General features: G+C 66.0%; 101 protein-coding genes and 1 other RNA gene (1 of these 102 cut by a window edge). 39 read left to right on the plus strand and 63 right to left on the minus strand.

Annotated elements, in window-relative coordinates; genetic code table 11:
* Nucleotides 1-427 (minus strand): sulfate adenylyltransferase subunit CysD (gene cysD / locus P7F68_RS14095; RefSeq protein WP_277834068.1); only part of this gene is annotated, 427 nt, incomplete at its 3' end.
* A 166-nt stretch (nt 428-593) separates the two neighbouring features.
* Here cysD and cysQ point away from each other — a divergent pair.
* Both cysQ and P7F68_RS14105 read left to right on the plus strand, forming a co-directional pair.
* The gene (gene cysQ, locus P7F68_RS14100; RefSeq protein ID WP_051018834.1) at nt 594-1,388 is read left to right on the plus strand and encodes a 3'(2'),5'-bisphosphate nucleotidase CysQ; all 795 of its coding nucleotides are present in this window, start codon (nt 594-596) and stop codon (nt 1,386-1,388) included.
* A 20-nt stretch (nt 1,389-1,408) separates the two neighbouring features.
* Entirely contained in the window at nt 1,409-3,145 is a 1,737-nt protein-coding gene (locus P7F68_RS14105) for an SLC13 family permease (protein ID WP_002943229.1), read from the plus strand.
* 21 nt (nt 3,146-3,166) lie between these two features.
* Here the strand turns inward: P7F68_RS14105 and P7F68_RS14110 are convergent, their stop codons facing one another.
* The gene (locus P7F68_RS14110) at nt 3,167-3,433 is read right to left on the minus strand and encodes an acyl carrier protein (protein WP_002926828.1); all 267 of its coding nucleotides are present in this window, start codon (nt 3,431-3,433) and stop codon (nt 3,167-3,169) included.
* Between the two features lie 123 nt (nt 3,434-3,556).
* Between P7F68_RS14110 and P7F68_RS14115 the strand changes: the two genes are divergently transcribed.
* Nucleotides 3,557-5,134: an acyl-CoA ligase (AMP-forming), exosortase A system-associated gene (locus tag P7F68_RS14115; protein WP_002943224.1), complete on the plus strand. Its 1,578-nt coding sequence runs from the start codon at nt 3,557-3,559 to the stop codon at nt 5,132-5,134.
* A 41-nt stretch (nt 5,135-5,175) separates the two neighbouring features.
* The gene (locus tag P7F68_RS14120; RefSeq protein ID WP_422126334.1) at nt 5,176-6,429 is read left to right on the plus strand and encodes a pyridoxal-dependent decarboxylase, exosortase A system-associated; all 1,254 of its coding nucleotides are present in this window, start codon (nt 5,176-5,178) and stop codon (nt 6,427-6,429) included.
* Between the two features lie 15 nt (nt 6,430-6,444).
* Here P7F68_RS14120 and P7F68_RS14125 read toward each other — a convergent pair whose 3' ends face one another.
* Nucleotides 6,445-6,867 (minus strand): hypothetical protein, encoded by a 423-nt coding sequence (locus P7F68_RS14125; protein ID WP_002943215.1) that lies wholly within the window; start codon nt 6,865-6,867, stop codon nt 6,445-6,447.
* Between the two features lie 115 nt (nt 6,868-6,982).
* Between P7F68_RS14125 and P7F68_RS14130 the strand changes: the two genes are divergently transcribed.
* The 15 genes from P7F68_RS14130 to P7F68_RS14200 all read left to right on the plus strand — a co-directional run bounded on the left by P7F68_RS14130 (nt 6,983) and on the right by P7F68_RS14200 (nt 29,305).
* Complete coding sequence (locus P7F68_RS14130; RefSeq protein WP_277834076.1) at nt 6,983-10,543, plus strand: VanZ family protein; 3,561 nt, start codon at nt 6,983-6,985, stop codon at nt 10,541-10,543.
* A 426-nt stretch (nt 10,544-10,969) separates the two neighbouring features.
* Nucleotides 10,970-11,284 (plus strand): metal-sulfur cluster assembly factor, encoded by a 315-nt coding sequence (locus tag P7F68_RS14135; protein WP_002926836.1) that lies wholly within the window; start codon nt 10,970-10,972, stop codon nt 11,282-11,284.
* Nucleotides 11,281-12,402, plus strand: coding sequence for a hypothetical protein (locus tag P7F68_RS14140; protein WP_002936210.1), 1,122 nt, complete (start codon nt 11,281-11,283; stop codon nt 12,400-12,402). The genes P7F68_RS14135 and P7F68_RS14140 overlap by 4 nt, the downstream gene beginning before the upstream one ends.
* Before the next feature lie 166 nt (nt 12,403-12,568).
* The gene (locus P7F68_RS14145; protein WP_002936212.1) at nt 12,569-13,681 is read left to right on the plus strand and encodes a glycosyltransferase family 4 protein; all 1,113 of its coding nucleotides are present in this window, start codon (nt 12,569-12,571) and stop codon (nt 13,679-13,681) included.
* 455 nt (nt 13,682-14,136) lie between these two features.
* A complete protein-coding gene (locus P7F68_RS14150; RefSeq protein ID WP_002936213.1) occupies nt 14,137-15,600 on the plus strand; it encodes a lipopolysaccharide biosynthesis protein in 1,464 nt (487 codons plus the stop codon).
* Nucleotides 15,601-15,603: 3 nt separating this feature from the next.
* Complete coding sequence (locus P7F68_RS14155) at nt 15,604-17,592, plus strand: hypothetical protein (protein WP_277834078.1); 1,989 nt, start codon at nt 15,604-15,606, stop codon at nt 17,590-17,592.
* Nucleotides 17,589-18,665 carry a glycosyltransferase WbsX family protein gene (locus P7F68_RS14160; protein WP_002936218.1) on the plus strand — a complete coding sequence of 359 codons (1,077 nt, stop codon included), beginning with the start codon at nt 17,589-17,591 and terminating at the stop codon, nt 18,663-18,665. Before P7F68_RS14155 ends, P7F68_RS14160 begins: the two co-directional genes overlap by 4 nt.
* Before the next feature lies 1 nt (nt 18,666).
* Nucleotides 18,667-20,520 (plus strand): asparagine synthase (glutamine-hydrolyzing), encoded by a 1,854-nt coding sequence (gene asnB / locus P7F68_RS14165; RefSeq protein ID WP_277834081.1) that lies wholly within the window; start codon nt 18,667-18,669, stop codon nt 20,518-20,520.
* A gap of 93 nt (nt 20,521-20,613) precedes the next feature.
* Entirely contained in the window at nt 20,614-21,528 is a 915-nt protein-coding gene (locus tag P7F68_RS14170; protein ID WP_002936223.1) for a glycosyltransferase, read from the plus strand.
* Nucleotides 21,525-22,520, plus strand: coding sequence for a hypothetical protein (locus P7F68_RS14175; RefSeq protein WP_002936225.1), 996 nt, complete (start codon nt 21,525-21,527; stop codon nt 22,518-22,520). Before P7F68_RS14170 ends, P7F68_RS14175 begins: the two co-directional genes overlap by 4 nt.
* On the plus strand, nt 22,514-23,326 hold the full coding sequence (locus tag P7F68_RS14180; RefSeq protein WP_002936227.1) for a polysaccharide deacetylase family protein: 813 nt from the start codon (nt 22,514-22,516) through the stop codon (nt 23,324-23,326). Before P7F68_RS14175 ends, P7F68_RS14180 begins: the two co-directional genes overlap by 7 nt.
* A gap of 9 nt (nt 23,327-23,335) precedes the next feature.
* Nucleotides 23,336-24,259: a glycosyltransferase family 2 protein gene (locus P7F68_RS14185; RefSeq protein WP_277834086.1), complete on the plus strand. Its 924-nt coding sequence runs from the start codon at nt 23,336-23,338 to the stop codon at nt 24,257-24,259.
* A 45-nt stretch (nt 24,260-24,304) separates the two neighbouring features.
* Nucleotides 24,305-25,267: a sulfotransferase family protein gene (locus P7F68_RS14190; protein ID WP_002926851.1), complete on the plus strand. Its 963-nt coding sequence runs from the start codon at nt 24,305-24,307 to the stop codon at nt 25,265-25,267.
* On the plus strand, nt 25,251-26,153 hold the full coding sequence (locus P7F68_RS14195) for a glycosyltransferase family 2 protein (RefSeq protein ID WP_277834089.1): 903 nt from the start codon (nt 25,251-25,253) through the stop codon (nt 26,151-26,153). Before P7F68_RS14190 ends, P7F68_RS14195 begins: the two co-directional genes overlap by 17 nt.
* Nucleotides 26,150-29,305 (plus strand): sulfatase-like hydrolase/transferase, encoded by a 3,156-nt coding sequence (locus P7F68_RS14200; protein WP_002936230.1) that lies wholly within the window; start codon nt 26,150-26,152, stop codon nt 29,303-29,305. The genes P7F68_RS14195 and P7F68_RS14200 overlap by 4 nt, the downstream gene beginning before the upstream one ends.
* 44 nt (nt 29,306-29,349) lie before the next feature.
* On the opposite strand, the gene P7F68_RS14205 is transcribed toward P7F68_RS14200, so the two are convergent.
* From P7F68_RS14205 to P7F68_RS14250, 10 genes are read right to left on the minus strand one after another with little or no spacing between them, the layout of a single operon-like run.
* A complete protein-coding gene (locus P7F68_RS14205) occupies nt 29,350-30,987 on the minus strand; it encodes a hypothetical protein (protein ID WP_277834091.1) in 1,638 nt (545 codons plus the stop codon).
* A gap of 35 nt (nt 30,988-31,022) precedes the next feature.
* Nucleotides 31,023-32,147, minus strand: a complete 1,125-nt coding sequence (gene rffA, locus P7F68_RS14210; protein ID WP_270069374.1) for a dTDP-4-amino-4,6-dideoxygalactose transaminase — start codon at nt 32,145-32,147, stop codon at nt 31,023-31,025.
* The gene (locus P7F68_RS14215; RefSeq protein WP_002936233.1) at nt 32,144-32,563 is read right to left on the minus strand and encodes a GtrA family protein; all 420 of its coding nucleotides are present in this window, start codon (nt 32,561-32,563) and stop codon (nt 32,144-32,146) included. Before P7F68_RS14215 ends, rffA begins: the two co-directional genes overlap by 4 nt.
* The gene (locus tag P7F68_RS14220) at nt 32,560-33,363 is read right to left on the minus strand and encodes a GNAT family N-acetyltransferase (protein ID WP_386040018.1); all 804 of its coding nucleotides are present in this window, start codon (nt 33,361-33,363) and stop codon (nt 32,560-32,562) included. Before P7F68_RS14220 ends, P7F68_RS14215 begins: the two co-directional genes overlap by 4 nt.
* A complete protein-coding gene (locus P7F68_RS14225; RefSeq protein ID WP_002936235.1) occupies nt 33,347-34,315 on the minus strand; it encodes a glycosyltransferase family 2 protein in 969 nt (322 codons plus the stop codon). The genes P7F68_RS14220 and P7F68_RS14225 overlap by 17 nt, the downstream gene beginning before the upstream one ends.
* A gap of 55 nt (nt 34,316-34,370) precedes the next feature.
* A complete protein-coding gene (locus tag P7F68_RS14230; RefSeq protein ID WP_002936236.1) occupies nt 34,371-35,228 on the minus strand; it encodes a tetratricopeptide repeat protein in 858 nt (285 codons plus the stop codon).
* A gap of 5 nt (nt 35,229-35,233) precedes the next feature.
* Entirely contained in the window at nt 35,234-36,382 is a 1,149-nt protein-coding gene (locus P7F68_RS14235) for a glycosyltransferase family 4 protein (protein ID WP_277834099.1), read from the minus strand.
* 37 nt (nt 36,383-36,419) lie between these two features.
* Complete coding sequence (locus P7F68_RS14240) at nt 36,420-37,652, minus strand: hypothetical protein (RefSeq protein WP_277834101.1); 1,233 nt, start codon at nt 37,650-37,652, stop codon at nt 36,420-36,422.
* A gap of 21 nt (nt 37,653-37,673) precedes the next feature.
* Complete coding sequence (locus tag P7F68_RS14245; protein ID WP_277834103.1) at nt 37,674-39,086, minus strand: MBOAT family O-acyltransferase; 1,413 nt, start codon at nt 39,084-39,086, stop codon at nt 37,674-37,676.
* A gap of 20 nt (nt 39,087-39,106) precedes the next feature.
* A complete protein-coding gene (locus P7F68_RS14250) occupies nt 39,107-40,132 on the minus strand; it encodes a hypothetical protein (protein ID WP_277834105.1) in 1,026 nt (341 codons plus the stop codon).
* Nucleotides 40,133-40,225: 93 nt separating this feature from the next.
* Between P7F68_RS14250 and P7F68_RS14255 the strand changes: the two genes are divergently transcribed.
* The 3 genes from P7F68_RS14255 (at nt 40,226) to P7F68_RS14265 (ending at nt 44,119) form a co-directional block, all read left to right on the plus strand.
* The gene (locus tag P7F68_RS14255; protein WP_277834107.1) at nt 40,226-42,070 is read left to right on the plus strand and encodes an asparagine synthetase B family protein; all 1,845 of its coding nucleotides are present in this window, start codon (nt 40,226-40,228) and stop codon (nt 42,068-42,070) included.
* Nucleotides 42,071-42,104: 34 nt separating this feature from the next.
* Nucleotides 42,105-43,169 (plus strand): polysaccharide deacetylase family protein, encoded by a 1,065-nt coding sequence (locus P7F68_RS14260; RefSeq protein ID WP_277834109.1) that lies wholly within the window; start codon nt 42,105-42,107, stop codon nt 43,167-43,169.
* 128 nt (nt 43,170-43,297) lie between these two features.
* Entirely contained in the window at nt 43,298-44,119 is an 822-nt protein-coding gene (locus tag P7F68_RS14265; RefSeq protein WP_277834112.1) for a hypothetical protein, read from the plus strand.
* A gap of 72 nt (nt 44,120-44,191) precedes the next feature.
* Here the strand turns inward: P7F68_RS14265 and P7F68_RS14270 are convergent, their stop codons facing one another.
* The 16 genes from P7F68_RS14270 to P7F68_RS14345 all read right to left on the minus strand — a co-directional run bounded on the left by P7F68_RS14270 (nt 44,192) and on the right by P7F68_RS14345 (nt 64,142).
* Entirely contained in the window at nt 44,192-45,475 is a 1,284-nt protein-coding gene (locus tag P7F68_RS14270; RefSeq protein ID WP_002926884.1) for a putative O-glycosylation ligase, exosortase A system-associated, read from the minus strand.
* Nucleotides 45,472-46,848, minus strand: a complete 1,377-nt coding sequence (locus P7F68_RS14275) for a phenylacetate--CoA ligase family protein (RefSeq protein WP_386040030.1) — start codon at nt 46,846-46,848, stop codon at nt 45,472-45,474. Before P7F68_RS14275 ends, P7F68_RS14270 begins: the two co-directional genes overlap by 4 nt.
* A gap of 20 nt (nt 46,849-46,868) precedes the next feature.
* Entirely contained in the window at nt 46,869-48,440 is a 1,572-nt protein-coding gene (gene xrtA, locus P7F68_RS14280; RefSeq protein ID WP_232431463.1) for an exosortase A, read from the minus strand.
* A 17-nt stretch (nt 48,441-48,457) separates the two neighbouring features.
* Nucleotides 48,458-49,561: a glycosyltransferase family 4 protein gene (locus P7F68_RS14285; RefSeq protein WP_277834118.1), complete on the minus strand. Its 1,104-nt coding sequence runs from the start codon at nt 49,559-49,561 to the stop codon at nt 48,458-48,460.
* 10 nt (nt 49,562-49,571) lie between these two features.
* A complete protein-coding gene (locus P7F68_RS14290) occupies nt 49,572-50,783 on the minus strand; it encodes a TIGR04063 family PEP-CTERM/XrtA system glycosyltransferase (protein ID WP_277834120.1) in 1,212 nt (403 codons plus the stop codon).
* Between the two features lie 5 nt (nt 50,784-50,788).
* Nucleotides 50,789-52,717 carry an XrtA/PEP-CTERM system amidotransferase gene (locus P7F68_RS14295; protein ID WP_277834122.1) on the minus strand — a complete coding sequence of 643 codons (1,929 nt, stop codon included), beginning with the start codon at nt 52,715-52,717 and terminating at the stop codon, nt 50,789-50,791.
* Nucleotides 52,718-52,730: 13 nt separating this feature from the next.
* Nucleotides 52,731-53,900, minus strand: coding sequence for a TIGR03088 family PEP-CTERM/XrtA system glycosyltransferase (locus tag P7F68_RS14300; RefSeq protein ID WP_277834124.1), 1,170 nt, complete (start codon nt 53,898-53,900; stop codon nt 52,731-52,733).
* Nucleotides 53,900-55,192 (minus strand): TIGR03087 family PEP-CTERM/XrtA system glycosyltransferase, encoded by a 1,293-nt coding sequence (locus P7F68_RS14305; RefSeq protein ID WP_277834126.1) that lies wholly within the window; start codon nt 55,190-55,192, stop codon nt 53,900-53,902. Before P7F68_RS14305 ends, P7F68_RS14300 begins: the two co-directional genes overlap by 1 nt.
* A gap of 4 nt (nt 55,193-55,196) precedes the next feature.
* Nucleotides 55,197-56,246 (minus strand): FemAB family XrtA/PEP-CTERM system-associated protein, encoded by a 1,050-nt coding sequence (locus P7F68_RS14310; RefSeq protein ID WP_002936260.1) that lies wholly within the window; start codon nt 56,244-56,246, stop codon nt 55,197-55,199.
* Nucleotides 56,247-56,271: 25 nt separating this feature from the next.
* A complete protein-coding gene (locus P7F68_RS14315; RefSeq protein ID WP_002926893.1) occupies nt 56,272-57,111 on the minus strand; it encodes an XrtA system polysaccharide deacetylase in 840 nt (279 codons plus the stop codon).
* 7 nt (nt 57,112-57,118) lie between these two features.
* A complete protein-coding gene (gene wecB / locus P7F68_RS14320; protein ID WP_002926894.1) occupies nt 57,119-58,273 on the minus strand; it encodes a non-hydrolyzing UDP-N-acetylglucosamine 2-epimerase in 1,155 nt (384 codons plus the stop codon).
* Nucleotides 58,270-59,391, minus strand: coding sequence for an XrtA/PEP-CTERM system-associated ATPase (locus tag P7F68_RS14325; RefSeq protein WP_277834132.1), 1,122 nt, complete (start codon nt 59,389-59,391; stop codon nt 58,270-58,272). Before P7F68_RS14325 ends, wecB begins: the two co-directional genes overlap by 4 nt.
* 11 nt (nt 59,392-59,402) lie before the next feature.
* The gene (locus tag P7F68_RS14330) at nt 59,403-60,968 is read right to left on the minus strand and encodes a TIGR03016 family PEP-CTERM system-associated outer membrane protein (RefSeq protein ID WP_232431467.1); all 1,566 of its coding nucleotides are present in this window, start codon (nt 60,966-60,968) and stop codon (nt 59,403-59,405) included.
* Nucleotides 60,925-61,935 carry an XrtA-associated tyrosine autokinase gene (locus P7F68_RS14335; protein WP_277834134.1) on the minus strand — a complete coding sequence of 337 codons (1,011 nt, stop codon included), beginning with the start codon at nt 61,933-61,935 and terminating at the stop codon, nt 60,925-60,927. The genes P7F68_RS14330 and P7F68_RS14335 overlap by 44 nt, the downstream gene beginning before the upstream one ends.
* Nucleotides 61,936-61,948: 13 nt before the next feature.
* Nucleotides 61,949-63,490 carry an XrtA system polysaccharide chain length determinant gene (locus P7F68_RS14340; RefSeq protein ID WP_002936276.1) on the minus strand — a complete coding sequence of 514 codons (1,542 nt, stop codon included), beginning with the start codon at nt 63,488-63,490 and terminating at the stop codon, nt 61,949-61,951.
* A 70-nt stretch (nt 63,491-63,560) separates the two neighbouring features.
* Nucleotides 63,561-64,142 (minus strand): XrtA/PEP-CTERM system exopolysaccharide export protein, encoded by a 582-nt coding sequence (locus tag P7F68_RS14345; RefSeq protein WP_002926902.1) that lies wholly within the window; start codon nt 64,140-64,142, stop codon nt 63,561-63,563.
* Between the two features lie 334 nt (nt 64,143-64,476).
* Here P7F68_RS14345 and P7F68_RS14350 point away from each other — a divergent pair, with 334 nt between their 5' ends.
* Nucleotides 64,477-65,223, plus strand: a complete 747-nt coding sequence (locus P7F68_RS14350; protein WP_277834137.1) for an N-acyl amino acid synthase FeeM domain-containing protein — start codon at nt 64,477-64,479, stop codon at nt 65,221-65,223.
* A 155-nt stretch (nt 65,224-65,378) separates the two neighbouring features.
* Here P7F68_RS14350 and P7F68_RS14355 read toward each other — a convergent pair whose 3' ends face one another.
* The gene (locus P7F68_RS14355) at nt 65,379-66,755 is read right to left on the minus strand and encodes a DUF1302 family protein (protein WP_277834140.1); all 1,377 of its coding nucleotides are present in this window, start codon (nt 66,753-66,755) and stop codon (nt 65,379-65,381) included.
* Between the two features lie 14 nt (nt 66,756-66,769).
* The gene (locus tag P7F68_RS14360; RefSeq protein WP_002926907.1) at nt 66,770-67,519 is read right to left on the minus strand and encodes an ABC transporter ATP-binding protein; all 750 of its coding nucleotides are present in this window, start codon (nt 67,517-67,519) and stop codon (nt 66,770-66,772) included.
* A 44-nt stretch (nt 67,520-67,563) separates the two neighbouring features.
* Here P7F68_RS14360 and P7F68_RS14365 point away from each other — a divergent pair, with 44 nt between their 5' ends.
* Nucleotides 67,564-68,337, plus strand: coding sequence for an outer membrane lipoprotein-sorting protein (locus tag P7F68_RS14365; protein WP_002936288.1), 774 nt, complete (start codon nt 67,564-67,566; stop codon nt 68,335-68,337).
* A gap of 2 nt (nt 68,338-68,339) precedes the next feature.
* Here P7F68_RS14365 and P7F68_RS14370 read toward each other — a convergent pair whose 3' ends face one another.
* The 4 genes from P7F68_RS14370 to P7F68_RS14385 all read right to left on the minus strand — a co-directional run bounded on the left by P7F68_RS14370 (nt 68,340) and on the right by P7F68_RS14385 (nt 73,132).
* Entirely contained in the window at nt 68,340-69,749 is a 1,410-nt protein-coding gene (locus P7F68_RS14370) for an MBL fold metallo-hydrolase RNA specificity domain-containing protein (protein ID WP_002936290.1), read from the minus strand.
* A gap of 92 nt (nt 69,750-69,841) precedes the next feature.
* A complete protein-coding gene (locus P7F68_RS14375; protein ID WP_002926913.1) occupies nt 69,842-71,263 on the minus strand; it encodes a sigma-54-dependent transcriptional regulator in 1,422 nt (473 codons plus the stop codon).
* The gene (locus P7F68_RS14380) at nt 71,260-72,840 is read right to left on the minus strand and encodes a sensor histidine kinase (RefSeq protein ID WP_277834147.1); all 1,581 of its coding nucleotides are present in this window, start codon (nt 72,838-72,840) and stop codon (nt 71,260-71,262) included. The genes P7F68_RS14375 and P7F68_RS14380 overlap by 4 nt, the downstream gene beginning before the upstream one ends.
* Nucleotides 72,830-73,132: a PP0621 family protein gene (locus P7F68_RS14385; RefSeq protein WP_277834149.1), complete on the minus strand. Its 303-nt coding sequence runs from the start codon at nt 73,130-73,132 to the stop codon at nt 72,830-72,832. Before P7F68_RS14385 ends, P7F68_RS14380 begins: the two co-directional genes overlap by 11 nt.
* Nucleotides 73,133-73,211: 79 nt before the next feature.
* On the opposite strand from P7F68_RS14385, the gene P7F68_RS14390 reads away from it, so the two are divergent.
* The 3 genes from P7F68_RS14390 (at nt 73,212) to P7F68_RS14400 (ending at nt 76,222) form a co-directional block, all read left to right on the plus strand.
* Nucleotides 73,212-74,369: a pyridoxal phosphate-dependent aminotransferase gene (locus tag P7F68_RS14390; RefSeq protein WP_002936294.1), complete on the plus strand. Its 1,158-nt coding sequence runs from the start codon at nt 73,212-73,214 to the stop codon at nt 74,367-74,369.
* A gap of 75 nt (nt 74,370-74,444) precedes the next feature.
* Nucleotides 74,445-75,536, plus strand: coding sequence for an S-methyl-5-thioribose-1-phosphate isomerase (gene mtnA / locus P7F68_RS14395; RefSeq protein WP_002936295.1), 1,092 nt, complete (start codon nt 74,445-74,447; stop codon nt 75,534-75,536).
* On the plus strand, nt 75,533-76,222 hold the full coding sequence (locus tag P7F68_RS14400) for a class II aldolase/adducin family protein (protein WP_277834154.1): 690 nt from the start codon (nt 75,533-75,535) through the stop codon (nt 76,220-76,222). Before mtnA ends, P7F68_RS14400 begins: the two co-directional genes overlap by 4 nt.
* A 127-nt stretch (nt 76,223-76,349) precedes the next feature.
* Here the strand turns inward: P7F68_RS14400 and ftsZ are convergent, their stop codons facing one another.
* From ftsZ to rsmI, 19 genes are all read right to left on the minus strand, one after another.
* Entirely contained in the window at nt 76,350-77,495 is a 1,146-nt protein-coding gene (ftsZ, locus tag P7F68_RS14405; protein ID WP_002926926.1) for a cell division protein FtsZ, read from the minus strand.
* 140 nt (nt 77,496-77,635) lie between these two features.
* Complete coding sequence (ftsA, locus tag P7F68_RS14410; protein ID WP_002926930.1) at nt 77,636-78,865, minus strand: cell division protein FtsA; 1,230 nt, start codon at nt 78,863-78,865, stop codon at nt 77,636-77,638.
* Nucleotides 78,862-79,725: a cell division protein FtsQ/DivIB gene (locus P7F68_RS14415; protein WP_002926932.1), complete on the minus strand. Its 864-nt coding sequence runs from the start codon at nt 79,723-79,725 to the stop codon at nt 78,862-78,864. Before P7F68_RS14415 ends, ftsA begins: the two co-directional genes overlap by 4 nt.
* Nucleotides 79,718-80,632 carry a D-alanine--D-alanine ligase gene (locus P7F68_RS14420; RefSeq protein ID WP_002926935.1) on the minus strand — a complete coding sequence of 305 codons (915 nt, stop codon included), beginning with the start codon at nt 80,630-80,632 and terminating at the stop codon, nt 79,718-79,720. Before P7F68_RS14420 ends, P7F68_RS14415 begins: the two co-directional genes overlap by 8 nt.
* A complete protein-coding gene (gene murC / locus P7F68_RS14425; protein ID WP_277834158.1) occupies nt 80,629-82,044 on the minus strand; it encodes a UDP-N-acetylmuramate--L-alanine ligase in 1,416 nt (471 codons plus the stop codon). The genes P7F68_RS14420 and murC overlap by 4 nt, the downstream gene beginning before the upstream one ends.
* Nucleotides 82,041-83,123: an undecaprenyldiphospho-muramoylpentapeptide beta-N-acetylglucosaminyltransferase gene (murG, locus tag P7F68_RS14430; RefSeq protein WP_277834160.1), complete on the minus strand. Its 1,083-nt coding sequence runs from the start codon at nt 83,121-83,123 to the stop codon at nt 82,041-82,043. The genes murC and murG overlap by 4 nt, the downstream gene beginning before the upstream one ends.
* Nucleotides 83,120-84,349 carry a putative lipid II flippase FtsW gene (gene ftsW, locus P7F68_RS14435; RefSeq protein WP_002926945.1) on the minus strand — a complete coding sequence of 410 codons (1,230 nt, stop codon included), beginning with the start codon at nt 84,347-84,349 and terminating at the stop codon, nt 83,120-83,122. The genes murG and ftsW overlap by 4 nt, the downstream gene beginning before the upstream one ends.
* Entirely contained in the window at nt 84,346-85,755 is a 1,410-nt protein-coding gene (gene murD, locus P7F68_RS14440; protein ID WP_277834163.1) for a UDP-N-acetylmuramoyl-L-alanine--D-glutamate ligase, read from the minus strand. The genes ftsW and murD overlap by 4 nt, the downstream gene beginning before the upstream one ends.
* Nucleotides 85,752-86,840, minus strand: a complete 1,089-nt coding sequence (gene mraY / locus P7F68_RS14445) for a phospho-N-acetylmuramoyl-pentapeptide-transferase (protein WP_002936310.1) — start codon at nt 86,838-86,840, stop codon at nt 85,752-85,754. Before mraY ends, murD begins: the two co-directional genes overlap by 4 nt.
* 1 nt (nt 86,841) lies before the next feature.
* Nucleotides 86,842-88,269, minus strand: coding sequence for a UDP-N-acetylmuramoyl-tripeptide--D-alanyl-D-alanine ligase (locus P7F68_RS14450; protein ID WP_277834165.1), 1,428 nt, complete (start codon nt 88,267-88,269; stop codon nt 86,842-86,844).
* A complete protein-coding gene (locus tag P7F68_RS14455; protein WP_002926952.1) occupies nt 88,266-89,771 on the minus strand; it encodes a UDP-N-acetylmuramoyl-L-alanyl-D-glutamate--2,6-diaminopimelate ligase in 1,506 nt (501 codons plus the stop codon). Before P7F68_RS14455 ends, P7F68_RS14450 begins: the two co-directional genes overlap by 4 nt.
* The gene (locus P7F68_RS14460; protein WP_002936311.1) at nt 89,768-91,537 is read right to left on the minus strand and encodes a peptidoglycan D,D-transpeptidase FtsI family protein; all 1,770 of its coding nucleotides are present in this window, start codon (nt 91,535-91,537) and stop codon (nt 89,768-89,770) included. The genes P7F68_RS14455 and P7F68_RS14460 overlap by 4 nt, the downstream gene beginning before the upstream one ends.
* Nucleotides 91,534-91,800, minus strand: coding sequence for a cell division protein FtsL (gene ftsL, locus P7F68_RS14465; protein ID WP_002926955.1), 267 nt, complete (start codon nt 91,798-91,800; stop codon nt 91,534-91,536). The genes P7F68_RS14460 and ftsL overlap by 4 nt, the downstream gene beginning before the upstream one ends.
* Nucleotides 91,797-92,732, minus strand: a complete 936-nt coding sequence (gene rsmH, locus P7F68_RS14470; protein ID WP_277834169.1) for a 16S rRNA (cytosine(1402)-N(4))-methyltransferase RsmH — start codon at nt 92,730-92,732, stop codon at nt 91,797-91,799. The genes ftsL and rsmH overlap by 4 nt, the downstream gene beginning before the upstream one ends.
* The gene (gene mraZ, locus P7F68_RS14475; RefSeq protein WP_002926958.1) at nt 92,729-93,172 is read right to left on the minus strand and encodes a division/cell wall cluster transcriptional repressor MraZ; all 444 of its coding nucleotides are present in this window, start codon (nt 93,170-93,172) and stop codon (nt 92,729-92,731) included. Before mraZ ends, rsmH begins: the two co-directional genes overlap by 4 nt.
* Nucleotides 93,173-93,607: 435 nt before the next feature.
* Nucleotides 93,608-94,037, minus strand: an RNA gene (rnpB, locus tag P7F68_RS14480) — RNase P RNA component class A.
* 25 nt (nt 94,038-94,062) lie between these two features.
* Nucleotides 94,063-94,497 (minus strand): hypothetical protein, encoded by a 435-nt coding sequence (locus tag P7F68_RS14485; protein ID WP_002936312.1) that lies wholly within the window; start codon nt 94,495-94,497, stop codon nt 94,063-94,065.
* A 2-nt stretch (nt 94,498-94,499) separates the two neighbouring features.
* Nucleotides 94,500-95,543, minus strand: coding sequence for a dihydroorotase (pyrC, locus tag P7F68_RS14490; protein ID WP_277834173.1), 1,044 nt, complete (start codon nt 95,541-95,543; stop codon nt 94,500-94,502).
* A 96-nt stretch (nt 95,544-95,639) separates the two neighbouring features.
* Nucleotides 95,640-96,521, minus strand: a complete 882-nt coding sequence (rsmI, locus tag P7F68_RS14495; RefSeq protein WP_277834175.1) for a 16S rRNA (cytidine(1402)-2'-O)-methyltransferase — start codon at nt 96,519-96,521, stop codon at nt 95,640-95,642.
* Here rsmI and P7F68_RS14500 point away from each other — a divergent pair.
* The 3 genes from P7F68_RS14500 to P7F68_RS14510 are packed head-to-tail and all read left to right on the plus strand — an operon-like array spanning nt 96,520 to nt 98,242.
* Complete coding sequence (locus tag P7F68_RS14500) at nt 96,520-96,930, plus strand: YraN family protein (protein ID WP_002936314.1); 411 nt, start codon at nt 96,520-96,522, stop codon at nt 96,928-96,930. The genes rsmI and P7F68_RS14500 overlap by 2 nt on opposite strands.
* Nucleotides 96,931-96,974: 44 nt before the next feature.
* On the plus strand, nt 96,975-97,568 hold the full coding sequence (locus P7F68_RS14505; protein WP_002926969.1) for an SIS domain-containing protein: 594 nt from the start codon (nt 96,975-96,977) through the stop codon (nt 97,566-97,568).
* A complete protein-coding gene (locus tag P7F68_RS14510; RefSeq protein ID WP_277834179.1) occupies nt 97,568-98,242 on the plus strand; it encodes a BON domain-containing protein in 675 nt (224 codons plus the stop codon). The genes P7F68_RS14505 and P7F68_RS14510 overlap by 1 nt, the downstream gene beginning before the upstream one ends.
* Nucleotides 98,243-98,246: 4 nt before the next feature.
* Here the strand turns inward: P7F68_RS14510 and mpl are convergent, their stop codons facing one another.
* A complete protein-coding gene (gene mpl / locus P7F68_RS14515) occupies nt 98,247-99,605 on the minus strand; it encodes a UDP-N-acetylmuramate:L-alanyl-gamma-D-glutamyl-meso-diaminopimelate ligase (RefSeq protein ID WP_277834181.1) in 1,359 nt (452 codons plus the stop codon).
* 81 nt (nt 99,606-99,686) lie between these two features.
* On the opposite strand from mpl, the gene P7F68_RS14520 reads away from it, so the two are divergent.
* The 6 genes from P7F68_RS14520 to P7F68_RS14545 all read left to right on the plus strand — a co-directional run bounded on the left by P7F68_RS14520 (nt 99,687) and on the right by P7F68_RS14545 (nt 105,251).
* The gene (locus tag P7F68_RS14520; RefSeq protein WP_002936316.1) at nt 99,687-100,304 is read left to right on the plus strand and encodes a hypothetical protein; all 618 of its coding nucleotides are present in this window, start codon (nt 99,687-99,689) and stop codon (nt 100,302-100,304) included.
* Complete coding sequence (locus tag P7F68_RS14525; RefSeq protein ID WP_277834183.1) at nt 100,301-100,852, plus strand: TlpA family protein disulfide reductase; 552 nt, start codon at nt 100,301-100,303, stop codon at nt 100,850-100,852. The genes P7F68_RS14520 and P7F68_RS14525 overlap by 4 nt, the downstream gene beginning before the upstream one ends.
* 339 nt (nt 100,853-101,191) lie before the next feature.
* Complete coding sequence (gene accB / locus P7F68_RS14530) at nt 101,192-101,647, plus strand: acetyl-CoA carboxylase biotin carboxyl carrier protein (protein ID WP_002926980.1); 456 nt, start codon at nt 101,192-101,194, stop codon at nt 101,645-101,647.
* Nucleotides 101,648-101,654: 7 nt separating this feature from the next.
* Nucleotides 101,655-103,013: an acetyl-CoA carboxylase biotin carboxylase subunit gene (gene accC, locus P7F68_RS14535; RefSeq protein ID WP_277834185.1), complete on the plus strand. Its 1,359-nt coding sequence runs from the start codon at nt 101,655-101,657 to the stop codon at nt 103,011-103,013.
* Nucleotides 103,014-103,020: 7 nt separating this feature from the next.
* Entirely contained in the window at nt 103,021-103,923 is a 903-nt protein-coding gene (gene prmA, locus P7F68_RS14540; protein WP_277834187.1) for a 50S ribosomal protein L11 methyltransferase, read from the plus strand.
* Complete coding sequence (locus P7F68_RS14545; protein WP_277834189.1) at nt 103,920-105,251, plus strand: DUF3426 domain-containing protein; 1,332 nt, start codon at nt 103,920-103,922, stop codon at nt 105,249-105,251. Before prmA ends, P7F68_RS14545 begins: the two co-directional genes overlap by 4 nt.
* 51 nt (nt 105,252-105,302) lie before the next feature.
* Here the strand turns inward: P7F68_RS14545 and P7F68_RS14550 are convergent, their stop codons facing one another.
* From P7F68_RS14550 to P7F68_RS14560, 3 genes are all read right to left on the minus strand, one after another.
* Nucleotides 105,303-105,776: an outer membrane lipoprotein gene (locus tag P7F68_RS14550; protein ID WP_277834191.1), complete on the minus strand. Its 474-nt coding sequence runs from the start codon at nt 105,774-105,776 to the stop codon at nt 105,303-105,305.
* Nucleotides 105,770-106,705, minus strand: a complete 936-nt coding sequence (locus tag P7F68_RS14555; protein ID WP_277834193.1) for a carbohydrate kinase family protein — start codon at nt 106,703-106,705, stop codon at nt 105,770-105,772. The genes P7F68_RS14550 and P7F68_RS14555 overlap by 7 nt, the downstream gene beginning before the upstream one ends.
* A gap of 148 nt (nt 106,706-106,853) precedes the next feature.
* The gene (locus P7F68_RS14560) at nt 106,854-107,273 is read right to left on the minus strand and encodes an HIT family protein (protein ID WP_277834194.1); all 420 of its coding nucleotides are present in this window, start codon (nt 107,271-107,273) and stop codon (nt 106,854-106,856) included.
* Nucleotides 107,274-107,384: 111 nt separating this feature from the next.
* Here P7F68_RS14560 and P7F68_RS14565 point away from each other — a divergent pair, with 111 nt between their 5' ends.
* The gene (locus P7F68_RS14565) at nt 107,385-108,152 is read left to right on the plus strand and encodes a GNAT family N-acetyltransferase (RefSeq protein ID WP_002926998.1); all 768 of its coding nucleotides are present in this window, start codon (nt 107,385-107,387) and stop codon (nt 108,150-108,152) included.
* Nucleotides 108,153-108,241: 89 nt separating this feature from the next.
* Nucleotides 108,242-109,036, plus strand: coding sequence for a lysophospholipid acyltransferase family protein (locus P7F68_RS14570; protein ID WP_277834195.1), 795 nt, complete (start codon nt 108,242-108,244; stop codon nt 109,034-109,036).
* Here P7F68_RS14570 and P7F68_RS14575 read toward each other — a convergent pair.
* Together P7F68_RS14575 and P7F68_RS14580 are read right to left on the minus strand one after the other, a co-directional pair.
* Entirely contained in the window at nt 109,021-109,818 is a 798-nt protein-coding gene (locus tag P7F68_RS14575; RefSeq protein WP_002927006.1) for a symmetrical bis(5'-nucleosyl)-tetraphosphatase, read from the minus strand. The two genes, P7F68_RS14570 and P7F68_RS14575, sit on opposite strands and share 16 nt — an antisense overlap.
* A gap of 21 nt (nt 109,819-109,839) precedes the next feature.
* Nucleotides 109,840-110,847: an NAD-dependent epimerase gene (locus P7F68_RS14580; protein WP_002936329.1), complete on the minus strand. Its 1,008-nt coding sequence runs from the start codon at nt 110,845-110,847 to the stop codon at nt 109,840-109,842.
* Nucleotides 110,848-111,016: 169 nt separating this feature from the next.
* On the opposite strand from P7F68_RS14580, the gene waaA reads away from it, so the two are divergent.
* Nucleotides 111,017-112,321: a lipid IV(A) 3-deoxy-D-manno-octulosonic acid transferase gene (gene waaA, locus P7F68_RS14585; RefSeq protein WP_277834196.1), complete on the plus strand. Its 1,305-nt coding sequence runs from the start codon at nt 111,017-111,019 to the stop codon at nt 112,319-112,321.
* Here waaA and P7F68_RS14590 read toward each other — a convergent pair.
* The 3 genes in view from P7F68_RS14590 to P7F68_RS14600 are tightly spaced (at most 37 nt apart) and all read right to left on the minus strand, a layout consistent with a single transcriptional unit that may run on beyond the window.
* The gene (locus P7F68_RS14590; RefSeq protein WP_002927009.1) at nt 112,299-113,600 is read right to left on the minus strand and encodes a TolC family outer membrane protein; all 1,302 of its coding nucleotides are present in this window, start codon (nt 113,598-113,600) and stop codon (nt 112,299-112,301) included. The two genes, waaA and P7F68_RS14590, sit on opposite strands and share 23 nt — an antisense overlap.
* Before the next feature lie 37 nt (nt 113,601-113,637).
* The gene (locus P7F68_RS14595) at nt 113,638-113,961 is read right to left on the minus strand and encodes a rhodanese-like domain-containing protein (RefSeq protein WP_277834197.1); all 324 of its coding nucleotides are present in this window, start codon (nt 113,959-113,961) and stop codon (nt 113,638-113,640) included.
* A gap of 7 nt (nt 113,962-113,968) precedes the next feature.
* Nucleotides 113,969-114,400, minus strand: partial view of a protein-L-isoaspartate O-methyltransferase family protein gene (locus tag P7F68_RS14600; protein WP_277834199.1) — the 3' portion only. The gene runs 222 nt beyond the window's last position; only the last 432 of its 654 coding nucleotides appear in the window; the start codon falls outside the window, past its right edge; the stop codon is at nt 113,969-113,971.

Consider the following 114,400-nt stretch of genomic DNA (forward strand, 5'->3'; position numbering starts at 1 on the left):
CGCGGCGCGCACCGCCGAAGGCGACGTCGAAGCCGTACTGGTCGAGCGCCTGCTTGAGGCCCTCGGTCTTCATGATGTCGGTGTGGATCGCCGAGCCGTGGGTGAAGGGGTTGATGTCCTTCTCCACGCCCTCGGGGTTGATGTGCACCAGCAGGTCCATGCCTGTCTGCTGGGCCATGCGGTCGCGGAAGCGATACATCTCCTGGAATTTCCAGCGCGTATCGACGTGCAGCAGCGGAAACGGCGGCACGGCCGGGTAGAAGGCCTTCATCGCCAGGTGCAGCATCACCGCGCTGTCCTTGCCGACCGAATACAGCATGACCGGCTTGTCGGCTTCGGCGACGACCTCGCGCAGGATGTGGATGCTTTCGGCTTCGAGCCGTTGCAGGTGGGTCAGGCTGCTCGCTGCGGGACTGTGCATGGGCATCGGTCGCTCTGTTCGGTTCTGGACGTTGAGCGCGCACTTCACCCTCAGCCATTCATGCCTGCTCCGGGGCAGGCACGGAGGAAACTGCAACAGGGCCATGTTCCAGCGTGCGCGAAGACGATGCAATATATCGCCGAAGGCTAGACTATGCCACTCGACATCACCCATGCCCCTTGCCTGGAGTCCGCCCGTGACCTTGCCACCGCTCGCCCCGCTACTCGAACGCCTTGTGCCGATCATCCGTGCTGCCGGCGATGTCGTGATGAAGGTCTACGCGACCGATTTCGCCGTACGTGGCAAGGACGACGCCTCTCCGGTGACCGAAGCCGACGAGCGCGCCGAGGCGCTGATCCTGCCTGCCCTTCAGGACCTGCTGCCCGGCGTGCCGGTGGTGGCGGAGGAGGCTGTCGCTGCAGGACGAGTACCCGAATTCGGCCGCCACTTCTGGCTGGTGGACCCGCTCGATGGCACCAAGGAATTCATCGGCCGCAACGGCGAGTTCACCGTCAACGTCGCACTCATCGAGGACGGCAACCCGGTGCTGGGAGCCGTGCTCGCGCCCGCACTCGACCGCCTTTTCCTCGGCGCCCACGGCGTGGGCGCATTCATTGAGGAAGGCGGCGCACGCAGTCCGATCCGCTGCCGGCATAGCCCTGCGGCGGGGCTCACGGTCGTTGCCAGCCGCTCGCACGGCGATGCTGCGGCGCTCGACGCCTTCCTTGCCGGTCGTCCGGTTGCTGCGCTGAAAAGCGCGGGTTCTTCGCTCAAGCTCTGCCTCATCGCCAACGGCGAAGCCGACCTCTATCCGCGCCTGGGCCGTACCATGGAATGGGACATCGCCGCCGGACACGCCGTGCTGGCAGCTGCCGGCGGCAAGGTACGCACGCTCGCCGGCGACGCGCTGCGCTACGGCAAGCCTGGCCTGGACAACCCGCACTTCGTCGCCAGCGGCCTGGACTGAGCGGCCACCGCGACCCACGCATGACAGCTCACCTCGTCCTCGGCTCGATCGGTCTCCTGCTGGCGCTGCTGATTCACGGCCGGATCAGCCCGGCGATCCTGTTCGCGAGTTGGGCCGGCATCTACCACCTGCTCGGTCTGGCCAGCCAGCAGGCCCTGCTGTCGAGCTTCTCTAACCCGGCGCTGGCCACCCTGATCCTGCTGCTGCTGGTATCGCTGGCACTGGAGCGCTCTCCCTTCCTCGACCTGCTCTCCCAGCTCCTGCTCAAGGGGCGCACCCGCCTGGCGACCCTCAAGCTGGCCACTTTCAGCAGCCTTGCCTCGGCCTTCATGAACAACACGGCGGTGGTCGGCGCCTTGCTCGGCACCATCACCCAGCAGCGCCGGCACCCGGCCTCGAAGCTGCTGATTCCACTCTCCTACGCATCGATCCTTGGCGGCATCACCACCCTGGTGGGCACCTCGACCAACCTGGTGGTTAACTCCTTCGTCGTCGAAGCTGGCCTGCCGGCCTTGCACATGTTCCAGTTCACGCTGGTCGGCCTGCCGGTGGCGCTTGCCTGCATTGCGGTGCTCACGCTCAGCGCCCGCCTGCTGCCTGCGAACGCCTCGACCGGCAACGATGTACGCTCGGCCTACTTCCTCGAGGCCCGCGTCATGCCCGGCTCGCCGATGATCGGCCGCAGCATCGAGCACAACCGACTGCGCAACCTCGAGGGACTGTTCCTGCTCGAGATCGAGCGTGAGGGTCGGCTGATCTCGCCCGTCGGGCCAGCCGAACTGCTGCACGCCGGCGATGTACTGGTATTCACGGGCGAGGTGGACAAGGTGCAGGCCCTGCAGCGCTTCTCCGGCCTGGCGGTGTTCGGTGCCGGCGCCGACGCGCTGCTCAAGTCCAACCTGGTGGAGGTCGTGCTGTCGAGCGAGTCGGACCTGGCCAACCGCACGCTGCGCGACGTCGATTTCCGCACCATGTTCGACGCCGGCGTGGTAGGCATTCGCCGCGGCGACAAGCGCCTCACCGGCCAGCTCGGCCGCATTCCGCTGCGCGTGGGCGACAGCCTGCTGCTGGCGGCGGGGCCGGACTTCTTCCAGCATCGCAACCTCGACCGCAACTTCCACGTACTCAACGGCTCGGGCGTACGCCCGAAGATGAGCCCTGCGCAGAGCACGGCCGCGCTGACGGGCTTCGCGCTCGCAATCGTGCTATCGGCGGCGGGCGTGCTGCCGCTGTTCTCGGGGCTGTTGCTGCTGCTCGCCGGCCTGCTCGCCAGCGGCCTGCTGACCCTGGGCGAAATGCGCCGGCGATTTCCTTTCGAGCTGCTGGTGGTGATCGGCTCGGCGCTGACGATCGCCGGAGTCGTCGAACGCTCGGGCGCCGCTGCACTGATGGCGGGCTGGATGCGCGCCCTGTTCGATGGCTACGGCGTGTATGCAGCACTGGTCGGTGTATATCTGATCACCATGGTGCTCACCGAGCTTGTCACCAACAATGCGGCGGCAGCCCTCGCGTTTCCGATCGCGCTGGGTACGGCGCGTGCGTTCGGCGTCGATCCGACGCCATTCATCATGGTGGTGGCCTATGGCGCCAGCGCCGGTTTTCTGATCCCTTTCGGCTACCAGACTCACCTGATGGTGTATTCGGCCGGCCGCTACCGCATGCGCGACTTCCTGCGCGCAGGCTTGCCGGTGAGCCTGACCTATGCTGCGGTTGTGCTTGCCCTGGTGCCGGTGTTCTTCCCGTTCAGGCCGTCGTAGCCGGCACGCCGAACGATCGCCTCAGCCCTGCTGACGGGCGGTGAGGCGTTCCACGAAGTCGACCACGGTGGCCACCGACGCAAACGAATTGCCATCGACCTCGTCGTCGGGGACCTCGATACCGAAGCGGGCTTCGATCTCATGGATCACGGCGATCACGGCCATCGAGTCAAGCTCGGGCAGATCGCCAAGCAAGGGCGTGTCGGCGCTGAAGCCCAGGGCGCGACCATCGAGGCTGAGCACCTCGTCCAGCAGCGCCAGCACTTCCTTCAGAATCTGTTCTGACATCTTCTCTCCCTTGCGGACCACGCGCGCACACGGCAAGCCAGCGCGAAAACGCGCGCATTATACTTCCGCATCCGGTGCGAATTGCGCACTGCGACAATTCAGACTCATTCAAAAAGAGCAGCAATGCACGCCAGGCACCTCCTTCATCATCTCGTTTCCGCCCCAGCCGTACACGCCCCGGAGCGCATTGCACTCGTCAGCGGCTCGCAGCACATCAGCTATGGCGCACTGCAGACGAGCATCGACGGCTTTGCAGGCGGCTTGGCAGGGCTGGGCCTGGCGCGCGCCGAACGGGTCGCGATCTACCTCGACAAGCGCCCGGAGTTCGTCGCCGCCGCCTTTGGCTGCAGCGCCGCCGGCGGAGTGTTCGTGCCGGTCAACCCCATCCTCAAGGCCGATCAGGTCGGGCACATCCTGCACGACTGCACCGTCCGCGTCCTGGTCACCACGCCAGAACGCTTCGGCGCCCTGCGCGCCACGCTGGCAGCTTGCCACGACCTGCGTCATGTCGTGCTGGTCGGTCGCCCCGCAGAGCGTCCGCAGCTCGACGGCCTGTCGCTACACCTTTGGGACGAGCTCGTGGCCGCCCCGTCCATGGCCGGGCACCGCGTCATCGACACCGACATGGCGGCCATCCTGTACACCTCGGGCAGCACCGGGCGACCAAAGGGCGTGGTGCTCGCGCATCGCAACATGATGGCGGGCGCGCGCAGCGTTGCCTCTTACCTCGGCAACCACGCCGACGACACCCTGCTCGCCGCGCTGCCGCTGTCCTTCGACGCCGGCCTGTCGCAGCTCACCACTGCCTTCCATGCCGGTGCCCGCGTGGTGCTGCTCAACTACCTCATGCCGCGCGATGTGCTCAAGGCGGTCGAGCGCGAGCGCGTGACCGGACTCACCGCAGTACCACCGCTGTGGATACAACTGGCACAGCTTGAATGGCCCGCCGGTGTCAGCGAGCACCTGCGCTACTTCGCCAACACAGGCGGGCGCATGCCACTCGACACCCTCACCCGCCTGCGCGCGCAGCTACCTGCAAGCAGTCCCTTCCTGATGTACGGGCTCACCGAGGCATTCCGCGCGACCTACCTGCCACCCGAGGAGATCGACCGCCGCCCCGACTCCATCGGCAAGGCCATCCCCGATACCGAGGTGCTGGTGTTGCGCGAGGACGGCAGCGAATGCGCCCCCAACGAGCCTGGCGAACTGGTGCAACGCGGCGCGCTGGTAGCGATGGGGTACTGGAACGACCCCGAGCGCACCGCCGAACGTTTCCGCCCCCTGCCGCCGCGCGCGCCCGGACGCGAGCCCGGCCTGGTGCTACCGGAGATTGCCGTGTTCTCGGGCGATACGGTACGCCGCGACGAGGACGGATTCCTCTACTTCATCGGCCGCCGCGACGAGATGATCAAGACCTCGGGCTACCGCGTGAGCCCCACCGAGATCGAGGAGATCCTCTACGCCACCGGCATGGTCGGCGAGTGCGTCGCCTTCGGCCAGCCGCACCCCACGCTGGGCCAGGGCATCGCCGTGATCGCAACCCCCCTGCCCGGTACCACCCTCGATACCGCGGCACTGCTAGCCGAGTGCCGCGCACGCATGCCCGCCTACATGGTGCCGACACGCATCGAGCTGCGCTCCGGTCCGCTGCCGCGCAACCCGAATGGCAAGCTCGACCGCAAGGCGCTCAGCGCTGACTGAGCTGCCACCCTCCTGCCAACCGCATCGCCACTGACACCGCCATGCCCGCCTCCACTCCTGCCGCCAAAGCCTCGCCCGTACACGCCGCCATGGACCAGTTCGCGGTGCGCGACGGCGAACTCCTGGTCGGCGGCATCCCGCTACGCAGGCTCGCCGCCCGCGTAGGCAGCACCCCTTTTTACGCCTACGATCGCACGCTGCTGAGCGCGCGCGTGGCACAACTGCGCAGCGCCCTGCCCACGGGGATCGAGCTGCATTACGCGATGAAGGCCAACCCGATGCCGGCGCTGGTCGGCCACATGGCGCCCCTCGTCGACGGCATCGACGTCGCCTCGGCGGGCGAGCTGAAGATAGCGCTCGACGCCGGCACCGACCCCGGGTGCATCAGTTTTGCCGGGCCGGGCAAGCGCGACGCCGAACTGCGCCAGGCGGTCGCTGCCGGCATCCTGATCAATGTCGAGTCCTTCCGCGAGCTCGCGGTGCTGGCCGAAGCCTCGCAGGCGCTTGGGGTGCCGGCACGCGTCGCCGTACGCGTCAATCCGGACTTCGAGCTCAAGTCATCGGGGATGAAGATGGGCGGCGGCCCCAAGCCCTTCGGCGTCGATGCCGAGCAGGTACCGGCACTGCTGCAGGCGATAGGCAGGGCGGAGCTCGCCTTCGAGGGCTTTCATCTCTTCGCCGGTTCGCAGAACCTGAAGGCGGAGGCCATCGTCGAGGCCCAGCAGAAGAGCTTCGCGCTCGCCCTTCGCCTGGCCGAGCACGCACCGGGGCCGGTGCGCACGCTCAATCTCGGCGGCGGCCTCGGCATCCCCTACTTTCCTGGCGAGCAGCGCCTGGATCTCGCCCCCATCGGGGCAGCGCTGGGCGACATCGTGGCCGAGGCAGCGACCGCGCTGCCCGGGGCAGCCATCGTGCTGGAACTCGGCCGCTACCTCGTCGGCGAGGCAGGGATCTACGTGTGCCGCATCACCGACATCAAGGTCTCGCGCGGCCACACCTACCTGGTCACCGACGGCGGGCTGCATCACCACCTTTCGGCCAGCGGCAACTTCGGCCAGGTGCTGCGCAAGAACTACCCCGTGACGATAGGCACCCGCATGGGCGAGCCTGCGGCCGAGGCCGTGTCAGTGGTCGGCCCGCTCTGTACGCCGCTCGACCTCATCGCCGAGCGCATGGCTCTGCCGCAGGCCGCGGAAGGCGACCTGGTGGTGGTGTTCCAGTCCGGTGCCTACGGTGCATCAGCCAGCCCACAGGCCTTCCTCGGCCACCCAGGCGTAGCCGAGGTTCTGGTATAGCGGCGCCGGCGTGGGTCAGAAACCGCAGGACTGCTGGCCGGGCCGCACCGTGGCGTCGTGCACCTCGTCGCCATTGCAGAAGCTGTAAAGCCCGCCACCGTTGCTGACGACGCGGTAGGTGTAGGTGCCACCGGAGCCGTAGTTGTAGACCATGCGCGCGTTGGCGCCCGTGCCAGTCACGCTCCAGGAACCGACCTGCTTGGTCGGGTCGACCGCGTCGGTGGGCCCCTTCTTCCAGTCGATGAGCGCACCGCCCGCCTGGTGGAACTCCTGCCAGCGATTGCTGCCTCGTACCGCGCAGACGGTGTTGCCGGGGAAGGTGCCGTTCAATTCCGTATGATTCATCGTGCTGTTGGCCGGGCATGCCGCGAGCGCCTGGCCCGAGCCCACTACACCAAGGACCGCGAACGCGGCCGCCGCACATTTGAATGCCTTCATGTCTGCTCCCTCGTGAGTTCGGATCGCGCCGGGTCTGGCGTCAATTTTCAAGATAGCAGTTTGCAGCGCGGCGTACGACAATTGAACCTCAACGCCGCAGGAAAAAGATCACACGATGCACGATCCGCGCTCCGCCGCCCCCGCCAGGGCCTGGCAGCACGCCCGAATCGCCCTGCTGTGGGCGGTTTTCGTCGCCTACGGCAGCCTGGTGCCGCTGGAGTACCGCCCACGCGAGGACGCCTGGCAGGCATTCATGAACACCCCCTGGCTGGACCTGGGAGTAGGCTCGCGTGCAGACTGGGTGGCCAACATCCTGCTGTACATCGTGCTCGCCTACTTCGCCACCGGCGCAGTGTGGGCGAGCCGGATGGGACGTGCGGCCCGCGTGCTCGTGCTCATGGTGGTCGTCACGGCAATCCTGGCGATGGCCGTGGGCATCGAGTACCTGCAGTTGTTCTTTCCGCCGCGAACGGTCTCGCGCAACGACCTGCTCGCGGAGGGCCTGGGCACCGGGCTGGGGCTGGCGCTTTGGTTCGTCGCCGGGCAGCGCATCGCCGGGCTGTGGCAGCGCTTCGTCCATGGCGGAGCGCACAGTCTGCTCGCCGTGCTGGCACTGTACGCCCTCGGCTACCTCGGCTTGAGCTTCTTTCCCTACGACTTCCTCGTCAGCAGCCAAGAGGTTGCGGCCAAGCTCGCCCGCCCCGACAGCCTCAGCCTTGGCCCAGGGCTGTCCTGCGGTGCAGCCTTCACCTGCGGGGTGAAGTTGCTGGTGGAGGCCGTGCTGATGGTCCCCGTCGGGCTGCTGCTGGCGCTCGGCCTGAAGGCGCGCTCGCCCGGCCGGCGCAGTCCCGGCCTTGTCACCGGAGTCGTGGCGGGCGCCGCCGTCGGGCTGCTCATCGAGGCAGTGCAGATCGTGCTCGCCTCGGGCACCACCCAGGGCATCTCCATCCTCACCCGCGCGCTCGGCATGGCTTGGGGGGTGGCACTCGCGCGCAGCCATCCGCTGCAGTGGCTGCACTACTCGCCCGCCCGGCTGTTACGCTGGAGCCTGCTCCTGAGCCCCGTCTACCTTGCCTTGGTGCTGGCACTCCACGAAGTGCTGCCGCTGGCGCTCCAGCCTGCCTGGGCAGCCACGGAGAAGCTCGAGACGCTGCGCTTCCTGCCTTTCTATTACCACTACTACACCACCGAGACGGCCGCGGTGCGCAGCCTGCTCTTCGTCCTGGGGAGCTACGCGCCAATCGGCCTGGTCGCCGCACTCGCCTTCCCCCGCCTGCAACCGGGGGCAATGATCCTCGCCGTGCTCGTGGCGCTCGCGCTGTGTTTCGGCGTCGAGGTATTGAAGCTCTTCACCGTGGGCAAGAAGCCCGATCCGACCAATCTGCTGATCGCCGCGAGCAGCGCCTGGTTCATGCACTGGGTCGCCAGCCGCATCCTCGCGCTGATGCAGGCCCACGCGACCACGTCCCACGCCACCGCACACGCTGAGGGCCTTGGTTACCCCGCACGCACCGCAAGCGCGGACTGGCGCAAGGCCCTACTGGTCGGTGTGCTGCCGGCAGCCCTGATCATTGCCGGTGTGGCGCTGACCGTACCCGATGCGCCGCCTGCCGCCGGCGCGAACACGCCCAGCGTCACGTACCCGCCACCGTCGGCGCTACCAAGGCCGCAGTTGCCCGGCTTTCGCATGGCGCACCCCCGCCTGCCACATCCGTCTCCCGCCGACATCGCCACCCTGCGCGCTAGGAACCCGCGCTTTCTGGAGCAGTTGTCCTCTGCCGCACGCAACAATCCCAATGCCATCAACGCCATCATGCAGGCGGGCTTCATCCAGCCGGGGGTGTTCAACCTCGCACCCCTGCACGCGAGACTGATGGAAACGCGCTTCGTCGACCGCGGACACGGCCAGGTCATGCCACTGGCAATCGCCTACGACTGGCTGCACGACCAATGGACGGCAGCCGAGCGCGACGCCCTGCGCGACAAGCTCGCCGAAGGCTGCGACTATCTCATCGACGTCATCCGCCGCGACCAGCTGTCGCCCTACAACGCCTTCCTCTACAACGCACCGCTGCAGGCGTTGATGGCATGCAGCATTGCGCTCTACGGCGACCACCCGCGTGGTGAAGCGCACATGAGCTTCACTCACGAACTCTGGAAGAACCGCGTGCTGCCGGTGTGGCGCCAGGTTTTCGGCAACAGCGGCGGCTGGCACGAGGGCGGCGAATACGTCGCGGTAGGCATCGGCCAGGCCATCCACACCCTGCCCGCGCTATGGCGCGCAGCAACGGGCGAGGACCTCTTCGCCAGCGAGCCAGGCATCCGCGGCTTCCTCGACTTTCTTGTCTACCGCACCCGCCCCGACGGCACCCACATGCGCTGGGGCGACGGCGCCTGGTTCAATCGCCACCCCAGCGATGCGGCAGCTCTGGCGCTGGAGTTCCGCCACGCCGCAGCCTATTCGCTGGTCCCGCCAAAGGGCGGCCCGGTGCCAACGGGCTGGCCCTGGGGTCCGCTGTCGGACGATGGCCTCTTCGACCCGCAAGCCGTCGCGCGCCTGCCACTGGCCAAGCTCTTCGACGGCATCGGCATGCTCATCGCCCGCAGCGACTGGAGCGAGCACGCAACCTGGGTGAGCTTCAAGGCGGGTGACAACTTCTGGTCGCACAGCCATCTCGACCAGGGCGCCTTCACAATCTACAGCGGCGGCCCACTTGCCATCGACAGCGGCTGGTACGGCCCGGCCTACGGGTCGGAACACCACATGAACTACGCCTACCAGAGCATCGCCCACAACCTCGTCACCGTCACCGACCCTGCCGACAACCAGCCGGGCCCTGGTTTCGACCACGCCAACCCGCGCCACTACGCCAACGACGGCGGTCAACGCCGCATCGGGTCGGGCTGGGGCGTCGACGGCGCACCGCTCGACACCAAGCAATGGGCACAGCGGCGCGAGACCTACCACACCGGCCGCATCGTCGCGCACGTGGCCGAGGACGACCTGGCAGTCGCCGTTGCCGACATCACACCGGCCTACACCAACAGTCAGTCGGGCCGAGGCAGCTTTGCCGACCGCACCCGGCGCGTGGAGCGCATATGGCGGGTATTCGGCTACGACCGCATCAACAACGCAGTGGTCGTATTCGACGATGTCGTCGCAACCCGGGCCGAGTTCCGCAAGCGCTGGCTGCTGCACTCGATCGAGCCTCCCATTCTCGGCCCCGACCGCTTCGACCTCTTCATCCCGGCCAATCAGAACCCAGGACGCAGTGGCGGTCGCCTGCACGGCTACGTGCTGCTGCCACGCGAGCCGATGCTCAACAGCATCGGCGGACCCGGCTTCGAGTTCTTCGTGGACGGCCGCAACTACGATCAGGACGGCAGCGCACAAGCGGCCATCGCCCAACTCGGCCACGGCCGCGCCGAGCCTGGGGCCTGGCGGATCGAGCTGATGCCACTGCGCGACGCTCGCGAGGACCAGTTCCTGGTCGTCATGTTCCCAACCGCAGCGGGCGCCAGCCCCGCCGCCAGCGTTCGCCGTATCGAAGCCGATGGCCGCATCGGCGCCGAAATCGCAGGCCCCGAGCGCACCACGCGCTGGTGGTTCACGCCTGGCCAGCTCGGCGCCACCGTCGAGGTCGTCGGCGGTAGCACGCACCACCTCAACGAGTAGCACGTGTGCCGCATTGGGACAGACGTGCGGCGGTTTGCTGCAAGCGCGGCGCCAGCCGCGAGCTTCTCGTCGTCCCGCCCCAGCCCCATCGCCTTCAACCCCTCGCGGCTCGCGCCGCTCCCACTGGGGAGCGAGCCGCGTTGGGCTTGCTGTAGGAGCGGCGCCAGCCGCGAGCTTCTCGTCGCCCCACCCCAGCCCCATCGCCTTCGACCCCTCGCGGCTCGCGCCGCTCCCACTGGGGGAGCGAGCCGCGTTGGGCTTGCTGTAGGAGCGGCGCCAGCCGCGAGCTTCTCGTCGCCCCACCCCAGCCCCATCGCCTTCAACCACTCGCGGCTGGCGCTGCTCGTACGGGGGCTCTCGACAGCCGGCCCCGGGGAAACTGGAAGTACAATAGCGGCTCGATGCGTCCAATGAAGCACCTGCCGAATGACCGCCATGCCCGATCCTGACGCCATCCGCCACGCACTGCGGCGGGTGATCGACCCCGAAGTCGGAATGAACATTGTCGATCTGGGGCTCATCTACCGCATCGAGTGCGGACCGGGAACGGTCCACATCGACATGACCATGACCTCGCCGGCATGTCCGTTGGCCGACGTGATCCTGGACGAGATCGACGCGGTTCTCGATCCGCTGCTGCCGCCCGAGATCGATATTCGCGTCGATGTGGTGTGGGAGCCGCCGTGGAGCCCAGACATGATGGCCTCCGACGCCCGCGACCACTTCGGCTGGAACAGATGACCGCACTGCCGGCGCCGGCGCGCATCCCGCTGCTCATCCTCGGTCTCGCGGCGCTGCTCACGGGCGTGCTCGCCGGACTCGCCCGACTGGGCGTGGACGTTCCCAGTATCGCTGCCACCCAGGCCGGCACGCATGCGGCCTTGATGATCTGCGCGTTCTTCGGCACCGTCATCAGCCTGGAGCGCGCAGTCGCGCTCGACGGGCTGTCGGCCTATCTCGGCCCAGCCGCCGCGGGTACAGGCGGCGTGCTGCTCATCGCCGGCGCCCCGCTATGGGTGCCGCAGTCGCTCTTCGTTGGTGCGGCGCTGGTGCTGCTGCTCGGTAGTTTTCAGGTCATGCAGCGTCAGTTTGCGCTCTTCACCGTCATGCTTGCGCTGGGTGCGGTGTGCTGGCTGCTGGGCAATCTGGTGTGGTTCGTCAACGGCGACCTGCAAGGGGCGGTGCCATTCTGGCTGGCCTTCCTGGTCGTTACCATCGCAGGCGAACGCCTGGAGCTCACGCGTTTCCTGCCCGTGCGCCGCGCCGCCGCACCGAGCTTCATCGCCCTTTCGTGCCTGGTCCTCGGCGGCATGCTGTTCACGCCCGTCGAACCGGAGCACGGGCGCATCGCCTTTGCCGCCGGCCTGCTCGCACTGGCGGCATGGCTGCTGCGCTACGACATCGCCCGCCACAACGCGAGTCAGCAAGGCCTCACGCGCTTCATCGCGATCTGCCTGCTGTCGGGCTATGTGTGGCTTGCCACCGGGGCGATTGCCGGGCTGGCTGGCGGCTTCACCCCTGGGCATGCGCTCTACGACGCCGCCATGCATGCCGTAGCGCTGGGCTTCGTGTTTGCCATGGTGTTCGGCCACGCACCAATCATCTTCCCCGCGGTGGTGAAGGTGAAGATTCCCTACCACGCGGCCTTCTACCTGCCGCTGACGCTGCTGCACATCTCGCTCGTCCTGCGCGTGTTCGGCGACGTGGTCGACAGCCTCGCACTGCGCCAGTCGGGCGCAATTGCCAATGCGGCGACGCTGGCGGTGTTCATTGCCACGATGCTGTTAAGCGTGGCGCGCGGAGCATGGCAACCCGCCAGGAGCAAACGCAGCAGGGCACGCCTCACGCCAGGCGGCTGAGCCTGCCGGCAACGCCAGGGGCGTGAAATCGTTCCACGCCTGCACCACACCATTCGTCTAACCTCGCGGGACATCTGCATGGGCCGGCGTGGTCTTCCACGCTCGACGCCCGGCTCCGAACCATGCGCGACGCAGCATTCGTCCCGCCCGACGACAAGACACGGTGATGCCGGCTCGACAAGAGAAAATCAAGATCTGCTTCGTGACCGGCAGTGCGGGCGACTGGGGCGGCGCCAGCCGCGTGCTGTACACGAATCTTCGCCACATCGACCGCAGCCGCATCGAACCGATCCTGCTGCTGCCGCGTGACGGCCCCATCGTCGCCGAACTGAACCGCCTCGGCCTGCGCCATCACATCTGGGGCAGTCCGACTGAGCCTGGTCAGCGGCTCGGCTTCGCACGCAACCTGGTACGCGCGATCAGGCTTTTCCGGCGCGAGAAGGTGCGGCTGGTTCACTTCAATAATCGCCCGTGGCGATCGGCCGAAGCCCTCGCCGCACGTTTGCTTGGCATCCCGATCCTGCTCCATTTCCATGTGGTGAATGAAGCCATCAGCCCGGTGGTGCGCTGGGCAAGAGGCGTAGTCGTGGTGTCCAGGTTCGTGGGCCAGGCCTCGGTGCCTGCGGCTCTGCCCAAGCATGTCGTACACAACCCCGTCGACCTGCAGCGCTTCCGACTTGGCCGCTCGATACGCGAAGCACAAGGCATCGAAGCAGGTCGAGTCGTGGTGAGCTTTGTCGGGCAGATCCGCGACATCAAGGGCGTGCAGGACTTCATCGCCATGGCACGCCTGATCAAGGCCCCCGATCTCGTCTTCCTGATTGCCGGCGAGTGCCGGGACCCCAAGGTCTTCCCTGGCGCCTACAGCGAGCACGACGTGCAGGGGATGGCCGGGGGCGATCCGCGCATCCGCTACCTCGGCTACATCACGCGGGTCGAAGACGTCTACACGAGTTCCGACATCGTCGTCGTCCCGTCACGCTGGCAGGAGCCCCTGGGGCTGATCGCGATCGAGGCAGGCGCCTGCCGCAAGCCGGTGATCGCGACCCGCGTCGGCGGCCTGCCGGAGATCATCGATGACGGCCGCACGGGCTGTCTGGTGGCCCCGGAATCCCCGCACGAACTGGCCGAGGCCGTCGAGCGCCTCGTTGCCGACCCCGACGCCAGGCATGCGATGGGAGAGGCCGCGTACCTGCGCATCACGCAGCACTTTGCCGAGCAACCCGTCGCTGCATTCGAGGAGGTGCTCGTACGCCATGCGGCAGGCACACTGTCATGACGGCGGAAAGGTCGTCCTCTACCGCGCAGACGCTCGACATCAGCAACCGTGATGCCATAATTCACGGCTGCGTCATGACGATGCGGGCACAATGCGCTCCGCAACATCGGAGCCCTGCATGAATGGCATTACCTCCGTAGAGCAGCTCGTGCAGCCCCATCCGGTCGCGTGCAGGCGCTTCAAGCGGCGCTTGCCTGCATGCGACCGTCACTTTATTGATCCGCAGCGATTCGCAGCTTTTGCCGGCCGCGCAGGCAAGACCGGTTGCGGACGACACCGGAAGCGAGTTCTCACCGAAGAGCGCAGTCGATGATCTCAACCCCAGCGGCACATCTGCATGCCGAAGGCGCCTGCGGGCATATGCGCGCTCGCACTGTCATTGGCGCTGAACAACCACGATACCGAAACTGCATGCTCCTCCCGAACCATTCACCTCGCAACATCCTTCTGGCCTCATGAGCGCCGCAAACTCGATCCGGGCCGGGATCAAGTGGCTGATCACTGGCAGCTTGGGTACGCAGATCCTGCAGTTCGCATTCGGGATCGCGCTTGCACGCCTGCTCGTCCCAGAGGACTTCGGCTTCATCGTCACGATCCAGATCTTTACCGGCTTCGTGGGACTCCTCAGTGGCGGGGGGATGGGACAGGCACTGGTCCAGTCGAAGGATGCGAGCGCGCGGGATTTCGATGTCGTATTCACGGCGCAGTTGGCGGTTGGCGCCCTCATCTTCATTGCGTTCTATTTCGCCGCCCCCTGGTTTGCCACCACCTTCGGCAACCCGTTGTACACGGACCTGGTGCGTGTCTCGGCAATCAGCTTCCTGTTGCGCCCCTTCGTCAATACGCGCGCGAGCGCACTGCATCGTGAGATGCGCTTCAAGGAGCGCTCCCTGATCGGCCTTGTGGTGGGCGTCCTCACGGGACTGGCGAGCATCTGGCTTGCCATTGTGGGTGCAGGTCCGTGGAGCCTGATCCTGTCGGGGATTCTGGGTAGCCTCATCACGCTTGTACTGCTTGACCGCGTCAGCGATCGTCGTCCGCAATTGAGCGTCGACATGGCAGTGGCAAGACGGCTGGGGGCTTATGGCATCAAGGTCTCCCTCAATGACCTTGCCTCGTACTTCACCAAGCAGGCGAGCAACGCCATTATCAGTCGCGTCTCAGGCCCTTCCGCGGTTGGCCTCTTCAACAAGGGCGAAAGCCTGGCCTGGCTGCCATTCTCGACCGTCAGCGGAGCGGTATACGAAGCCGTGTTTCGCGCGATGGCAAAGGCTCAGGACCGTCCGGACGAGGTCAGGTACCTCTTTTACCGCATGATCATGCTGATGGTCGTCTACACCCTGCCGATCTATATCGGCCTGGCCTGGATGGCCGAGCCCTTCATGCACTTCGTCTACGGCGAAAAATGGCTACCTTCGGCCGACCCCTTGCGCATCGTCTCCCTCGCCGGCCTGCTGATCTGTATTGGCCACCCCTGCGGCGCAGTCCTTGCCGCCATGAACCGCCTGGGCAGGGAAGTATGGATCCACGCGAGCCAGGGGCTGCTCGTGGCCGCGGCATGCTACTACGGGCTCCAGGCATGGGGTCTCGTCGGTGCAGCCTGGGGCATTTTTGCTGGGATCGCTTACTCGACCCCGGTCATGTACTACCTGGCCACGCGATGCTTCCAGAGCTCCTTCGCCCACCTTGTCAATGCGCTCGCACCGGGTCTGAAGCTCAATCTGCTGTTCCTCGGCATGCTCGCAGTGGGCCATGCCATCCTGCCTACCGGTTGGCGTGACACCCAGCCGGCCCTCTACATGCTGATTGTCGGAGGCTCCGCCGGGCTGGCCTACGCAGCGGCGTTCCTGTTCATTCCCCTCAACGCGCTTGCAGACGAGAGCCTGCGTTGGCGCCGAACTCTTCGCCTCGCGCGCTAAGGCATGATGAAGTCACTGGATCTCACCCAAGGTTTCGAGACCACCACAAGCGCTCCCACGGTGGCGCTACAAGGAGCCAGCCGCCACATCTGGTCATGTGATGGAATTGAGTTCGTGCGTGACGACTTCCCGCTCGACGGGGCGAGTTGCCTATTTGTACGCGCCCACCCTTCCGCCGGCGGCGACGAGTTCCGTATCTTTCTCGGTGGCAAGCACCTCCTGCGCCGCTGCGGCGGTGTTGGTGGCTGGCTGCTGGAACCGGAGGCTCAGGACAAAGCCGTATTCTGGCTACCGCGCCTGCCCGCATTGCGCACTCTGGACGGCTTCGGCCGTATCACGGCCGAAGCCGATGCCACGCTGACCGACTTCGTCATGAACGACAGTGGTGCTTCGGCGGCTTATCGGCTGCCGGACGAGCAGTCCCTGGATTTCGTCGTATGGCGACTGCAACCGTCGGCCGAGCACAGCGCAGACATGGAGTTCTGCACCGCGAGCACGCTCGAGCGCAAGCCGTTCTTCATCTACGCTTCGCACAGCGCCACACGGAGCGCTGCCGACTTCTACTCCCACCTGGTGCACGGCAAGGTGTATGGCGCATGCTGGGCTTGGCCAAAGAAGCTCAAGATCTGCGACGAACTCGACGCCCTCTCGCTTCACATGATCGCCTGCGCACTCGGGCACAGTACCGGCAAGCGGCTCTACCGCCTGCTACGACGCCAGATCGTCCTCGCCTTGCTCGCCAGGCAGGAGGCAGATGGCAGCTTTCGGCACGGTGAATGGACGGACGAGTACGAGAGTCACAACCGCCTGATCAACGGCGCCTTGCAGTTGCTGGCGAGCGAGTTCGAGATTGCCCCGGAACCAGCCATCGCCGATGCATTGAAACGGATCGCGAATTTCATATCCACACAGGTTGACCAGACCGCAGCCGGCCCATGGTTCCTGCACGACTCTCTCGAACAGTCCGAAGAGGGCATGCGGCACTACCCCCTGAACTGGGAGCGCGGACAATGGTTGGGCAAGTCGACTACCAACCTGCTCATCCTCAATACGCATCTCGACTGCATGCTCGCACTTGCGCGCCATGGCACGGTGTGCGACGACACGACTTACGCCGCGCTCTTCAAATCCGCCGAAGGCAGCCTGCGCACAGTGATGTCCGCACGCCCTGCCGAATGGCTGTTCCGCCGCCTGCTCTCGATCATCAAGCTGTCACTGCTGCCGAAAGCGGAACAGGCGCGCTTGCCTCTCGGCGCACGTGCGCTCAAGCGCTTCGGCTGGAAGTACGTGATCCCGCGCTGGCACCTCATCCGTCGCCGCTTTCCGCGCCTGGCGATGCCCGACGGATATATTGAGCGCAGCCTCGGCCAGGCTGATTTCGTACATCGCTACCATGGCGTACACCTGATGGATTTCGAGCGTTTGCTGGCATGCCCGGGGGTGGACGCAAAGGATCCGCAATGGACAGCGATCAGCGACGGGCTGGTTCATTTCGGCGTCACCAGCCGTGTCCCCCTGCTCTGGAAGGAAAGCGAAGCGAGCAAGGACTCCCTGGCATTCTGGGCCGAGGGGCTGTACCGTCGCTGCCTGCGCACGAATGCGGACAGCGACCACGCCTTGCTGGCTGACGCCGTACTGCACCTGCACGATGCCGGCCTCGGGCTGCCACCATCACTGCTTGGTGGCAACGGTGAGATCCTGCCGCCCCATCTCGTCACGCCCACGCCATCCGCCACGGACGAACGCCTGTGGGTGATCAACCTTGGCAATCGGGACGAAGCCAGCCTCCTCGTCGTCAATACGGCCACGACCGCCCTGACGATCGCCTTCGAGCGTGGGCCGGACAGCGGCGTATCCCTGCCTGAGCAAACAATCGCTGCTCGCAGCTGGGCACTCCTGCGCGCCTTGTCAGCGCCGACTGCCCGCACGATCGGCAGCACGGCCAACATCGCTCCCTCGAACCCATTCTTGACACCTCCCCAGCCCCAATGAGCAACGCACGCGCAATCGCCTTTCACTTGCCTCAGTACCACCCGACTCCCGAGAACGACGAGTGGTGGGGTAAGGGCTTCACCGAGTGGACGAACACGGCCAAGGCCAAGCCCCTTTACCCTGGGCATTACCAGCCGCACCTGCCTGCCGACCTCGGCTACTACGACCTGCGCCTGCCAGAGGCACGCCATGCCCAGGCCGAGCTCGCTCGCGCCTACGGCATCGAGGGCTTCTGCTACTACCACTACTGGTTTGGCGGACGACGCATCCTGGAGCGCCCGGTCAACGAGATCATCGCCAGTGGCGAGCCGGACCTCCCATTCTGTCTGTGCTGGGCCAACCACAGCTGGAGCAACATCTGGCAGGGCGTCGCCGACCGTATGCTGATCGAGCAGACCTATCCGGGCATGGAGGACCACCGCCGTCACTTCGAATGGCTCTTGGCGGCATTCAACGACCCGCGCTACATCCGCGTCGATGGCAAGCCGATGTTCCTGATCTACAACCCGCCGGATATCCCCGACGTCGCACAGGTGATGGACTACTGGCGCCAGCTCGCCGCACAGTCGGGCTTGCCCGGCCTGCACCTCGTAGCGGTCAACTACCTTGGCTCCCCGGTGGATCCGTCCAGCTTCGGCATGGACGCCTCGACCTGGCAACCGCTGCCGTCCAAGAGCGGCAGCATCCCATGGCGCTACCCCGCGCTCAAGGCGCGCATGCGCATGGCGCGCGGCAAGTACAAACTCACCGTCCTCGACTATGAGCGCATCATGAGCGGACTGACCCGCTCTCGCCTGCCTGACTTCGTCGAATATCCGACCGTGCTGCCCAACTGGGACAACACCCCGCGCTCCGGCCTGAACGGCCTGGTGTTGCATGGGTCGACACCGGCGTTGTTCAAGACCGTCCTGCGCCGCGGTGTCGACCTGGTGCAGGAATACCCGAGCGAACAGCGCATCGTGTTCATCAAGGCGTGGAACGAATGGGCTGAGGGCAACTATCTCGAACCCGACCAACGTTTCGGCCACGGCTACCTGAGTGTCGTCCGCGACGTCCTCACGGAGCAGCGCTGACGTGTGCGGCATCAACGGCATCTTCGCCTATCGCCCAAGCGCGGCTGCGGTAGACCGGGACGAGCTGCTGCGCGTGCGCGAAACGATGACCGCGCGCGGTCCCGACGGCGCTGGGGTTTGGATCGCCGACAACGGCCGGGTCGGACTCGCGCACCGGCGCCTGGCCATCATCGACCTCAGCCCTGCGGGCGCCCAGCCGATGCAGACCGCCGACGGCCTCACGGTCGTCAGCTTCAACGGCGAGATCTACAACTACCCTGAGCTACGCAGCGAGCTCGAGCGCGACGGCGTGCGTTTCGACTCACACTCGGACACCGAGGTATTGCTGCACCTTTACCGCCGCCAGGGTCCGGCGATGGTTGGGCGTCTGCGCGGCATGTTCGCCTTCGCGCTGTGGGATGCGCAGGCGCGCAGCTTGCTGCTCGCGCGCGACCCCCACGGCATCAAACCACTCTATTACGCCGACGACGGCGGTACGCTGCGCTTCGCATCGCAGGTCTCGGCCTTGCTGGCCGGCGATGGCATCGACAAGCGCCCCGAGCCAGCAGGGGCGGTCGGCATGCTGCTGTGGGGCTCCGTTCCGGAACCATTCACGCTCTACCGCGGAGTCCGTCTGCTACCGGCAGGCTCCACACTGCTCGTGACCGAGACGGGCGCCGCCGCGCCAGTGCGCTACTGGACCCTGTCTGCAGCCATGGAGCGATCGCTCGAAGCGGCGGCCTCGATCCCCCTTGGCAGCGAAACGGCCTTCATGCGCGAACAGCTCCTCGACAGCGTGCGTGCCCACTTGCTTGCCGATGTGCCAGTAGGGGCCTTCCTGTCCGCCGGGCTCGACTCCTCGACCCTGGTCGGCCTCGCCCGCGAGGCCTCATCTGCCCGCCTGCGCACGCTCACCTTGACCTTTGACGACCTGCAAGGCACACAACACGACGAGTGCCCGGCCGCGAGCCTGATCGCCCGCCACCTGGACGTCGACCACACCTGCATCGTGCTTTCAGCGGGCGAGCAAGAGGAAGAACTCGACCGCTTCTTCACCGCCATGGACCAACCGACCATCGACGGAATCAACACTTGGTTCGTCAGCCGTGCCGCGCAACAAGTGGGTCTCAAGGTTGCGCTGTCAGGGCTTGGTGGAGACGAACTACTGGGAGGCTACGCAAGCTTTACAGAGGTTCCAAGACTGCGCGCGAGCGCGCAAGGCAGCCCGTGGCGGCACGCCCCCAAGCTCTACCGCAGCATGCACCGCTTGCTCGGAGCCAGGCTAGGCTGGCCAGCCAATGCCGCGGGGATACCCGAATTCGGCACCACGCCCGAGGGGGCCTACCAACTGTCCAAGGGGGTCTTCATGCCCTGGGAGCTGGAGGGCATACTCGGCACGGACATTCTGCGCGAGGGTCTGCGCGCCCTCGCCGAACACGACGCCGCTTACGCCGAAGCACACACCGGCCTCAATGACTTCGGCCAGGTCGCCTGCCTGGAGTCGGTCCGCTACATGCGCAACCAGTTGCTGCGTGACACCGACTGGGTCAGCATGTCGCACTCGCTCGAGATCCGTGTGCCACTGGTCGACCATGTGCTCAGCGAGAGCCTGCTGGGCCTGGCTGCAAGCGGACGCCTCGGCCCGGGCAAGAGCGCGCTCCCGCGCACACTGTCCTGCGGTCTGCCCACCGAGATACTGAACCGCCCCAAGAGCGGCTTCGTCGTTCCCACCTGGCGTTGGCTGCGCCACCACCCCGGGCTGGACGCATGGAAGTCCGTCCCCGCACTCCGGCAAGCGCGCATGTCGGACAGCCGGCGCTGGGCCTTCACGCTGCTGAGCCGCCACCCGTCAGGCAAGGCACTGCTGCGCAACTGAGCCCTGAAACCGTTCACGCCCCTATTGTCCGCCCCCATGGAAACGACATCCGCTCCGCTCCCGTCCGCCGCCCGCGCCTGCATCAGCGTGGTCATGCCTTGCTACAACGCCGCGCCCTTCGTGCAGGAGGCGGTGGAGTGCGTGATGGGACAAACACACGGCAACGTCGAACTGATCGTGATCGACGACGGATCAACGGATGCGAGCAGGGAAATTCTTCAAGCGCTGGCAACGACTCATGGTCAGCGCATGCGGGTATTGGAGCAGAACCGCAAGGGCCCCTACCCCGCGCGCAACCTTGGCCTGCGCCAGGCCAAGGGAAGCCTGATCGCGTTTCTGGACGCCGACGACTACCTTAGCCCCGACTGCCTCGCAAAGCTTGCCGCCGCCCTCGACGAGGCTGCGGCGGACATCGCCTACTGCGGCTGGCAGAATGTCGGCGAAGGCGCTCCGGGGACGGCACCGCATGTTCCCCCCGACTACGCAAGTCTGGACACTGCGGCCGAGTTCCTGCGCACCTGCCCATGGCCGATCCACGCCGCACTCGTGCGCAGGGCCGCGATCGATGCGGTCGGCGGCTTCTCGGAGCGCTGCTTCTCGGCAATGGACTACGACCTCTGGCTCCGCCTCTATGCGCACACGCAGAAGATCGTGCGCGTACCCGAAGTGATGGCGTTCTACCGCTGGCACAGCGGCGGGCAGATCTCCAAGACGCGCTGGAAGCAGGTCCTCGACGCCCTGCGGGTGCGGCGCGACTTCATCGCTGCACACCCCGACCGTGTCTCCCACATCCCGGTGGCCAAACTCGCCGACCTCACCCAAGGCTACCTGCGCCGCGAGGCCTATCGCGCCTACTGGCGGCGCGACCTCGGCGACGCGCAGGCACTGTTCCGGGCGGCATGGAGTGAAGGCGCATGGCAAGCGAGCGACCTCAAGTACATCCTGCCTGCCGCCCTTCCTGCCCCGCTGTTTCGACATATCGTACGTCTTGCAGGAGGCAACTCTTGAGCGCGGATCCAACGCTTTATCTGATCTTCACGCACGAACGGCCGCGGCAGATCGTGCGCCTGGCACGCGCTATCCGGCAACTGAGCCCGAACGCACTGATCGCGATCCACCATGACCCAGGTGGCGAAGCGCTCGACCAGAGCATGTTCGAGGGCATCGCCGGGATCCACTTCATCCCTGATCCGGTGCGCGGCGAGTGGGGCGCCTTCTCGCAGGTGGAGCAATACCTGCATGGCTTGCGCTGGTGTGCCGCCAATCTCAACTTTGACTGGTGCTGCACGCTGACCGGACTCACATATCCCCTGCAGCCGCTCTCCGAGTTCGAGGCCTTTCTGCAGCGCTCGGAGTACGACGTCTTCATCCACCATTTCGATGCCTTCGATCCGGTGCAGTGGCCGCCGGGCACGGCCGAGCGCCGTTATCTGTTCGCCTACTATCGGCTGCCACGCTTTCCCTACATGCACCGCGTACCACAAACCCTCCAGCGGCTGCTCGAACGTAGCCGGGAGGTCTTCAACAAAGCCCAGCCGCTGTTCCGCATCATTCCCCTGCCACGCAGAGCCCCGACCCGTTTCGGCATCCGCAGGCTGAAGCGCCCGATAGGCAAGGACTTCCTGCTGTGCGGGGGGCGGCAGACTCTCAACCTCAACCGGCGCGCCCTCATGCGCACCCTGGAATTCGTCGACGCCCATCCGGAGTGGACGCAATACTCGCGCAGGGCGTTGCATCCGGACGAATCGTTCTTCGTTTCGATCCTGGCCAACGACAAGGAACTGCGCATCTGCAATGACGTGCTGCGCTACATCAAATGGCCTAAGCTGCATGCTGCCAGCGGCGCCACGATCGACACCGACGAGGTCGAACAAGCACTGCGCTCGGGCGCACCGTTCGGGCTCAAGTTCGATGAGCTCGCAGCACCCGATGCACTCGCCGTGATCGATGCCCGCCTCGGCATCGCTCCAGACTCCAACCCCGCACATCCCCCATGCTGAACACGACCATGACGTCCCCCGCCCAACGCGTCCCGGTCCTGATGTACCACCGCATCGGCGCCGCACATAACGACTGGGAGCGCAAGTATTGCGTGAGCCCGGAGACCTTCGCTGCGCAAATGGAGGCGCTTGCACGCGCCGGATGGAAGGCGGTCTCGATAGAGGACTTCTTTGCCTGGCTGGACGGCACGCGCGACCTCCCGCAGGGGGCGTTCCTGCTCACTTTCGACGACGGTTTCGCCGGCGTGCATGAGCACGCGGCCCCGGTGCTGCGCAGGCTCGAATGGCCGGCAACGGTGTTCCTCGTCAGCGGCCTGATCGGCGAACGCGACGCCTGGTGCGAGAAACACAACCCGGACGGCCATACCTACCCGCTGATGGATCGCGAACAGATCCTCGCGCTGCGCGCTCAGGGCTTCAGTTTCCACTCCCATACGCGCGACCATGCCGACCTTCCAACACTCGACGACGGCGCCTTGCAGGCCCAACTCGCCGGTGCCCGCCACGACCTGGAAACGCTGCTCGGCGAGCCGGTCGACTACCTTGCCTACCCGTATGGGCGCTACGACGAGCGCGTGCTGGAGCAGGCGCAACGTGCCGGCTACCGTGCTGCGTTTTCAGTTCAGCCCGGATTCAACCGTCCCGACGTCCATCGCTTCCGTCTCCGCCGACTCGACGTGTTCGGCACCGACACGCCAGCGATGCTGTGCCGCAAGATCACACTCGGCAGCAACGATGGCCGCCTCATCGCTGCATGGCGTTACAACGCCGACAGGGTCCTGGCCCGGCTCGGCATTCGACACTGACCCGCGATCATGCACCCTTCCCTCCCCTTCATCACGGTCGCGCTGTGCACCCATAACCATGCGGACCGCCTGGAGCGCACGCTCAAGACCCTCGCCGAGCTGCATCCTACCGAGCAGCCATGGGAAATGCTCGTCATCGACAATGGCAGCACGGACGGCACACCGTTGCTTCTCGCAGACAACGGCTGGCATCCTGCCGGTATCGCTGTGCGGGTCGTGCGCGAAGAGCGCCTCGGGCTCTCGAACGCGCGCAATCGGGCACTGCGCGAGGCACGCGGTGAATACCTGCTGTTCATGGACGACGACGAAACCCCCGACCCGGACTGGCTGTGCGCCTACGAACGCGCAATGCAGGAGTGGCGGCCGGATGCACTCGGCGGCCGCATAGAGGTGTTCTTCGAGGACGGCGTGCGCCCGCCTTGGCTGCAGGACGAGTTGCTCGGCTTCCTCGGCAAGCTCGACCATGGCGCGGCGCGCTGGCTGGATGCTCCCGGCACACCGATCTTCGGCGGCAATTTCGCCTTCCGTCGCAGCGTGTTTGGCACCATCGGAGACTTTGACGCCCGTCTCGGGCGCATGGGCAAGGCAAACATCGGCGGCGAGGACACCGAGATCTACCGCCGCCTGCTGGCACACGGCTGCCGGGTGCGCTGGGTGCCGGAGGCGATCATTCACCACCGCATCCAGACGCCCAAGCTGCGCCGCGGCTACTTCCTCGACCTGCATTTCCGCCAGGGGCGCAGCGAAGGCGCGGCCAAGCGCGGAAGCGGCCGGCGCATCCCCCCCCCTTACCTGTTCGCCCAATGGCTGCGTGCAGTCGGTCGCGCAGTCGGGCGCAGGCTGGGCTCAGGCGCTGACCAATCGCTGCGGCTCGAGATGAACGCAGCCTATTTCTGCGGCTTCCTTCTCGGCTGGATACGCGACCGCGGCTGAGTCGTCACCCCCGCCCACCCCGTACACCTGATCGAACCTGCCCCGATGCCCTCACTCAGGCTTCCCCACCTGCACAAACTGCTCGACCCCGAGATCCGCGCCAAGAACGTGCAATGGCTGCGCTGGCGTGCCAGGGAGCATTACTACGCGCTCGCACACCCGGACATGCCCGATCCGGTCTTCGTAATCGGCTGCTCGCGCTCGGGCACCACCATCACCTTCGAGACGCTCGCGGCGGGCGGGCACTTCCTGCACTTCGACTATGAGCTGCCGCAGTTCTGGAACGGACTCTACGGGCCGAATAACAACGGCTGGATCTCGGAGGCGGCAGGCCCCGAGCAGGCCGACCCCGAGCACCGCCAACGTGCGCTCGCCTACTTCTACGCCCGCCTCGGTGCCGGCCCGGTGCTCGACAAGACCTGCATCAACACGCTGCGCGTGGGCTACCTGCACAAGCTCTTCCCGCAGGCAAGGTTCGTGTTCATCCACCGTGACGGGCGCGACAACATCAGCTCGATGATCGACGGCTGGCGCCTGGGCCGCAGCGACGGAGGTTTCGGCCTGGAGAAGTTCTTCGGCCCCTCACCCGTGCCTGTAGCGATCAATGATGGAGAGTTCAGCGAATGGCATTTCTTCCTCCCGCCCGGCTGGCGTGACTACAACCAGGCCAGCCTCGAGGAGGTTTGCGCATTCCAGTGGCTCAGTGCCAACCGGCTCGCCCTCGATGCGGCACGCGACGTGCCGGCTGCGCAGTGGGTACAGGTGCGCTACGAGGATATCTTCGAGCACCCGGTCGAGATGTTCCGCTCCGTGTTCGAGCGCCTGGACCTGCCCTTCGATGCACGCATGCAAGCGCATTGCGCCAACCTCTCCGGGCGTCCGACGAGCATCGTGAAGGGTGCGCCGAAGAGGCAGAAGTGGAAGGAGAGCAACCCTCGGGCGATCGAGCGCATCCTGCCGACCATCGCTCCACTCATGTGCGAACTGGGCTATGCAATCGACGACTGAACCGACGGTCAGCGTCGTCATCCCTGCCTTCAATGCGGCGTGGTGCATCCGGCACGCGATCGACAGCGTGCTGGCGCAGAGCTTCCCGGACTTCGAGTTGATCGTCGTCGACGACGGCAGCACCGACGACACGTCCGAGATCCTGCGCAGCTACGGCGATGCGCTGCTTGTCGTATCACAGCCGAACGGCGGCATGAGCAGTGCGCGCAATGCCGGCATCCGCAACGCACGCGGACGCTACCTCGCCTTCCTTGATGCGGACGATCGCTGGTTGCCAGCCAAGCTCGAGCGCCAGGTCGCGCTACTGGACAACCGGCCCGAACTTGCGTTCTGCGCGGCCACCGCAACCCTCGAGGCTCCCGACGGTCAGGTGGTCGGCGCCTGGGCCTGCCAGGGCAATGGCACCGCCTCGGTCACCGAGGTCTTCGCCGCCCACGCGCTGATTGCTGGCGGCGCCTCATCGGTGCTGGCGCGGCGCGAACTCGTACAAGCGCTCGGCGGCTTCGACGAGACCCTGTTCGGTGCGGAGGATACAGACCTGTGGATCCGCCTCGCTGCACGTGGCGGCTTTGCATGCATTCCCGAAGCCCTGGTGGTGGTCCTCAAGCGTCCGGGCAGCGTCAGCCGGAACCGCAGGCGAATGCGCGCGGGCGCACTGGCGATGACGCGCAAGAACCGCCACCTCCTGCCGGCCAACAAGCGCGGCGCCTACTGGCGCGCACTCTACGCAGGCACCTTGTGCGACTACGCCAAGTGGGCGTGCCGCGAGGGAGATCGTGGCGCAGCACTCGCCGATCTTGCACGCGCCCTCATGCTCGCCCCCCTGAGCCATGGGAGACTGGTGGCGGGGATCACCCTGGCCTTGATCACCGGAGCGAGACTGTGAAACCTGAACGCCCCGCGCCGAACACCCTCACCATCCTGATCTGCACCCACAACAGGGTGGATCTGCTCTCTCGCGTCATCGCATCGCTGGATGGCGCAGCACAGCCCGCGGGATGGCGGATCCGCCTGTTCGTGGTCGCCAACGCCTGCTCTGATGGCACGCATGCGTTTCTGACGGCTCGCGGCGCACACCCCGACGGCGGCCTGCCGCTCACCTGGGTCGCGGAGCCTACGCCAGGCAAGTCTCACGCGCTGAACCGTGCGCTCCCTCTGCTCGAGGACGAACTGGTGGCCTTTGTGGACGACGACCACCGGGTGGACGCGAGCTATCTGGAGGCGATCACCGGAGCAGCAAGCAGTTGGCCGGAGGCCGACCTCTTCTGTGGCCGTATCGTCCCCGACTGGGACGGCACCGAGCCCGCCTGGGTGCACGACGAGGGCCCCTACCGAATCTACCCGTTACCCGTACCGCGCTACGACCAGGGCCAGGATGACTTCGCAATCGATGTCGACGGCCCCATCCCCGGCGGAGGCAATCTGGTCGCACGCCTGGCGGTGATCGCACGGACTGGCCCGTTCGCAATCGAACTCGGCCCTACCGGGCACGACCTTGGCGGCTCGGAGGACGCAGACTGGATCCTGCGCGCACTGCGCAACGGTACGCGTCTGCATTACGTGCCCGCAATCCTCCAGTACCACTATGTGGACAGCGAGCGGCTGACCCTCTCGTATGTGGCGCGCAAGGGTTTCCAGCGTTCGCAGTCGGTCACGCGCGTCCGTGCGGAATTCGAACGCGTACCGCGCTACATGTGGCGCAAGGCCGCAGGCTACGCCGCCGGTCTCGCGCTGTCGTGGCGTCTGCAGGCACGCCGCTTCTACTTGGTCCGGCTGTCGTCCGCGCTGGGCGAGATCTCGGGCATCCGCGACCAGCACCGGCGGCGGCGCAAACGGGCGGCGCTGCCGATGCTCGGTGCCGAATACCTGTCGGCCAGCCTGTTGGCGATCGCCGCCACCGCGCTCGCCCTGGCGGCGATGCTGGGGCGGGACTGGCTGGGCGAGGCTGCATTCGCATCCGGACTCGTTGGTGCCTTCACTGCAGCGCTGCTCGTGGTCAAGTCGGTGCGCGATTTCTCGCGCACCGGCCCCGGGCTGCGCGACGAGATCGTCAACCGCTACCGCAACTACATCGTCTTCGCGCTCGCACGCCTGGCATTTGCGTCACTTTGTGTTGCGGCATTCTGGGCTTTCCCCGGCGCGGCGCTCTGGATCAGCGCGGCCGAAGCCATGGGGCGCGAACCGCCACTGTGGTCGACCGCAGCCGGGGGCGCGCTGACCCTTGCGCTCGCGACAGTGTATGCCGGCTGCCGGGCACTTTCGCTGAACCCAGGGCTGGTCATCGCGTCCTGGCAGTACCGCACCGTGCGCATCCATCGCCTGTGGCGAGCACTGTCCCGCCGCGGCCTGGACCTGATCGCCCGCATCGTGCTGTTTTCCGGCATCGCCTTGGTAAGCGCGCTTGCCGTGCTGCGCTACCACCAGGACAGTGCGGCCGACGCCGGCACCCTGCTGCTCGCCGCATGCGGCTACATCGCACTTCTGCTCTATGCAATCTGGGAGCCGGACGGCGCTCACGCGCGCACGACGGCGTCAAGCGGGCGACGAAACGTGGTGATGATCGGCAGCGACACCCTGCGTGCAGACCGCATCGGCGCACAGCGCGACGGAGTCTCGATCACGCCCCACATCGACGCGCTCGCCGCACAGGGGGCGCTGTTCAGCGCCTGTTACGTTCCCTGCGCCCGCACCGCCCCCAGCCTGATCTCCCTGTTCACGGGGACCTGGCCCCACCACCATGGCGTACGCGACAACTATGTTACGGAGGCAGAGACGCGACTCAAGGACAAGACACTGCCCAACGTGTTGCGAGCCCTCGGATATCGCACCGCGGCGGTCTCGGATTGGTGCGGGGCCGACCTGGGCAAGTTCGACTTCGGCTTCGACATCACGGACCTGCCCGCCGACCAATGGAACCTGAAGTATCTGGTCCGCCAGGGTCCAAAGGACATTCGACTGTTTCTGTCACTGTTCCTGCACAACCGCCTCGGCCGTCAGTTGCTTCCCGAGATCCACTACCTTGGCGGCGTTCCCCAGACCGGCATGCTCGGCCGCCGTGCGCGCCGCACTCTGACGAGGCTTGCCAACACCAGCGAACCCTTCCTGCTCAACATCTTCTACTCCACCACCCACCCGCCGTTCGCGTCCGAGCACCCCTACTACACGCGGTTCTCCGACCCAGCCTATTCCGGCGCATCGAAATTTGCCATGGCTCGCCTGACCGAGCCGTTCGAGATCATCCGCCGTCAGGGCGAACCTCGTGAGGAGTTCGACCTCGACCAGATCCTCGACCTCTATGACGGTTGCGTCGCACAGTTCGACGACGAGGTCGGACGTCTGATGCGACAGATCGAGGCCAGCGGGCTCGCCGAGAACACCGTCATCGTCCTCTACAGTGACCACGGCATGGAGTTCTTCGAGCATGGCACCTGGGGACAGGGCAACTCGGCGCTCGGCGACTTCAGTGCGCGAGTACCGCTGGTCGTCGTTGACACCAAGCAAGCGCGTGGGCAGCGCATCGACCAGGTCGTACGCAGCGTCGACATCATGCCAACCCTGCTCGAACTGCTCGACGCGCCCTCCGTTGGCTGCGATGGCGTCTCGCTCGTGCCGACCATCGCCGACCCGGCCACTGACCTGCACCTGAAGGCGTTCAACGAGACCGGGATATGGATTGCGCCTGTACCTGGGCTCCCCGAAGGCCATCTCAGCTACCCTAACCTGCTCGAACTACTCGACATTCCCGACCCCGACTCGGGTAGCCTCGCCATCCGGGCGCACTACCAGCAAGAGGTCGTGGTGGCAAAGGACCGCATGGTACGCGACGGCCCCTGGAAACTCGTCTACCAGCCGCTGGAGTCCGGTCGCAAGCTCAGCCTCTACAACGTCGCAGCCGACCCGGGATGCACGAGTGACGTGGCGGCGAAGTATCCCGAGGAAGTCGTGCGGCTTTGGGGCGAACTGCACGCCTGGATGGCAAACGACCCGGCCCTTCGGGAAGATCAACGCCTGGAGTTGGATCCTGCCGAAGCGGGCTGAGAGCAGGCTCGGGCCACAGCCCCCTTTCGCATCCGCGGCGGGGGTCAGCGACCAAGGTGCTCGAGCACGAAACCGCCCGCCCGCAAACGCTCGGTAGCGCCCAACAAGGGCGCGACCTGATCGCGCCTCAGATTGAATACACGCCCTGCCTCCACTGCTGCAGGCAACGCGGATTCTCCTGCAAAGCCAGTGCAGAAGCGGACCGGTTCATCAGGGCGGTCAAGCTTGTGCTCGCAGGCGCCCGGATTGGTGGGATCCCCTACAAGCGCAAGGCGTGCATCACTCGAGTAGGATGGTCCGAAGAAGCGAATCAGGTTGAGGTACTCCTGCTGTACCGTCACGCCGCGCAGCAGAACCGTCGGCACGGCCTGCGCATCGAAAACGTGCGCGCTGATCACTGCCATCGCCTGCGGCTGGTAATCGATGCGCTCGTACTTCGGCACGAACATGGCAGCACCGAGTCGCTGGATACGCCACACACCCGGCTGCTCGACCAGCCAACCGTAGACGGGCGGCCGCACGATCAAGAGCAGCACCAAGGTGGCACCTAGCATCCCGCGCCGCATCGGCGTGCGCCAGCCTCCAAACACCCAGCACCATCCAAGCGCAGACAGCAGAACCAGCGGTGGCACCAGACCGATCAACATTCGCGTCTGCACCTCGGAGCCTGCCGCGACCAACCACCAGGAAGGAAGCCCTGCAAGCAGGAGCCATAGCCCGCCAAAGCGCACCACGGGCGATCTGACGAACAAGGCAAGGGCGAGCGCAGCGCCAAGCCATAGCATGCCACCGACCACGAATACGAGATTCAACGGATGCACTCCGCTCCTGGCTCTGTCCACCAGGCTGCCCGCAAACTCGAGGTAGTGGCGCGGGTCCGCCAGAGGATGGAAAAACCAGGCGTAGAGTGCATAACCGAGCAGCGCCACCGCGCCCGCGATGACGTAGCAGCGTAGCAGCATCTGGCGTGCTGGCTGCGCCGGTGCGAACGCCAGGAAGGCGAGCATGAATGCCAACCATGCCCAGACGCTCTCCACCCGGACCATGTAACCCAGCACGGCGAGCACGCCCGAGACCGCCGCCAGCATCACGGCGCCCGTGCTTACGGCCGCCAGCAGCGCCCACACCGCCGCCCCCCCCAGGCCGAAGCTGATGACCTCGCTGACAAGATTGCCACTCAGGTAGGCGTAGATATCCGAAAGAACGAAGAGGAGCGCAGAGAAGCACAGGCCAAGCCCGAGCCGTTCACCCGGCTCGATCAGTCTCCCCGCAAGCAGGGCAACCCGGCACCACGCGAACAAGCCAAGCGGCATCGCGATGACAAACAGCCAATGCGCGGCGAGAACCGCGTTCGCCGTGCTCCCGAGCACATCGACAAGCACGCCCAGGATCGCGATGTGGCCCAGACGACTGGCCCGCCAGTAGGCCTCCGAATAGCCCTCATCCTCTGGCCAGTTTCCCGCGATCTGGGCGACGATCTGCCTGGAACTCGCAGCAATGTCATTAACATACGGCGTCTCGGCGAAACGCTTGGCTTGGTATAGATAGATCGGTGAGTCCCAGTGCACATCCCCGAGCGGAGTGCGGGCGAACGCGACGATCACGACTGCGCCCACGAGCGCCAGCCAGAGCAGGCGCTTGAAAAGATGGCCACCGGACCCATCCGCAAGATGCGATCGCACATCCTGCGCACAGCCGGATCTCTGGGGTGAGCGCTTCAAAGCGCGGCGAGGACCTGGTCGATGATCCCGGCCTGCTCGTCCTCCATGCCCAACCATACGGGAAGGCGGACCAGCCGCTTGGCGACATCCTCGGTCACCGCCAAAGTGCCGTGCGGTCGCCCGAAGCGGCGACCCGCCGGCGCATCATGCAGGGGGATGTAGTGGAACACGCAGTGAATGCCCAAGCGGCGCAGGCGCTCGATGAAGGCGGTGCGTACGTCCAGCTCGGGCAGCAGCAGGTAATACATGTGGGCATTGTGTGCGCAGTGAGGAGGGACCACCGGGCGCCGGAGGCGACCCTGGCGCTCGGCTTCGGCGAAGCCATGATGGTAGGTCTCCCAAATGCCCAGCCGGCGCCGGGTGATGCTGTCGGCTTCCTCCATCTGAGCCCACAGGAAGGCCGCAATCAGCTCCCCCGGGAGGTAGGATGAGCCGATGTCGACCCAGGTGTACTTGTCGACCTGGCCACGGAAGAACTGCGAACGGTTGGTGCCTTTCTCGCGCACGATCTCGGCTCGCGCGGCGTGATGCACCGAATTGACGAGCAGTGCCCCCCCTTCCCCGGAAATGATGTTCTTGGTCTCATGAAAGGACAACGCCCCCATGTCGCCTATACCACCCAGCGGTCGGCCCTTGTAGCTCGCCATGACCGCCTGTGCAGCATCCTCGATCACCAGGAGCTCATGGCGGCGGGCGATATCGATGATCGCATCCATCTCGCAGCCGACACCTGCGTAATGGACAGGGACTATCGCCCGCGTGCGCGCCGTGATGGCTGCCTCGATGAGTTGCTCATCGATGTTCAGGGTGTCGGCGCGAACATCGACGAAAACAGGTACGGCCCCACGCAACACGAACGCGTTGGCCGTCGAAACGAAGGTGTAAGAGGGCATGATGACCTCATCACCAGGCTGAAGATCGGCCAGGATGGCGGCCATCTCCAGCGCTGCAGTGCATGAATGGGTCAACAAGGCCTTGGAAGCGCCGGTGCGAGCCTCGAGCCAGCGCGAACACAGGCCGGTGAAGCGCCCATCGCCAGCGAGGTGTCCATTGGCATGTGCCTGGGCGATGTACCAGAGTTCCTTGCCCGTCATGTGGGGCTTGTTGAAGGGGATGTTCATGGCAGTGGCCCGGTCGTTTGCGCGGAGACGGTCAGCGGTCTGAAGACCCAGTACTTCTGCAGCAGGAACATCAACATCGCCAACCCGAGGATGAACAGCCCCTGGACGATCTGGTGCGGATATCCGAGTACGTCCACGAATACCAGCAAACCGCCGAGATTCATCACATAGCCGAGTGCATAGGATATGGCGTAGCGAACGAAGGCAGTGCCCCGCACACCCCCATGGGCAAACGACCAACGCTTGTTGAAGCCAAAGGTCTGCACGACGCCCAGGACATAGAGCAGCGTCATTGCGCGCTTGGCCTCGACACCCAGGGCAGTGAGCCCAAGATATGCGAGGTAAAGAATTGCGTTGGACACCAGGCCTACCGTGGCATAACGAAGAAACTGGCGCAGTGCGACACGACCGCTCATGCGCTGCGCACCCAGTGGAAGGTCATCGATGGCGCGGGGAACACGAAACCTAACCGCGCGTATAGGTTCAGCACACGGTGGTTCCGCGCGACGATACTGGTACGCACCCGACGCGCCCCATCCTTGAACGCCTGATGCATCATCTGCCGCCAGGCTCGCAGCCCATAGCCCATGCCTTGCCGTGCTGGCGAGACAGCATTCAAGTGCCAGTAGCAGGTACCGTCGACGAGCATCTCGACGACGAAGAACGCCACCAGGTCCCCAGCCTCTCTAAGCGCATACAGGCGCTGCGAAGGATGCTCCAGGCAGTTGCGTACCCAGTTCTGGTAACGCAGGTCACCCAGACCGGACGGCAGTCTGGGATCCATGTGGAAACGCTCGCAGCCAAAGGCGGTGCCAGCCAGTTCGATGATCGCCGGAAGATCACGTGCCGATGCAAGGACAAGTTCCAGCCCCCTCTCATCGCCTGTCTGCGTCCATTCCGAGCAGGCGAATTCGGGCTGGTAGACCATCTCGATGAAGCGAAAACCGATCTCCTCGAGCAGCATGGACTCGCGCAAGCGATCGTGCGCCAGGCGGCAACTTGCCAACTCAACGCCACCCGCCTCGCATGCGACGACGAAAGGTGCGAGATCGTCCGCTCTTGCACCGAGGTCGGCCTCGATCCGCGAAATCTGCACCACAGGATGACCAAGTACCACCGTATCCCACGGCGCCTCCGCCCAGGCGAGGCGAAGCGGGCCGGCAGTGATCTCCCCATGCAGAAGAGCAGATCTGCGCGACTCACTCACGTTGGCCACAGCCGCCCTCCGTATCGGCAGGCATGCGCGTCGACGACATCAGCGCGTAGGGCGGGCGCTCCATCGAACGAAAATGCATTCTCGCCAGATATTCGCCAAAGATCCCGAGCGCAAAGAGCTGGACCCCCGAGAATATGGCGATGATCGATGCGAGGAAAGGGAAGCCTGGTACCGCGCTGCCATCGACCAGATAACGCAGCAGCACATAGAAGAGCACGAGAAAGCCCAAGGCGCCGAAGGCAATTCCCAGCACGCTTGCGATCTGAAGCGGCAACACCGAAAAGCCCGTCATCATGTTGAGTGCATGATTGAAGAGCTTCCTCAGCGTATAGCCCGAGTCACCGATGGCCCGCTCATCCTGCCGAACCTGTACGGCAGCGAATCGCGTGGTACCCCAGGTCAACAACACGTCGATATTGACCGATGGGCTTCGATAGGCGGCGAACGCCTCGCGCAGACGAGTCCGAAAGACCCGAAACGCACTCACCTTGCTGGCCGACTCCACCCCCATCGCCCCCTGCAGCGCAAGCTTGGTGATCCGGGAAGCCTGATCGCGCAGAAAACCGTGCGTCTCGGCCTGAGGCGCACCGTACACGACGTCATGGCCCTCATTCAGCTTGGCAAGTAAGCGCGGAATCTCCTCAGGGGGGTTCTGCAGATCGTCATCAAGGGTGACGATGCACTCGCCGCGTGCGGCCCGAATACCACATAGCAAGGCGTTGTGCTGGCCGTAGTTGCGCGCAAGGCGCAAACCCAGCACCCTGGCGTCCGCGGCGGCAAGCGCCTCAATGACAGCCCAGGAATCGTCGCCACCACAATCCTCAACGAAGAGGATCTCGAAGGTCTCTCCCAGCTCTTCGAGAACAACCAGCAGGCGTCGATGAAGGTGCGGCAGCGTCTCCTGTGAGCGATAGACCGGAACGACCACCGAGATTCGAATCGGAACGCTCATCTCACTCGATCCATCATGGAATTGACTGGCCGGTCAAACTGCCATGCCCGCCGCGCTAGTTGCGAAACCCTTCGCGCCAACGCTCCTCGACCTCATCGGGCGGACAAAATCGGCAGTTCCGCGATTGCCCCGACGAGGCTGGGGACGCCTCGCTCGGCGCATTCTCCTCGGCCACCTCGCTGTCCCCCGCCTCCTTGCGCTCCGTTGCGGCGGACTCGGCCTGACTGGTGTCAGCGCGAGTCGCTTCGGGCGGTGCATCCCGACCCGCCCCCCGACCCGTGGTCGCCGCTCTGGCAGGCGTGGGCAAAGGCTCCTTGCCGCCGAGTTCGAAATACAGCTTCTTGAGCTCGGCTGAGTTTGGGAGGTGCCTGAGCCCCTCTTCTGCAACTGTAAGCGCAGTAGCTTGTTGTCCCTTGCTGCGAAGTTCGGATATCAACGCCAGGTAGGCCGGCTGATAGTGAGGATTGAGCCGGATCGCGTCGGAAAAAAGCGCCGTCGCCTGCGCAGCCTGCCCCAGTAGCAGGTGAACCCGGCCGAGCTCGAGATTGAGTTGCGGGCGCATCCAGAAATCGGGTTTCGCAGCCTTGAGCACATAGGAGAACTCCTTCACGGCCAGCGAACGCTGATAGTCCTGATCCCGCTTCGTCGACGCTTGGGCCGCACGGAGAAGAAAGACCCTCCCATAGCAGTAATGGTGCATGTGCACCCAGTTGTCGGCGCCGAACTGAGCAAGGTAGCGCTGCCCCTCCGCGCTGCGATCATCGTTGCGGAGCTTGACTGCACACACTTGCGGCAACTGTGCTTGCTCCGCCGGCGTTCCGCCGGGGTTCCACTGCGCCATCGCTGGCGAAAGCAGGACGGGCACGAGCCCCACACCAAGAAAACCAATCAAGTTCCTGATCATGACCCTCATCACCCTCAGCTGCGCAAGTTCAAGGCGCTGGTCCGCTGAGCCACCGCAGTCCAGCTCAGCATAGCGTGCGCGCGCTCCATCGCGGCCGCGCTCATCGTGTCGCGGAATCCGCTGTCCCCCAGCAAGCGGCAGATCGCCTGCTGCAACTCGTCAAGGTTGCTCGTCTCTACCCTCAGCCCCGTCACACCGTCGAGCACGGCTGAACCCGTTCCACCCGCGCGGCCGGCAATAGCGGCCTTTCCGCACGCCGCCGCTTCAATATAAACAATTCCGAAGCCTTCGGTATCGCCTTCGATATCCCGATTGGCGAGGACGAAAAGGTCGCAGGCGTTGTACCAGCGCGGCAGATCGTCCATGGGCACATGACCGAGCAGGTGCACGCGCCTGCCCACACCGCACTCGTCAACCAGGCCGGCAAGATAGTCGCGATCCTCGCCGATGCCGATGACGGCGTAGTGCACGTCCACCCCGGCCTCGAGTACAGCGGGAAGGCAGCGGATCACAGTATCGAAGCCCTTGCGCCGGCTCAAGCGGCCCACCGACAGGATGAGTCTCACCCCATCGGCCAGCCCCAGGCTGTCGCGCAGATCCTGAAACGGCAGCCCGGGCCGGAAGCGTTCGGTATCGACACCGGGATGAATCATCTCGATGCGTTCGGGCGCGACCCCCATCTCCACCAGGGTGTCGTGGGTGAAGTCGCTGTTGGCGATCACCTTGTCCGCATGGCGCAGCGCAAAGCGCATGGCCCTGTACTTGTTGCCCCGCCCCCAGCCGGTAAGCTCCTCGCCATGTGCGTAGATCGCCACCGGCCGGCGGGTTAGGCGTGCGACCAGCCACGCCACCAGGCCCTCGGGCAATGCTCGGCCAGCATGGATGGCGTCGAAACGGTGGGTCAATGCCAGCCACAGCGAGGTAAAGAAGAAGCGCAGGTACATCAGCAGCGACTCCGGCTTCAGCCAGGGTACGCGCTTGAGCGACAGCCGGTGAATGGAGTTGGGGTGATCGCGGTCGTACTCCTCCGCGCCCGGCACATCCGCGGTGACGATGTGGATGTCCTTGCCGCCGAGGCGGCGATAGACCTCGTCGAACCAGACGGCCGTGCCTCCCTTGGTCGGCAGAAAGAGTTCGGTCAGGACCAGATAGCGTTTTTGCATGATGGTTTCCAGTGCGGCGGGGCGGATGCTAACACCCTCAGTGCCGACCCGCTGCGGACGGGGTCACGGTGGCCAGCAGTCGCACGACCATCGGCAACACGAAGTAGAGCCCGCACAGCTTGAGCGGACGCGACAGGCCTGCCTCGGCAAGCAAACGGCGCAGGAATGTCACGCTGCGTGCACGCATGCTGCGCTGCCACAGCGCATGCTGCCGATCGGCATAGGCATCGGCCAGCCGCTCCGTGCTGATGAAGCACACGTCGGGGTGACGCTCGACGACGCCAGCAAGTGCTCGCTCCAGTTCGGCCAGCGCGGTGTCGCCATGGTCAGCGTCGATGAAGCTCTCCCGATGCGTCTCGAGCAGGGTGGGTCGTCCCAGGGCGGTGCGCCGCGCCACAGCTTCCCACACCTGCTCCGCGCGGTGGCCGCGGATCGGCTCGAAGTAGGCATCTCGCACAAGGTAGCGCACACCGCTCTGCCCCGACTCTCCGTTGACGATACGTCGCGCGGATGCCGCGAGCGCGCCATCCGCGCCACGCGCCTGGTACTGACGCCCGCATGTGACGACACAACGTACCCCACTCTGCGCCCAGGCACGCTCGACCGCGTCGTCCCACACAAAGGTATTCGGTACGGCAACCGGGGGACAAATGCCGAACAGGGTCAGAAAGACCTCCGCTTCGTCCATGACCGCACGCCGGACCTCCGCTTCCGGCAAGGGGCGGCTCGGAAGCGTTCCGGCGTCCACCCAGCGACTCTGCAGCGCGGACGGCAAGGCCTCGCTGCGTGCCTCGGGGTCCGCCAACCATGCGCGCAGCACGCCGTCCTGACGGGCGCGCACAAGCAGCGACTCAGGCCAGCAGTGCTCAAGACCATGGCGCTGAAGTGCGAAGACCCCCATTTCACAGCCCTGCCGCATGGCCCCCACGATCGGCGCATAGCGTGCCTCGCCCAGGCCTCTGCGGTGATAGTGTCCGCAGTTGTCGGCGAGAATGGCCGCGCCATCGGGCTTTCCCAGCACGACACCGAGCGTCATCACCGCAGGCCGATGCTCGCGGTCGCGCACTCGCGCAAGTATTGCTGCGATGCGCTGCAAAGCTTGCGCATCCGCCTCTGGCCCCGGCCCCCAGTCGTCGCTCTCGACGATCAGCACCGGCCTTAGCAATGTGGGCTCGCGCCACAGCCGCAGCAGCAGGTCGCGGTTCGCGAAAAAAAACAACACCCATGCTGCAAGCAGAGAGAAACCGGCAATCAGGAGAAAGGCGTACATTTGTCCGGCAAGTCAGAAACACTAGAAATCAAAATAGATGAACTTCTGCGTCGGCCCGCCGAGCGTCACCAGCGCAATGACAAGCGATGCGTATGCCGTACCGCGCAGCAGAAACGGTACCCGCCACCACCAGTCAATCCCTCGGCGCCGGCAGGCATCGACTATCCGGGGCTCGAGCAGAACGAGGACGACCGTCGACAGGACGCCCAGCGCCTGATAGAGACGTACAGGCGCAAGCACGACCGGGTCCGCCAGCCCCATCATCGCCACACAGATCTGCCATGCATCGGCAAAGGTCGGCGCACGAAAGAACACCCAGGTGAAATGTACGATGACGAACATGACCGGCCAACCCATGAGAGAGACCAGGCGGTCAAGCCTGCCCCCCTCGCGGACGTCCAACAGCCGCAGAGCATTGTTCAGCAGGCGATTGAGCACCAACAGAGCACCATGGAGGAACCCCCAGAACACGAAGGTCCAGTTGGCGCCGTGCCACAGGCCGCCCAGCAACATCGTCAGCATGAGGTTGCGATACGTATCGAAGCGCCCGCCCCGGTTGCCGCCAAGCGAAACATAGAGGTAGTCGCGTAGCCAGCGGGACAAGGTGATGTGCCACCGGCGCCAGAACTCGGACGGGTTGCGGCTGATGTAGGGGAACTGGAAGTTCAGCGGCAAGACGACCCCGAACATGCGCGCGAGCCCAAGCGCCATCTCACTGTAGCCCGAGAAGTCCAGGTAGATCATCATCCCGAAGGCAAGCGTGGCCAGCCAAGCCCGCATCAGGTCCAGACGCTCTGGATGGGCATAGAGGTCATCGACAACCGGCCCCAGGTTGTCAGCAAAAAGCGCCTTCTTGATCAGGCCACCGACAAATATGAAGGCCCCTATCCTGAGGTTGTCCCAAGCGATCGGCTTGAGGGTCTGCAACTGCTCGACCAACTCGTGAACGTGCAGGATGGGTCCGGCAATGAGTTGCGGGAAGAACGTGACGTACAGACACCAGTCTCGATAGCCGATCTCTTTCGTGCAGTCACCACGATAGACGTCGATCATTGCACTGAGCATCTGGAACGTATAGAAGCTGATTCCCAGTGGCAGCACCCAGTCGATCCAGCCCGGCCGTGCAACGACCACCTCGCCACCTGCGGCGCTGGCCAGCCACAAGGCGGACTCGATGATCAGCCCAAGATACTTGAAGCCCGCGAGCACCCCGAGATCAGCGACGATCACGACCGTGAGCAACGCACGGGATCGCGTCTTCAGCATGGCCCTGTAGGCAAACCAGTTGGCCGTGACGGAAAGACCGATCAGCAACAGGTAGATCGGCTTCCAGCTCGCGTAGAACAGAATGCTGGCCGCCAGCAGCACGCCCGCCCGCTGCCCCGGCGTACGCGCACCGGCGTACACCGCCAGCACCGCGATGAAGAAGAGCATGAAGCTCGCGCTACTGAAAATCATAGTGCGCCCACCCGCTCCACCTCGCCGTGCGTTCCTCCCGAGAGCGCCCGCCCGAGTGCACGGCTGAAATACTGGGCCCCCAGATCGTTCAGATGACCCGCATTGACGAAACCTTCAGGCGGCAGCTTCAGATCGGCGGACAAAGCGAACATTGGAACCCCTCGTGCGAGCAACTCCCGACGCAAGGCAAGGTAGGGCGATGAGGCAGGGTGCGCACCCTCAAGGTAGAGCACACGGCGGTTGAGCAAGGGGGGAAAGACGACCACAACGCTCACCTGCCGTCGTTCAAGGAGGTCGAGCAAGCTCCAGAAGTCCGCAACCACCTTCGGGTCCGGCGGATGGGTGGAGCCCGCTTCCTGGCGCGCCACCTGCCCGGCGTCCTGGTTGTCGCCAAACCCGGGGCGATACCCGAGCCGCTCGGCGGCCCCGCCCCCGACTGGTTCGACCTCCTCCGTCAGCGCTGTCGCGAACTGGATCAGCTTCGCCGGCTCACGCAACTGTTTCAGGTTATCGGCGTAGCCCCACAGCCTCAACGTTGAGCGCAGATAGGCCTGCGCGCCCACTTCCCATATATCCGGCTGACCAAAGAAAACATCATAGCCAAGCGCATCCCCGGCGTGGAGCAGGCTCTCGTCCAGCCCGATCAGCACGCGCTCGACCTTTCCGCGCCCAAACAAACCGCGCTCGTCAAACCGATGGGCAATCCCAAGCAAGGCGCTCGCGTTGGCCCCCGGCAAGCCCAGGTTGAAGCCGCCGCGCCCCGCAGCGAAAGCAGCACCCAGCGTGCGCGGATCGATCGCGTTATCCACTCGGCTGTTGCCCAACACGAGCATGCGAGGAGCTTGCTGCTCCACATACAGAACCTTGTCATACGCCCGTCCTACCGCGAACACCGAGCGCAATCGATGCATGAATACATCCGAATGGAGGAGCGCCTCGGCGCCAAGCAGGAGCGCCACAGCGCATACGACACCCGCGCCGGGCATGCCCGCTCTCCACCAGCCATTGATGCGCATCGCCATGAACTTGATCCCGAGTGATTCGTGCCGCACTTGCCCGCTTGCAACCTCGGCTACCATAGTGGCCATTCCGATGGGTTTGGGCATTTTAGAGCGATGACATCAAGACGAGTACTTTGCGGCTGGGTTAACTTCGACGAACGTGTTGCATCGCACGATGCCTTGCACGCGATGCTGGCAGCCGAAGGGCTGTCGTCCGCCGACATGCAGGTGCAGGCCAGCGATGCCGGCATGCTCGCCACCAGCCACCCGGCCTGCTCTACGGCAACCGATCTTGGCGCAGGTTGTCTGGCTGCAGTGCTCGGGCGGCCGCGCTGGGCCGATGCGTCACTCGCCGCACGCGCCCGCGCGGAAGGCGTGGCCGCGGCCGCGCTGGCGGCTTACCGTGATGGCGGCGAAGCCTCTCTGGGCAGACTGCAGGGCAATTTCGCCATTGTGCTGATCGACATGCGTCAACGGCGAGCCCTGCTCGCGATCGACCGCACCGGCACCGAGCGCCTGTGCTTCGCCCAGGTGGGCGCGACGCTCGTCTTCTCCACCAGCGCGCGCGCGGTGGCGAAGCACCCGCTGGTTTCGGCCCCGATCGACCGGCAGGCGCTGTTCGAGTACCTCTACTGCCACATGGTGCCCAGCCCCGACACCGCCTTTACCGGCATCACCAAGCTGTTGCCTGCACAATGCGCCAGCTTCGACGGCAGGAACGCAGTGCGAAATTTTCACTGGCAGCTTGCCTACGACGCCAGCGCCGCAGGCGACGAAGCCGCACTGCGCAAGCGCTTCCTTGACCTCACCGAACAAGCCGTAGCCCGCCAGGCCGACGATGGCCGCCCAACCGGCGCTTTCCTCTCCGGCGGCACCGACAGCTCCACCGTCAGCGGCATGCTGGGCAAGGTCAGCGGCAAACCGGCCGAGACCTTCTCGATCGGCTTCGACGCCCAGGGCTTCGACGAGTTGGAATTCGCCCGCATCACCTCCCGCCATTTCGGCACCAATGCGCACGAGTACTACGTGACCGCCGACGATGTCGTCGAGGCGATGCCGCTCATTGCCGCGGCCTACGATGAACCATTCGGCAACGCATCCGCGGCACCGACCTATTTCTGCGCGCGCATGGCGCGCGAGCACGGCATCGAAGTGGTGCTGGCCGGCGACGGCGGCGACGAGTTCTTCGGCGGCAACGAACGCTATGCCAAACAGGGCGTCTTCGAGCATTACCACCGCGTCCCCCCCGTGCTGCGCAATCTGCTGGAGCCGGTGGTGATGCACTTTCCACTGGGCGCGTCGATCATGCCAGTGCGCAAGGCGCGCAGCTACATCGAGCAGGCACGGGTGCCCTTGCCAGACCGCATGGAGACCTACAACTTCCTGCACCGCAGCCCGCTGCAGGACATCTTCGAGCCTGAATTCCTCTCCGCGATCGACACCAACCGCCCGCTGGAGCTCGCGCGCGAGGCCTACTTCCGTTGCGCTTCACCCGAGCCGATCGAGCGCATGATGCACCTCGACCACAAGATCACGCTGGCCGACAACGATCTGCGCAAAGTCACGCGCATGTGCGAGGCCGCCGGCGTGGAGGTGCGCTTCCCCTTCCTCGATGACGACCTCGTCGCCTTCTCCGGGCAGCTCACGCCAGAACAGAAAGTGCGCAAGGGCCGGCTGCGCGTGCTGTTCAAGGACGCCCTGCGCGGCTTCCTGCCCGACGAGACCATCTCCAAGAGCAAGCACGGCTTCGGCCTGCCTTTCGGACTGTGGCTGAACGCGCACGCACCGCTCAAGGCGCTGGCCGAAGACGCCCTGGCCAGCCTGGGCCGGCGCGGTATCGTGAAACCGGCGTACCTGGCCTACCTGCGTCGCGAACACGCCAGCGGCCATGCAAGCTATTATGGGGTCATGATCTGGGTACTGGTGGAACTGGAGCTCTGGCTCCAAGCCAACGCGTGACGAGAGCCGGCACGCATTTTCGTTCCCGGGGGGCATGGTGTTGAAGCCCCTCTTCCTGCGCTTGGCGAAGGGCCTGGGGCTGTTCGCGCTGTCCAGGATGCTGACGCGGGGGCAGCTGCGCATCCTGTGCTATCACGGCATATGGCTGGGCGGGGAGCCGCACTACGGCGACTGCCTGTTCATGAGCGCGGACCGTTTCCGCAAGCGCATGGCCCTCCTCGCGCGATGCGGGTACCGGGTGATCCCGCTGCGCCAGGCCTGCGACGACTTGGCCAACCGGCGCGTCCGTACCCGCGATGTCGTAATCACCATTGACGATGGCTGGGTCGGCACCTATCTCCACATGCTGCCCGTTCTCGAGCAACACGGTTACCCTGCAAGCCTGTACCTGACGACAAGGGATGTCGTGGACCAGGAGCCGGTCATCTACGTGCTGGCTACCTTTCTTGCCAGCCGTGCCATCCACCCGCCCGACCTGCGGCGCCTGTTCCCCGACCAGACACTGCCACACCCCTCCACGCAGCAACTATCACGCGCAATCGCCGCCCGGATCCGGTCCCAGCCCACAGCAGAAGCCAGGCGGGCCGAAACCCTCAGGATCGCCGATCTGCTCGGCATCGACCTCGATAACCTGGAAGCCCGCAGGGTCTTCATGCTGATGAAGCCAGGGGAGGTACGCGATGCTCACGAAAGGGGCCTGGACATTCAGCTCCACACCCATTCGCATCGGATGCATGGCTTCAACCCCGACCGGCTGCGCCAAGAGCTCGAACGCAACCGTGATGTACTCGGCCAGATACTTGGCAAAGCCCCAGCGCAGCTGAACCACTTCTGCTACCCGAGCGGCCTCTACCGGCCCGAGCTGTTTCCGGTCCTTGCAAGCAGCGGCATCCAGTCCGCCACCACGACCGAATTCGGACTCAACCCCCCTGGCACTTCACCATACGCGCTCAAGCGCATCCTCGACAACGAATCCCTCTCCGACATCGAGTTTGAGGCCCGTCTGAGCGGATTCTGGAGCCTCCTGTCGGCACTGCGCTCGCGCCTGGGGCAGATCGTGCGCACAGTCGGGGCCCTGAAGCGCGATACGATCGCCTGACCCAGCCGAGCAGAGCCCCCATGACACGCTTCGATACGCTCTCCGCCAGCACCAGAGATGCCTGGACAGGGACCTGTGACCGGTTGTGCTTGCCACCCGAGAATGCACGGCGACTCGTATCGGAACTCATGCTCACGCTCGAAGGCACAAGCGGCAAGCATCCGCAGCGGCCACGCGGCTATACCGATCTGCCCGCGGCCTTTCATGCACACGTGAGCGCATTCGCGCATAGCGAACCCGCGGGCCAGGCCCCGGGACTGCTGGATCTACTTCTCCTGGAGCTCATCCGGCAGTTCGAGAGGCGATTCACGCAGGCGGCGCTCCCGGAGAGCCTGCTGCCGTATTACCTCGAAAACCTCGATCGCATGCTGCAGCGCACGACACAGTCCCCCCAGTGGGCCCGCTCGTCACGCGACGACATCTTTCTGAAGGATCTCGGCATTCTGCGCATGTGGCTCATCCCTTGCGCGTCCCATCTGGTCTACCGTCACTCGGGGGTGCCGCGCTCGCTTGTTCTGCGGCAGGCGCCGGGCAATCTCATGCGCGCCCTGGTCTACTTCGGGCTGCGCAGCCACGGCTTCGCACCTTTCCTCGAAAACCATGTTCACCCGGCGATGCTGTCGCACTTCAACCCGGAAGGACGGCAACGCTGCTACGCCCTCGTCGCCGAACTGTTGCAGCGCTGGCCCGAAAGCCGGGGGCTGATGGGCATCAGTTGGTACTACGATCCGGCAGTCCGCACCATCAGCCCGCACCTTGCCTACCTGCGTGATGAACCAGAGCGAGGTGGCGCACTTTTCCTTCCCGCAGGCAGCGGCCCCGATGCCATAGCGGGCGCAACAGCCACCTCGGACACCCGACGGCGCCTTCATGAACAGGGTCGATACACACCGACCCGCTACCTGATGGCCTGGTCCCGCACAGCCCTGATGAACGCTCATGGGGTCTAGCCCCCGCGCTGGCGCCTGGATGCAGAACCGAACGCGGGCGGCGGCCGCCCGGCGCTGCTCCTTGCTCTTCTGCTAGGACAGAGCCATTCGGCCCGTGTCTCGCTCCAGTGGTGCTCTATCCCGCTGCAGAGCAGGCTGTTGCCCCCGCATCGCATCCAGTTCCTTCTGAACCAGGATCTTCGAGATCACGATGATGGCGATCAGATGGTAGAAGAGGTCGAAGTACTGCAGGCCGAGGAAGGACCCAGCAGACATGTAGCCGATCAGGCTCACCTGGACCATCGCCGCAAGGTCGCGCGCCCAGGTCAATGATGCATGCGGCTTCGACCAGCGGATGACCTGCGAAGCCGACAGCCAGGTGAAGATGTGCAGCAGCACGAACATGCCCAGGCCCACCCAGCCAAGTTCGCCCAGCACACCGAACCAGTTACTGTGCGAATCCGTGCCCCCGTAGCCGGTGATCGCGCGGAAACCACCGCCGAAGAAGAACATGTTCGCCAGCGTGATGGCATTTCCCCAGGCGTAGATCCGCCCCATCGCGGAGGCATCCTCGTCGTAGGTCTGGATCGTATGCATGCGCTCGAACCACTCCGGCGGCATCACGTAAAGCACCACCAGGAAGACCGGGATCAGCGCCAGGATGACACCAAAACGGTTGCGTGCCTTCATCAGGAAAAAGAACCCGACGGCGGCAAGGCCGACCAAGGCCCCACGCGAATTGGTCCCGATAATCGCAACCAGGGTCAGCGCACCACCGGCAAGCAGCGCGCGCCTTGCCCAGACATTCGTGGTCTGTAGCCTGACATACCAGAGCAGCGGCACGGTCATGAGCAGTGCCAGTCCGACCGAGTTGCGGTCTGCGATGAAGGAGCCCGACGGCCCCATCACGTTGTTTCCACTCCCGCCGGTCAGGATGAACACCCCGCCCTTGAAACCATAGAAGCCGATCGACAGCGCAATCACCACCACCAGCCAGTGCAGCCGCTGCCTGTCGGTGATCAGCATCATGGTGATGTAGGTCATGAGGATGATCCGCCACACCTTGTCCCATTGCGGCCAGGCCATGCCTGGATACTGGGCCATCAGGGTGGATACGAACATCCAGCCGGTGAAGATCAGCAGCAATACGGTCTCGCGCGTCCACGGGATGCGCTTTTCCTCCTTGCAGAACAGGATTGCCGCAAACGTGGTCAGTGCCACGATAAGCGCCACCGGCATCGAGGTGACGAAGCCCCAGGCCATGCGATGCGGATTCATGTAGCCCAGCCAGGACCACATCAGGATGCCGAGCCACGGCCTCTTGAGGATGAAGGGCAGCGAACCGAAGACGACGAGCGCGACGAACAGATCCCTCATGCCGCCCCCGCCGCGTCGACCTTGCTCACGATATAGCGATACTTCCCGGACTTCTCCGGCGGGATCTCATCGACCTGCTCCACCTCGACGCTCACCCCCGCTCCCAGGCGCGCGCTCAGGCCGCGCTGGATACGCTCCACGGTCGCGCCATCGAAGCCTGCGCCGGGTACGACCTGCACCCGCGTCAACTCCAGGCTCTCCTGCACCACACGGAAGCCCCCCACCTGCGGTAGGTCGCGCAGCACGTAGATCAGCGCCAGCCCATGCATCACGGTGCCATCACGGGCGACGACGAAGTCGGTCGTGCGTCCCTGGATCTCCTTGAGCATGGGCAGGCCGCGGCCACATGCGCACGCGCCGGTGTCCAGCGTGGCGACATCGCCGGTGCGATAGCGGATGAAGGGAAACTCCCGCGTCGCCAGGTGCGTGACCACGATCTCACCCGACTCGCCGGCCGGCACCACCTGGCCAGCGCTGTCGACGATCTCGACGACGACGTCCTCGGCGGTCAGGTGCATGCCGCCCGCGGGGCACTGGTGGGCGATGAAGCCGGCATCCCGGGAGCCGTACCCATTGGCGACCGGGCAGCCGAAGGTGCTTTCGATGAGCTCGCGCTGATGCTCGTACAGGCGCTCGGAGGTGCAGAACGCCACCTTGATGCCGAGCCCGTCCATGCGGACCCCGCGCCTGTTTGCATGCTGGGCAATGTGCGAGAGTGCCGACGGATAGCCGAACAACATTCTCGGCCGGCGGACACGAATGCGCTCGATGAAGCCGTCGAGCTTGGCATCGGACATCTCGAATGCCGGCAGCAACTCGGTACGCAGGAGTTTGTCGCGAACGGCGCGGATGCGGTCCTGCGCGCTGAGCTCGATCGGCGAGCCCCAGACGACGATCTCCGGATCGCCGATGTCGACACCCCACCAACGCGTTGCGCGCCACTTGGCCGCAACGTCGTGGCTGACACGCTCGTTACCGATGTAGAAGATCAGCGGCTCACCGCTCGACCCCCCCGTATTGAAGCGCGCCAGCGCACCGGCATCGTCGGCCTTCAAGTCGTCGGTATGCGCACGGATCTCGGCCTTGGTCAGGAACGGAAGCTTGCCCAGGTCCGAGATCGACTGCACCTGCTCGGGGTCGAAGCCGACACGGGCAAAGAGCGCCTTGTAATAGGGCACGTGCTGTCCGGCATGGCGCAGCAAAGTACGCAGGCGCTCGACCTGGAATCGCTCCAGGCGCTCACGCGGCCACCACTGGCTGTCCTCGAGCTGCTTGCGGACGGCGACCGTGTCATGGCGCTTGAGGCGCTCGTGTAACGGGAACACCACATCCGCGATGAAGCGCGTGTAGGGCGAGCGCGCATCCTTGTTCATCAGTCGCTCCCGGCCCGCCATCAGCGTTCAGCCGTCTGCTGCAGCATCGACTGCAGCGCCGGGCCGGCGTCCTCGATGAAGGCCTTCAGGCGGGCCTCGCCGGTCTCGCCATGACCTTCCACATACGCGGTACTGAACATGACCACGGCCGAGTCGTCACCTTCGCCCGTGAGGCGCGACAAGGCAAGGTAGACCTTCGCAACATAGGGACTCACCGTCCACCGACCGTCGATCCAGTTGGTGTACCAGACCATCATGCGCCGCCCGTCGTTGCTGAGCATGGTCAGGCCCCGCAAGGGGACGGCACGATCGCCAATCTGAATCGAGTGCAGGCTCTCGCCCGTGCGCCGCCACACCGGGTGCTTGCTGACCAGCACCCGGTTGTCGAAGTTGATGAGCTCCTCGCCAGGCCCCTGGTTGCGATAGAAGCCGACATAGAGACCGACTGCCCCATCTTCACCGGCCCAGGTCTGGGTGAGCTTGCCGCGCATGCCGGAATAGCTCGGCTCCCACTCCGGCAAGCTGGCAGCGCTCGCCGGCTGCCACGTCGCAGGCAGGGAGAATGCCGCGAACTCCACCGGCCCATGCTGCCCCTGGCGATCGATGAAGGCCAGCACCGGGTTCCACATCGACACCACCACGACGGCCGCGACCAGCCAGCCGGCACGACCGGCACGCGCAGTACCGGCCGTCGTCGGTGTCGAGATCGGTGCCGCCGGCGCCGACTCCTCCGGCTCCTGCCAGCGCGAACCGACCCAGAACAGGATCATTATGATGATGCCGAAGAACACCCAGCCGTAAATGAGGTGGTCCGCCCCGGCGGCCAGCTTGTTGTCGGTGAGATGGCCGAGCATCACGATGCCGTAGGCGCGCAGCCAGTTGGCGAACACCGGCAGAACGATGGAGGCGGCGACAAAGATGAGCCGCCGGCGGGTCGAGGTGTAGTTGAGATAAGCGAACAGGCTGCCGACCACCACCGAGGCCATCAGGTAGCGCACGCCGCTGCAGCCCTCGACCACTTCCCAGCGCCCCGACGGGATGACCAGGTTGTAGCCTTCGGCATAAACCGGCACGCCCGACGCGCGCACGGCCCAGATGATGAAGTTGGCGGTCCAGTCCATCATGCTCGGGAACATGAACTCGCCGAAGGGCACCATGAAGAACAGGAAGCCGATCGGGAAGGCATAGGTGCGTATCACCGCCGTGCCCATCACCGCCCAGACAAAGGCCACCAGCATGCCGACGACGGCGAACTGGGACACGGCATCGACGCTGGCAAGCTCGCCGAGCAGCCATGCGAAGCCCGCGCCGACGCCAAGCACGACGCCAAGCAGCGACGGTTCGATCGGCAGGTTGCGGATGAAGTGGCGCCGCCGCCAGACCAGCCAGGCCGAGATCGGCGCAATCACGAAGCCGTGGGCGAAGGTCTCCGAGCGATCCCAGATGTGGACCATCGCCATGAAGGTGTCGCCGTACCAGAACAACAGCCACAGCAGACCGACGGCAAGTACCGCGAGGTGAAGCCTGCGTGCGGGCGCATCACCTGCAGCGTTGGCTTGGCCAGGATCGTGGCTGGCATTGGTCACACTCATTGCACCTTCCTTCATGTTCATTTGCGCCTTGCTTCCTCGCCCTGCATCGCATCCTGGTAGGCCGCAAGCAGTTCGGCACGCACCGAGGGCCAGCAGTAGCGTTGCACCTCATCGAGCCCGCGCGCCCTCAGCGCCTCGTAAAGGGCCGCATCATCCAGCACCACCCGCACCGCCTCGGCAAGCGCCGCTGCATCATCGACAGCGACAAGCATCGCAGTTCGCCTATGCTCGACCATGAAGGGGATGCCGCCGGCCGCGGTCGTGACCACCGGCAGGCCGCTTGCCAATGCCTCGAGGATCGCGTTGGGCATGTTATCGACTCTGCTCGCATTGAGCATGAGATCTGCATCACGGTAGAGCGCAGCCATCTCGTCGCGATCGAGCCGACCGCTGAACCTGACACGGTCGGCGACGCCAAGTTCGCGCGCAAGCCGTTCCAGCGCCTGCGCCTGAGGGCCTTCCCCGGCGAGTGTCAGGGTCGCCGCGGGATAGTGCGCGGACAGCAGTGCGAACGCATGCAGCGCAGTATCGTTGCCGTAGATGGCTTCGAGATTACGCGCCACCAGCAGGTGCGGGGCCGCAGCCGGCCGACGCGGCCGCGGCGCGGGGTGGAAGCGCGCCAAGTCGATGATGTTGGGAACGATGCGCGCCGGCATGCCATGCTGCGCAAAGACCTTACGCAGAAAGCCGGAGGGCACGGCAAGCAGCGCAGCACGGCGCATGCTCGTGCGCACGGCACCGGCGGCGTGCGCAAGAAAGCTGCCGGCCTCGCCACCGCGGTAGTTCACCACCACTGCCACGCCACGCAGGCTCGCAATCCACACCGCAGGGGCCGCGAACAAGTGCCAGGACCAGCCCGAGTTGGCCATCACATGGGCAACGTCTGCCCGCCCTGCCCCGCGCCAGAGCTGGACGAGATAGGGCAGCAGCCGGAACAGGGCGCGGATGCCCTTGAGACGCTCGGCCCATGCCGGACGATACGGCGCGTTGACGCGCACCAGCTCGACGCTCGCCCCCTCGCTGCGCAGCAGTTCGGCGAGCTGCCGCGTCTGGTTGGCCATGCCGCCGGCGGGGGGCGGCAACGGCCCGACGAGCAGGACACGAAGACCGGAAAACGACATCGGCGTGCGCTCAGGCTGCGCGCCGGGTACGACCGGCGAGTGCCTCATACACTGCACGGTAATGGGCGACGCTGTTCGTCCAGTTTCGCACTTCCTCGACAAAGTGGCGCCCTGCCGCGCGCATGGTCGGCCAGCGTCCGCGGTCGGCGAGCATGGCGTCGATGGCGGCGGCGAGTGCCTCGGCACTCCCGGCCTTGAACAGCTTGCCGGTCTCGCCGTCGCGGATCAGTTCCTTGTGACCGCCGACGTCCGAGGCCACGAACAGCCGCCCCTGGGCCATCGCCTCGAGCGGCTTGAGCGGAGTGACGAGTTCGGTCAGGCGCATGGAGTGACGCGGATAGGCAAGCAGGTCGATCTGATCGTAGTAGCGACTGACTTCGCTGTGCGGCACCCGGCCGGTAAACACCACCTTGTCCGCCACTCCCAAACGCTCGGTCTGAGCCTTTAGCTTGGCGTCCTGCGGACCGCCACCAACCAGCAGCAGGCGCAGATCGGGGCGCTTGGCGAGCAGCGCGGGGAAGGCGTCGAGCAGCAGATCCAGGCCTTCGTAGGCGTAGAACGAACCGACGAAGCCGATGGTCGTGCAGCCCGCCAGACCCAGCTCCCTGCGCAGAACCTGGTCGGCGTCGCCCGAGAGCTGAAAGCCTTCTACATCCACCGCATTCGGGATCACCGTGACCCTGGCCGCCGGAATGCCGCGCGCGACGATATCCGCACGCAGGCCTTCGCAGATGGTGAAGGCGTGATCGACCCGCTTGAGCGCCCAGGTCTCCATGGCACGCGTGGCGCGATAACGCAGGCTGCCCTCGGCCGTCGTGCCGTGATCGACCGCAGCGTCTTCCCAGAAGGCGCGAATCTCATACACCACCGGGATTCCAAGCCGCTTGCCCACACGGATGGCGGGGATGGCATTGAGCACCGGCGAGTGCGCGTGCAGCACATCGGGCCTGAGCTCCCGCGCAAGCTGCTCCAGCCGGGCCTCGGTCGCACGCATCAGGCGCAACTCGTTGATCCCGGCCGGGCCGGGCGCAGGCACCGGACTGCGGTAGAAGCGCAGGCCGTCGACATCCTCCACCTCGGCCGCAACCTGGCCCTGCTTGGGCGACGTCAGGTGAAAGGTCTCCCAGCCCAGTGCCCGCTGCTCACGCAGGATGGCTGCAGTGCGGAAGGTATAGCCGCTGTGCAGCGGGATGGAGTGGTCGAGGATGTGAAGGATGCGCATGAGATTCAAGCCGCCGCGGCCACTTCCGCTGGCGCGCGTGTCGGTGCGGTGTTGTTCCTGATGAAGGCTTCGAACATCAACAAGGTCCACAGCGGCGCGCTGTAATCGCGGGCGCCGGACTGATGAGCGTCGACCAGATGCTGCAGGTAGTCACGGTTGAATATACCGGTCGCGGCCAGGGTTTCGCCCAGCACTGCGTCACGCACGCGCTGCTTGAGCGGGCCGCGGAACCAGCGTGCGAGCGGCACGGCGAAGCCCATCTTCGGGCGATAGAGCACATCGTCGGGCAGGAAGGGCTCCATCGCCTTCTTGAACAGGTACTTGCCTTCGTTGCCCTGGATCTTGAGGCCGGACGGCAGCGTGGCGAGCCATTCGACGAGCTTGTGGTCCATCAACGGTTCGCGCACTTCCAGCGAATGGGCCATGCTGGCGCGGTCGACCTTGGTGTTGATGTCGCCGACCAGGTAGGTCTTGAGATCGAGGTACTGGATGAGGGCGAGCGGATCGTCGGTTTTGGCGGCGCCGGCATGGCGGCGGAAGACCTCGAGCGCGTCGTAACCACCGAGCCTGGCGCGGAAATCTGCGCTGAAGAGCTTGTCGCGCATGTCGCCGCGCAGGATGGAGACACTGTGAAAGTAGGCCTCGGTGGCGTCGCGCGCCATGGCCTGGAAGGTGGTCTTGGCGCGGAACACCCGCGGCGCCCAGTCAGCCTTGGGATAGAGGCGACCGAGCAGGCCGAACATGGGCCGGCGCACGCCCATCGGCAGCGCTGCGCGCATCTTCTCTTCCATCAGATGCATGCGATAGCGGCGGTAGCCACCGAAGCTCTCGTCACCGCCATCGCCGGACAAGGCCACTGTGACGCGCTTGCGCGCAAGCTGGCATACCCGATAGGTGGGGATGGCGGAGCTGTCGGCGTAGGGCTCGTCGTAGAGCGCGGCCAAGGTGTCGATGAGGTCGAAGTCGTCGGACTTGACCGTCTCGACGAAGTGGTTGGTGCGGTAGCGGTCGGCGACCTTCTGGGCGAATTCCGATTCGTTGAACTTGGGGTCGTCGAAGGCGATGGAGCAGGTGTTCACTGGCTCGCTGGAGAGCCCGGCCATGGTGGCGACGACCGCGCTGGAGTCCACCCCGCCTGACAGGAAGGCACCCAGCGGCACCTCGGCAATCATGCGCAGGCGCACGGATTCGCGCAGGCGCTCGGTGAGCTCTGCGGAGGCTTCCTCGAGGCTGATGTCGTTGTCGAGCGTGAAGCTCACGTCCCAATACTGCCTGGGCTCGGGGATGGGCTGGCCGCGGCGGATGCAGAGCGATTCGCCCGGGCCGAGCTTTTTGGCGCCGCGGAAGATGGTGCGCGGTTCGGCGACGTAGCCCAGCGCAAAGTACTCCTCCACCGCCAGCGGGTCGATGCGGCGATCCAGATCGGGGTGTTGCATCAGCACCTTGAGCTCGGAGCCGAAGGCGAGCGTGCCGTCGGGCAGCAGCGCGTAGAACATTGGTTTGACGGCGAGGCGGTCGCGCGCCATGAAGAAGGTGTCGCGGTTGCGGTCGTGCAGGGCGAAGGCGAACATGCCGCGAAAGCGCTGTACGCAGTCCTCGCCCCAGGCCTCCCAGGCGTGCACGATGACCTCGGTGTCGCTGCGGGTGTGGAAGACGTGACCCAGCGCCTCGAGTTCGGGCACCAGCTCCTGGAAATTGTAGATCTCGCCGTTGAACACCACCGCCACCGAGCCGTCCTCGTTGAACAGCGGCTGCTGGCCGGTGGCAAGATCGATGATGGACAGCCGGCGGTGCGCAAGCGCCACGCCGGGCTCGAAGTGGTAGCCGCCTTCGTCCGGGCCGCGATGGTGCTGGACGTCATTCATGCGCTGCATGAGCGCGCGCTCGAAGTCGCGCTTGCCGCGGGTATCGAAAAGGCCGGCGATGCCGCACATGGTCGGGCTTCCTTTAGGATCTGGCAGGCGCTACGCCGGCGCGCTGCAGGAGTTGGTCATACATTGCGGTGTAGCGTGCCACCATGCCGTCGAGACTGAAGCCGTGCTCGACGCGTCGGCGGCCTGCCGCCCCCTGCGTTTGCCGCAATGCAGCATCAGAAGCGTAGCACAGCAGCGCCTCGGCCATGCGATCCGGGTCCTGCGCGGGCACGAGGGAGCCGGTCTCGCCTTCGGCAACCAGCTCGCCGTTGCCGCCGACTGCGGTGGCGACCACTGGCAGGCCGCTGGCCATGGCCTCGAGGATGGTGTTGGAGATGCCTTCGGCCTGCGAGGGCAGCACGAATACGTCGAGCGCACGCATGACCGCCGGAACATCCGTGCGCTCGCCGGCAAGCCAGACTGCGTCGCCGATCCCGGCGCGGCGGATCTCGGCCTCGACCTCGCCGCGCAGCGGGCCATCGCCGGCAATGATCAGGCGCAGCCTCTGCCCCACCCCACCCCGTGCGCGGGCAAGCTCGAAGGCACGCACCAGGGTGAGTTGGTCCTTGACTGCCTGCAGCCTGCCGACGGTGCCGACGACGACCACGCTCGCATCGGCGAATGGGCTGCCGGCAAGGGTCTGGCGCGCACCGGTTGCGGCGGGGGTGAAACGCAGGGTGTCAACCCCGTTGCAGATGCGCTCGACACGCGCGGGCGCGATCCCGACCCGCCCGGTCAGGTAGGACTCGATGTGGCCCGAGAGCGCAACATACCGGCTCACGAAGGGGCTGTAGAGGCGCCGCAGCACCTGGAACTTGCGCCGAGTACCGCCAGGGTCGGAGACGTCCCAGCCGTGCTCGCCATGCACCCGCACCGGAACACCCGCCAGACGCGCCGGCACGACCGCCTCGAGCGCGGCAAGGTTGCGGCTGTGCACGATGGCTGGGCGCCGCTCACGGAACAAGCGGTACAGGCGCGGATAGAGCTTGATGCCATGGCCAGCAGGCTTGTGCAGCGACACGAAGCCGACATCCTCACGCCGGATGCGCTCGCAGAACCCTTCGGCACAGCGCGTGAGCGCAACCACCGTGTGGCGGTAGCGCTCCGGCGGCATGCGATTGATGAGGTTGACCACGCCGTTTTCCAGCCCGCCGACATCGAAACTGTAGACGAGGTGCATCACCAGCGGCCGCAGTTCGCGCATCAAGCCACCTGGGACGGTGCAGCGTCGGCGAGTTCGCCGATCACGGTCGGAATGTCCTCCTGGCCGCCGGGCTCGGGCGGTTGCACGTCGAGCAAGCCGTCGAGCACGCGCAGATGCGCCGACCAGCTGTATGCGCGCAGCACGCAGTCAAGCGCCGCCTCACCCATACGGGCACGGCGAGCATCATCGCCAAGCAGACCGAGCACACGTGCAGCAAGATCCGCCTCGTCGGCAGCCACCTCGCAGTCGCGGCCATTCTGCGCGGCGAGCCCGGCTGCGGGCGCCTGGGTAAGCACCACCGGGCGCGCCATGGCCATGGCCTCGAGCACCTTGTTCTGGATACCGCGCGCAATGCGCAGCGGGGCGACAACGACCTGCGCGTGAGCGAGAAAGGGGCGCACATCCGGCACGGTACCCGTGACGACCACGCCGCTGCACTCGGCAGCCAGTGCCTGCACGGCCGGCGCCGGGTTCATGCCGACGATCCAGAAGCGCACCTGAGGCTGCTCGGCGCGGATGCGCGGCAGCACCTCGCGGGCGAACCAGGTTACGGCATCGATATTCGGCCAGTAATCCATCGCGCCGCTGAACACCAGCACCGGCCCACCCGGCGGATACGGTGACTCGAAACGGTGTTCAGGCGAGAAGTACTCCGCATCGACCCCGTTCTGCATGACGCCGACACGCGCCGAAATCTCGGGCGCCGCGCCACGAAAAAGCTCGGCCTCGGCCTCGGTGACGAACAGGCTGGCATCGCAGCGCGCTGCGCTGGCACGCTCGAAGGCAAGCAAGCGCTCACCCTCGCGTCGATACAGCCAGGACATGGGCCAACGCCGGTCACTGGCGTACTGCGACCACTTGGCTGAATCCACGTCGCAGAAGTCGATCACCCGTCGATCGAGTCCAGGCAGATCCAGGTACTGTGCCATCGGCCCCGAGAACGCAACCGCGCTGCGGATGCCGTGCTCGATGACAACCCGGCGCACCCAGGCGCGCAAGCGCGGGCTGCGGTAATAGGGCAGGCTCAGTGCCTCGCCGCGCAACAGGCCGCGCAGGCTGGCAATGCGGCGGATACCGGGTTCGATGGGCACCACGCAACTGTGTTCACACCACTTGCGCAAGGCCGGGATGTGCTGCTTGTCGTCGGGATGGTCGACGAAGCAGCCCAGGAAGACGCGGTGGGTCCGCGCAAGCTGGCGCAGGATGTTGAACGAGCGCACCTTGTCGCCCTTGTTGGGCGGGTACGGAATGCGGTGCGTCAGGTAGAGCAGTGGGGGGCGGCTGTCCTCCACCGCCCTACCCCAGGTTACGCACGATATGTGGCCCCAGGCGGTTGGCGACGCCAATGGGCAGACGCTTCCACAGCGCAATGAAGGCGCGGTACTTGGGGTTCATCGGGTTGTTCTGGGGCACGCTGTCGCGCTTGTAGAGACGGTACTCGTAGGACAGCGGCTGCGGCTCGAAGCCCCAGTTCTTCTTGAAGCTGTACGGACCCGTGCCGACCTTGCTGCGACCATAGTCGAAAACCTTGCAGCCGCGCTCGCAGGCGCGCCGCATCAGCTCCCAATACTTGAAGTCGTTGGCAGCGAGATCGCGCGCAGCGGTATCGTCACCCGCGTAGTAGGGCAACACCTCGTCGCGGAAGTAAAAACTGAGCACGCTCGACAGCGGCTTACCCGCCGGGTCGGTCACGGTGAGCACCTCGCAGGCCTCGCCGAAGACCGCCTTGAGGCGTTCGAAGAAGGTCTTGGGCAGCGCGGGCGTGCCATGGCGAAGCACGTTGTCTGCATAGAGGGCGAAAAAGCGCTCGATGTCGTCATCTACGTGGCTGACAAGGCCGTTCTTGATGCCCTTGCGCACCATTGCGCGTTGCTTGCGCGGAATGGCGAGCATGTTGGCCTCAACATCGGGCAGCAGGGCCTTGCGGAAGGTGACGTAGAGCTCCTGGCGCGGCCAGTCAGCATGCACCGGCTTCAGGTTACGGTACTCTGTGTGCTGCACACCAAGCGCAGTTGCCAGAGCCTCTGCCCGCATCTCAAGCATGTGGAAGACTTCGGGACCCGCATCGACGTCGGCTGCAATTCCACCATACACGCAGAAAGGCAGCGAGGTCAGCGCATGCCCGAACACGCGGCTACGTACCTCGGCCAAGGGCAGCACGGCGACGATATCGCCTGCCCGCTCGGCATACAGGTAGAAGCTGCGGTGCTTGAACACGCCTTCCAGGATGTCGCGCCAAGCCGACAGGTGGAAGAACGTGGCCTGCGGGCACCGGCGCACGAAGTCATCCCAGCGCTCGACCTCGGCAGGGGTGAGCATGCTGACGTGAATCGGCAGTCTGTCCATTGCGCGCATCCCGCTCCAGTCTGGTTCAGGCGGCGTCGCGGAAGACTTCGTCTGCGCGCCCCCAGGAAAAATCGGAAAGCAGGCGATCGAGCCGTGCTTCGGTGTGTTCAAGGTTAATGTAGTGCCGGAAGCGGGTTTTGGCTGTGGCGTCGGTCACACGCGGCTGCTCGGGGTCAATTTCCCAGGGGTGGAAGTAGAAGATCGCCGGCCTGCGATCATCGGCATTGACACGGGCAATCTGCCAGCGCGACAAGGAATAGGGCAACAGACGGAAGAAGCCGCCGCCACCGGCGGGCCAGTTGCGCCCGAACATGCGCACGGTACTGACGGGAACCTCGACCAGTCCGTTGGGCAGGCGCCAGGGGAAGCGTGGCGCATCGGGGATACCGTAGTGGTCGTGTTTGACCGGGTACACGCTGGAGCTGTACCGGTAACCCGCCTCGGCAATGCAGTCGTGCGCCCACAGGTTGGCGGTGCCGATCGAGAAGCTGGGCGCGCGATAACCGGTGACCGGCTGACCGGTGATGTCCTCGAGGACAGCCTTGGCGAGACGGATGTCGGCGCTGAAGGACTCGGGCGTGAGGTCACTGGCACGTTCATGGGCATAGCCATGACTGGCCACCTCATGCCCTGCGCCGGCAATACGGCGTACCAGCTGCGGATAGCGCTCGGCGACCCATCCCAGGGTGAAGAAGGTGCCGCGCGCACCGTGACCGTCGAGCAACTCGAGGATACGGTCGACGTTGCGCTCGACGCGGCAAGGCACACTGTCCCATTGACTGCGCGGAAAGTGCGGCGCAAGCGCGGAGACCTGGAAGTAGTCCTCGACGTCGCAGGTGAAGGCATTGGTAATACGGGAACTCATTGCAGCCTCAGGCCTTGCTGTCGTGGGCGAGCAGCCAGTCGTGCAGGTGGGCGGCGATGCGCTCGGCGCAGCGGCCGTCCCAGTACTCGGGCACGCGGCCCGCCTTGCCACCGGTCGCGAGCACGCTGTCGGCCGCCGCGATGATGGCTGCAGGGTCCACCCCGACCAGGGTGTTGGTGCCCTGCTCGACCGTGATCGGGCGCTCTGTATTCTCACGGATGGTGATGCACGGCACGCCAAGCGCAGTGGTCTCCTCCTGGATGCCGCCCGAATCAGTCAGCACCATGCGCGCACCGGAGAGCAGACCGAGCATCTCGAGATAGCCCTGCGGCGGCAAGAGCAGGAATCCGGGCGTATCGATGCGCCCGAGCATGCCGAAGCGTTCGAGGTTGGCGCGCGTGCGCGGATGCAGCGCGATGACCAGCGGCAACCGGGCACTCACGACATGCAATGCCTCGATGATCGGCCCAAGCACTTCCGCATGGTCGACGTTGGATGGACGATGCAGGGTGACAACGCCGTAGCCCCCCTCGATGCGCTGCGGGTCGAGACCGGCCGCAGCCAGCAGGCTGGCGGCGGGTACGGCCTTGGGCAAGCTCGCGCGCAGGCTGTCGATCATGACGTTGCCGACGAACACCGCACGCTCGGGCGCAATGCCTTCGCGCGCGAGGTTATCGTGGGCGGAACGCTCGGTCGTATAGAGCACGTCGGATATCTGGTCGGTGAGGATGCGGTTGATCTCTTCGGGCATACGGCGGTCGTTGCTGCGCAGCCCAGACTCCACATGTACCACCGGAATGTGACGCTTGCTCGCAACCAAAGCGCACGCCAGCGTCGAGTTAACGTCACCCACCACGAGCACGGCGCGCGCACCGTGCTCGTCGATGACGGGCTCGAAACGCTTCATGACCTCGGCCGTCTGCACTGCATGCGACCCCGAGCCAACCGCCAGATTGACGTCGGGCTCGGGGAGCGCCAGGTCGGCGAACAAGCGGTCCTTCATTGCCGGGTCGTAGTGCTGCCCGGTATGCACCAGCAGCGTACGGATCGGCGGATTGTGCGCAGCGAAGGCGCGGATGATGGGTGCAACCTTCATGTAGTTCGGGCGCGCCCCGACCACGCAGATGACCGGGGGTAGCTCATCGATCGGCAACGGGCTCACTGGCGCTCCTCCCCTGCGGGTCTCTCACGACGTACTGCCTGCAGCAACTGGCTGAGCAGGCCGAGGGTGGCGGCGGCAGACTGCTCCAGCCCTGCCAGGCGCGCCTCGATGCGTTGAAGGTCGTAGCCGGCCGCAAGTCCGGCCGCCCGCTCGGCAAGCTCAGGCGACACCTGCAGCCGATCAAGATCCAGCTGGATTGCTTCAATCCCTGCCTGCGCCGTGGCTACGGCATTGACGGCGCTGTCGAGCGCACCCGTGAGGCTTGCGTCCGGACTGCTCTCGGTCGGCAACGGCCGCCGCGGCGCAGCGAACTCCTGCTTGAGCTCATCGATGACCTCGCGAACATCGTCCTCCGCGATGACATGACGCTCAGCAATGTAGGCAGCGAGCATGAGCCGGTCGCACAAGGTGTTGATGCGGCGCGGAATGCCCCCGGTGTAGCCGTAGATTGCCGTATAGGCCCCGGGCTGGAAGATCGGATCGCCCGCCCAGCCAACGTGCGTCAGGCGATGCTCGATGTAGCCCTGGGTTTCCTGCAGGTCGAGCGGACCAAGGTGGTAGGACGCGATCACGCGCTGACGCAACTGCTGCATCTCGCCGCGCTGCATGATGTCGCGGAACTCGGGCTGGCCGACCAGGAAGCTTTGCAGCAGGGCATGGTCTTCGAGCTGGAAGTTGGACAGCATGCGCAGCTCCTCGACCGCCGCCGGCGTGAGGTTCTGTGCTTCATCGACGAGCAGCAGGGCGCGCTTGCCGGCTGCGGCAACCGACACCAGATAGGTTTCGAGTGCGAGCAGCAGCCCCGCCTTGTCGAGGCTTCGGCTGGGCACGCCGAAGGCGGCCGCGACCATGCGCAACATATCGCTGGCATCGATCTGCGTACTGACGATGTTGGCAGCGACCACCTTGTCCGGATCGAGCTGCTCGAGCAGGCTACGCACGATCGTGGTCTTGCCCGCGCCGATCTCGCCGGTGATGACGATGAAGCCCTCGCTCTGGTGCAGACCGTACTCGAGGTAGGCCATTGCACGGCGATGCCCACGGCTGCCATAGAAAAACGCGGGATCGGGGTTGAGCTGGAAGGGCTTGCCGGAAAGCTTGAAGAAGGATTCGTACATCAGGGTTCCGCTTAGAAACGCATGCCGAGCGTGGCCGTGACCGCATTCTCGGTGTAATCGGTACTCCCCTCCGCCTTCTGGTAGCGATAGCGCAGGCCAGCCTGGGTCTGCGGGCCAAGCTGCCGGCTCAGGCCCAGGGAAGCGAGCAGGCGCTTCGTCTCCAGCCCGGAGCTATCTCGCCCCTCGGAGTTCGTCCGGGTCAGGCTGGCATCGAGCGCACTGGTGCCGGTGAGGCGATGGCTCCACGCCACGGTTGCCGAGGTAGTGAGTACGTTGTCGGTGTTCTGGAAGTCATCGGTACCGGGCAGCAGGCTGGAGATGTTGCTGACCAGCGAGCGATCCGCCCGCGAGACCGAGAAGCTGAGCGTATTGCGCACCCCCAGCAACGAGAAACCCGCACTCAGCGACTGATTGACGTACGCCGCGTTGGAGCGCAGCGTAAGCCGCGCAATGCAGTTCAGGAGAAGCTGGAAACGGTCGAGAGGGTCGGTGATCTCAGGAAAGTTCGCCGGATTCGAGACGAAATCCAGGCATGCCTGGCCCGAGGCCTCCGTCAGCCCGGGCCCGAGTTCCTGCGCGGTCGAGGACAGATCCCGACTCGCACTCAGGTACCACACCGAGCGCCGCATGCGGTGATTGAGGCCCAGATTGTAACCACGCCCGAAGAGGCGATCCTCAACCGTGGCCGTGATCGAAGTACGGTCGGTGGGATACCAGTCAAAACCGGCCCCCACGATATCGCCACTGGTCCTGCGGCCGCTTGCATAGTCGTTGGATTCGTGACCGCCGATTGCACGCAGGCGGAACTGCGGCGACAGGTTTGCAAACAGCGTGCCGCGCAGGGTCTCTGCACTGCGCGAGCTGCTTTCGGCCGTGCCGCCATCCGAGTCGGTGCGCGTATAGGCCAAGCCCCAACCCAGGAAGCGCCGGCCGCCGGGGTCGGAGAGGCGGACGCCCAGGGTCTCGACGTTCTGGTTGCCGAGCCCATCGCTGCCGGAACTGATCCCGCGCGACGAATACTCGACGGCACCGACCGCCGCCTCGCCGAAGCGTAGGTCCGACTCCAGTCGGGGCGCAATCGACCAGGTACGCGTTTCACTCGAGCGCTGGCTCGACAGCCGGTCGCCAGAGGCCCCGCCGGAAAACGCCGACAGATTGTTGCGGCTGATGCCGGCGTCGAAATCGATGAAAAGCAGATCCTCTACCGCCTCGAAGCTGCCGCGCCCCTGCAGGCTCAGGTAAGAGCTGTTACGGTCCGTGTCGTCGGCATAGACCAGGTTGCGCAGGCGTGCACTCAGGCCACCGTTGAGCCGGCCACTGGTGCGCGACACGGAGATGCCGGGAGAAACCTCGAAGATCCAGTCCGCCTCGCCGCCTCCCGACGCGCCACCCGCCGCGCCGGCGTTGTCGGTCCAGGTGAGCGAGGTATCGAGGGAGGGCGTGACGGTGACCGACTGTGCGAGCACGCTGCCACAGCCAAGGAGCGCGCCGACAAGCACCCCGATGACAGGCGCACGCCCGACGAGACGGACGTCAGGCAGCTTCCGGGCGGGTTTCCGGCGTTTGTCCATATCCATATCCGTATCCGTAACCGTAGTAACCGCCGACTGCACGCTCGCGCGACTTGTTCAGCACCATGAGCCTGACCGGGCAGCTATCGACGGTGGCGAGCGCCTGTCGCACGTGAGCATGCGTGGTGCGCTCAGCCTCGACCACAATGACGACCTGCCCCATGTGGGTCGCCAGCACGCGGGACTCGGTGGTCACCAGCACCGGCGGCGAATCGAACACGATGATGCGGTCCGAATAGCGTTGGGCCATCTGCGCAAGCATGCTCGTCATCGCCTCGGACGCCAGCAACTCGGTAGCGCGCTGATGCGGCATGCCGGCAGGCAGGATCGACAGCTTGTCGATGTTGGTGCGCAGCATCACGTCACCCAGATCGGGCACCTCGCCCGACAGCACATCCATCAATCCACGCTGGGCGGGCAGACCGAGCTCGCGCAGCACGGATGGGCGCGACACGTCGGCATCGACCAGTAGTACGGTGTAGTCGAGCTCCATCGCCATGCTGATGGCGAGATTGATTGCGTTGAACGTCTTGCCTTCGCCCGGCAAGGCACTGGTGATCATGATCAGGTTGCCGCTCTCGATCGCAGCCGGCCCGGCATCGGTGGCGTTGCGCAGCAAGGGCCGCTTGATGATGCGGAACTCCTCGGCGATCGAACTGCGCGGCTGGTCCGGCGTGACGAAGCCGCGCGCAGCCAATCTTTCCAGGTCGATACGGATCGAGCGCCCCACAGCCCGGGCCGCCTTGGGGGCATCGTCTGCCGCCGGCGCCGCGGCTTCCGCTGTCCGGATGACCTGCTCAGGCTTGGCCAGGCGGTCTCCCTTGGGAGCGGCAGCCGGCGCCGCCGCTGCAGACGGGGAAGGCGCCCGCGCGCTCTCGACTACCACGGCCGCTGGCTGCTGTTCGCCATCGGGCTCGCGGGCCGCTTGCTTGAGCCTGTCCAGGCGCTCGACTGCTTTTTCGATAATGCTCATCGTGTGTATCCGTTCAGCCCTGCAGTATCTTGAGTGCGGCGGTGGCGAAGGCGAAGGCCCCGGCGTAGGCGGCCAGCCCACCTCCGAACGCGATCAGGCCGTTGCGACGCTTGCGCCGGCGCTCAGGCGTCGGCAGCATCGACACCGTACCCAGCACCGGCAGGCCGCTGATCTCGCGCAGCTGACGCGGATCGCCGAAGGACGGTCGCAACTGGCTGATCAGGAAGGTCAGCGCAAACCCGGCCCCCAAGCCCACCAGCGCAGCCAAAGGCAGCAACAGCAGACGATTCGGTGCAGACGGCTTGGTCGGCATCGACGGCGGATCGATGACGCGGAAATCGGCAATACCAGCCTGGGTGTTCATCTCGGCAGCGATGCTGGCCGACTCGCGGCGCGACACGAGCGCATCGTAGTTGGATTTATGGACGCTGTAGTCGCGATTGAGCTGCGCCATCTCCGTCTCGAGTTGCGGAATACGCTGCGCGTCGGCCTGCAAGGTTTCGAGCCTGCTTTCGAACTCGGTCACGCGAGCACGCAAGGAGGCCACACGCGCCTCTCCCTGGGCCAGTGCAAGCCGCGTCTGCTCGATCCCCGACCCCATGCCAAAACCGCCCATCGGACTGGCGACCGGATTCTCGCGCATCTGTGCGAGGAGATCCTGCTTCTGCTTCTCGAGCTCCTCGATCACTCGCCGAGCACCGACCACATCCGGATGGCGCTCGGTGTAGCGCTGCAGCAAATCGTCGAGGTTGCGCTGAAGCGTTTCGATGCGTGCATCGATCTCCGGGGTGGCCAGCATCGGCGGCGGCGCAAAATCGGCCTCGGACTGCCCGCTTGCCAACTGCTGCTTCATCGCATCACGCGAGTTCTCTGCCTCGCGGAGCTCGAGACGGGCCTGACGCAGTTGCTCGTTAACGTCGGCAATCTGCGTGATGTAGTCGCGCGTGCCGGCGCCAAGCAGCGCCATGTTGCGCAGACGGAAGTCCTTCAGCCGGTTCTCCGCCTCGGTCAGCTTCTGCTCGTAGCTGCGGATCTGCTCCTCGATGAACCGGCGCGCGGCGTCGGCATCCTGGCGGTTGCTCCCCAGGCCCGACTCCACGAACAAGGACAGCAAGGACTGGACTACGCGCTGGGCACGCTCGGGCCTCGTATCGGCGTAGGCGAGGGTGAACAGGTTGTCCCGCCCGGTGGAGCGGATCTGCAGGTCGCTCATCAGGGCGTTGATCAGCGCCTCGCGCTCCGCCGGACTGCGCACGCCCAGATCGAGGTCAGCCATGGTGATGAGCTTCTCGACGTTCGGCCGGCTGATCAGCGTGCGGCTGAGCATGTTGATCTGCTGACTGACGTTGGGCTGCACCGCGAGGCCCGACATGAGCGGCCGAAGTACGGACTGCGTATCGACATTGATGCGAGCGGTAGACTCGTACTTGTCGGGCATGAGATAGATCGCCACCCCGCCGGCGACGCCGACCAGCCAGGCCAAAGCCAGGCCCCACCAGCGGAATCGCCACATGCCGCGCAGGTAGCCTATGACTTGAGATACGAGTTCTTCCATGTGTCCTTGCCGTGCTGCACGCCAAGACCCCAGCCACAAGCGGGCCGGGTGCCGACGTTCGAGTGAGAGATCAGAACCAGCTCTGCGGAATGATCAGTACGTCGCCCGGACGCATCTCGACGTTGGCCGAGACGTCGCCACGCTTCACGAGATCGCGAATACGGACGCTGTACTGCTTGTTGCCTTCGGCCGTGCGCAGGATGGTCGCTGCATTGCCGTCGGCGAAGTCGGTGAGACCGCCCACTGCAATCATCACGTCGAGCAGGGTCATCTTCTGCTTGTAGGGCAGCGTCTGCGGATTGCCTGCCTCACCGATCACGCGAATCTGCTCGCTGTACGGTCCGACGAACCCGGTGACGATGACGGTGACGACCGGATCACGGATGTACTTGGCGAGGTGCTGTTCAATGTCGCGGGCAAGCGTGGTCGAATCCTTGCCCATTGCAGGCAGATCCTCGACGAGCGGCGCCGTGATCTTGCCGTCGGGCCGCACAGGCACCGACGTTGACAACTCAGGGTTGCGCCACACGTTGATCGAAACGGTGTCCCCCGGGCCGATCACATAGTTGTAGTCCGCGTCTGCCGCGGAGGGCGGAGCGGGTGGAAAGCTCGACGCACATCCAGCCAGCACACCCACCGCCAGCACCGGCATCAAGCACCGCCCAAGCGAACTCCATGCGCCCCGTAAGCTGCTCACCATGACAAGCCCCCTGTTCTGTCTCAAGATTCGCAATGATACGACGTCGATCCACGATTGGGGATGCTAGGCGGATGCAGGTTTGCGTCGACAGGAACAAATGCACACAATCGCTTACACTACGCAGTGATCGACGTCTGTAGATTCTGGAACGTTTGTTGCAACAGAAGGGCCTGCGCGCGGCAGATATAGCGAGCAGGTCGGCGCTATACTGTCCTGAACATCACTCGAGAACTCGGCCACTTCCATGCATGGATCACAACCTGCGCCTGACGCCTTACATGCGTCCATGGCGGTCAGTAGTGCGCGCGCGCCTCATTCCGACGGCGCCCAGCCTGGCAATGCCGGCTTCGTCAACGCGCTCCCTCCCCCGCTCGATGCGGCCAACGGCCTGGCTTTCGAGCAGAACGGGTTCCAGATCCGCATCGCCAACGGCTGTGACGATCTGAAACGCCAGAGCAGCAGGCTGGTGGAGCGCATGTATTCGGCTCGCGGCCTGTTCCCTTACGGGATGCACGCCGAGCTCGATCGCCGGGACATCACCGTGGTCGCGCTGCGCGAAGGACACGCGGTTGCGACGCTCACTCTGCGTATGGATCTGGGCTCCGGCCTGCTGGCAGACACTTTGTACAGCAATGAGATCGACGCTGTCCGAAAAACCGGCGGCAAAGTGTGCGAAATCACACGACTCGCAATCGATCCCGACCTTGGCTCGCATGATGCGCTCGCCGGACTGCTGCAGGCGCTCTACGTGCTGGCGAAGCTGACCCAGCGAATGTCGGACGTCTTCATCGAAGTCCATCCTCGCCACGCACGCTTCTATCAGCGCATCTTCGGGTACAGGGTTGCCGGCCCCGAGCGCGTCTGCCCTCGCGTCGGTGCTGCAGCGGTACTGCTTCACCTTTCGCACCGGCAGTTCGAACGCGCTTTGGCCAGGCATGACGACGAAGCCGGCCGACCTCCACCGCGCGCAACCCGCCTGCTCCCGTCTGAAACCACCCTCCAAGACCTGCTGGCAGGACTCAAGCGCAGCTGAGCCGCGCTCGATGAGGCTGTCGCAAGCTCGCCGAACACTGCGTTGGAGCGCATGATCATTGCTGTCACGTGCTACGCGACGGACAAGCACTGACCAAGGTTTCGGCCCACGCATCAAGCCGCCCCAACGGCAAGGCCGCGCGCTCCTGTCGGCACTCAGAACCAGTGACGAACCTCCACGTAGGCACGGTCACTGCGATCGAAAGCACTCAGGCGTCCCGTACCACTGCCACCAAACACATCGACACCAGTCACGGCACGCCAGGCCGGCGCGAACTTCCAGGTCAGCTTCGGCCTGAGCATGTAGTCCGAACGGTTGAGACTGGAAACGGCCAGGAACTCGAGTTCCAGCTCATTGCCGATCGAATGCACAGCCTGGAAGGTCAGGCCGGACTCGAGCCTGTCGCTCACCATGGTGCTGCGATGCTCATCGAGCCAACGACCGTATAGCTGGGTGTTGAAGCGCCAATCGGCACCTGCCGGGATATCGGCACCGATCGCATAGTCGATCATGTCCGTCTTCTCGAGCCCGAGCAGCCTGCCGCCCGGAACCGGCGCCGCGACCAATGTGTTGACGCCACGCCCACGGGTATGAACCGCCTCACCCTTGAGTACGAAGCTACCCAGGTCCTTGCTGAAGGTCGCACCGATCTGATGCAGTCGCTCGTGCCGCAAGGAGGCGGTGCCCACCCCCACTTCGTACAAGGTCGGCGCGACGTCGTAGCTGCGGTAGTAGAAGGCCGACAGATCCCAGCCACTCACCAGATGGGAGACGCGTGCGCCCCAGTTGCTGTTGCGCAGACTGTCAGAGGGCTTGTGCTCGGTCACGACGGTATTCGCCGGCAGTGCGGCAAAGGTGTAGAAATCGCCACCCGGCTTGCCGATCTCGTCGAAGCTGGGCCTGGGGATCCAGACCAGCTCGAAGTGGCTGCTGCCGGCAAAGTACTCCGCCCGCGCCGCCCACTGCGCAATGCGCAGGCTTTCGAACTCGGGCAGCAGGAACTCTCGCATGTCGCGGGCCGAGACGACGTCGGCAAAGAAGAAGCCGACCATCTCGCCCCAGATGATGTGCTGGCGGCCGAGGCGGAACTCCCAGTCGCCCTGGCCAAGATCCACGTAGGCCTCGCGCAGGATCAGATTGCGCCGCTGGTCCCTGCGCACGGCGGCCGGGTAGTGCTCATCCTCGAGATCGAAGGCCGCATCCGCATCGGCACGCGCGTTGAGCTTCCAGCGCACTCGAGGCGCAAGCTGGCCACTGCCGGCAAGCTCGACGCGGGCACGCAGTCGCGACCAGTGCTCGGGGTCGGGCAGTGTGTAGGCGGCCCCCAGCTCGGCATAACCGCTCCACTTCATGCCGCTGCCCGCAGCGGCGCCTTCCGGGGCGCCGACATCGAAGAGCGCATCGAGCTCTGCATCGAACTCGGCATCCTCCGCAGCGTCACTGGCATCATCGGCCGCATGCGCCGGCGGGAGGATCATGAACAGCGCCACGGCGGACAGGGTGGCAAGGGCGAGTCGATTCAAGGCAGGCATGGTGTGCTTTCTCACTAGATTTCCGGGTCTTCTTCGTCACGCGGCCGACGGTCCTGCACGAACACCCAGCGCCCCTCGGCTTTCATGCCGAGTGCGGTGATCTGGCCGTCGGCGATGCGCACCAGACGGTCAGCCATGTTCATGACCTTGCGGTCGTGAGTGGAGAACACGAAGGTGGTGCCGGACTGGCGGTTGATGTCGCGCATCAGCTTCAGGATGCTCGAACCCGTCTTGCTGTCGAGGTTCGCAGTGGGCTCGTCGGCAAGCACGATCTTTGAATGCGTGGCGAGCGCGCGCGCAATCGCCACGCGCTGGCGCTGACCGCCCGAAAGCTGGTTCGGGCGATGGTCGGCATACTTGCTCAGGCCTACCATGCCAAGATAGTGCCGGACCCGCTCGGCACGTTCCTTCTTCGACAACTCCGGCATCTGCAGCAACGGATACTCGACATTCTCCTCTGCCGACAGCACCGGCAGCAGGTTGAAGGTCTGGAAGATGAAACCGATGGTGCGCGCGCGCAGGTCGGCAAGCTGATCGGGCGTGCGATCGGATACGTCATGACCGTCGATGACCACACGGCCCGCGCTTGGCGTGTCGATACAGCCTATGATGTTGAGCAGGGTAGACTTTCCGCTACCGGACGGCCCTGCGATGGCGAGAAACACGCCGGGCTCGATCGACAGGGTAACGTCTTCGAGCGCCTGGACGAGTTGATCCCCCAGCAGGAAACGCTTGCTCACGTGTTCGACCTGGACGATGGGCATGTGCAGGGCTGAAAATCTGATTGGACGCCGAAAGGATAGCACTCATGACGCACAGTTTACGATCCCGTCGCCGCTTCGTTGCCGCTCTGGCGGGCGGCCTGCTGCTCCCCACCCTGCTGCGGGCAGCCGACGCCCAGGACGACGACGAGGCTGTCAGTGTGGTGGCCGCCGCCGATGCGGTGCGCTTTCCACGCGAGAGCTTCCAGACCGAAATCTCGGTCGCCAACCTCAGCGACGGCAAGGAGGGCGACACGCGCAAGTATCGCGTCCTGTCACGCGGCAACGAGAACACCATCGTCCTCACTCTCGAGCCCGCCACCGAACGCGGCCAGGCACTGCTCATGCGGGGCCGCGATCTATGGGTGTTCATGCCGGCGGTGTCGCAGCCGGTACGCCTGTCGCTGGCGCAACGGCTCACAGGCCAGGTGGCCAATGGCGACCTCGCACGCGCAAACTTCGCCGGCGACTACCGGCCGACCATCGCCGGTCGCGACAGCGTGGGCGACACGCCGGCGGTGGTGCTGGACCTCACCGCGGTGGACCGCAGCGTGACCTACGCGCGGGTGAGGTACTGGGTGGCGGAAGCCGACAAACGCCCCCTCAAGGCCGAGTTCTATGCGCTCTCGGGCCGACTGCTTAAAACCGCGTTATACGAGGACTTCCGCCAGATGGCAGGGCAGCTGCGCCCAACTCGGCTGGTCATGGAAGATGCGCTGAAAAAGGGCGAGGTCTCCGTGCTGACCTACGAGAACATGAACGTCCGCGACCTGCCCGAACGCATGTTCACCCGCGAGTACATGCGCCGGCTGCAGCAATAGCCTCATGGCACGACCCGGATCTTGCCGCCGGTGACGGCAAGCAGATGGCGCGCCAAGGCTTCGCGCACGCTGTCTTCGCCATGAACGAGGCGTACCTCGGCCGGCAGGTGGCGCATACGGGTAACGAAGCGAGTGAGGTTGTCGCGGTCGGCATGTGCCGAATAGCCTGCAAGCGTGTGGATGCCGGCACGGATATCGACACGTTCGCCGTCGAGTTCCACGTAACCGCCGCGCGGCCCGTAGGTCTGGATCGCGTGCCCGGGCGTGCCGCGCGCCTGATAGCCGACGAAGACGACGTCGTGGCGAGCGTCGCCGAGCATGGCCTTGAGGTAGTTCACCACCCTGCCGCCAGCGCACATGCCGCTGGCGGCAATGACGATAGCCGGTTCGCGACTGCGCGCGAGGCGGCGTACGTTGGCTTCGTGCAACGCATGGCTGTCGATCGCGACCAGCTGCTCGTAGGAAAGGGGCTTACGCCCGGCGCGCACCCTGGCCTTGGCCTCTGCATCCCAGAACGGCTGCAATTCCCGGTAGAGCTCGGTGAAACGCCACGCCAATGGTGAGTCGAGAAAGATCCTGAGCTGCGCCCACTGCCCGGCAAACTTGCCGGGGCGCCGACGCTGCCGGTACAGGATGTCCTCGAATTCGTACAGCAACTCCTGCGTGCGGCCAATGCTGAAAGCCGGGATGATGACCGTGCCGCCATCACGCAACGCATGCTCGACCACGGCCTGCAGGCGCTCGCGACGGCTGCGGCGATCCTCGTGCACGCGGTCACCATAAGTACTCTCGAGCACCACGACATCGGCCTGCCAAGGCGGCTGCGGCGCGGGCAGCAAGGGCGCATGGGGTGCCCCCAGGTCTCCCGAGAACAGCACCCGCTTGGGCTGCGGCCAAGCCGCGCCGGAAAGCTCGCATTCGACATAGGCCGAGCCGAGGATGTGACCAGCACGCTGGAGGCGGATGCGACAGATGGCGTCCGGGCTGCGGTACACGGTATGCCACTGGCGGTAGGGCAAGGCGCGGATGCGCGCTTCAACAAGCTTGAGATAGCGCTCGACGATCTCCTTGTTGCGGCTGACACCAAGCTCGAAGGCATCGGCAAGCACCGTAGGCAACAGCCGCGCCGAGGGCTCGCTGCAGAAGATCGGCCCCTTGAAACCCGCCGCAAGCAGCCAGGGCAGGCGACCGCAATGGTCGATGTGCACATGGGTAAGAACGAGCGCACCAATGCCCCTGACCGGGAAGTCGATGTCCAGCCGGTCCGCTGCAGCGCGACCATCGGGTGCGGTCTCGGCGCCCTGGAACAAGCCGCAGTCGACCAGCAGGCTGCTGTCGTCCTCGATGAAAAGCTGATGGCAGGAGCCGGTCACGCCGTTGCGCGCGCCGTGATGCACGATCGTCGGGTTCATGCCGGGATTCTAGCGGCACCACCCATTCATGCCAAATGGAAGGCCGTTCCAGGACGACCCTGCAGCATCAACCGCTTGCCCTACCCGATGTCTTACTCCATGCCCCACTTCTGCAGCCGATAGCGCAGCTGGCGCAAGGTCATGCCGAGGTTGCGCGCCGCCGCACTGCGATTCCAGCGTGTCTGCTCGAGCGCGCGGATGATGCGCAGACGCTCGGCGTCGTCGGCAGCGGGTTCCTGCCCGGGCTCTCCGCCGCCGCCATGGTCGCCGAAATCGCCTGGCACCTGAAAGCCAAAAGGCCCCGCGGCACTGTCGGTAAGCCAGCCAGACGCCGTCTGGTCCGGGTAGAGCTCGATGTCGGCGGCGTCGATCTCGTCGCCCTCGCACATCGCGCAGGCACGCTCGAGCAGGTTCTCGAGCTCGCGCACATTGCCCGGGAAGGCATAGCCCTGCAGCGCATGCAGCGCGGCGGCCGACAGTCGGCGCGGCGCCCCGCCCTCCCGCGCAGCCAGGCGAGCGAGGATGTGCTCGGCAAGCGCGGGAATGTCCTCACGGCGCTCGCGCAGCGGCGGCATGCGCAAGGTGATGACGTTGATGCGGAAGAAGAGGTCCTGGCGGAAGCGCCCTTCCGCGACCAGTCGCCCGAGATCCTGATGCGACGCCGACAACAGGCGCACATCGACCGGCTCCTCGGCATGGGCACCGACCGGCCGTACCGCGCGCTCCTGGATGGCGCGCAACAGCTTGACCTGCATGGCCAGCGGCAACTCACCGATCTCGTCCAGAAACAGCGTGCCGCCGCTCGCAGCCTGGAACAGGCCCTGCTTGTCGCTGGCTGCGCCGGTGAAGCTGCCCTTGCGATGACCGAAAAACTCGCTTTCCATCAGCTCGGGCGAGATCGCTCCGCAGTTCACCGGCACAAAGGGCCCGGCGGTACGCGTCCCCAGGCTGTGGATGAAGCGGGCGATGACCTCCTTGCCGGTCCCCGACTCACCATGGATGAACACGGGCGCCTGGTTGCGCGCAAGCTTCTCGGCCTGGGCGCGCAACTGCATGAAGGCGGGCGAATGCCCGATCAGGGCACGTTCGGGCGTGGTTCCCGCAGCCTTATCCCCGGTCGCGCCCAGCCTGAGGGCATGGGTGACGAGCTCGCGCAGGGCCTTGAGCTCGACCGGCTTGGTGACGAAGTCGAAGGCACCGAGCTTGAGTGCCCTGATCGCCGTCTCGATACTGCCGAATGCGGTGATCACCGCCACCGGCAAGCCCGGGCAGTGTGCCTGGATGTGCTCCACCAGGCCAAGCCCATCGCCATCGGGTAGCCGCATGTCGGTCAGGCACAGGCGATAACGGCGGGCCTCCAGTCGGGCGATCGCATCGGCGACGGTACCCACTGCGTCGCAAGCCAGACCAAGACGCATCAGCGACAGTTCGAGCAGTTCGCGGATGTCTTCCTCATCGTCGACGATGAGCACATCGACTGACTGGGGGCGTTGACGGCGTTCGACGGCATTCATGGTGTCGTGCGTCCGGTAAGAACCAGGTGGGCGCCCTGGGTGGAGGGCGCAAGCTCTAGCGTGGCGTCGTTGGCCTCGGCGAGCTCGCGTGCGATGTAAAGGCCCAGCCCCGTGCCCTTGGGGTGGGTGGTGAAGAAGGGCTCGAACAACTGCGCGCGCATCGCCTCATCGAAGCCCGGGCCGTCGTCGCTGACGTGCAGCGCCGCACGCCCCCCAGCCAGGAGTTCGGCACTCAGGCGCACCGAGCCCGGCGCACCCGAGCAATAGCGGCTGGCATTGGCAAGCAGGTTGTCGAGGACCTGATGCAGATGGGCACGATCGATCGCAAAGGTTAGACCAGGGTCGATGTCGACATGGTACAGGCCCTCTTCCTGGGCAGCGCGGAACACCCTGGCGTCGATCACCTCGGCGACGAAGGCGGCAAGCGGCAGCGCCTCGGGCATCGCCTGTTCGCGCCGCCCCAGCGCCAGCACGTCGCGAATCATGCGCTCGATGCGGTGGGCATTGTCGTTGATGATGCGCACGAGCCTGAGCTGCATCTCGCCGCGCTTCTCCTCACGCAACAGTTCGGCCGCCTGGGTGACGGCCGACAAGGGGTTGCGGATCTCATGCGCCATGCTGGCGGTCAGCCGCCCGAGTGCCGCCAGCTTGATCTGCTGCAGGTGGCGCTGAATGTCCTCGAAGTCGGTCAGATAAAGCAGCGTATCGCCCGCAGCTGCGCTCCCGGCCTCTCCCGCCACGCTGCGGCAACGCAGCAGACGGCCGTCCGCGCCGATACGCAGCAAGCGCCCCTCGTCACCAAGCGCCCCCTGCAGGATCGGTCTGAAACCCTCGTCGAGGTCGGCCAGCGCCAAGCCCTCGAGGGCTTCCGCGCTCGAGTGGGTCAGGCCCAGCAGTGCTATCGCCTGCGCGTTCAGGTGCAGGATCCTGCCCTGCGCATCGACCACAATCACGCCGTCCTGCATGTCGCGGATGATGTGCTCGCTGACCGCCTGTTGCTTGGCGAGCGCCAAGCCACGCTCGGCTGCCAGGGTGGCGTTGGCCTTGGCGCGCAGGGCAAGCAGGCGGGCGACGAGGGCGATGCCGAAGAAGCCCGCGCAGAATATGCCCACCTGCAGGAAATCGACCGAGTCGCTGCCTGCCGCATGGCGCCAGGCGTTCTCGATGAGCACCGCCAGGGTGGCCAGGGCCGCGAAGAACAGCACCATCCGCCCTTCCATGACCAGGCCCGCGCCCGCGAGCACGATCATCATCAGCACCGGCATACCGCTGCGGTAACCGCCGCTCGCCCACATGATGACGGACAGTGCGAGCACATCGACCAGTACCTGCAGGACAATGACACGCTCTGCGCCGAGACGCCGCGACGCATCGGGGAAACCGAGCGCGAGAACCAGGCCCAGGTAGGCAAAGGCTGCGACCTGGAACACCAATGGTCGCTCCCCGCCCAGGCCGAGGTCGCGGCCCGCGACAAGGAACAGCCCGGCCATGAGCAGCCGGAACAGGTTCAGGTAGCGAAGCGACGTGCTGCGGGTGCGTTCGACCTCGGCAGCCGCGGCCGCTGATTCAGTGCGCACGTGGTCCGGCGCGACGATGGGCGTCGCAACAGTAAAAAGCCCGCTCGTCGGACACCCCTTCGGACTCGGGCACATTCACGCCGCAATGTGCGCACTCGAGCATCCGCTCGGGTGCGGCACGCTCTTTCCTGGCGGCGCGGCGCGCAGCAAATCCACCCTGGTCCTTGAAGCGCCGCAAGGCCGCACGCAACCACCAGATGGCAATGAAGACGAGGATCAGGATGAGCAGATTGCGCACGTTGAAGGGCGCAGACCCTGCGCCACGGCAGTGGAAACGCCCGGATTCTAGCACGCCCCCCCTACGGCCATTGCCCACGGCGGGCGCGGGTTTGCGACAATAAGGCCCCTGCTCCCGACCGCATCGCCGCGCCATGCCATCCTTTCCTGCTCCCCTCGCTTCCCGCCTGCCCGCCGTCGGCACGACGATCTTCACCGTGATGTCGCGCCTGGCCCAGGAGTGCGGCGCCATCAACCTGTCCCAGGGCTTTCCCGATTTCAACGCCGAGGACGTGTTGTTCGAGCGCGTCGGACATTGGATGCGCACCGGCCACAACCAGTACGCGCCGATGGCCGGCTGCCTTGCGCTGCGCGCGGCAATCGCCGCCAAGGTCGAGACGCTGTATGGCACGGCCTATGACGAGGAGTCAGAGATCACCGTCACCGCGGGCGCCACCCAGGCCTTGTTCACCGCCGTGACTGCATGCGTGCATCCCGGCGACGAGGTCATCGTGTTCGAGCCGGTGTACGACTCCTACGTGCCCGCGATCGAGCTCGCCGGCGGCACGCCGGTGCGGCTGCAGCTCTCCGCCCCCGACTACCGCCCGGACTGGGAAGCGGTGGCCGCGGCGATAACGCCGCGCACGCGCATGATCATGATCAACACCCCGCACAACCCCACCGCGACCATCTGGACGCGCGCCGACCTCGACCGCCTGGCTGCGCTCACGCGTGGCACCGGCATCATCGTGGTGGCCGACGAGGTCTACGAGCATATCGTGTTCGATGGCGCCAGCCACGCAAGCTGCGCCGCACACCCCGAACTGGCGGCGCGCAGCTTCGTGGTCTCGAGCTTCGGCAAGACCTACCACATCACCGGCTGGAAGGTCGGCTACGTACTGGCGCCCCGCGAGCTCATGGCAGAGTTCCGCAAGGTGCACCAGTTCAATGTGTTCACGGTGAACACCCCGGTTCAACTCGCGCTCGCCGACTACATGGCCGACGCCGGCCGCCACACCGGACTGGCCGCCTTCTACCAGGCCAAGCGCGACTACTTCCGTGCCGCACTGGCCAACTCTCGCTTCGATCTGCTGCCCGCGCACGGCACCTACTTCCAGCTCGCCCGCTACGAGCGCATCAGCGCACTCGGCGACACGGCCTTCTGCGAACACCTGACCCGCAAGGTGGGCGTGGCCGCCATACCCGTATCGGCCTTTTTCGCAGACGGTCGCGACGAACGCGTGATCCGTTTCTGCTTTGCCAAGAACGAAACCACCCTGGCCGCAGCCTGCGAACGGCTCAATGCCATTTGAGCGACTTCCCGGGCACGGACCAGGGCACGACTACCCCAACTCGATTACTCGATCCACGCTGGACAACCGATAAGCATGTTCCAACAACCGATCCCCACCCTGTGCCGTGACGGCGACCGCCTGCTGGTCCTCGACCAGACCTTGCTGCCCTTTCGCACCGAACGCGCCGCCCTGAGCACCCTGGACGATGTGGCTGCCGCCATCCGCGACATGCAGGTGCGCGGCGCCCCCCTGATCGGCGCCACCGCAGCCTTCGGCGTGGCACTCGCACTCGAGCGGCAGGGTGCCGACGACCGCAGCTTGCAGCACGCCCTCACCGTACTGGGCGCAACCCGCCCGACCGCAGTCAACCTGCACTGGGCGCTGGCGCGCATGGACACGGCGCTGCGGCCGCTGCGGCCCGCGCAGCGGCTAGCTGCGGCGTGGGCCGAAGCGGAAGCCATACGGCTCGACGATGCACAGACATGCGATGCGATCGGCCGCCACGGCCTGGACATCCTGCGCGCGCTGGCAGCAACTCGCACGCGCCCGCTGCGCATCATGACGCACTGCAACGCCGGCTGGCTTGCAACCTGCGGCGCCGGCACCGCGCTGGCGCCGATCTACGCCGCGCAGGCCGCGGGGCTCGCAGTCGAGGTCTTCGTCAGCGAAACCCGTCCGCGCAACCAGGGCCTGCTCACAGCCTGGGAACTGCGCGCCGCAGGCGTCGCCCACGTACTGATCGCCGACAATGCCGCCGGCCTGCTGCTGATGCGCGGCGAGGTGGACCTCGTCATCACCGGCGCCGATCGCATCGCTGCCAACGGTGACACCGCCAACAAGGTCGGCACCTACCTGAAGGCACTCGCCGCACAGGCGGCCGGCGTGCCCTTCTACATCGCCGCACCACACTCGACGCTCGACTTCAGCTGCCCGGACGGGGCTGCGATCCCGATCGAGGACCGCGGCGCGGACGAGGTTTGCCGGCTGCGCGGCGTCGCTCCTTCGCCCGGAACCAAGGACGACGAGGGCGAGATCGCCACCGTGCGCCTGGCCCCGATGGACACCCGTGTCGCCAACCCCGCCTTCGACGTGACCCCGGCGGCACTGATCCGCGGCATCATCACCGAACGCGGCGTGGTCGCCGCAGGCGAACTGGCGGCGCTGTACCCGGAGCGCCGGCAATGAACGGCCACGGCCCGGCTCGCACCACAGCGGGCACAGCGACAGACGAGACGGCCCTGCGCACCACCCTGCTCGACACCCTGCGCGCCATGGGCGCGGCACGCCTGAACGTGGGTACGGCGGGCAACGCCAGCGTACGGCTGGACGGCGGGGACATGCTCATCACCCCCAGCGGCGTGCCTGCCGAGCGCTGCCGCCCCGAGGACATGGCGGTGATGGCGGCGGACGGCAGCCGGCGCGGGGCGCTCGCCCCGTCGTCGGAGTGGCAACTGCACCGCGACATCTATGCCGCCTTTCCGGCGGCGGGAGCGGTGCTGCATGCCCACGCCCCCTTTGCCACCGCATTGGCTTGCCAGCGGCAGGAGATCCCGCCCTTCCACTACATGATCGCGCGCTTCGGTGGCAGCACGGTGCGCTGTGCACGCTACGCCACCTTCGGCACCCAGGCACTTTCCGATGCCACGACGGCAGCGCTGCAGGACCGTAACGCCTGCCTGCTGGCAAACCACGGCATGGTCGTTTTCGGTCGCGACCTCGAGCACGCATTGGCGCTGGCGATCGAGTTCGAGACCCTGTGCGAACAATACTGGCGCACCCTGCAGATCGGCACGCCAGTGCTGCTCTCGGCGGCAGAGATGGACGAGGTCATCGAGCGCTTCCGTTGGTACGGCAAGGCGCGCAAGGCATGACCGCCCACCGGTCAACGTGAAAGCCCCTGCGCGAACGGGAGGCGTTCGTCCGCGCAGGGGCTTGGCGCCGGAACACGGCGCGGGGGGGCGGCTGCGGGGCCGCCCTGTCAGGGTCGGAGCCGGTGAATCAATCCGCCTGGCGACGCAGGAAGGCGGGGATGTCGTAGGTACCGACGCCGCTCGTGCTCATGGCCTCGACCGTCGTGCGGCGGCCGCTGCGCATCACGGCAGGCACATCGAGACTGTTCATGTCCACCGCGCCGCTGCTCATCGACGGGCCGTAGGTACCCGTCCCCTGCACCACCTGCATGACCGGCTGACGGGCGGCACGCGGGGCGCCAAGGCCAGTGGCCACGACGGTGATGCGGATGCGGTCTTCCATGGTCTCGTCGAACACGGTGCCGTACTTGACGAAGGCCTCAGGCGCAGCGAAGGCCTGCACGGTCTTCACCGCATCGCGCACTTCCGACATCTTGAGCGACTTGCTGGCGGTGATGTTGATCAGCACGCAACGCGCGCCCGACAGTTCGGTGCCCTCGAGCAGCGGCGAGACGGCAGCCTGCTCGGCAGCGATGCGCGCGCGGTCCAGGCCCGAAGCCTCGGCCGAGCCCATCATCGCACGGCCCATCTCGGCCATCGCGGTACGCACGTCCTGGAAGTCGACGTTGACCAGGCCGGGAACGTTGATGATCTCGGCGATGCCACCCACCGCCGAACGCAGCACGTTGTCTGCCGAGCGGAAGCACTCCTCGAAGCCGGCATCGTCGCCATAGACGTCGAGCAGCTTGTCATTGAGCACGACGATCAGCGAATCGACATGGCGGGTGAGCTCTTCCACGCCGCTCTCGGCGACACGGATACGGTTCTCGAAGTCGAAGGGCTTGGTCACCACGGCGACGGTCAGGATGCCCATCTCCTTGGCAATCTCGGCCACCACCGGTGCCGCACCGGTACCGGTGCCGCCACCCATGCCGCCGGTGATGAAGACCATGTGTGCGCCTTCGAGCACCGCAGCGATGTCATCACGCGACTCCTGCGCAGCGGCACGGCCCGCCTCGGGCTTGGAGCCGGCGCCGAGGCCCGTCTTGCCCAGCTGAACCTTGGTGGTCGCCAGGCAGCGATTGAGCGCCTGGGCGTCGGTGTTGGCGGAGATGAAATCCACCCCCTTCACGCCTTCACGGATCATGTGGTCGACAGCGTTGCCGCCGGCACCGCCCACGCCAATCACCTTGATCATCGTCCCGCTCGATTCCTTCTCAACAATCTCGAACATTTGCCTCGCCTCCTGAATTGACGGCCCTGCTCAACACCGAATGCCGCCAGCCCGCATTTAGTATCAACTCCGCAGTCTACTACTAAATAGGTGCTGGTTAACCGGCCTTCATCCAAAATGACTGGACCCCGATGGTCCGGTCAGAAATTTCGTTCGAACCACGACTTCATGCGCCCGAAGAACTGCTTCACACTGCGGGTGTCGCGCGCCTGAAGCCCCCGCCGGCGCTGGGCGGCACCTTCCATGACCAGCCCCATTGCCGTCGAGTAGCGTGGCTGGCAGACCACATCCGCCAGGCCGCCGTCGTACTGCGGCGAACCGACCCTTGCCGGCATGTGGAAAACCTCTTCGGCGAGCTCGACCATGCCACGCATGACCGCCGAGCCACCAGTCAGCACGATGCCCGACGACAGCAACTCCTCGTAGCCGCTGCGGCGCAACTCCGCCTGCACGAGCTCGAACAGTTCGGACACGCGCGGCTCGATGACGTCGGCCAGCGCCTGGCGCGACAGTTTGCGCGGCGGGCGGTCGCCGACCCCGGGCACCTCGATCATTTCCTCGGCGTCGGCGAGCTGGTGCATGGCGACGCCGTGGCGCATCTTGATTTCTTCCGCCTCTGAGGTCGGGGTGCGCAAGGCCATCGCGATGTCGTTGGTGATCTGGTCGCCGGCGACCGGAATGACCGCAGTGTGGCGGATGGCCCCCTGGGTGAACACCGCGATATCGGTCGTGCCGCCGCCGATATCGACCATGCACACGCCAAGCTCCTTCTCGTCTTCGGTGAGCACGGCATGGCTCGAGGCGAGCGGCTGCAGGCTGAGGTCCATGACCTCGAGGCCGCAGCGACGCACGCACTTGATGACGTTCTGCGCCGCCGACACCGCACCGGTGACGATATGCACCTTGACCTCCAGGCGCACGCCGCTCATGCCGATCGGCTCGCGCACCCCACCCTGGCCATCGATGATGAACTCCTGGGTGAGGATGTGCAGGATCTGTTGCTCGGCCGGAATCGGCATCGCACGCGCGACCTCGATCACCCGGTCGACATCCATGGGCGAGACTTCCTTCTCCTTGATCGCGACCGTGCCGCTGGAGTTGAAGCTCTTGATGTGACTGCCTGCGATGCCGGTATAGACTTCGTGGATCTTGCAGTCGGCCATCACCTCGACCTCCTGCACGACGCGCGAGATGGCGTCGACCGTGGCCTCGATGTTGACCACGACGCCGCGCTTGAGGCCGCTGGTCGGCTGGGTGCCGAGTCCGATCACGTTGAGACGGCCGTCGGGCTTGACCTCGGCCACCATGCAGGTGACCTTGGCGGTGCCGATGTCGAGGCCGACGATCAGTTCCTTGTATTCCTTGCTCATTGCCTGCCTTTCCTGCCGCTGGGCGCCGCGGGCTGCAACAGCACCGAGGCGTCCGCCGGCGTCAGCGCGAACCCACCCGGATAGCGCAGATCCGCGACCTTGATTTCGATATCGATATCCTGCTGCACGCCAGGCCACACTGCGATGAAGCGCTGCAGGCGGTCGACGAGCGGTGCCTTGTCCTGTTCGCGGCCGAGCACGATGGTGAGGCCGCTGTCCAGATGAAGCTGCCACGCCTCGCGCGCCGACAGCGCCAGCCCCACGAGGCGCACGCCGAGCGGCTGCAGCATCGCCGAAAACTCGGCGTGGCGCGCGAGCAGCCGGGTGGACGAACCCTGCGGGCCATCGAACTGCGGCATGTCTGCGTTGCTGGCAGCGACGAAGACCTCGCCCTGGCGGTTGACCAGGCGCGCATCGCCGCTCTCGGACACCGTCCAGTAGGCCACCGCTTCGTGCTCCTCGAGGCGCAGCTCGAGCGCATCGGGCCAGCGCCGGCGCACATCAGCCTTGCGCACCCAGGGCAGCTTCTCGAAGGTGGCACGCACCTCGTCCAGATTGACGGTGAAGAAGTTGCCCTGCACGGCGAGCCGCGCGGCGTATTCGAGCTGGGCTTCGGTCACCTGCGCCGGCGGCGTCACCACCACAAGCTCGCGCAAGGGGAACAATGGCCGCGACAGGAACCAGGCAACGAGCGCCCAGCCCAGCGCGACCGCAGCACCGAGCGTGATCAGGTCGGACACCAGGTTGAGCAGCGCAGGACGATGCCAAAGGCCACGCTCGACCGGCGCGCGCGCCCGCGCACCCGCAGCGGCCTGACGGCCAGAGCGGATCGACGCAGGGCGGGCGCGTACTTCAGCCAAGGCGAGCCCCTTCCAGAAGGGTGAGACACAGGGTGGTGAAGTCCATGCCAGCCACGCGTGCAGACATCGGCACCAGAGAGTGGCCGGTCATGCCCGGCGAGGTGTTCATCTCGAGCAGATAGGGGCGGCCGTCATCGGTGAGGATGAGATCGGCACGCCCCCAGCCGCGGCAGCCGAGAACGCGTGCGGACTTCATCACCATCGCCTGCAACTCGGACTCTTGCGCGGCGGGCAGGCCGCTCGGGCAGTCATAGCGGGTGTCGTCGGTGAAGTACTTGTGCTGATAGTCATAGTTGCCGTCGGGGGCGACGATGCGCACCAGCGGCAAGGCCTGGTCCTCGAGGAAGGGGGCGGTGAGCTCGGCGCCGGCGATGAACTCCTCGGCGATCACCATGCGGTCGAAGCGCGCGGCCAGCTCCCAGGCCGCGCGCAACTGTCCGGCTTCCACGACCTTGGTTGCCCCCATGCTCGAGCCTTCGTGCACCGGCTTGACGAAGATCGGCAGGCCCAGCTCTGCCACCACCGCCTCCCAGTCGGTGTCCGCCTCGAGAATGGCGTAACGTGGCGTGGGCAGGCCAGCAGACAGCCACACCATCTTGGTGCGCCACTTGTCCATCGACAGCGCGGAGGCCATCACGCCGCTGCCGGTGTAGGGGATGCCCATCAGCTCGAGGGCGCCCTGCACCGTGCCGTCTTCGCCGCCACGACCATGCAGGGCGATGAAGACGCGGTCGAAGCCCTCTTCCTTGAGGATGTGGAGGTCGCGCTCGGCAGGATCGAAGCCGTGGGCATCCACGCCGGCCTGCTGCAACGCGGCAAGCACCGCACGCCCCGACATCAGGGAGACTTCACGCTCGGCCGAAGAGCCGCCGAACAAAACCGCAACCTTGCCGAATGCCGTACTCACGAAACGTCCTCGATGCGGGCGAGCTTGCCCGGCACACCGCCGATGCTGCCCGCGCCCATGGTGATCACCACGTCGCCATCGCGCGCGGCGGAAAGAACCATCCTCGGCATGTCGCCGATGTCCTCCACGAACACCGGCTCAACCTTGCCGGCAACCCTGATCGCACGCGCTAGCGCACGCCCGTCGGCAGCCACGATCGGCGATTCGCCCGCGGCATAGACCTCGGCAAGCAACAGACCATCGACCGTCGACAACACCTTGACGAAGTCTTCGAAGCAGTCCCGGGTACGCGTAAAGCGGTGCGGCTGGAAAGCCAATACCAGGCGGCGGCCGGGGAAGGCGCCACGGGCCGCGGCAATGGTCGCCGCCATCTCCACCGGGTGGTGGCCATAGTCGTCGATCAGGGTGAAACTGCCGGCCTCGTCACCGTCGGCGTCGAGCAGCGCGACCTCGCCGTAGCGCTGGAAGCGGCGGCCAACGCCGTTGAACTCGGCAAGCGCCTTGACGATGGCAGCGTCGGGCACCTGCACTTCAGTCGCCACCGCGATCGCAGCCAGCGCATTGAGCACGTTGTGCATGCCGGGCAGGTTGAGCTCGATCGACAGCCGTGTCGTCGTGCCGTTGACCCGCACGCAGTCGAACAGCATGCGGCCACCATCGGCGCGCACGTTCTCGGCGCGGATGTTGGCGCTCTCCGACAGGCCGTAGCGCACGATCTGCTTGGACACGCGCGGGATGATCTCGCGCACGTTGGGATCGTCCTCGCAGAGGACGGCCACGCCGTAGAAGGGCAGGCGCTGGAGAAAGTCGACGAAGGCCTGCTTGACGCGGCCGAAATCGTGGCCGTAGGTCTCCATGTGGTCGGCATCGATGTTGGTGACGACCGAGATGACCGGGTTGAGCAGCAGGAAGGAGGCGTCCGACTCGTCGGCCTCGGCGACCAGGTAGTCGCCGCTGCCCAGGCGGGCATTGGCACCCGCGGCATTGAGGCGACCGCCGATGACGAAGGTCGGATCGATGCCACCCTCGGCGAGGATGCTGGCGACCAGCGAGGTGGTGGTGGTCTTGCCATGGGTGCCGGCGATGGCGATGCCATGCTTGAAGCGCATCAGCTCGGCAAGCATCTGCGCGCGCGGCACGACCGGAACGTGGCGCTCGCGCGCAGCGACCACCTCGGGGTTGTCGGCCTTGACGGCCGTCGACACCACCACCACGTCGGCGCCGGCGACGTTGGCAGCGTGGTGCCCCCTCACCACGCTGGCGCCCATCCTCTGCAGCCGGCGGGTCGCAGCGTTGTCACCCAGATCCGAGCCGCTGACGTTGAAGCCCTGGTTGACCAGCACCTCGGCGATGCCGCTCATGCCGGCACCGCCGATGCCGACGAAATGAATGTTCCTGACCTTGTGCTTCATGCGTTTGCTCCAGCGGTTTTCGAGCTGGCGAGCGCAGCGCAGACTGCGGCCACTTCATCCGCCGCCTGTGGCCGTGCAAGCGCACGCGCGCACTCGGCCATTGCCTGCAAGCGGGAGCGATCGAGGCTCGACAGGATGCCCGCCAGACGCTCGGGGGTGAGCTCGGCCTGCGGCAGCAGATAAGCGGCGCCGTGCTCGGCAAGGAAGCGCGCATTGCCGGTCTGGTGGTCATCCACCGCATGCGGGTAAGGCACGAGCAGGCTGGCCACGCCGACCGCTGCCAGCTCGGCAACGGTGAGCGCGCCGGCCCGACAGATGACGAGGTCGGCGTCGGCGTAGGCCGCCGCCATGTCGTCGATGAAGGGACGCAACTCGCCTTCGAGCTGCAGCGTGGCGTAGGTCTGGCGCAGCCCGTCGATCTGCTTCTCGCCGGCCTGGTGCAGCACCTGCGGACGCTGCTCGGGCGGAAGGCGCAGCAGGGCCTGTGGCAGAGCCTCGTTGAGCGCGGCAGCGCCCAGGCTGCCGCCGACCACGAGCAGGCGCAACGGCCCGCTGCGGCCGCCATAACGCTCGGCGGGCGGCGCTACTGCAGCAATGTCGGCACGCACAGGGTTGCCCAGCCAACGCGCCTTGGGCAGCACATCGGGGAAGCCGCTCAGCACCCGGTCGGCCACGCGCGCGAGCACGCGGTTGGCAAGGCCGGCCACCGAGTTCTGCTCGTGCAGCACCAGCGGGCGGCCAAGCAGGGCCGCCATCATGCCGCCAGGGAAGGTGATGTAGCCGCCCATGCCAAGCACCACGTCGGGGCGGCTGCGGCGCAGCGCGCGCAGCGCCTGCCAGAACCCGGACAGCAGGTTCAGTGGCAGCAACAGCTTGCGCACCAGGCCCTTGCCGCGCAGCGCACCGAAGCGCACCCACGCCGTATCGTAGTCGCGCTGCGGCACGATACGCGCCTCCATGCCGTCCGGGTTACCCATCCACACGATGCGCCAGCCCCGTGCGCGCAGCACTTCGGCCACCGCGATGCCAGGGAAGATGTGGCCGCCGGTGCCACCGGCCATGACCATCAGGGTCTTCATGGCGTCGCCCCCCGCTTGAGCTGACGCACCTCCCAGTCGATTCGCAGCAGGATGCCGAGCGCAATGCAGTTGGCGACGATGCCCGAGCCACCGAAGCTCATCAGCGGCAGGGTCAGCCCCTTGGTCGGCAGCAGCCCCATGTTGACGCCCATGTTGATGAAGGACTGCACACCGATCCACAGGCCAATGCCCTGCGCAACCAGGCCGGAAAAGTAGCGCTCAAGCCTGATCGCCTCGCGGCCAATCAGGAAGGCGCGCTGCACGATGATCGCGAACAACACCACCACGGTGAGCACGCCGACGAAGCCGAGCTCCTCGGCAATCACCGCGAGCAGGAAGTCGGTGTGCGCCTCGGGCAGGTAGAACAGCTTCTCCACGCTACCGCCAAGGCCCACGCCGAACCACTCGCCGCGGCCGAAGGCGATCAGCGAATGCGAGAGCTGGTAGCCCTTGCCGAAGGCGTCCTGCCAGGGGTCCATGAAGCCGAAGATGCGGTCGCGACGGTAGGGCGAGGTCCAGATCAGGATGACGAAGCCGATCAGCGCCAGCACCGCGAGCAGGCCGAACACGCGCACGTTGAGGCCGCCCAGGAAGAGCACGCCGAAAGCGATGGTGGTGATGACCACGAAGGCGCCGAAGTCGGGCTCGCGCAGTAGCAGGAAGCCAACGAACAGGATCACCACCAGCATGGGCAGGAAGCCCTTGATGAAGCTGCCCATGACGTCGAGCTTGCGCACGGTGTAGTCGGCCGCGTAGAGCGCGGCAAAGATCTTCATCAGTTCGGAAGGCTGCAGGTTCACCGGCCCGAGCGACAGCCAGCGCTGGGCCCCGTTGACCTCCCGGCCCACGCCCGGGATCAGCACCACGATCAGCAGCACCACGCCGGCGACGAAGAGCGCCGGCGCCAGTTGCTGCCAGCGCGCCATCGGCAGCTGGAAGGACACCAGCCCCAGGCCAATGCCGATGGCCAGGAAGACGGCATGGCGCATCAGGAAGTAATGCGACTGGTAGCCGGTGAAACGGCTGCCCTCGGCGAACGCGATCGAGGCCGAGTACACCATGACCAGACCGAGCAGCAGCAGCGCGACTGCAGACCAGATCAGCAGCAGGTCGAGCTCGCGCGCCGGCGCCCCGCCTTTGGCGAGCCGTTGCACGGCGCGCTGGGCCGGATCGGGCTTCTGCTCGGCTGGGTGCAACAGGCCACCGAAGACATTGGCCAGCTTCATCGCGGCGTCACCTCCGCAAGGCGGTGTACCGCGGCCACAAAAACCTCGGCACGGTGCGCATAGTTGCGGAACATGTCCAGACTGGCGCAGGCCGGCGACAACAGCACGGCGTCGCCAGGCTGCGCCAGCCTGTCCGCACGCTGCACTGCAGCGTCGAGATCGGCGGCATGCTCGAGCACCACGCCGCAACCCGCCACTGCCTGTTCGATGCGGCGCGCATCACGGCCGATCAGCAGCACGGCGCGCGCCTTGCGCGCCAGTGCGGGCGCCAGCGGGGCAAAATCCTGGCCCTTGCCGTCGCCACCGGCAATCAGCACGACCGGGCAATCCATGCCCTCGAGCGCGGCAACGGTCGCACCCACGTTGGTGCCCTTGGAATCATCGTAGTAGCGCACACCGTCGGCGCGCTCGGCAACCAGCTCTACGCGATGCGGCAAGCCGCGGAAGGCGATCAGGCCACCGATCAGACGTTGCGGCTCGATCCCCAGCCCGGCCTCGCACAAGGCGAGCGCGGCAAGCGCGTTGGCGGCATTGTGGCGGCCGGCCAGCGGCAGGTCGGCAAGTGCGATCAGACGCTGCGGCCCACGCATCAGCCAGGGCCGGCCATCGATATCGGCAATACCGTAGTCGCCATCGCCCTGCGGTGCCGAGGCACCAAAACGGATCGCCCTGCGCCCGGTCAGGGCCATCGCGCGCACGCGTGCATCATCGCGGTTGAGCACCTGCACGCCATCGCCCTGAAAGATTGCGGCCTTGGTCGCGGCATAGGCCTCGAGGTCGGCATAGCGGTCAAGATGGTCGTCGGTGACGTTGAGCACAGTCGCCGCCTGCGGATTGAGCGCGTGCATGGTCTCGATCTGGAAGCTCGAGAGCTCCAGCACCCAGCAGGCGGGCAGGCTTGCACCCACCTCCAGCCGCTCCATCAGGACGTCGAGCGCAGCTGGGCTGATGTTGCCCGCCGCCACGGCATCAATGCCCACCGACCTCGCGAGCGCGGCGGCCAGTGCGGTGGTCGTGGTCTTGCCATTGGTGCCGGTGATGGCGAGGATGCGGGTCTGCTCGCGCACGTCAAGCTCGTCAAGCGCCTGCGCCAGCAGATCCATCTCGCCGGTGATCGGCAGGCCGCGTCGGTACGCTTCGGCGGCGAGACCGACGCGCGGATCCAGCCCCGGACTGAGCGCGACCAGCTCGATGCCGTCGAGCACTGCAGGATCGGCCGCCGCGCGGTCACCGCTGCGGATATCGGCCAGCGGCGCATCCTCGCGCAGCGCGTCCAGCCCCGGCGGCGCCGAGCGGCTGTCGACCACGCGCAGGTGCGCGCCACGCAGGGCGCACCAGCGTGCCATCGCCAGGCCCGACTCACCCAGGCCGATCACCAGCACACGTTTTCCGGTCAGGGCGCTCATCTCAGCTTCAGGGTGGACAGGCCGAACAGCACCAGCATGATGGTGATGATCCAGAACCGCACGACGACCTGGGTTTCCTTCCAGCCGCCGAGCTCGAAGTGATGGTGCAACGGCGCCATGCGAAAGATGCGCTTGCCGCCGGTGGCCTTGAAGTAGAACACCTGCAGCATCACCGACAGGGTCTCGGCGACGAACAGGCCGCCCATGATGAAGAGCACGATCTCCTGACGCACGATGACGGCGATGGTGCCGAGCGCGGCACCGAGCGCCAGCGCACCGACGTCGCCCATGAAGACCTCGGCCGGGTAGGCGTTGAACCACAGGAAGCCAAGGCCGGCGCCGCAGATTGCACCGCAGAATACGGCCAGCTCGCCGGCACCGGCGATATAGGGCACACCCAGGTAATTGGAGAAGCCGACGTGGCCGGCGACGTAGGCGAAGATTGCGAGGGCACCGGCCACCATCACCGTAGGCATGATCGCCAGGCCATCGAGGCCGTCGGTAAGGTTCACCGCATGGCTGGTGCCGTTGATGACGAAATAGGTCAGCGCGATGAAACCGACGATACCCAGCGGATAGGCGACGGCCTTGAAGAACGGCACGATGAGCTCGGTCTCGGCCGGCGTCGTCGCGGTAAGCCCCAGATAGACCGCGGCGGCAAATGCAATCAGCGATGTCCACAGGTACTTCCACCGGCTGGCCAGGCCCTTGGGGTCGCGGTGGACGACCTTGCGCCAGTCATCCACCCAGCCCACCGCGCCGAATCCGAGCGTAACGAGCAGGGTCACCCACATGTAGTCGTTCTTGAGGTCGCCCCAGAGCAGGATGGTGATGCCGATCGAGATCAGGATCAGCGCGCCACCCATGGTCGGCGTTCCCGCCTTGGTGAGGTGCGAGCGTGGGCCGTCGTCGCGTACGGCCTGGCCGATCTTCTTCGCAGCGAGCCAGCGGATCACTCCCGGGCCGGCAACGAGCGAGATGGCGAGCGCGGTGAGCGCGGCCAGCACGGTACGCAGCGTGATATAGCCGAAGACGTTGAAGCCACGAATGTCCTGGCCGAGCCAGAGTGCAAGTTCCAACAGCATGTCAGGAGCCGGTTTCCTTTGAAGGGGCGGAATTGTGCATTGCGGCAAGCGCGTCCGCCACCCTTTCCATACGCATGAACCGCGAGCCTTTCACCAGCACCACCGAGTCCGCATCCAGCCGCGCCACGAGCGCTCTCACGAGCGCTTCGGGCGAGCCGAAGTGATGGCCGCCATCGCCGAAGTTGCGCACCGCCACGGCGCTCATGTCGCCGAGCGCGAACAGGCCATCGATACCCTTGCTCTTCGCGTAGCCACCGATCTCGTCATGAACCTGTGCGCTGCTGTCGCCCACCTCGCCCATGTCGCCGAGCACCAGCCAGGTGTGGCCGGGGGTCGCGGCGAGCACGTCGATCCCCGCCCGCACCGAATCGGGATTGGCGTTGTAGGAGTCGTCGAGGATCAGCGCCCCCTTCGGCCCCGGGCGACGCTGCAGGCGCCCCTTGGTGCCGGAGAACCCACCCAGCCCCTCGACCACCGCCTCGAGCGCCACACCCGCAGCGAGGCAGGCAGCCGCCGCGCATACGGCGTTGCGTGCGTTGTGCAGACCCGGCACCTGCAGGGCGAACTCGACCTGCCCCTGCGGGGTGTCGAGCTCGAGCCGCGAGCCGAGGCCGCGCAGGGTACACCGGCCGCGCACGTCGGCCGCCTGGTCGACACCGAATGTCACAATCGCACGATCGGCATTGAGACCGCGCCAATAATCGGCATGCGCGTCGTCGGCATTGATGATCGCGGTACCGGCGGCCCCCAGACCTTGGTAGATGCAACCCTTCTCGCGTGCCACCTCGTCGACCGAGCCCATGCCCTCCAGATGCGCACGCTGGGCGTTGTTGACAATGGCCACCGTGGGCAGCGCGAGGCCGCTCAGGTAGGCAATCTCGCCGGGCTTGTTCATGCCCATCTCGACCACGGCTGCACGGTGGTAGTCACGCAGCTCGAGCAGCGTCAGCGGCAAACCGATGTCGTTGTTCAGGTTACCGCGGTTGGCGAGCACCACCTCCTCGCCGAATCCCTCCCGCTGCGCCTGGGCGCGCAGGATTGCGGCACACATCTCCTTCACCGTGGTCTTGCCGTTGCTGCCGGTGACGCCGATGAGCGGCAGCGCAAAGCGCGCACGCCAGGCGGCTGCCAGCGTACCCAGCGCGTACCGCGTGTCGTCCACGACGATCAGCGGCAAGGTCTCCCCAGCCGAGCCCGCCGCCTCGTGCGCCGCCGCCCAGCGGGCATCGACCATCGCAGCAACCGCACCGGCAGCCCCCGCCAAAGCCACGAACTCGTGGCCATCGAAGTGCTCACCGCGCAACGCGACAAAAAGCTGGCCTGGAACGACGGCGCGACTATCGGTGCCGACACGTTCGAAACGGGCCGCGCCAACGACACGGGCACCATGTACGGAAAGCGCGCGCAGCGCATCATGCAGGGTCATCATCGAGCAACTCCGCGCGCATGCCACCCCTGCAGGGCCAGGCGCGCCTGTTCAAGATCGGAGAATGGAATACGCTCACCGAGCACCTCCTGGTAGGGCTCGTGGCCCTTGCCAGCGATGAGGACAACGTCGTCAACTCCGGCCTCGGCAATCGCCCGCGCGATCGCCTGCGCGCGATCCACGATGCGCTCGGCGCCCGGTCCGGCCCCCTCGGCAACAGCATCCATGATGCGTACCGGATCCTCGGAGCGCGGATTGTCACTGGTAACGACGACCCGGTCGGCAAGAGCGCGGGCCACCTCGCCCATCATCGGCCGCTTGCCCGGATCGCGGTCACCGCCGCAACCGAACACGCACACCAGACGCCCCTTGCGGGTGTGCACCGTGGTGCGCAAGGCCTCGAGCACCTTGGCGAGGGCATCGGGAGAGTGAGCGTAGTCGATGACCACAAGCGGCTCGCACACACCGCCCACCAGTTGCATGCGCCCGGAAGGCGGCGTCAACCGTGACAGGACGGGGGGCAGCGCCTCGAAATCGATCCCCCGGGCGAGCAAGGCCGCAGCCACGGCAACCAGGTTCGAGACGTTGAACGGGGCGACCATGCGCACATTGACGTCGGCGCTGCGCCCTTCCCAGGCGAGGTTGAAGCGCAACCCCGCCGGCGCCGCCTGCAGACGATCGGCAAGCAGGACGCGCACGCCTGGCACCGCCTCCGTGTTCGCCGGATAGAGCGTGCACGCAATCACATCCCTGCCCTCGGCGACCAGGCGGCGCGCGAGCGCAAGGCCGAAGCTGTCGTCGATGTTGACGATGGCGGTGCGAAGCTCCGGCCTCGAGAACAGGCGGGATTTGGCTTCGCCGTAGGCCTCCATGCTGCCGTGGTAGTCGAGATGGTCGCGGCTGAGATTGGTGAAGATTGCGACATCGAAGCGGGCGCCATTGACACGCCCCTGGTCGAGACCGATCGACGACACTTCCATGGCCGTCTCGGCCGCACCAGCGGCGGCGAAGCGGGCGAACCAGCGCTGCAGCTCGAGCGCATCGGGCGTGGTGTTGAGCCCTTCCTCGAGCTCACCGGGAAAGCCGCAGCCCAGGGTGCCGACGATGCCGCAACGGCTGCCGAGCTCTTCGAAGGCGCGGGCAAGCATCTGGGTTACCGTCGTCTTGCCATTGGTGCCGGTCACTCCGCACAACCACAAACGCTCCGACGGCCGACCGTGGATTTCGTGCGCAAGGTGGCCCGCCATCTCGCGCAAGCCCTCGACAGCCAGCCCAGGCACGGTCAGGTCGCCCGGCCGGAAGCCGTCCGCCGACTCCCAGAGCAGTGCCGAAGCCCCATGCGCAACAGCATCGCCGAGATAACGACGACCGTCGGTGCGCACGCCGGGCCAGGCGGCGAACACGCACCCCGGTCCGGCCTTGCGCGAATCGGCGCTGATGTCCCGAGCCTCGACGCCAAGCGCGCGCAGGCGTTCGAGCACAGCGAGAGCCTTGTCTGCGCTCACATGTTCTCCCGCGGATCTGCACCACGCGTTGCCGCCTCCTCGGCACCACGCCGGGCAAGCTGCAGCGGTGTCAATGGAATGTCGGGCGCCACGCCGAGGGTGCGCAGCGCCCCCTCGGTGACGCGCGAGAACAGCGGTGCGGCTACTGCACCGCCAAAATACTGGCCGGCCGTCGGTTCATCGACCATCACGGCAACCACGACGCGCGGATTGGAAGCGGGCGCAAAACCGACGAAGGACGAGATGTACTTCTTCGCGTAGCGTCCGTTCTCGAGCTTGTGGGCAGTCCCGGTCTTGCCGGCCACGGTGTAGCCCGCAACCTGGGCACGCGGTGCGGTGCCACCCGGGCCCGCAGCATGCTCGAGCATGGTTCGCATCTCACGCGCCGTACTTGCGGAGAACACGCGACGCCCCGAGCTGGGCTGACCATCGACGCGCGTGAGCGACAGGGGTACGAGTTCGCCGTCGCGTGCGAAGACAAGATAGGCACGCGCCATCTGGATCAAGCTTACCGAGATGCCATGACCATAGGACATGGTGGCCTGCTCGATCGGGCGCCAGCTCTTGGCAGGCCGCAGGCGGCCGGAAGCCTCCCCTGGAAAGCCGAGGTTGAGCGCCGTACCGAAGCCGAGCTGATCAAACAGATGCCACATCTCGTCGGCGCTGAACTGCTGCGCCAGCTTGACCGTGCCGATGTTCGAGGACTTCTGGATGACTTCGGAGACGGTCATGACACCACGGCGCTTGACATCGGAGATGGTCGCAGTGCCAATGGTCATGCGCCCATTGCCGGTATCGATGAGGGTATCGGCCTTCGCCTTACCGCGCTCGATCGCCAGCGCAGCGATGAAAGGCTTCATCACCGAACCAGGCTCGAAGGTGTCGGTAAACACACGATTGCGCAGTTGCGCGCCACTCAGATTGGCGCGGTTGTTGGGGTTGAAGGTCGGCGCATTGGCAAGCGCCAGCACCTCGCCGGTACGCGCATCCAGAACGACGACAGCGCCGGCGAGCGCCTTGTGCTCGTGCATCGTGTCGCGCAGTGCAGCCCAGGCGTGATACTGGATCTTGCCGTCGATGGACAAGGCGACGTCCGCACCGTCGCGCGGCGGGCGGATGGCCTCGACATCCTCGACGATCTGGCCGCGGCGGTCCTTGATCACGCGCCTCGCCCCGGACATGCCGGCAAGCTGCTTCTCGAAGGCGAGCTCAATGCCCTCCTGGCCCTTGTCCTCGACATTGGTGAAGCCGAGGATGTGGGACATCACCTCGCCGCCCGGGTAGTAACGGCGATACTCCTGCTGCTGATGGATCCCCGGCAGGCGCAACTCGGCAACCTGCTTGGCTACCTCGGGCGGCAACTGGCGCTTGAGATAGACAAAGTCGCGACTGGCCGCGAGACGGCGATTGAGCTCGTTGGCATCCATCTCGAGCAGGCGGGCAAGCTCACGCGCCTGCGCCGGCTCCAGCTGAGCATCGGACGGCAGCGCCCAGACCGATCGCACCGGCGTACTGATCGCGAGGATGTCGCCATGGCGGTCGGTGATACGACCGCGAGTGGCCGGCACCTCGAGCGTACGCGCATAGCGCGACTCGCCCTTGGCCTGCAGGAAGTCGTTGTTGATGCCCTGCAGATAGAGCGCGCGCCCCGCCAGCGCCAGCGAGCAGCCCATCAACGCCAGCATGACCACGCGTGGCCGCCATGCAGGCAGGTCGCGCTTGAGCAAGGGATTGTGATTGAAGGTCACGGGGCGAGGATTCTTCATGATTTCGGCTCCACCACCAGCATCTGACCCGGCGCCGGATGGCGCATGCCAAGCCGTTCGCGAGCCATGCGCTCGATCCGGCCATGTGTTGCCCAAGTACTCTGCTCGAGTTGCAACTGCCCCCACTCCACCGCAAGCGCCTGAGCCCGCGCCTGCTCACGCTCGTACTGGGTGTGAAGCTTGCGTGCCTGGTGCTGGGCAGCCACCACGCCAAGCGCACTCGCAACCACCAGGGCAACCAGAACGGCGTCGGCGCGGATCATGCGACCTCCCGCGCGCGTTCGGCCACGCGCATCACCGCACTGCGCGCACGCGGATTGACCGCAAGCTCGGCCTCGCCTGGCCGCACGGCCTTGCCCACCAACAGCAAGCGCGGCGGCGGCAGGTCGGCCGCACGCAGCGGCAAGCGGCGCGGCAGCACGGGCGGACGCGATTCGTCACGCATGAAGCGCTTGACGATGCGGTCCTCGAGCGAATGAAAGCTGATCACCACCAGCCTGCCGGCCGGCGCCAGCCGCGCCACGCAGGCCGGCAGCACGCGACTCAGCTCCTCGAGCTCCTGATTGATGAAAATCCGAAGAGCCTGGAAGGTGCGTGTCGCAGGGTGCTGCCCCGGCTCGCGCGTACGGACCGCTTTTTCCACGAGCGCGGCAAGTTGTCCAGTGGTTGCGACAGCCCCCCCTGCCCGAGCAGTTGCAATCGCCTTTGCAATCGCATGAGCAAACCGTTCTTCTCCATATTCCCTGATGACCTCCGTGATCTCGCCGACGGAGGCATCCGTCAGCCATTCCGCCACGGTCTGGCCGTGGCTGGTATCCATGCGCATGTCGAGCGGCGCATCGAAACGAAAACTCATGCCGCGCGATGCGTCGTCGAGCTGGGGCGAGGACACCCCGATGTCGAGCAGTACGCCATCAACCGTCTCGACGCCCAGCTCTGCAAGCTGCTCATCGAGCGCACTGAAGGCGGAGTGCACGAGCGTCAGGCGCGGATCCTTAAGGGCACGACCTGCCTCGATCGCCGCGGGGTCGCGATCGAAGGCGATCAGACGCCCGCGCTCGCCCAGGCGCGCGAGTATCGCCCGGCTGTGTCCGCCACGACCGAAGGTGCCGTCGACATAGACGCCATCTGCACGGATCGCGAGCGCGTCGACTGCCTCGTCGAGCAGGACGCTTACATGGGCGGCGGCGTTCACAGTGCGAGGCTCTCGAAGCCGGCAGGCAGATCTGCGGTCGCCATCTCGAACATGGCCTGCTGCTGACGCTCCCAGCCTTCGTCGGACCAGAGCTCGAAATGCGAACCCTGGCCAACCAGCCAGACCTGCTTGTCGAGCTTGGCGAACTTGCGCAGCGAAGCGGCAACCAGCACGCGACCTGCGCTGTCGAGCGCTTCCTCCTGGGCGAAACCGACCAGGAGCCGCTTGAGCATCGCAGCCTTTGGATCGAGGCTGGGCTGGGCGAGCACCTGATCGCGAATCGGCACCCAGGCGGGCACGGGATAGACGAGCAGGCAGCCATGGGGGTGCGCAGTCAGCACGACCTGCCCGTCCTGGACGGCCAGGGCGTCACGATGCCGCGAGGGAATCGCGAGGCGACCCTTGGCATCGAGATTGAGCGCTGCGGCTCCCTGGAACATCGTCCCCCCTGACGGCACCGGAAAAGCATCGGAATGACACTTTTCCCCACTTTTTTCCACTTGATCCCACTTTAGTGGAAAGGCCATACCCGGTCAAGGACGGTTCGCGCGAATACCGTTGTTACACAATGACTTATCGAATGCACACCAATCGTCGATAAATCCTGAAAAATCAAGGCCGCAATGCATTTCAGCTCAGGTTGAACACGAGCTGGACGAGAAACGCGGGCGATGTGGGAAAAAGTGGGGATGCAGGCACACCACGACCCGGCATCGGGGCCGCGGGGAGGAAATCTGGGAACCAAGAACTGCGGATTGCCGCACAGACTGCAAGGCGGCGCCCCAAAGTGGGAAACGCGCGCGCAGCATGAGGGGAACCTGCAAGATCGCCTTGGCGCGTCCGCCGAGCGGTGACGCACCAACAGCAAAATGGGGGGGGGAAGTTCGCCGATAAGCCGGGTTCTGTCGAACGGCAGCGGCCTAAGCCACCGCCATCGGGCAGTCATTCCTCTGGGAGCCGCGTTACCGCGACCCTCTAGCAGCCTACCCGGGAGCGACGCGAGCCACGCCAATGCTCCCCTATTTGGCCTTGCCCCGGATGGGGTTTGCCGTGCCAGTCCTGTTACCAGTCCTGCGGTGGGCTCTTACCCGCCGGCGCTTTCGCACCCGCCCGCGTCGTGCTTGCGCACGCCACGACACCGTTTCACCCTTACCTGATCACGCTTGCGCGAGCCATCGGCGGTCTGCTCTCTGTTGCACTTTCCGTCGCCTCACGGCGCCCGGCCGTTAGCCGGCATCCTGCTCTGCGGGGCCCGGACTTTCCTCCACGCACGACGAGGTGCGCAGCGACTGCCTGGCGAACTTCCTGCGCCGGATTATACGCGCTCGGCTCAATTCGCGCCGGACGCGCGCACGAACGCCGGCTTGCCATCCTTCAGGACAAAGGTGCCAAGGAGCTCACCGGGCGGCTGACCGCCCGGGTTGTCCCAGTCCTGCACCACGCACTGCTCGGTACTGGCGAGATACCAGCGCCCACCCTGCTGCAGCGCCCAAAGTGCGTCGCCTGCTTCATAGACCTGCATTTCGACCAGGGTGGTACTGCTGGGATGGATGCGCACCCGCTTTTGGCACGCGGGCAGGCGCGAAACCACCACCGCCTGCCTGAGTTCGTCATGCCAGGGAAACTTCTGCTCGCGCACCAGGACGAGGGCATGCTGACTGCCGTCAATCATGAACGCGGTCGCAGTGTTCTCACAACCGGCAAGCGCCAGTGGCAAAGCTGCCACTGCCAGCACGCGCTTCAAGCCACACGATACCGCAGCCATGCTCAGGCGCCCTCCGTAACGAGCTTCCAGCCAACCTGCTCACCTGCACGCAGGGGGACGAGCGGATCGCTGCCAAGATAGGGGTAATTCACCGGAACCGTCCATGTTTCACGCACCAGGGTGATGGTGTCGGGGTTGGGTGGCAAGCCATAGAAGGCAGGGCCATTGAGGCTGGCGAAGGCCTCCAGCTTGTCGAGCGCGCCAGCGGCATCGAACACCTCGGCATACAACTCGATCCCCGCATGAGCCGTATAGCAACCGGCACAGCCGCAGGCATTCTCCTTGGCACTGAGCGCATGCGGCGCCGAATCGGTGCCAAGGAAGAAGCGCGGATTGCCCGAGGTCACCGCTGCCACCAGCGCCTCACGATGCGACTCACGCTTGAGCACCGGCAGACAGTAATGATGCGGACGGATGCCACCCGCGAAGATCGCATTGCGATTGAGCAGCAGGTGATGGGCCGTCACCGTGGCAGCCACGTTGACGCCGGCCGCACGCACGAACTGCGCGGCCTCGGCCGTGGTGATGTGCTCGAACACCACCTTGAGCGCGGGGAACCTGCGCACCAGCGGCGACAGCGTGCGCTCGATGAACACGCGCTCGCGATCGAAGACGTCCACCTCATGCCCGGTGGCCTCTCCGTGCACACACAGGATCATGCCGAGCGCTTCCATGCGCTCGAGCACCGGATAGACCTTGTCGATGGCAGTGACGCCAGCGTCGGAATTCGTGGTTGCCCCTGCCGGATAGAGCTTGCAGGCCACCACCCGACCGCTTGCCTGGGCCCGATCAATCTCGTCGGGCGACAGGTTGTCGGTCAGATACAAGCTCATCAGCGGCTCGAATCCGGTACCCGGCGCGGCGGCAACAATGCGCTCGCGATAGGCGAGCGCCTGTGCGGTGGTCGTCACCGGCGGCTTGAGGTTGGGCATGATCAGCGCACGGCCGAAGCGCGCAGCGGTATGCGGGACGACCGCGGAAAGCGCATCGCCGTCGCGAACGTGAAGGTGCCAGTCGTCCGGACGGACGAGGGTTATCGATTGCATGGAGTAGTCCTCATGACAGCCGCCGGATTATAGGCGCTTACGCCGGTCACTGGCGCGGCGCCAGCCGCGAGGATCTGAAGGCAGCCGCACCGGCGTCTACTGCGCATCACGCCCGCGCAGCTCCAGCGCACGCGCATACAAGGCCTTGCGCGGCGCACCGGTGATCTCCGCGGCCAGGCGTGCGGCAGTCTTGAGCGGGACCTCATCGAGCAGCAGTGCCAGCACACGCTCGATCTCGCCACCCAGGCCGTCGCGCGCCGGCGCACCGGCGACCACGAGCACGAACTCGCCGCGCAAGCGGTTGCTGTCGGCGGCAAGCCACGCAGCAGTATCGGCAAGCGACATGCGCACGATCTGTTCGTGCAGCTTGGTCATCTCGCGCGCAATGAGCACCTCGCGCTGCGCGCCGAACACCGCCGCCATGTCGGCCAGGCTCTCCGCAATGCGGTGCGGCGCCTCGTAGAAAACGAGGGCTTCGCCCGCGTCCACCAGCGCCTGCAGTGCCGCCTGTCGCGCACCCGGTCTGGCAGGCAGGAAACCGACGAAACGGAAGCCGGATTCGCCAAAGCCCGACACCGACAACGCCGCAACGGCGGCGCACGGCCCAGGCAGTGGGACGACCGGGTAGCCGGCGGCGCGCACCCGCGCCACCAGGCGCGCCCCGGGATCGGACACGGCCGGCGTGCCGGCGTCGGTGATGAGCGCAACCTGCTTGCCATCGGCGATGAGTTCGATGAGTTGTCCGGCCGCAGCCTGTTCATTGTGCTGATGCACCGCCAGCATGCGGCAGCGCAAGCCGAAGGCATCGAGCAAGCGCTGGCTGTGGCGCGTGTCCTCAGCAGCCACCACATCCACCGCGCCCAGCACGGCGAGCGCACGCAGCGTGATGTCATGCAGATTACCGAGCGGCGTAGCCACCACATACAATGACGGCGTACTTGAAAGCGGATGATCGGGGAGGCGGAAGGAAGCTGTCATGGAGAAGAACCGGAGCGCGCAGGCGCACAGTATCGACGGGCGCCGGACACCGGCGCAAGCGCGCGGCGCGGCCGCCGAGGCACTCGCATGCACCTACCTCGAGGCGCACGGGCTGCGCACCCTGGCGCGCAACGTGCGCTGCCGAGGCGGCGAGCTGGACCTCGTCTGCCTCGATCGCAACCATGTCGTGTTCGTCGAGGTGCGCCTGCGCACCAATGGACGCTTTGGCGGCGCCGCGGAAAGCATCACACCCACCAAGCAGCGCCGCGTGCTGATCGCCGCCCAGTGGTGGCTCAACGGCGCCGGACGGCGCTTCCAGAACGCCCCCTGCCGTTTCGACGCCGTGCTTCTCGACGACCTGTCCGCCGATCGCATCACTTGGTTACCCGGCGCCTTCAATGCGACATGAGGGGCCGTGCTAGACTCTTACGCCCTTCAGACGACACTGGCAGCATGAATCTGATCGATCGCATCTCCGCGCAGTTCGAGGACAACATGCGCACCACACTGGAGGCGCTCGAACTCCTCGCCGCACCGATCGCAGGCGCGGTAGAACTCATCACCGCCAGTCTGCTCGACAACGGCAAGGTTCTGGTGTGCGGGGGGAGCGGCTGCGCCGGAGATGCACGCCGCTTTGCAGCACAACTGGTTAACGGTTTCGAGCTCGAGCGACCGTCGCTTGCAGCCCTTGCGCTGAGTGCGGACACCTCGACGCTGGCGCCGCTCACAGGCGAACCCGACGCGGCATCGATGTTCGCACGCCAGATCCACGCCTTCGGCCACCCTGGGGACATACTGATCACCTTGTCGACGGGTGCCGACTCGGCACGCATCGAGCAGGCGATCCACGCCGCCCACGAGCGCGACATGCACGTGATCGCGCTCACCTCCGGAAAGCCGGGACGGATCGCCGAGTGCCTCGGCCCCGCCGACATCCACATTTCCCCGCCTGCCGATCGCAGGGCCCGCATTCAGGAACTTCACCTGCTCACCCTGCATTGCCTGTGCGACGGCATCGACTGTCTATTACTAGGAGTGGAAGACTGATGAAGACGCCCCCCCAAGCACTCGCCCCGTCCGCGGCCGCCGCAACCGCCGATGGCCGTCGTCGCACGCTTCTGCTCGGCCTTGCCGCTGCATCCACGCTCCCTTTGCTGCAGGGCTGCTTTCCGGTCGTCGCCACCGGGGTCGGAGCCGGCGCCGCCATGGTGTCGGATCGCCGTACGAGCGGCACCTACGTCGAGGACGAGAGCATCGAATGGAAGGTGTCGGGACGCATCCGCCAGCGCTTCGGCAACACGGTCAATGTGAACGTGACCTCGTACAACCGCAACGTGCTGCTCACCGGCCAGGCGCCGAACGCGACCGTGCTGGGCGAACTCGAAGGCATCGTGGCCGGAGTGGAGCATGTGCGCGGCGTGATCAACGAGGTCGTGGTGGGCCCGAACTCAACGCTCACCGCACGCGCCAACGACGCCCTCATCACCTCCAACGTCAAGGCCCGCTTTGTCGATGCAAAGCGCTTCTCGGCGCACCACGTCAAGGTGGTGACAGAGGCCAACGTGGTGTTCCTGCTCGGCATCGTCACCCGCACCGAGGCCGACGCCGCCGCCGAGGTGGCACGCACCAGCCAGGGCGTGCGCAAGGTGGTGCGCGTGTTCGAGTTCATCAGCGACGATGAGGCCCGCCGCCTGGACAACCCGACCGGCGCCCGGCGCTGACGCCTCAGCGCGCGCCGACGCTGCCGAGTGCGTCGAGCAGCTTCTGGTGCACACCGCCGAAGCCGCCGTTGCTCATCACCAGCACGTGGTCGCCGGCGCGCGCCATCGCCGCGACGTCGGCAACAAGCGCCTCGAGCACGTCATAGCTGCGCGCGCGCGCGCCGAGCGGCGCGAGTGCTTCGCCCGTATCCCAGCCCAGGCCATGGCCGTAGCAGAACACCGCATCGGCTGCTGCCAGGCTGCCCGCCAGCTGCGCCTTCATGACACCGAGCTTCATGGTGTTGGAACGCGGCTCGAGCACCGCGAGGATGCGCCCCTCGGGCTCGCGCCGACGCAGGCCATCGATGGTGAGGGCGATCGCGGTCGGGTGATGAGCGAAGTCGTCATACACGCTCACCCCCCGCGCGCTGCCGCGCAGTTCCAGCCGGCGCCGAATGCCGCGAAAAGCGGCCAGGCTGGCGATCGCTTGCGCCGGAGTGACGCCCACGTGACGCGCCGCCACGATCGCCGCAAGTGCATTCTCACGGTTGTGGCTGCCGGGCAGCGCCAACTCCACCCTGCCCAGCTCCGTCCCGGCCAGGCGGAACACTGCCTCGACATCCCGCCCGCCCGCCGCCGCCGACCACTGGTCGGCGTCATTGAACCACTCCAGTTCGGACCAGCTGCCACGCGCAAGAACCCGTCTCAGGCTGTCCTCGCGGGCATTGGCGATGATCCTCCCGCTGGCGGGAATCGTCCTCACCAGATGATGGAACTGGGTCTCGATCGCGGCCAGGTCGGCAAAGATGTCGGCATGGTCGAACTCGAGGTTGTTGAGGATGACGGTGCGCGGCCGGTAATGAACGAACTTGGAGCGCTTGTCGCAGAACGCGGTATCGTATTCATCGGCCTCGATGACGAAGAAAGGCGACTCGGTGAGGCGCGCCGAAACACCGAAATTCTGCGGCACGCCGCCGACCAGGAAGCCGGGATTGAGCCCCGCATCCTCCAGCATCCAGGTCAGCAGCGATGTCGTCGTCGTCTTGCCGTGGGTACCGGCGACCGCCAACACCCAACGCCCGGCAAGCACATGCTCGGCCAGCCACTGGGGGCCGGAAACATAGGGCAGGCCACGATCGAGAATCGCCTCCAGCAGCGGATTGCCACGCGACACTGCATTGCCGATCACGAACACGTCAGGCTCGAGCTCGAGCTGGGCGGGGTCATAGCCCTCGATCAGCCCGATACCCTGCTCTTCGAGCTGGGTGCTCATCGGCGGATAGACGTTGGCGTCGCAACCGCTGACGGTATGGCCTGCCGCGCGCGCCAGCAAGGCGACCCCGCCCATGAAGGTGCCGCAGATGCCGAGAATGTGGATATGCATGAGGCAATGTGCTCCGAGGGGCCGTCATCCGTATGAAACCGGCCCGTGTACAATGACCGCGCATCTTACCCGAGCCCCGTCATGCCCTCACATGCCCACGTATCCCGCAGCGGCGGCCTGAGACGCGAAATCGCCGCGCTCGCTGCCCGCATGATGGCCGAGGACGGCATCAGCGACTTCGGCTTCGCCAAACGCAAGGCGGCCAAGCAACTCGGCGCCACCGACGCCGATGCCCTGCCCAACAACACCGAGATAGAAACCGAGCTGCGCGCCTGGCTGGCGCTGTACCAGGACGAGGAGCAACCCGAGCGCCTGCACGAGATGCGCAGCGTCGCTGTCGAGGTCATGCGCTTGCTCGCAGACTTCCGCCCCTACCTTACCGGCGGCGCACTCGATGGCACTGCGGGCCGCTACTCCGAACTCGAGATCGAGATCTTCCCGGAGAGCACCAAGGATGTGGAGATCTTCTTCCTCAATCTCGACCTGCCCTATGACCACCGCGAACCACGCCGCCCGGCGCCACACGCCCCCGAGGCGGTGCTGAGCTTCGACTGGAACGACGTACCGGTGAAGGTCTCGGTCTATCCCTCGTCGGCAGAGCGCAACGTCCGACGCGGCCAGGAGCGCGCCCGCCTGGCGCAGGTCGAAGCGCTACTCGCCGCGGGCGAGCACACAACACAAGGAACGCCCCAGGAATGAAACGCAAGATCCAGGCCGCGCTGTTCGCGACAGTCGCCATCGCCGCCGCAGCCGGCGGCTTTCTTCTCAACCGCGAGCAATCCCAGATCGCACCTGCGGGCATGCACACGGTCAGCCAGGACACAGTGGATGCCCTGCTCGCCCTGCGCTTGCCGGACACCAACGGCGAGGAGCAGGCCATGGCGCAGTGGCAGGGCAAGGTCGTCGTTGCCAACTTCTGGGCGACCTGGTGCCCACCCTGCCGCAAGGAGATCCCCGATTTCGCCGCAGCCAGCCAGGCGCTGGCGGACGAGCCGGTGCAGTTCGTCGGCATCAGCATCGACTCGGCCGCAAAGGTGCGCGCGTTCAATGAGGAATTCCGCGTCCCCTACCCCTTGCTGATCGCCGGCAACCACGTGCTTGACCTTGCCGAAGGCTTCGGCAACGCCGCCCGCGGCCTGCCGTTCACCATCATCCTCGACACCGAAGGAAAAGTGCGCCACATCAAGCTCGGCGTCTTGCACCGCGAGGAACTCGAGCGCAAAATCCGCGCACTCCTGCCCTCCTGAGCCCGCCTCAGGCTGCGCAGATTCCAGCCAAAAGGTGGACAACGTGCAGCCATTTACGGCAAACTTGCCGGCATGAAGCATTCAAGCCGCCGGCAAGCACGTATCGCCACGCTTCCCTCCGGGTCGTGGCGAGAGGGCTCTTTTGCTGCCTGCAGCACGCCCTACAGGCCTCTTCGCCCCCCACGACGACGATCTTTCTGAGCCTCGCCAGGGCGGTCCGCATCAGCGGCGCGCTCGCGCCACACCTGCGTGCCCGGCGCCATTCGTCGTCCGAACCGAACCATCAATCATCCAACCGTGCAGCGCAATATCGTGCCGCGGTCCCGTACGGAGAACATCATGGATCTGCGCAAGCTGAAGAAACTCATCGACCTCGTCCAGGAATCGGGCATCTCCGAACTCGAGGTCACCGAAGGCGAAGAGAAGGTCCGTATCGCCAAGCATGCCGCCGCAGCCCAACCTGCCGCCTACTACGCGCAGATTCCGGCGCAAGCACCCGCAGCCCCTGTCGCCGCCGCCAGCAGCGCGGCACCGGCCGCAGCCGCTGACGCCCTGCCCGAGGGCCACATCGTGAAGTCGCCAATGGTCGGTACCTTCTACCGCGCCAGCGCACCGGGCGCGAAGCCGCTGGTCGAAGTCGGCCAGAGCGTGAATGAGGGCGACCGCCTGTGCATCATCGAAGCGATGAAGCTGATGAACGAGATCGAGGCCGATGCCAGCGGCGTCGTCAAGGCCATCCTGGTCGACAACGGCGAGCCGGTCGAATACGGTCAGCCCCTGTTCGTGATCGGCTGAGCCTGCCATGTTCGAGAAGATCCTGATCGCGAACCGCGGCGAGATCGCGCTGCGCATCCTGCGCGCCTGCCGCGAGCTCGGCATCAAGACCGTCGCGGTGCACTCCGAGGCCGACACCGAGGCCAAGTACGTGCGCCTGGCCGACGAATCGGTCTGCATCGGCCCGGCCTCGTCGACGCTGAGCTACCTCAACGTGCCGGCCATCATCTCGGCTGCCGAGGTCACCGACGCCGAGGCCATCCACCCCGGCTACGGATTCCTGTCCGAAAACGCCGACTTCGGCGAGCGTGTCGAGCAATCCGGCTTCGTCTTCATCGGCCCACGCCCGGAGACCATTCGCCTGATGGGCGACAAGGTGTCGGCCAAGGGCGCGATGAAAGCGGCCGGCGTACCCTGCGTGCCCGGCTCGGAAGGCGCCCTGCCCGATGACCCGAAGGAGATCGTCAAGATCGCACGCGCCATCGGCTACCCCGTCATCATCAAGGCCGCCGGCGGCGGCGGCGGGCGCGGCATGCGTGTCGTGCACACCGAAGCCGCGCTGCACAATGCGGTGACCACCACCCGTGCCGAAGCCCAGGCGGCCTTCGGCAACCCGGTGGTGTACATGGAAAAGTTCCTCGAAAACCCGCGCCACGTAGAGATCCAGGTGCTGGCCGACCAACACGGCAACGCGGTTTATCTGGGCGAGCGCGACTGCTCCATGCAGCGCCGCCACCAGAAGGTGATCGAGGAGGCCCCTGCGCCCGGCATCGACCGCAAGCTGATCGCCCAGGTCGGCGAGCGCTGCGCCGAGGCCTGCCGCAAGATCGGCTACCGCGGCGCAGGCACCTTCGAGTTCCTGTTCGAGAACGGCGAGTTCTACTTCATCGAGATGAATACCCGCGTGCAGGTCGAGCACCCGGTCACCGAGCTCATCACCGGCATCGACATCGTGCAGGCCCAGATCCGCATCGCTGCCGGCGAGAAGCTGTGGTTCCGCCAGCGTGACATCGAGTTCCGCGGCCACGCGGTCGAATGCCGGATCAACGCCGAGGACCCGTTCAAGTTCACCCCCTCGCCGGGACGCATCACCAACTGGCATACGCCGGGCGGCCCGGGCGTGCGCGTGGACTCGCACGTCTACAACGGCTACATGGTGCCGCCGCACTATGACTCGATGATCGGCAAACTGATCACTTACGGTGACACACGCGACCAGGCGATCCGCCGCATGCGCATCGCGCTCTCCGAGATGATGGTCGAGGGCATCAAGACCAACATCCCGCTGCACCAGACGCTGATGCTCGACCCGCGCTTCATCGAGGGCGGCACCAGCATCCACTATCTCGAGCACAAGCTCGCCGACCGCAGCGAAGTCAAGGAGTAAGGCGGCAATGTGGATCTCCGTCACCCTGCAGGCCGACGCCGACAAGGCAGAGGCCCTGTCCGACGCCCTGATGGAGGCCGGCGCGCTGTCGGTCTCGATCGAGGATGCGGACGCCGGCACCGAGGCGGAGAAGCCGCAATTCGGCGAACCCGGGCACCTGCCCACCGGACTGTGGGACCACAGCCGGGTGATCGCGCTGTTCGATGGCGACACCGCCGGCGACACGCTCGCCGCCATGCTGGCAGAAGCCGCGCAGGCTGCCGGCCTGGGTGCAGTTCCGCCATTCACGACCGAGAAGATTGCGGAGCAGAACTGGGTGCAGCTCACGCAGAGTCAGTTCGACCCCATCCGCATCACCGACCGGCTGTGGATCGTGCCGTCCTGGCATGCGGCACCAGACGCGAACGCGATCAACATCGAGCTCGATCCCGGCATGGCCTTCGGCACCGGCTCGCACCCGACCACCCGGCTGTGCCTGCAGTGGCTGTGCGATGCGGTCACCCCAGGCTGCAGCATGCTCGACTACGGCTGCGGCTCCGGCATCCTCGGCATTGCTGCTGCCAAGCTCGGCGCAGGGGACGTCATCGGCGTCGACATCGACGCCAAAGCCGTGGAAGCAGCGCAGGACAATGCCGCCCGCAATGCCGTTGACATGCGGCTGCAGCACTCCGCGGTACCGCTCGATGAACACTTCGATCTCGTCGTCGCCAACATCCTCACCAACCCATTGTGCGTGCTGGCCCCGGCAATCGCGGCTCGCGTCGCCGCAGGCGGGCGGGTCGCCCTCTCGGGCGTTCTCGAGACCCAGGCCGAGCAGGTGATCGAAGCCTGGGCGCCCTTCATCACACTGCACGTAGGCGGCAGCCTGGATGGCTGGATACGCCTGGAAGGACAGCGCCCCAGGCCATGATGCTCACGCGCTGCCCCGCCTGCCAGACGGTGTTCCGGCTGCGGCCGGAGCAGTTGCACGCCAGGCGCGGAGAGGTCCGCTGCGGCCATTGCTTTCACCCCTTCAACGCGCCTGAGCACGCAATCGAGGCACCGCCTGCCGGCGCGACTCACGATCACGCCTACGGCACCGACTCGACGGCAGCCCCCGCGTCCCGCCAGGACGGCGCCCTACAGGCACGAGAAGGTACCGAGCGGACCGGGGAGGTATTCTTCGCCCTCGGCGGCAGGCGGACGGAAGAACCTTCCGCAGGTATCGGGCTCGACTTCGAGATTCCCGATTTCCATTTGCCGGACCCGCCCGATGCCCCCACGCAGCCCCCCGCCCGACCGCCTGCCGACAGCAAGACGGATCCGGTAGAGGCGCCACTCGCCTTCGATCCGGTTTTCGATCCGGCTTTCGACACTGCACCCGCGCCGGTACAGCAGCGACACGACCCGCTGCCTCCTGTGTGGCCGGCAGCGGACGTGTCGACCACCAGCCAGGCGAGCCCCCTCGGGCACGACAGCCAGGACGAAAGACGCACCGCACCCACGCCAATGCCCGGGGTATTGCGCAGCGGCAGGCGCGGAACCGAAGCGCTTCATGAAGCGGGCATCGATGCAGCGCCGGGAGATCAGCTCGCCGCTGCGCCCTTTGCGCATGACGAAGCATTCGAGCGCGCCATGGATCGCGCCCTTGCGAGGGCGGAACCACGCCTCGCAGCGGACGCTGCAGCGCAACGTGCTCTGCCGATCGACGAAGGCCTGCATTCGGACGACGACATCCGCCGCCTGGACGCAACGTATGGCAAGCCCAGGCACACGCCCCACCCGGCCGCACGCGCGGCCGCGACACTCGCCTTCACCGTGCTGCTCTTCCTGCTGGGCGCACAGCTGACCTATCTGTACCGCGTTGAAATCGCCCGCGACCTACCGGGCCTGCGCACAGTCCTGAGTGCAGCCTGCGCCCATGCCGGCTGCACCGTCCCCTACCCGCGCGATGCCGACCGCATCGCGATCGACTCTTCGGACCTGCAGTCCGAACCCGGACGCCCGGGCCACTACCTTTTGCATGCGACGCTCAACAACCGCGCCGACTACCCTCAGCAGTGGCCCCATCTCGAGCTGACGCTGACCGACGCTGGCGACAACCCGATCTCGCGCCGGGTCCTGGCCCCTTCCGACTGGCTACCTGCCGGACAGGTGGCGCCGGCCTTTCCAGCACGCAACGTGGTCGGCCTGCGTATTCCGTTCGCCGCGCCGGGGCTAGCGCCGACCGGCTACCGCATCTACGCGTTCTTCCCCTGAAGCGCCGAGGGACAGCATTGCAGCGCCGCCCTCGTCAGGGACGAGCCGCAGTCAGCGCGTCACGCGCGTCGTCCCGCCGTCGCGCAGCACCCGCACACGCTCACCCGGCCGCAAACGCTCACCCTCATCGGCCTGCACGACAGCAAGGAACTGTCCGTTGTCCAGCCGCACGGTAACCTCCACGCCGGGAGTCCGCGTCATCCCCTCCTCCAGGGCGGAGCCAGCCACCCCACCCGCCACCGCGCCAATCACGGTGGCCACAGCCTGGCCGCGGCCACCGCCTATCGTACTGCCGGCAATACCCCCCACCGCAGCCCCGGCAACGGTACCAACCGGCGACTTCGTGCCCTCCAGTTGAACACCCCGCGCCGACTCGACCGTGCCGAACTGCACCGTCATCGCCCGCCGCGCCTCGGTACGCGAATAGGTACCGCCACCGAGCCCTTGAGCGCATCCGCCCAGCACCAGTACCGCAACGATCGCGCCTGCCGCAGCACGCAACTTCAATCCCTTGTGATTCACCATAGCTCCTCCCCAAATGCCGCTGCAAAGCGGGCGGCAATGTCGGCGCGCGTCGGCTGGTGGTTCTGCCCTCCACGATGAGCAATCTTGATTGCACCCATGACGGCAGCCAGGCGCGCGCTTTTCAATACGCCCCAGTCGTTTACCAGGCCGTGCAACAGGCCCGCCCGGTAGGCGTCACCGCAGCCCGTCGGGTCAATGACCGCCGTGGCCGGCACCGCCGGCACATGGATCAACTCGCCGCGCCAGTGGATGCGCGAACCCTCCGCACCCAGTGTGACAACCAGCGCCTCGACCTCGCGCGCCAACGCCTCTTCGCTGCGCCCGGTCTTGTCGCACATCAGGCGGGCCTCGTAGTCATTGACCGTGCAGTAGCGCGCCTGTTGCAGGCAATTCAGTAACGCTTCGCTACCGAGAATCGGCAGCGCCTGCCCCGGATCGAAGACGAACGGCACGCCCGCCTCGGCGAAACCGGCTGCATGGCGCAGCATGCCATCGGCACCATCCGGCGACACGATACCCAGACGCACGCCCTGCGCCTCGCGAACGTCGTTGAGATGAGAGTGGAACATCGCGCCCGGATGGAACGCGGTGATCTGATTGTCGTCAAGATCGGTGGTAATGAAGGCCTGCGCGGTGAACGTCCCCGGCACCTCACGTACGTGATCCTCACGCAGCCCCAGCGCCCGCATGCGTGCCCGATAAGGCCCGGCATCCTCGCCGACCGTCGCCATGATCAGCGGATCGCTGCCCAGCAGCTTGAGGCTGTAGGCGATGTTGCCCGCGCATCCCCCGAACTCGCGGCGCATGTCGGGTACCAGGAAGGACACGTTCAGGATGTGGATCTGGTCGGGGAGGATGTGATGCTTGAAGCGATCGGGGAACACCATGATCGAGTCGTAAGCGACCGATCCGCAGACGAGAATGGACATTTTTGGGGGACCAGGATGGGAAAACCGCGATTATCCCAAAATGGCTGCACTGGCGCCGCGCCTGCATGGGACGATGTGCGCCGCGAGTTGCCGACTGCGGGCAATCACCCCTGCATCGCCAAGCCCCGCGCACATCTCCAGGCCGACATCAAGCGTCGGCGAGCACAGCACGCAGGCGGATCGCCATTTCCTCCAGCGCTTCGCGCGGCGGGTTCTTGGCCGGCCAGGCGAGCGCCATGCCGTCGCCCTCCCAGCGTGGCAGCACATGGATATGGAAATGAAATACCGTCTGGGCGCCTGCCGGCTCGTTCGCCTGCAGCAAGGTCACGCCGTCACAGCCGAAAGCCTTCTTGACCGCACGCGCCATGCGCGCTGCGGTGCGCATGGCCGCGCCGGCCAGCTCGTCCTCGAGCGCGTACACGTTTGCCCGATGCGGCTTCACCAGCACCAACATGTGCCCAGGATTGACCGACTGGATATCCATGATGACCAGGGTATTCTCATCCTCGTACACCCTCGAGGCAGGCAGCTCGCCGCTGACGATGCGGCAGAACACGCAGTTCTCCATGCTTTCAGTTCTCCATGCTGGTTTGTCGTCACCGCATCGTAATCAGGGCGTCACTGCATCGCAACGCAGGCTCTCGAGAATGCGTCCATCAGAACAGGACGGAAGCCTGCCATGCTCCAGCACATCAAGCCCCGCCAGGACGCGAATGCGCGCAAGTCGCGCAACCTTCACGTTGGTCTCGCCACCTGCGAAACGGAGATCCTCGAAGCGCAGAAGCTGCGCTACCGCGTGTTCGCGGACGAGATGGGCGCACGACTCAACCCGCGCAGCCCGGGCGTGGATCGCGACATCTACGACCCGTTCTGCGAGCACCTGATCGTACGCGATGAGGATGCCGGGCGCATCGTCGGCACCTATCGCATCCTGTCTCCGGCCGCAGCGCGCAAGGTTGGCGGCTACTACTCGGAGAACGAGTTCGACCTCACCCGCCTGCAGCACCTGCGCGGCAGCCTGGTCGAGATCGGGCGCTCTTGCATCGACGCCGATTACCGCAGTGGCGCGGTCATCGCCCTGCTGTGGTCCGGGCTCGCGCGCTACATGCAGGAAGGCGGCTACGGCTACCTGATCGGCTGCGCCTCGGTCAGCATGGCCGACGGCGGCCATGCTGCGGCCAGCTTGTATAATCAGCTCCGCGACAAGCATCTCGCGCCGCTCGAATACCACGTGTTCCCGCGCTGCGCGCTGCCGCTCGACGCCCTGCGCCACGACCTGCCGGCCGAGGCACCGCCGCTGGTCAAGGGCTACCTGCGCGCCGGGGCGTGGATCTGCGGCGAGCCGGCCTGGGATCCCGACTTCAACACCGCAGACCTGCCGATCCTGATGCCGATGGGCAAGGTCGATGGCCGCTACGCAAAGCACTTTCTGGGACGCAAAGACTGAACACGCCCGCGACACCACCCGAGATCGAGCAGGCCGCAACCGAGGCTCGCGACGCCATTGCAACACAGGCAGCGACCGTCCGGCCTGCCGTGGCATCGCGCACGCTGCGCGCCTGGCGCGCGCTGCGCCTGGGCCTCCATCTGCTGCTAGGCCTGCTGACGATCGCGCTGGTGTTCCCGTTCTGCGGGCGCACTAGCCAACAGCGTCTGCGCCAGCGCTGGTCCAGCGGCCTGCTGCGCACGCTCGGGATTCGGCTCGAGCACGAGGGTGAGGCGGTGGCACCGGGCTGCATGCTGGTCGCCAACCACATCTCCTGGGTGGATATCTTCGTCATCAACGCGCTCGCTCCTGCCGCCTTCGTCTCGAAGGCGGAAGTGCGTCAGTGGCCGGCAATCGGCTGGCTGGCCGCACGCAACGACACCATCTTCCTGCGCCGCGGCAGCCGCGGCCACGCCCGCATCATCAACATGGAAACGGCTGCCCTGCTCGAGACCGGCTGCAACGTGGCGATCTTTCCTGAGGGGACGACAACCGACGGCTCGCAGGTGCTGCACTTTCACGGCGCACTGCTGCAACCGGCGATCGCGTGCAAGCACCCCGTGCAGACCCTCGCATTGCGCTACCAGACGGCAGACGGCCGCTACACGCGCGCACCGGCCTATGACGGCGACCTTAGCCTGGGCCAGTGCGTGCGCAACATCATCTCCACACCGGTCATCGTCGCCCGGGTCTGCGTCGCCGCACCGCTACCGACCGGTGACGGCACGGACCGCAGAGAACTGGCGCGTCTTGCACGCTCCCTGATCGTCGCCGCCCTCGAACTACCCGCCGACGCGGAGCAGCCAAGGGCAGCCCCCGCGTCCGGCACTCAGCCCGGGACCTGAAACACGGCGTCATCCTCGATGCGCAGTGCAGTAAGTTTGCCGCCCCACACACACCCCGAATCGAGCGCGATGAGCCCAGGCTCGCGATAGAAGCCAAGTGCGGACCAGTGGCCACAGACGATCGTGTGCGTGCGGCTGAAGCGGTCAGGCACCCGGAACCAGGGCATCATCCCCGCCGGCGCCTTGTGCGGCGCCCCCTTCGCGCTGAGGTCCATACGCCCGTCCGCCGAACAGAAGCGCAACCGCGTCAGTGCATTGACGATCACACGCAGGCGATCCCAACCCTTGAGCTTGTCCGACCAGCGCTCCGGACGGTTACCCGCGAGCTGAAGCAGGAAATCCCTGGCCTTCGGCCCGGCAAGCGTGTCGCTGACTTCCTGGGCAAGCGCACACGCGCGCGTCACAGTCCATCCGGGCAGCAGCCCGGCGTGAACCAGCACGTGATCACCCGCCACATGCATCAGAGGCCGCCGCGCCAGCCAATGCAAAAGCTCATCGCGGTCAGGCGCTTCGAGCACCTGGTACAAGGTGTCATCGCCCAGGCGGCGCTTGAGGCCGGCTGCGATCATCAGCAGGTAGAGATCATGGTTGCCGAGCACAACCACCGCAGCATCACCGAGGTCGCGTAGCGCGCGTAACACGCGCAGTGACTCCGGGCCGCGGTTGACCAGGTCGCCCACGATCCACAAGCGATCGCACGCCGGGTCGAAATGCACCAGGTCCAGCATGCGCGCAAACGGGGTATGGCAGCCCTGGATGTCTCCGATCGCGTAGGTGGCCATCGTTGCGGGTGCTGCGCGGGATCAGACCCGGTAGTAGTCGCGGTACCAGGCGACGAAGCGCGCAACCCCGTCCTTGACGCTGGTCGCAGGCGCGAAGCCGGTCCAGGCGTTGAGCGCTGCCGTGTCGGCGTACGTGGCCGGCACGTCGCCATCCTGAAGCGGCATGAAGTTCTTCTGCGCCGTCATGCCAAGCGCGCCCTCGATCGCCGAAACGAACTCCATCAATTCGACCGGGTCATGGTTGCCGATATTGAAGACGCGGTAGGGCACGTTGCTCGTGCCGGGATCGGGCTGGTCGGCGTCGAAGGCGGGATCCGGCGCGGCAACGCGGTCGAGGGTGCGGAGCACGCCCTCGACGATGTCGTCCACATAGGTGAAGTCGCGCTTCATGCGCCCATGATTGAAGACGTCGATCGGCCGCCCCTCGAGGATGGCCTTTGTGAACAGGAACAAGGCCATGTCAGGCCGGCCCCAGGGGCCATAGACGGTGAAGAAGCGCAGGCCGGTGGTCGGCAGCCCATACAAGTGACTGTATGTGTGCGCCATCAGCTCGTTGGCCTTCTTGGTCGCCGCGTAGATGCTGACCGGGTGATCGACACTGTCGCGCTCGGCGAACGGCATCTTGGTGTTGCCGCCATAGACGCTGGAGCTCGAGGCATACACCAGGTGCTTGACGCGCGCATGGCGGCAACCCTCGAGGATGTTCATGAAGCCGACGAGATTGCTATCGACGTAGGCATGCGGGTTCTGCAGCGAGTAGCGCACGCCGGCCTGGGCCGCGAGATGGATCACACGATCGAAGCCCTCCTCAGCGAACAGGCGCTCCATGCCCGCACGATCGGCCACGTCCAGCTTCACGAAGCGGAACTGCGGATGCGGCGCAAGCCGGGCGAGTCGCGCCTCCTTGAGCGAGGGGTCATAGTAGTCGTTGAGGTTGTCCAGTCCGACCACCTGGTCACCGCGAGCGAGCAGGCGCTCGGTCGTGTGCATGCCGATGAAACCGGCGGCACCAGTTACGAGAATCTTCATTGGGAGTGCATGAGCGAGGAGTGGGATCAGGGGCGGATTATCGCATGTAGATCCGTGCGCACGTGTGACAGAGGTCTTGCAGCGGCAGTGACGCCGCACGCATGCCGATGCACGGACCTCGACCACCATCCTTGCTTATACTTGCGCAGTCGCCTTCAGTCCGTGATCGATGCTGACCCGCCTGCCTTACACCCTGCTCTGGCTCCTCGCACTGCCCTTCGTACTGCTCAGGCTGTTGTGGCGGGCACGCCGCCAGCCCGGCTACATCCGCCACCTCGGCGAGCGCTTCGCGAGCTACCGCGTACGCGCGCCCGGCCCGGTGATCTGGGTGCACGCCGTCTCGGTGGGCGAAACGCGCGCGGCCGAACCACTGGTGCGTGCCCTGCTCGAAGCCTGGCCCGAGCACAGCGTCGTGATCACGCACATGACACCCACCGGCCGCGAGACCTCCAGGGCCTTGTTCGGCAGCAACGCCCGCGTGCTGCGCGCCTACCTGCCCTATGACCTGGGCTGCCTTGCAGAACGATTCCTGCGTCACTTCCGCCCGAGCTTCGGCGTGATCATGGAAACCGAGCTGTGGCCGAATCTGCTCGCCGCCTGCCGCCGCAACCGCGTTGCCGTGATGCTCGCCAACGCTCGCCTGTCGGAACGCTCGGCGCGGCGCTACGCGCGCGCGCCAGTGCTGACCGGCCTGACCATGAAGGCCCTCGACGTGATCGGCGCGCAAACGGCCGCCGACGCGGCGCGCCTGCAGCAGCTCGGCGCAGCGCGTGTCAGCGTCACCGGCAACATCAAGTTCGACGTCACACCCACCGCGGCGGCACTGGCGCTCGCGACCCAGTTGCGGGAACGCGCAGGCGAGCGCCCGGTCGTGCTCGCCGCAAGCACCCGCGAAGGCGAGGAAGCGCTGCTGATCGACGCCTTCGTCCGCCTGGCACCGGCAAAAGCCTTGCTGCTACTCGTACCCCGTCACCCACAGCGCTTCGACGAGGTCGCCCGCCTCGTCGCCGGCCGCGGCGTAAAACTGCAGCGACGCAGCGCCGAGGAGGCGATCGACACGGACACGCGGATCCTGCTCGGGGACTCGATGGGCGAGATGTTCGCCTACTACGCCGCAGCCGACGTGGCGCTGATCGGCGGCAGCTGGCTGCCGCTGGGCGGCCAGAACCTGATCGAAGCCTGCGCCGTGGGCACGCCGGTGGTCGTCGGCCCGCATACCTTCAACTTCATGCAGGTGGCCGAAGAGGCTGTGCGCACCGGCGCAGCGCGCCGGGCCACGGACGCCGCGGACGGCATCGCCGCCGCACTGGCCGTGCTGGGCGATGAGGACATGCGCGCGCAGATGGCTGCGGCCGGACGCGCCTTCGCCACGCAGCACCAAGGGGCAACGCGACGCACCATCGAGCTGCTACGCGGACTGCAGGTGCAGTCGCCCGCTCCGCGCCCGGGACTCAGGGCGCCAGCAGCGCGTTGATCGCCTGCACATCGTCCTCGCCGAGCGTTCCAGCGGCCGCCTTCAGGCGCAGTTGAGCGAGCAGGGTGTCATAGCGCGCGCGCGACAGCTGTTGCAGGGTATCGGCAAGCTGAGTCTGCGCATTGAGCACATCGATGTTGATGCGCACGCCAACCTCGTAGCCAAGCTTGTTGGCCTCGAGCGCCGAAGTGGACGAAACCCGCGCCGCCTCCAGCGCCCGCACCTGCGCCATGCCGCTGGTCACGCCGAGCCAGGCCTGACGCGCCGCGAGCGCAGCGCTGCGGCGCGCATCATCGAGTTCGGCATCGGCCTTCACTCGCAGCGCGGCTGCTTCGCGCGTTACCGAAGACACCCTACCCCCGGCGTAGAGCGGCATGTTCAGCTGCACGCCGATGGCACTCGCCTCGGCACGGTCGGTCGAGGGCTGCGGACGATGATTCACGCCATGCGAGGCAACCACATCGATGGTCGGAAGATGGCCGGCACGCTGACGCTCGACTTCGCGCACGGCGATCTCGCGTGCCAACTGCCTCGCCTGCACGCCAAAGCTGCCGGATTCAGCGGCAGCCACCCAGTCGGCGATGTTATCGGGCTGCGGACGCTGGAGCGCCACCCCCTCGCGCAAGCCGGAAAGCCCTCCCGGCTCCTTGCCGATGATCTGCGCCAGCGTCTGGCGCGCGACCTCGAGCTGGTTTGCAGCAGCGATCTCCTGCGCCGAGGCGAGATCGAAGCGCGACTGCGCCTCGTGCACGTCGGTGATGGTGACCGTACCGACTTCGAAGCTCGTTCGCGCCAGTTCAAGCTGCTCGGCTGCAGCGGCGCGCAACTGGTCCACGGCTGCGAGCGCATCCTGGGCAATCAGCACATTGAAATAGGCCTCCGCGACCCGCAGCACGAGATCCTGGCGGGCGATGCCGAACTGGGTTTCGGACAGCGCAGTCTGCAGTTCACCCTGCTTGTACTGTACCCAGTTCTGCCAGCGGAACAGCGGCTGGGTGAGCTGCACGCCGTAGCCATTGCTGTTGTAGCTGCGCTCAAGACTCCCACTGGTAGAGCGCAGTTCGGAATCGTTCCAGGTCGTGTTGGCCGACAGGCCGATCTGCGGCAGCAAGCCAGCACGGCCCTGGACGACACGCTCCCGACCGGCCTCGAGCTCGGCACGTGCAGCGGCAAGGCGCGCATCGTTGGCCAGCGCATCCTGATAAGCCTGCATCAGATCCGCTGCCATTGCACCGGCCGAGAACAAGCCTGCGATGCACACCGCCAACAGTCGCTTCATCCGAACCTCCGCTCCTTGCCTCATCCAGGGCGTGGCATCAGTACTGCGGCATGCGCGGGTCGACCTGCGCTGCCCAGCCAGCCACGCCACCTGCCAGGTTGATCACATTACTGAAGCCCTGGCGCTGCAGAAAGACGCATACCTGGGCACTGCGCCCGCCATGGTGGCAGACAACGATGGTCTCGCGGTCGCGGTCGAGTTCGCCGACGCGCGCGGGGACACTTGCCATCGGCATCAGCACCGAACCGTCGATGTGACAGATCTCGAACTCCCAAGGCTCGCGCACGTCGAGCAGCAGCGGCAGTCCCTGCTCTGATTCCGCGAGGCGCTCGGCAAGCTGCACTGGAGTGACCTGGTGCATGGCGGGCTCAGAAACTGAAAGTCTCGCCGCGCGCGGCGTTGCTGATCATGGGCACGACGGTCTCGAAGATGTCCTCGGTACGGAAACGCCCCTCGGCTTCGCAGGTGACCAGCCGCGCCTTCATGACCGGCGCCTCGCCAACGAACGCGAACAGACGGCCGCCGACCTTGAGTTGCTCGAGCAGCGCCTGAGGTACGAACGGCAGCCCACCGGAGACCACGATGACATCGTAGGGCGCGCGCTCGGGCCAGCCCGCGACACCGTCGCCCTGGATGACGACCACGTTGTCGACACCATTGCGCTCGAGGTTCGCGCCAGCAAGCCTGACCAGCTCCGGCTCGATCTCGATCGTGCGCACCCAGTCGCAGCGCGCCGCGAGCAGGGCGGCAAAATAGCCCGAGCCGGTGCCGATCTCGAGCACCGAATCACCCTTGGCAAC

Source organism: Thauera mechernichensis (assembly GCF_029588855.1).
GTDB classification, from domain to species: domain Bacteria; phylum Pseudomonadota; class Gammaproteobacteria; order Burkholderiales; family Rhodocyclaceae; genus Thauera; species Thauera mechernichensis.

What these genes read in the sequence shown, in the direction of transcription:
- cysQ (WP_051018834.1), top strand. Translation starts at nt 594, where the DNA reads ATGCCCCTTGCCTGGAGTCCGCCCGTGACCTTGCCACCGCTCGCCCCG.
- P7F68_RS14105 (WP_002943229.1), top strand. Translation starts at nt 1,409, where the DNA reads ATGACAGCTCACCTCGTCCTCGGCTCGATCGGTCTCCTGCTGGCGCTG.
- P7F68_RS14110 (WP_002926828.1), bottom strand. Translation starts at nt 3,433, where the DNA reads ATGTCAGAACAGATTCTGAAGGAAGTGCTGGCGCTGCTGGACGAGGTG.
- P7F68_RS14115 (WP_002943224.1), top strand. Translation starts at nt 3,557, where the DNA reads ATGCACGCCAGGCACCTCCTTCATCATCTCGTTTCCGCCCCAGCCGTA.
- P7F68_RS14120 (WP_422126334.1), top strand. Translation starts at nt 5,176, where the DNA reads ATGCCCGCCTCCACTCCTGCCGCCAAAGCCTCGCCCGTACACGCCGCC.
- P7F68_RS14125 (WP_002943215.1), bottom strand. Translation starts at nt 6,867, where the DNA reads ATGAAGGCATTCAAATGTGCGGCGGCCGCGTTCGCGGTCCTTGGTGTA.
- P7F68_RS14130 (WP_277834076.1), top strand. Translation starts at nt 6,983, where the DNA reads ATGCACGATCCGCGCTCCGCCGCCCCCGCCAGGGCCTGGCAGCACGCC.
- P7F68_RS14135 (WP_002926836.1), top strand. Translation starts at nt 10,970, where the DNA reads ATGACCGCCATGCCCGATCCTGACGCCATCCGCCACGCACTGCGGCGG.
- P7F68_RS14140 (WP_002936210.1), top strand. Translation starts at nt 11,281, where the DNA reads ATGACCGCACTGCCGGCGCCGGCGCGCATCCCGCTGCTCATCCTCGGT.
- P7F68_RS14145 (WP_002936212.1), top strand. Translation starts at nt 12,569, where the DNA reads ATGCCGGCTCGACAAGAGAAAATCAAGATCTGCTTCGTGACCGGCAGT.
- P7F68_RS14150 (WP_002936213.1), top strand. Translation starts at nt 14,137, where the DNA reads ATGAGCGCCGCAAACTCGATCCGGGCCGGGATCAAGTGGCTGATCACT.
- P7F68_RS14155 (WP_277834078.1), top strand. Translation starts at nt 15,604, where the DNA reads ATGATGAAGTCACTGGATCTCACCCAAGGTTTCGAGACCACCACAAGC.
- P7F68_RS14160 (WP_002936218.1), top strand. Translation starts at nt 17,589, where the DNA reads ATGAGCAACGCACGCGCAATCGCCTTTCACTTGCCTCAGTACCACCCG.
- P7F68_RS14170 (WP_002936223.1), top strand. Translation starts at nt 20,614, where the DNA reads ATGCCTTGCTACAACGCCGCGCCCTTCGTGCAGGAGGCGGTGGAGTGC.
- P7F68_RS14180 (WP_002936227.1), top strand. Translation starts at nt 22,514, where the DNA reads ATGCTGAACACGACCATGACGTCCCCCGCCCAACGCGTCCCGGTCCTG.
- P7F68_RS14185 (WP_277834086.1), top strand. Translation starts at nt 23,336, where the DNA reads ATGCACCCTTCCCTCCCCTTCATCACGGTCGCGCTGTGCACCCATAAC.
- P7F68_RS14190 (WP_002926851.1), top strand. Translation starts at nt 24,305, where the DNA reads ATGCCCTCACTCAGGCTTCCCCACCTGCACAAACTGCTCGACCCCGAG.
- P7F68_RS14195 (WP_277834089.1), top strand. Translation starts at nt 25,251, where the DNA reads ATGCAATCGACGACTGAACCGACGGTCAGCGTCGTCATCCCTGCCTTC.
- rffA (WP_270069374.1), bottom strand. Translation starts at nt 32,147, where the DNA reads ATGAACATCCCCTTCAACAAGCCCCACATGACGGGCAAGGAACTCTGG.
- P7F68_RS14215 (WP_002936233.1), bottom strand. Translation starts at nt 32,563, where the DNA reads ATGAGCGGTCGTGTCGCACTGCGCCAGTTTCTTCGTTATGCCACGGTA.
- P7F68_RS14225 (WP_002936235.1), bottom strand. Translation starts at nt 34,315, where the DNA reads ATGAGCGTTCCGATTCGAATCTCGGTGGTCGTTCCGGTCTATCGCTCA.
- P7F68_RS14230 (WP_002936236.1), bottom strand. Translation starts at nt 35,228, where the DNA reads ATGAGGGTCATGATCAGGAACTTGATTGGTTTTCTTGGTGTGGGGCTC.
- P7F68_RS14235 (WP_277834099.1), bottom strand. Translation starts at nt 36,382, where the DNA reads ATGCAAAAACGCTATCTGGTCCTGACCGAACTCTTTCTGCCGACCAAG.
- P7F68_RS14240 (WP_277834101.1), bottom strand. Translation starts at nt 37,652, where the DNA reads ATGTACGCCTTTCTCCTGATTGCCGGTTTCTCTCTGCTTGCAGCATGG.
- P7F68_RS14245 (WP_277834103.1), bottom strand. Translation starts at nt 39,086, where the DNA reads ATGCTCTTCTTCATCGCGGTGCTGGCGGTGTACGCCGGTGCGCGTACG.
- P7F68_RS14250 (WP_277834105.1), bottom strand. Translation starts at nt 40,132, where the DNA reads ATGGCGATGCGCATCAATGGCTGGTGGAGAGCGGGCATGCCCGGCGCG.
- P7F68_RS14255 (WP_277834107.1), top strand. Translation starts at nt 40,226, where the DNA reads ATGACATCAAGACGAGTACTTTGCGGCTGGGTTAACTTCGACGAACGT.
- P7F68_RS14260 (WP_277834109.1), top strand. Translation starts at nt 42,105, where the DNA reads ATGGTGTTGAAGCCCCTCTTCCTGCGCTTGGCGAAGGGCCTGGGGCTG.
- P7F68_RS14265 (WP_277834112.1), top strand. Translation starts at nt 43,298, where the DNA reads ATGCTCACGCTCGAAGGCACAAGCGGCAAGCATCCGCAGCGGCCACGC.
- P7F68_RS14270 (WP_002926884.1), bottom strand. Translation starts at nt 45,475, where the DNA reads ATGAGGGATCTGTTCGTCGCGCTCGTCGTCTTCGGTTCGCTGCCCTTC.
- P7F68_RS14275 (WP_386040030.1), bottom strand. Translation starts at nt 46,848, where the DNA reads ATGAACAAGGATGCGCGCTCGCCCTACACGCGCTTCATCGCGGATGTG.
- xrtA (WP_232431463.1), bottom strand. Translation starts at nt 48,440, where the DNA reads ATGAGTGTGACCAATGCCAGCCACGATCCTGGCCAAGCCAACGCTGCA.
- P7F68_RS14285 (WP_277834118.1), bottom strand. Translation starts at nt 49,561, where the DNA reads ATGTCGTTTTCCGGTCTTCGTGTCCTGCTCGTCGGGCCGTTGCCGCCC.
- P7F68_RS14290 (WP_277834120.1), bottom strand. Translation starts at nt 50,783, where the DNA reads ATGCGCATCCTTCACATCCTCGACCACTCCATCCCGCTGCACAGCGGC.
- P7F68_RS14295 (WP_277834122.1), bottom strand. Translation starts at nt 52,717, where the DNA reads ATGTGCGGCATCGCCGGCCTTTTCGATACCCGCGGCAAGCGCGACTTC.
- P7F68_RS14300 (WP_277834124.1), bottom strand. Translation starts at nt 53,900, where the DNA reads ATGCGCGAACTGCGGCCGCTGGTGATGCACCTCGTCTACAGTTTCGAT.
- P7F68_RS14310 (WP_002936260.1), bottom strand. Translation starts at nt 56,246, where the DNA reads ATGGACAGACTGCCGATTCACGTCAGCATGCTCACCCCTGCCGAGGTC.
- P7F68_RS14315 (WP_002926893.1), bottom strand. Translation starts at nt 57,111, where the DNA reads ATGAGTTCCCGTATTACCAATGCCTTCACCTGCGACGTCGAGGACTAC.
- P7F68_RS14325 (WP_277834132.1), bottom strand. Translation starts at nt 59,391, where the DNA reads ATGTACGAATCCTTCTTCAAGCTTTCCGGCAAGCCCTTCCAGCTCAAC.
- P7F68_RS14330 (WP_232431467.1), bottom strand. Translation starts at nt 60,968, where the DNA reads ATGGATATGGACAAACGCCGGAAACCCGCCCGGAAGCTGCCTGACGTC.
- P7F68_RS14335 (WP_277834134.1), bottom strand. Translation starts at nt 61,935, where the DNA reads ATGAGCATTATCGAAAAAGCAGTCGAGCGCCTGGACAGGCTCAAGCAA.
- P7F68_RS14340 (WP_002936276.1), bottom strand. Translation starts at nt 63,490, where the DNA reads ATGGAAGAACTCGTATCTCAAGTCATAGGCTACCTGCGCGGCATGTGG.
- P7F68_RS14345 (WP_002926902.1), bottom strand. Translation starts at nt 64,142, where the DNA reads ATGCCGGTGCTGGCGGTGGGTGTGCTGGCTGGATGTGCGTCGAGCTTT.
- P7F68_RS14350 (WP_277834137.1), top strand. Translation starts at nt 64,477, where the DNA reads ATGGCGGTCAGTAGTGCGCGCGCGCCTCATTCCGACGGCGCCCAGCCT.
- P7F68_RS14355 (WP_277834140.1), bottom strand. Translation starts at nt 66,755, where the DNA reads ATGCCTGCCTTGAATCGACTCGCCCTTGCCACCCTGTCCGCCGTGGCG.
- P7F68_RS14360 (WP_002926907.1), bottom strand. Translation starts at nt 67,519, where the DNA reads ATGCCCATCGTCCAGGTCGAACACGTGAGCAAGCGTTTCCTGCTGGGG.
- P7F68_RS14365 (WP_002936288.1), top strand. Translation starts at nt 67,564, where the DNA reads ATGACGCACAGTTTACGATCCCGTCGCCGCTTCGTTGCCGCTCTGGCG.
- P7F68_RS14370 (WP_002936290.1), bottom strand. Translation starts at nt 69,749, where the DNA reads ATGAACCCGACGATCGTGCATCACGGCGCGCGCAACGGCGTGACCGGC.
- P7F68_RS14375 (WP_002926913.1), bottom strand. Translation starts at nt 71,263, where the DNA reads ATGAATGCCGTCGAACGCCGTCAACGCCCCCAGTCAGTCGATGTGCTC.
- P7F68_RS14390 (WP_002936294.1), top strand. Translation starts at nt 73,212, where the DNA reads ATGCCATCCTTTCCTGCTCCCCTCGCTTCCCGCCTGCCCGCCGTCGGC.
- mtnA (WP_002936295.1), top strand. Translation starts at nt 74,445, where the DNA reads ATGTTCCAACAACCGATCCCCACCCTGTGCCGTGACGGCGACCGCCTG.
- P7F68_RS14400 (WP_277834154.1), top strand. Translation starts at nt 75,533, where the DNA reads ATGAACGGCCACGGCCCGGCTCGCACCACAGCGGGCACAGCGACAGAC.
- ftsZ (WP_002926926.1), bottom strand. Translation starts at nt 77,495, where the DNA reads ATGTTCGAGATTGTTGAGAAGGAATCGAGCGGGACGATGATCAAGGTG.
- ftsA (WP_002926930.1), bottom strand. Translation starts at nt 78,865, where the DNA reads ATGAGCAAGGAATACAAGGAACTGATCGTCGGCCTCGACATCGGCACC.
- murC (WP_277834158.1), bottom strand. Translation starts at nt 82,044, where the DNA reads ATGAAGCACAAGGTCAGGAACATTCATTTCGTCGGCATCGGCGGTGCC.
- murG (WP_277834160.1), bottom strand. Translation starts at nt 83,123, where the DNA reads ATGAAGACCCTGATGGTCATGGCCGGTGGCACCGGCGGCCACATCTTC.
- ftsW (WP_002926945.1), bottom strand. Translation starts at nt 84,349, where the DNA reads ATGAAGCTGGCCAATGTCTTCGGTGGCCTGTTGCACCCAGCCGAGCAG.
- murD (WP_277834163.1), bottom strand. Translation starts at nt 85,755, where the DNA reads ATGAGCGCCCTGACCGGAAAACGTGTGCTGGTGATCGGCCTGGGTGAG.
- mraY (WP_002936310.1), bottom strand. Translation starts at nt 86,840, where the DNA reads ATGCTGTTGGAACTTGCACTCTGGCTCGGCCAGGACATTCGTGGCTTC.
- P7F68_RS14450 (WP_277834165.1), bottom strand. Translation starts at nt 88,269, where the DNA reads ATGATGACCCTGCATGATGCGCTGCGCGCGCTTTCCGTACATGGTGCC.
- P7F68_RS14460 (WP_002936311.1), bottom strand. Translation starts at nt 91,537, where the DNA reads ATGAAGAATCCTCGCCCCGTGACCTTCAATCACAATCCCTTGCTCAAG.
- ftsL (WP_002926955.1), bottom strand. Translation starts at nt 91,800, where the DNA reads ATGATCCGCGCCGACGCCGTTCTGGTTGCCCTGGTGGTTGCGAGTGCG.
- mraZ (WP_002926958.1), bottom strand. Translation starts at nt 93,172, where the DNA reads ATGTTCCAGGGAGCCGCAGCGCTCAATCTCGATGCCAAGGGTCGCCTC.
- P7F68_RS14485 (WP_002936312.1), bottom strand. Translation starts at nt 94,497, where the DNA reads ATGGCTGCGGTATCGTGTGGCTTGAAGCGCGTGCTGGCAGTGGCAGCT.
- pyrC (WP_277834173.1), bottom strand. Translation starts at nt 95,543, where the DNA reads ATGCAATCGATAACCCTCGTCCGTCCGGACGACTGGCACCTTCACGTT.
- P7F68_RS14500 (WP_002936314.1), top strand. Translation starts at nt 96,520, where the DNA reads ATGGAGAAGAACCGGAGCGCGCAGGCGCACAGTATCGACGGGCGCCGG.
- rsmI (WP_277834175.1), bottom strand. Translation starts at nt 96,521, where the DNA reads ATGACAGCTTCCTTCCGCCTCCCCGATCATCCGCTTTCAAGTACGCCG.
- P7F68_RS14505 (WP_002926969.1), top strand. Translation starts at nt 96,975, where the DNA reads ATGAATCTGATCGATCGCATCTCCGCGCAGTTCGAGGACAACATGCGC.
- P7F68_RS14510 (WP_277834179.1), top strand. Translation starts at nt 97,568, where the DNA reads ATGAAGACGCCCCCCCAAGCACTCGCCCCGTCCGCGGCCGCCGCAACC.
- mpl (WP_277834181.1), bottom strand. Translation starts at nt 99,605, where the DNA reads ATGCATATCCACATTCTCGGCATCTGCGGCACCTTCATGGGCGGGGTC.
- P7F68_RS14520 (WP_002936316.1), top strand. Translation starts at nt 99,687, where the DNA reads ATGCCCTCACATGCCCACGTATCCCGCAGCGGCGGCCTGAGACGCGAA.
- P7F68_RS14525 (WP_277834183.1), top strand. Translation starts at nt 100,301, where the DNA reads ATGAAACGCAAGATCCAGGCCGCGCTGTTCGCGACAGTCGCCATCGCC.
- accB (WP_002926980.1), top strand. Translation starts at nt 101,192, where the DNA reads ATGGATCTGCGCAAGCTGAAGAAACTCATCGACCTCGTCCAGGAATCG.
- accC (WP_277834185.1), top strand. Translation starts at nt 101,655, where the DNA reads ATGTTCGAGAAGATCCTGATCGCGAACCGCGGCGAGATCGCGCTGCGC.
- prmA (WP_277834187.1), top strand. Translation starts at nt 103,021, where the DNA reads ATGTGGATCTCCGTCACCCTGCAGGCCGACGCCGACAAGGCAGAGGCC.
- P7F68_RS14545 (WP_277834189.1), top strand. Translation starts at nt 103,920, where the DNA reads ATGATGCTCACGCGCTGCCCCGCCTGCCAGACGGTGTTCCGGCTGCGG.
- P7F68_RS14550 (WP_277834191.1), bottom strand. Translation starts at nt 105,776, where the DNA reads ATGGTGAATCACAAGGGATTGAAGTTGCGTGCTGCGGCAGGCGCGATC.
- P7F68_RS14555 (WP_277834193.1), bottom strand. Translation starts at nt 106,705, where the DNA reads ATGTCCATTCTCGTCTGCGGATCGGTCGCTTACGACTCGATCATGGTG.
- P7F68_RS14560 (WP_277834194.1), bottom strand. Translation starts at nt 107,273, where the DNA reads ATGGAGAACTGCGTGTTCTGCCGCATCGTCAGCGGCGAGCTGCCTGCC.
- P7F68_RS14565 (WP_002926998.1), top strand. Translation starts at nt 107,385, where the DNA reads ATGCTCCAGCACATCAAGCCCCGCCAGGACGCGAATGCGCGCAAGTCG.
- P7F68_RS14575 (WP_002927006.1), bottom strand. Translation starts at nt 109,818, where the DNA reads ATGGCCACCTACGCGATCGGAGACATCCAGGGCTGCCATACCCCGTTT.
- P7F68_RS14580 (WP_002936329.1), bottom strand. Translation starts at nt 110,847, where the DNA reads ATGAAGATTCTCGTAACTGGTGCCGCCGGTTTCATCGGCATGCACACG.
- waaA (WP_277834196.1), top strand. Translation starts at nt 111,017, where the DNA reads ATGCTGACCCGCCTGCCTTACACCCTGCTCTGGCTCCTCGCACTGCCC.
- P7F68_RS14590 (WP_002927009.1), bottom strand. Translation starts at nt 113,600, where the DNA reads ATGAAGCGACTGTTGGCGGTGTGCATCGCAGGCTTGTTCTCGGCCGGT.
- P7F68_RS14595 (WP_277834197.1), bottom strand. Translation starts at nt 113,961, where the DNA reads ATGCACCAGGTCACTCCAGTGCAGCTTGCCGAGCGCCTCGCGGAATCA.